Origin of the sequence: Streptomyces sp. NPDC016469 (genome assembly GCF_040632905.1) — a bacterium.
GTDB lineage: Bacteria > Actinomycetota > Actinomycetes > Streptomycetales > Streptomycetaceae > Streptomyces.
In genome coordinates, this window is sequence record NZ_JBEYCQ010000017.1 from 1 (window position 1) to 113,846 (window position 113,846).

101 protein-coding genes and 4 pseudogenes (1 of these 105 running past the window's edge) are annotated in these 113,846 nt (G+C 72.6%); 62 read left to right on the forward strand and 43 right to left on the reverse strand.

Annotated elements, in window-relative coordinates:
* From ABZ565_RS20355 to ABZ565_RS20365, 3 genes are all read left to right on the forward strand, one after another.
* Positions 1-1,131: acyl-CoA carboxylase subunit beta (locus ABZ565_RS20355; RefSeq protein ID WP_361028473.1), on the forward strand; the 1,131-nt coding region annotated here is incomplete at its 5' end.
* An 8-nt stretch (positions 1,132-1,139) separates the two neighbouring features.
* Entirely contained in the window at positions 1,140-1,358 is a 219-nt protein-coding gene (locus ABZ565_RS20360) for an acyl-CoA carboxylase epsilon subunit (protein WP_361028476.1), read from the forward strand.
* Positions 1,359-1,501: 143 nt separating this feature from the next.
* Entirely contained in the window at positions 1,502-4,489 is a 2,988-nt protein-coding gene (locus ABZ565_RS20365) for a BTAD domain-containing putative transcriptional regulator (protein WP_361028479.1), read from the forward strand.
* A 12-nt stretch (positions 4,490-4,501) separates the two neighbouring features.
* Here ABZ565_RS20365 and ABZ565_RS20370 read toward each other — a convergent pair whose 3' ends face one another.
* Positions 4,502-4,786 (reverse strand): hypothetical protein, encoded by a 285-nt coding sequence (locus ABZ565_RS20370; protein WP_361028482.1) that lies wholly within the window; start codon positions 4,784-4,786, stop codon positions 4,502-4,504.
* 207 nt (positions 4,787-4,993) lie between these two features.
* Between ABZ565_RS20370 and ABZ565_RS20375 the strand changes: the two genes are divergently transcribed.
* Positions 4,994-6,871, forward strand: coding sequence for a BTAD domain-containing putative transcriptional regulator (locus ABZ565_RS20375; RefSeq protein WP_361028485.1), 1,878 nt, complete (start codon positions 4,994-4,996; stop codon positions 6,869-6,871).
* Between the two features lie 89 nt (positions 6,872-6,960).
* Here ABZ565_RS20375 and ABZ565_RS20380 read toward each other — a convergent pair whose 3' ends face one another.
* Complete coding sequence (locus ABZ565_RS20380) at positions 6,961-7,203, reverse strand: DUF6269 family protein (protein WP_361028488.1); 243 nt, start codon at positions 7,201-7,203, stop codon at positions 6,961-6,963.
* A gap of 164 nt (positions 7,204-7,367) precedes the next feature.
* Between ABZ565_RS20380 and ABZ565_RS20385 the strand changes: the two genes are divergently transcribed.
* Positions 7,368-8,993, forward strand: a complete 1,626-nt coding sequence (locus ABZ565_RS20385) for a tryptophan 7-halogenase (protein WP_361028491.1) — start codon at positions 7,368-7,370, stop codon at positions 8,991-8,993.
* Here the strand turns inward: ABZ565_RS20385 and ABZ565_RS20390 are convergent.
* From ABZ565_RS20390 to ABZ565_RS20400, 3 genes are all read right to left on the reverse strand, one after another.
* A complete protein-coding gene (locus tag ABZ565_RS20390; RefSeq protein WP_361028494.1) occupies positions 8,983-10,419 on the reverse strand; it encodes an exo-alpha-sialidase in 1,437 nt (478 codons plus the stop codon). The two genes, ABZ565_RS20385 and ABZ565_RS20390, sit on opposite strands and share 11 nt — an antisense overlap.
* Positions 10,420-10,436: 17 nt before the next feature.
* On the reverse strand, positions 10,437-11,438 hold the full coding sequence (locus tag ABZ565_RS20395) for an acetylxylan esterase (protein ID WP_361028497.1): 1,002 nt from the start codon (positions 11,436-11,438) through the stop codon (positions 10,437-10,439).
* A gap of 180 nt (positions 11,439-11,618) precedes the next feature.
* Complete coding sequence (locus tag ABZ565_RS20400; protein WP_361028500.1) at positions 11,619-12,338, reverse strand: FCD domain-containing protein; 720 nt, start codon at positions 12,336-12,338, stop codon at positions 11,619-11,621.
* A gap of 170 nt (positions 12,339-12,508) precedes the next feature.
* Here ABZ565_RS20400 and ABZ565_RS20405 point away from each other — a divergent pair, with 170 nt between their 5' ends.
* The 5 genes from ABZ565_RS20405 (at position 12,509) to ABZ565_RS20425 (ending at position 19,022) form a co-directional block, all read left to right on the forward strand.
* Entirely contained in the window at positions 12,509-14,104 is a 1,596-nt protein-coding gene (locus ABZ565_RS20405; RefSeq protein WP_361028503.1) for an ABC transporter substrate-binding protein, read from the forward strand.
* An 80-nt stretch (positions 14,105-14,184) separates the two neighbouring features.
* Positions 14,185-15,135: an ABC transporter permease gene (locus ABZ565_RS20410; protein ID WP_361028506.1), complete on the forward strand. Its 951-nt coding sequence runs from the start codon at positions 14,185-14,187 to the stop codon at positions 15,133-15,135.
* 1 nt (position 15,136) lies between these two features.
* Positions 15,137-17,104 carry a dipeptide/oligopeptide/nickel ABC transporter permease/ATP-binding protein gene (locus ABZ565_RS20415; protein ID WP_361028509.1) on the forward strand — a complete coding sequence of 656 codons (1,968 nt, stop codon included), beginning with the start codon at positions 15,137-15,139 and terminating at the stop codon, positions 17,102-17,104.
* Positions 17,101-18,090: an ABC transporter ATP-binding protein gene (locus tag ABZ565_RS20420; RefSeq protein ID WP_361028512.1), complete on the forward strand. Its 990-nt coding sequence runs from the start codon at positions 17,101-17,103 to the stop codon at positions 18,088-18,090. Before ABZ565_RS20415 ends, ABZ565_RS20420 begins: the two co-directional genes overlap by 4 nt.
* Positions 18,087-19,022, forward strand: a complete 936-nt coding sequence (locus tag ABZ565_RS20425) for a dihydrodipicolinate synthase family protein (protein WP_361028515.1) — start codon at positions 18,087-18,089, stop codon at positions 19,020-19,022. The genes ABZ565_RS20420 and ABZ565_RS20425 overlap by 4 nt, the downstream gene beginning before the upstream one ends.
* 94 nt (positions 19,023-19,116) lie before the next feature.
* Here ABZ565_RS20425 and ABZ565_RS20430 read toward each other — a convergent pair whose 3' ends face one another.
* Complete coding sequence (locus ABZ565_RS20430; RefSeq protein WP_361028930.1) at positions 19,117-20,010, reverse strand: chaplin; 894 nt, start codon at positions 20,008-20,010, stop codon at positions 19,117-19,119.
* A 382-nt stretch (positions 20,011-20,392) separates the two neighbouring features.
* Here ABZ565_RS20430 and ABZ565_RS20435 point away from each other — a divergent pair, with 382 nt between their 5' ends.
* From ABZ565_RS20435 to ABZ565_RS20460, 6 genes are all read left to right on the forward strand, one after another.
* Entirely contained in the window at positions 20,393-20,794 is a 402-nt protein-coding gene (locus ABZ565_RS20435; RefSeq protein ID WP_361028518.1) for a rodlin, read from the forward strand.
* A gap of 270 nt (positions 20,795-21,064) precedes the next feature.
* Positions 21,065-21,298, forward strand: coding sequence for a chaplin (locus ABZ565_RS20440; protein ID WP_361028521.1), 234 nt, complete (start codon positions 21,065-21,067; stop codon positions 21,296-21,298).
* Positions 21,299-21,554: 256 nt separating this feature from the next.
* A complete protein-coding gene (locus ABZ565_RS20445; RefSeq protein ID WP_361028524.1) occupies positions 21,555-21,845 on the forward strand; it encodes a hypothetical protein in 291 nt (96 codons plus the stop codon).
* Positions 21,846-21,949: 104 nt separating this feature from the next.
* Positions 21,950-22,360 carry a rodlin gene (locus tag ABZ565_RS20450; protein ID WP_018100605.1) on the forward strand — a complete coding sequence of 137 codons (411 nt, stop codon included), beginning with the start codon at positions 21,950-21,952 and terminating at the stop codon, positions 22,358-22,360.
* Between the two features lie 114 nt (positions 22,361-22,474).
* Positions 22,475-22,645, forward strand: coding sequence for a hypothetical protein (locus ABZ565_RS20455; RefSeq protein WP_361028528.1), 171 nt, complete (start codon positions 22,475-22,477; stop codon positions 22,643-22,645).
* 119 nt (positions 22,646-22,764) lie between these two features.
* A complete protein-coding gene (locus tag ABZ565_RS20460) occupies positions 22,765-23,175 on the forward strand; it encodes a rodlin (RefSeq protein ID WP_361028531.1) in 411 nt (136 codons plus the stop codon).
* A gap of 104 nt (positions 23,176-23,279) precedes the next feature.
* Here ABZ565_RS20460 and ABZ565_RS20465 read toward each other — a convergent pair whose 3' ends face one another.
* The gene (locus ABZ565_RS20465) at positions 23,280-23,780 is read right to left on the reverse strand and encodes a DUF5949 family protein (RefSeq protein WP_361028534.1); all 501 of its coding nucleotides are present in this window, start codon (positions 23,778-23,780) and stop codon (positions 23,280-23,282) included.
* Positions 23,781-24,096: 316 nt separating this feature from the next.
* Between ABZ565_RS20465 and rsgA the strand changes: the two genes are divergently transcribed.
* Entirely contained in the window at positions 24,097-25,260 is a 1,164-nt protein-coding gene (gene rsgA / locus ABZ565_RS20470; RefSeq protein WP_361028537.1) for a ribosome small subunit-dependent GTPase A, read from the forward strand.
* 70 nt (positions 25,261-25,330) lie between these two features.
* Positions 25,331-26,758 (forward strand): AlkA N-terminal domain-containing protein, encoded by a 1,428-nt coding sequence (locus ABZ565_RS20475; protein WP_361028933.1) that lies wholly within the window; start codon positions 25,331-25,333, stop codon positions 26,756-26,758.
* On the opposite strand, the gene ABZ565_RS20480 is transcribed toward ABZ565_RS20475, so the two are convergent.
* Both ABZ565_RS20480 and ABZ565_RS20485 read right to left on the reverse strand, forming a co-directional pair.
* Positions 26,683-27,165: a DUF456 domain-containing protein gene (locus ABZ565_RS20480; protein WP_361028540.1), complete on the reverse strand. Its 483-nt coding sequence runs from the start codon at positions 27,163-27,165 to the stop codon at positions 26,683-26,685. The two genes, ABZ565_RS20475 and ABZ565_RS20480, sit on opposite strands and share 76 nt — an antisense overlap.
* Before the next feature lie 51 nt (positions 27,166-27,216).
* Complete coding sequence (locus tag ABZ565_RS20485; protein WP_361028543.1) at positions 27,217-28,194, reverse strand: helix-turn-helix domain-containing protein; 978 nt, start codon at positions 28,192-28,194, stop codon at positions 27,217-27,219.
* Between the two features lie 268 nt (positions 28,195-28,462).
* Between ABZ565_RS20485 and ABZ565_RS20490 the strand changes: the two genes are divergently transcribed.
* From ABZ565_RS20490 to ABZ565_RS20505, 4 genes and pseudogenes are all read left to right on the forward strand, one after another.
* Positions 28,463-30,001, forward strand: a complete 1,539-nt coding sequence (locus ABZ565_RS20490; RefSeq protein WP_361028546.1) for a protein phosphatase 2C domain-containing protein — start codon at positions 28,463-28,465, stop codon at positions 29,999-30,001.
* A 114-nt stretch (positions 30,002-30,115) separates the two neighbouring features.
* Positions 30,116-31,858 carry a pyruvate dehydrogenase gene (locus ABZ565_RS20495; protein WP_361028549.1) on the forward strand — a complete coding sequence of 581 codons (1,743 nt, stop codon included), beginning with the start codon at positions 30,116-30,118 and terminating at the stop codon, positions 31,856-31,858.
* 165 nt (positions 31,859-32,023) lie between these two features.
* Positions 32,024-32,197: pseudogene (locus ABZ565_RS20500) on the forward strand (FAD-dependent oxidoreductase); the annotation flags it as partial.
* A pseudogene (locus ABZ565_RS20505) lies at positions 32,191-32,589 on the forward strand (PPC domain-containing protein); the annotation flags it as partial. The pseudogenes ABZ565_RS20500 and ABZ565_RS20505, both read left to right, overlap by 7 nt.
* 12 nt (positions 32,590-32,601) lie before the next feature.
* Here the strand turns inward: ABZ565_RS20505 and ABZ565_RS20510 are convergent.
* The 3 genes from ABZ565_RS20510 to ABZ565_RS20520 form a co-directional block, all read right to left on the reverse strand.
* Complete coding sequence (locus ABZ565_RS20510; RefSeq protein ID WP_361028552.1) at positions 32,602-32,991, reverse strand: barstar family protein; 390 nt, start codon at positions 32,989-32,991, stop codon at positions 32,602-32,604.
* A 23-nt stretch (positions 32,992-33,014) separates the two neighbouring features.
* Positions 33,015-33,407 carry a ribonuclease domain-containing protein gene (locus ABZ565_RS20515; protein WP_361028555.1) on the reverse strand — a complete coding sequence of 131 codons (393 nt, stop codon included), beginning with the start codon at positions 33,405-33,407 and terminating at the stop codon, positions 33,015-33,017.
* A 149-nt stretch (positions 33,408-33,556) separates the two neighbouring features.
* A complete protein-coding gene (locus ABZ565_RS20520) occupies positions 33,557-34,147 on the reverse strand; it encodes a TetR/AcrR family transcriptional regulator (protein ID WP_361028558.1) in 591 nt (196 codons plus the stop codon).
* Positions 34,148-34,368: 221 nt separating this feature from the next.
* On the opposite strand from ABZ565_RS20520, the gene ABZ565_RS20525 reads away from it, so the two are divergent.
* Entirely contained in the window at positions 34,369-36,255 is a 1,887-nt protein-coding gene (locus ABZ565_RS20525) for a protein kinase (protein WP_361028561.1), read from the forward strand.
* A 156-nt stretch (positions 36,256-36,411) separates the two neighbouring features.
* Positions 36,412-36,777, forward strand: coding sequence for an ATP-binding protein (locus ABZ565_RS20530; protein WP_361028937.1), 366 nt, complete (start codon positions 36,412-36,414; stop codon positions 36,775-36,777).
* Positions 36,778-36,826: 49 nt separating this feature from the next.
* On the opposite strand, the gene ABZ565_RS20535 is transcribed toward ABZ565_RS20530, so the two are convergent.
* Positions 36,827-37,906, reverse strand: a complete 1,080-nt coding sequence (locus ABZ565_RS20535; protein ID WP_361028564.1) for a DUF2637 domain-containing protein — start codon at positions 37,904-37,906, stop codon at positions 36,827-36,829.
* 206 nt (positions 37,907-38,112) lie between these two features.
* Positions 38,113-38,961, reverse strand: coding sequence for a (2Fe-2S)-binding protein (locus ABZ565_RS20540; RefSeq protein WP_361028567.1), 849 nt, complete (start codon positions 38,959-38,961; stop codon positions 38,113-38,115).
* 145 nt (positions 38,962-39,106) lie between these two features.
* Here ABZ565_RS20540 and ABZ565_RS20545 point away from each other — a divergent pair, with 145 nt between their 5' ends.
* A complete protein-coding gene (locus tag ABZ565_RS20545) occupies positions 39,107-39,862 on the forward strand; it encodes a GntR family transcriptional regulator (protein WP_361028570.1) in 756 nt (251 codons plus the stop codon).
* A gap of 44 nt (positions 39,863-39,906) precedes the next feature.
* On the opposite strand, the gene ABZ565_RS20550 is transcribed toward ABZ565_RS20545, so the two are convergent.
* Together ABZ565_RS20550 and ABZ565_RS20555 are read right to left on the reverse strand one after the other, a co-directional pair.
* The gene (locus tag ABZ565_RS20550) at positions 39,907-40,692 is read right to left on the reverse strand and encodes a hypothetical protein (protein ID WP_361028573.1); all 786 of its coding nucleotides are present in this window, start codon (positions 40,690-40,692) and stop codon (positions 39,907-39,909) included.
* Between the two features lie 175 nt (positions 40,693-40,867).
* Positions 40,868-42,610 carry a PucR family transcriptional regulator ligand-binding domain-containing protein gene (locus ABZ565_RS20555; protein WP_361028576.1) on the reverse strand — a complete coding sequence of 581 codons (1,743 nt, stop codon included), beginning with the start codon at positions 42,608-42,610 and terminating at the stop codon, positions 40,868-40,870.
* Positions 42,611-42,865: 255 nt separating this feature from the next.
* Between ABZ565_RS20555 and ABZ565_RS20560 the strand changes: the two genes are divergently transcribed.
* The 7 genes and pseudogenes from ABZ565_RS20560 to ABZ565_RS20590 form a co-directional block, all read left to right on the forward strand.
* On the forward strand, positions 42,866-43,756 hold the full coding sequence (locus ABZ565_RS20560) for a xanthine dehydrogenase family protein subunit M (RefSeq protein WP_093704895.1): 891 nt from the start codon (positions 42,866-42,868) through the stop codon (positions 43,754-43,756).
* Between the two features lie 2 nt (positions 43,757-43,758).
* A complete protein-coding gene (locus ABZ565_RS20565; protein WP_361028580.1) occupies positions 43,759-44,355 on the forward strand; it encodes a (2Fe-2S)-binding protein in 597 nt (198 codons plus the stop codon).
* Positions 44,356-44,357: 2 nt separating this feature from the next.
* Entirely contained in the window at positions 44,358-46,742 is a 2,385-nt protein-coding gene (locus tag ABZ565_RS20570) for a molybdopterin cofactor-binding domain-containing protein (RefSeq protein ID WP_361028583.1), read from the forward strand.
* A 269-nt stretch (positions 46,743-47,011) separates the two neighbouring features.
* The gene (locus ABZ565_RS20575) at positions 47,012-48,469 is read left to right on the forward strand and encodes an NCS2 family permease (RefSeq protein ID WP_361028585.1); all 1,458 of its coding nucleotides are present in this window, start codon (positions 47,012-47,014) and stop codon (positions 48,467-48,469) included.
* Between the two features lie 34 nt (positions 48,470-48,503).
* Complete coding sequence (locus ABZ565_RS20580) at positions 48,504-49,655, forward strand: XdhC/CoxI family protein (RefSeq protein WP_361028588.1); 1,152 nt, start codon at positions 48,504-48,506, stop codon at positions 49,653-49,655.
* Positions 49,656-49,763: 108 nt separating this feature from the next.
* Positions 49,764-53,519 (forward strand): S8 family serine peptidase, encoded by a 3,756-nt coding sequence (locus tag ABZ565_RS20585; RefSeq protein ID WP_361028591.1) that lies wholly within the window; start codon positions 49,764-49,766, stop codon positions 53,517-53,519.
* A 132-nt stretch (positions 53,520-53,651) separates the two neighbouring features.
* Positions 53,652-53,840: pseudogene (locus ABZ565_RS20590) on the forward strand (SDR family oxidoreductase); the annotation flags it as partial.
* A 16-nt stretch (positions 53,841-53,856) separates the two neighbouring features.
* On the opposite strand, the gene ABZ565_RS20595 reads toward ABZ565_RS20590, so the two are convergent.
* Together ABZ565_RS20595 and ABZ565_RS20600 are read right to left on the reverse strand one after the other, a co-directional pair.
* Complete coding sequence (locus ABZ565_RS20595; protein WP_361028594.1) at positions 53,857-55,098, reverse strand: MFS transporter; 1,242 nt, start codon at positions 55,096-55,098, stop codon at positions 53,857-53,859.
* 141 nt (positions 55,099-55,239) lie between these two features.
* Complete coding sequence (locus ABZ565_RS20600; protein WP_361028597.1) at positions 55,240-56,286, reverse strand: hypothetical protein; 1,047 nt, start codon at positions 56,284-56,286, stop codon at positions 55,240-55,242.
* 113 nt (positions 56,287-56,399) lie between these two features.
* Here ABZ565_RS20600 and ABZ565_RS20605 point away from each other — a divergent pair, with 113 nt between their 5' ends.
* Positions 56,400-56,966: a dihydrofolate reductase family protein gene (locus tag ABZ565_RS20605; RefSeq protein WP_361028600.1), complete on the forward strand. Its 567-nt coding sequence runs from the start codon at positions 56,400-56,402 to the stop codon at positions 56,964-56,966.
* Positions 56,967-57,000: 34 nt separating this feature from the next.
* Here ABZ565_RS20605 and ABZ565_RS20610 read toward each other — a convergent pair whose 3' ends face one another.
* Positions 57,001-58,551 carry a peptidoglycan-binding protein gene (locus tag ABZ565_RS20610; RefSeq protein ID WP_361028603.1) on the reverse strand — a complete coding sequence of 517 codons (1,551 nt, stop codon included), beginning with the start codon at positions 58,549-58,551 and terminating at the stop codon, positions 57,001-57,003.
* 333 nt (positions 58,552-58,884) lie between these two features.
* On the opposite strand from ABZ565_RS20610, the gene ABZ565_RS20615 reads away from it, so the two are divergent.
* From ABZ565_RS20615 to ABZ565_RS20625, 3 genes are read left to right on the forward strand one after another with little or no spacing between them, the layout of a single operon-like run.
* A complete protein-coding gene (locus ABZ565_RS20615; RefSeq protein ID WP_026171182.1) occupies positions 58,885-59,118 on the forward strand; it encodes a phosphopantetheine-binding protein in 234 nt (77 codons plus the stop codon).
* A complete protein-coding gene (locus tag ABZ565_RS20620; RefSeq protein WP_361028606.1) occupies positions 59,115-60,359 on the forward strand; it encodes a beta-ketoacyl-[acyl-carrier-protein] synthase family protein in 1,245 nt (414 codons plus the stop codon). Before ABZ565_RS20615 ends, ABZ565_RS20620 begins: the two co-directional genes overlap by 4 nt.
* Before the next feature lie 23 nt (positions 60,360-60,382).
* Positions 60,383-61,303 (forward strand): alpha/beta fold hydrolase, encoded by a 921-nt coding sequence (locus tag ABZ565_RS20625; protein ID WP_361028609.1) that lies wholly within the window; start codon positions 60,383-60,385, stop codon positions 61,301-61,303.
* Positions 61,304-61,324: 21 nt separating this feature from the next.
* Here the strand turns inward: ABZ565_RS20625 and ABZ565_RS20630 are convergent, their stop codons facing one another.
* Complete coding sequence (locus tag ABZ565_RS20630) at positions 61,325-63,757, reverse strand: endonuclease/exonuclease/phosphatase family protein (RefSeq protein WP_361028612.1); 2,433 nt, start codon at positions 63,755-63,757, stop codon at positions 61,325-61,327.
* A 333-nt stretch (positions 63,758-64,090) separates the two neighbouring features.
* Between ABZ565_RS20630 and ABZ565_RS20635 the strand changes: the two genes are divergently transcribed.
* The 6 genes from ABZ565_RS20635 (at position 64,091) to ABZ565_RS20660 (ending at position 70,325) form a co-directional block, all read left to right on the forward strand.
* On the forward strand, positions 64,091-65,359 hold the full coding sequence (locus ABZ565_RS20635) for an ROK family transcriptional regulator (RefSeq protein ID WP_361028615.1): 1,269 nt from the start codon (positions 64,091-64,093) through the stop codon (positions 65,357-65,359).
* Between the two features lie 337 nt (positions 65,360-65,696).
* Positions 65,697-66,221, forward strand: a complete 525-nt coding sequence (locus ABZ565_RS20640) for a flavin reductase family protein (RefSeq protein WP_361028618.1) — start codon at positions 65,697-65,699, stop codon at positions 66,219-66,221.
* 31 nt (positions 66,222-66,252) lie between these two features.
* Complete coding sequence (locus ABZ565_RS20645; RefSeq protein WP_361028621.1) at positions 66,253-67,320, forward strand: ABC transporter substrate-binding protein; 1,068 nt, start codon at positions 66,253-66,255, stop codon at positions 67,318-67,320.
* On the forward strand, positions 67,317-68,189 hold the full coding sequence (locus ABZ565_RS20650; RefSeq protein ID WP_361028624.1) for an ABC transporter permease: 873 nt from the start codon (positions 67,317-67,319) through the stop codon (positions 68,187-68,189). The genes ABZ565_RS20645 and ABZ565_RS20650 overlap by 4 nt, the downstream gene beginning before the upstream one ends.
* Complete coding sequence (locus tag ABZ565_RS20655) at positions 68,165-68,956, forward strand: ABC transporter ATP-binding protein (RefSeq protein WP_361028627.1); 792 nt, start codon at positions 68,165-68,167, stop codon at positions 68,954-68,956. Before ABZ565_RS20650 ends, ABZ565_RS20655 begins: the two co-directional genes overlap by 25 nt.
* A complete protein-coding gene (locus tag ABZ565_RS20660; RefSeq protein ID WP_361028630.1) occupies positions 68,940-70,325 on the forward strand; it encodes an LLM class flavin-dependent oxidoreductase in 1,386 nt (461 codons plus the stop codon). The genes ABZ565_RS20655 and ABZ565_RS20660 overlap by 17 nt, the downstream gene beginning before the upstream one ends.
* A gap of 57 nt (positions 70,326-70,382) precedes the next feature.
* On the opposite strand, the gene ABZ565_RS20665 is transcribed toward ABZ565_RS20660, so the two are convergent.
* A complete protein-coding gene (locus tag ABZ565_RS20665) occupies positions 70,383-70,745 on the reverse strand; it encodes a nuclear transport factor 2 family protein (RefSeq protein WP_361028632.1) in 363 nt (120 codons plus the stop codon).
* 121 nt (positions 70,746-70,866) lie between these two features.
* Positions 70,867-71,319, reverse strand: a complete 453-nt coding sequence (locus ABZ565_RS20670; RefSeq protein WP_361028635.1) for a DUF5709 domain-containing protein — start codon at positions 71,317-71,319, stop codon at positions 70,867-70,869.
* A gap of 172 nt (positions 71,320-71,491) precedes the next feature.
* Between ABZ565_RS20670 and ABZ565_RS20675 the strand changes: the two genes are divergently transcribed.
* The gene (locus ABZ565_RS20675; protein WP_361028638.1) at positions 71,492-71,722 is read left to right on the forward strand and encodes a DUF6296 family protein; all 231 of its coding nucleotides are present in this window, start codon (positions 71,492-71,494) and stop codon (positions 71,720-71,722) included.
* A 212-nt stretch (positions 71,723-71,934) separates the two neighbouring features.
* The gene (locus ABZ565_RS20680) at positions 71,935-72,519 is read left to right on the forward strand and encodes a TerD family protein (RefSeq protein ID WP_361028641.1); all 585 of its coding nucleotides are present in this window, start codon (positions 71,935-71,937) and stop codon (positions 72,517-72,519) included.
* A 37-nt stretch (positions 72,520-72,556) separates the two neighbouring features.
* Here ABZ565_RS20680 and ABZ565_RS20685 read toward each other — a convergent pair whose 3' ends face one another.
* The gene (locus ABZ565_RS20685; RefSeq protein WP_361028644.1) at positions 72,557-73,435 is read right to left on the reverse strand and encodes a DMT family transporter; all 879 of its coding nucleotides are present in this window, start codon (positions 73,433-73,435) and stop codon (positions 72,557-72,559) included.
* A gap of 137 nt (positions 73,436-73,572) precedes the next feature.
* On the opposite strand from ABZ565_RS20685, the gene ABZ565_RS20690 reads away from it, so the two are divergent.
* On the forward strand, positions 73,573-74,718 hold the full coding sequence (locus ABZ565_RS20690) for a winged helix DNA-binding domain-containing protein (RefSeq protein WP_361028647.1): 1,146 nt from the start codon (positions 73,573-73,575) through the stop codon (positions 74,716-74,718).
* Between the two features lie 9 nt (positions 74,719-74,727).
* On the opposite strand, the gene ABZ565_RS20695 is transcribed toward ABZ565_RS20690, so the two are convergent.
* Positions 74,728-75,570 carry a helix-turn-helix transcriptional regulator gene (locus tag ABZ565_RS20695; RefSeq protein WP_361028650.1) on the reverse strand — a complete coding sequence of 281 codons (843 nt, stop codon included), beginning with the start codon at positions 75,568-75,570 and terminating at the stop codon, positions 74,728-74,730.
* Positions 75,571-75,706: 136 nt separating this feature from the next.
* Between ABZ565_RS20695 and ABZ565_RS20700 the strand changes: the two genes are divergently transcribed.
* Entirely contained in the window at positions 75,707-77,383 is a 1,677-nt protein-coding gene (locus ABZ565_RS20700; protein ID WP_361028653.1) for an AMP-binding protein, read from the forward strand.
* Positions 77,380-78,987: an AMP-binding protein gene (locus ABZ565_RS20705; RefSeq protein ID WP_361028656.1), complete on the forward strand. Its 1,608-nt coding sequence runs from the start codon at positions 77,380-77,382 to the stop codon at positions 78,985-78,987. Before ABZ565_RS20700 ends, ABZ565_RS20705 begins: the two co-directional genes overlap by 4 nt.
* A 21-nt stretch (positions 78,988-79,008) precedes the next feature.
* Here the strand turns inward: ABZ565_RS20705 and ABZ565_RS20710 are convergent, their stop codons facing one another.
* Both ABZ565_RS20710 and ABZ565_RS20715 read right to left on the reverse strand, forming a co-directional pair.
* Positions 79,009-79,236 carry a hypothetical protein gene (locus ABZ565_RS20710; protein WP_361028659.1) on the reverse strand — a complete coding sequence of 76 codons (228 nt, stop codon included), beginning with the start codon at positions 79,234-79,236 and terminating at the stop codon, positions 79,009-79,011.
* 153 nt (positions 79,237-79,389) lie between these two features.
* A complete protein-coding gene (locus tag ABZ565_RS20715) occupies positions 79,390-80,088 on the reverse strand; it encodes a hypothetical protein (RefSeq protein WP_361028661.1) in 699 nt (232 codons plus the stop codon).
* A 262-nt stretch (positions 80,089-80,350) separates the two neighbouring features.
* Between ABZ565_RS20715 and gcl the strand changes: the two genes are divergently transcribed.
* Together gcl and pyrF are read left to right on the forward strand one after the other, a co-directional pair.
* Positions 80,351-82,135, forward strand: coding sequence for a glyoxylate carboligase (gene gcl / locus ABZ565_RS20720; RefSeq protein ID WP_361028664.1), 1,785 nt, complete (start codon positions 80,351-80,353; stop codon positions 82,133-82,135).
* A gap of 248 nt (positions 82,136-82,383) precedes the next feature.
* On the forward strand, positions 82,384-83,085 hold the full coding sequence (gene pyrF, locus ABZ565_RS20725) for an orotidine-5'-phosphate decarboxylase (RefSeq protein WP_361028667.1): 702 nt from the start codon (positions 82,384-82,386) through the stop codon (positions 83,083-83,085).
* Positions 83,086-83,111: 26 nt separating this feature from the next.
* Here the strand turns inward: pyrF and ABZ565_RS20730 are convergent.
* Positions 83,112-83,210: pseudogene (locus tag ABZ565_RS20730) on the reverse strand (IS630 family transposase); the annotation flags it as partial.
* A gap of 314 nt (positions 83,211-83,524) precedes the next feature.
* Between ABZ565_RS20730 and ABZ565_RS20735 the strand changes: the two are divergent.
* Complete coding sequence (locus ABZ565_RS20735; protein WP_361028670.1) at positions 83,525-84,157, forward strand: LysE family transporter; 633 nt, start codon at positions 83,525-83,527, stop codon at positions 84,155-84,157.
* A 66-nt stretch (positions 84,158-84,223) separates the two neighbouring features.
* Here the strand turns inward: ABZ565_RS20735 and ABZ565_RS20740 are convergent, their stop codons facing one another.
* The 9 genes from ABZ565_RS20740 to ABZ565_RS20780 all read right to left on the reverse strand — a co-directional run bounded on the left by ABZ565_RS20740 (position 84,224) and on the right by ABZ565_RS20780 (position 95,094).
* Entirely contained in the window at positions 84,224-84,700 is a 477-nt protein-coding gene (locus ABZ565_RS20740; protein WP_361028673.1) for a hypothetical protein, read from the reverse strand.
* Positions 84,701-85,131: 431 nt separating this feature from the next.
* Positions 85,132-86,589 (reverse strand): catalase, encoded by a 1,458-nt coding sequence (locus ABZ565_RS20745; RefSeq protein ID WP_361028676.1) that lies wholly within the window; start codon positions 86,587-86,589, stop codon positions 85,132-85,134.
* 228 nt (positions 86,590-86,817) lie between these two features.
* Positions 86,818-87,717 carry a 2-hydroxy-3-oxopropionate reductase gene (locus ABZ565_RS20750; protein ID WP_361028679.1) on the reverse strand — a complete coding sequence of 300 codons (900 nt, stop codon included), beginning with the start codon at positions 87,715-87,717 and terminating at the stop codon, positions 86,818-86,820.
* A gap of 40 nt (positions 87,718-87,757) precedes the next feature.
* Positions 87,758-88,597, reverse strand: coding sequence for a TIM barrel protein (locus ABZ565_RS20755; protein ID WP_361028682.1), 840 nt, complete (start codon positions 88,595-88,597; stop codon positions 87,758-87,760).
* A 220-nt stretch (positions 88,598-88,817) separates the two neighbouring features.
* The gene (locus tag ABZ565_RS20760; protein ID WP_361028685.1) at positions 88,818-90,260 is read right to left on the reverse strand and encodes a cellulose binding domain-containing protein; all 1,443 of its coding nucleotides are present in this window, start codon (positions 90,258-90,260) and stop codon (positions 88,818-88,820) included.
* 75 nt (positions 90,261-90,335) lie between these two features.
* Positions 90,336-91,928 (reverse strand): beta-N-acetylhexosaminidase, encoded by a 1,593-nt coding sequence (locus ABZ565_RS20765; protein ID WP_361028688.1) that lies wholly within the window; start codon positions 91,926-91,928, stop codon positions 90,336-90,338.
* Between the two features lie 33 nt (positions 91,929-91,961).
* The gene (locus tag ABZ565_RS20770; RefSeq protein WP_361028691.1) at positions 91,962-92,804 is read right to left on the reverse strand and encodes a carbohydrate ABC transporter permease; all 843 of its coding nucleotides are present in this window, start codon (positions 92,802-92,804) and stop codon (positions 91,962-91,964) included.
* Positions 92,801-93,787, reverse strand: a complete 987-nt coding sequence (locus ABZ565_RS20775; RefSeq protein ID WP_361028694.1) for a sugar ABC transporter permease — start codon at positions 93,785-93,787, stop codon at positions 92,801-92,803. The genes ABZ565_RS20770 and ABZ565_RS20775 overlap by 4 nt, the downstream gene beginning before the upstream one ends.
* A gap of 38 nt (positions 93,788-93,825) precedes the next feature.
* Positions 93,826-95,094, reverse strand: a complete 1,269-nt coding sequence (locus ABZ565_RS20780; protein ID WP_361028697.1) for an extracellular solute-binding protein — start codon at positions 95,092-95,094, stop codon at positions 93,826-93,828.
* 227 nt (positions 95,095-95,321) lie between these two features.
* On the opposite strand from ABZ565_RS20780, the gene ABZ565_RS20785 reads away from it, so the two are divergent.
* The 10 genes from ABZ565_RS20785 to ABZ565_RS20830 all read left to right on the forward strand — a co-directional run bounded on the left by ABZ565_RS20785 (position 95,322) and on the right by ABZ565_RS20830 (position 104,809).
* The gene (locus tag ABZ565_RS20785) at positions 95,322-96,161 is read left to right on the forward strand and encodes a GntR family transcriptional regulator (RefSeq protein ID WP_361028700.1); all 840 of its coding nucleotides are present in this window, start codon (positions 95,322-95,324) and stop codon (positions 96,159-96,161) included.
* 116 nt (positions 96,162-96,277) lie between these two features.
* Positions 96,278-97,459, forward strand: coding sequence for a lactonase family protein (locus ABZ565_RS20790; RefSeq protein ID WP_361028703.1), 1,182 nt, complete (start codon positions 96,278-96,280; stop codon positions 97,457-97,459).
* Positions 97,460-97,524: 65 nt separating this feature from the next.
* Positions 97,525-97,776, forward strand: coding sequence for a hypothetical protein (locus tag ABZ565_RS20795; protein ID WP_143618285.1), 252 nt, complete (start codon positions 97,525-97,527; stop codon positions 97,774-97,776).
* The gene (locus tag ABZ565_RS20800) at positions 97,773-98,150 is read left to right on the forward strand and encodes a helix-turn-helix domain-containing protein (RefSeq protein ID WP_265539551.1); all 378 of its coding nucleotides are present in this window, start codon (positions 97,773-97,775) and stop codon (positions 98,148-98,150) included. Before ABZ565_RS20795 ends, ABZ565_RS20800 begins: the two co-directional genes overlap by 4 nt.
* Positions 98,151-98,326: 176 nt before the next feature.
* On the forward strand, positions 98,327-98,836 hold the full coding sequence (gene uraD / locus ABZ565_RS20805) for a 2-oxo-4-hydroxy-4-carboxy-5-ureidoimidazoline decarboxylase (RefSeq protein ID WP_018100515.1): 510 nt from the start codon (positions 98,327-98,329) through the stop codon (positions 98,834-98,836).
* A 19-nt stretch (positions 98,837-98,855) separates the two neighbouring features.
* Complete coding sequence (gene uraH / locus ABZ565_RS20810; protein ID WP_361028708.1) at positions 98,856-99,248, forward strand: hydroxyisourate hydrolase; 393 nt, start codon at positions 98,856-98,858, stop codon at positions 99,246-99,248.
* A gap of 7 nt (positions 99,249-99,255) precedes the next feature.
* Positions 99,256-100,179, forward strand: coding sequence for a factor-independent urate hydroxylase (pucL, locus tag ABZ565_RS20815; RefSeq protein ID WP_018100513.1), 924 nt, complete (start codon positions 99,256-99,258; stop codon positions 100,177-100,179).
* A gap of 70 nt (positions 100,180-100,249) precedes the next feature.
* Positions 100,250-101,647 (forward strand): nucleobase:cation symporter-2 family protein, encoded by a 1,398-nt coding sequence (locus ABZ565_RS20820; RefSeq protein WP_361028713.1) that lies wholly within the window; start codon positions 100,250-100,252, stop codon positions 101,645-101,647.
* Positions 101,648-101,689: 42 nt separating this feature from the next.
* A complete protein-coding gene (locus tag ABZ565_RS20825; RefSeq protein ID WP_361028716.1) occupies positions 101,690-103,087 on the forward strand; it encodes an 8-oxoguanine deaminase in 1,398 nt (465 codons plus the stop codon).
* A 336-nt stretch (positions 103,088-103,423) separates the two neighbouring features.
* A complete protein-coding gene (locus ABZ565_RS20830; protein ID WP_361028940.1) occupies positions 103,424-104,809 on the forward strand; it encodes a nucleobase:cation symporter-2 family protein in 1,386 nt (461 codons plus the stop codon).
* A 71-nt stretch (positions 104,810-104,880) separates the two neighbouring features.
* On the opposite strand, the gene ABZ565_RS20835 is transcribed toward ABZ565_RS20830, so the two are convergent.
* Positions 104,881-105,705 (reverse strand): chitosanase, encoded by an 825-nt coding sequence (locus tag ABZ565_RS20835; RefSeq protein ID WP_361028719.1) that lies wholly within the window; start codon positions 105,703-105,705, stop codon positions 104,881-104,883.
* Positions 105,706-105,765: 60 nt separating this feature from the next.
* Between ABZ565_RS20835 and ABZ565_RS20840 the strand changes: the two genes are divergently transcribed.
* Positions 105,766-106,449 (forward strand): alpha/beta hydrolase, encoded by a 684-nt coding sequence (locus ABZ565_RS20840; protein ID WP_361028722.1) that lies wholly within the window; start codon positions 105,766-105,768, stop codon positions 106,447-106,449.
* A 107-nt stretch (positions 106,450-106,556) separates the two neighbouring features.
* Here ABZ565_RS20840 and ABZ565_RS20845 read toward each other — a convergent pair whose 3' ends face one another.
* Entirely contained in the window at positions 106,557-107,138 is a 582-nt protein-coding gene (locus ABZ565_RS20845; RefSeq protein ID WP_361028725.1) for a TIGR03086 family metal-binding protein, read from the reverse strand.
* A gap of 37 nt (positions 107,139-107,175) precedes the next feature.
* Entirely contained in the window at positions 107,176-108,237 is a 1,062-nt protein-coding gene (locus ABZ565_RS20850) for an amidohydrolase family protein (RefSeq protein WP_361028728.1), read from the reverse strand.
* Between the two features lie 147 nt (positions 108,238-108,384).
* Here ABZ565_RS20850 and ABZ565_RS20855 point away from each other — a divergent pair, with 147 nt between their 5' ends.
* Positions 108,385-109,377, forward strand: a complete 993-nt coding sequence (locus ABZ565_RS20855; protein ID WP_361028732.1) for a fibronectin type III domain-containing protein — start codon at positions 108,385-108,387, stop codon at positions 109,375-109,377.
* A 7-nt stretch (positions 109,378-109,384) separates the two neighbouring features.
* On the opposite strand, the gene ABZ565_RS20860 is transcribed toward ABZ565_RS20855, so the two are convergent.
* The 4 genes in view from ABZ565_RS20860 to ABZ565_RS20875 are tightly spaced (at most 4 nt apart) and all read right to left on the reverse strand, a layout consistent with a single transcriptional unit that may run on beyond the window.
* Positions 109,385-110,572 (reverse strand): VWA-like domain-containing protein, encoded by a 1,188-nt coding sequence (locus ABZ565_RS20860; RefSeq protein ID WP_361028735.1) that lies wholly within the window; start codon positions 110,570-110,572, stop codon positions 109,385-109,387.
* Positions 110,573-110,576: 4 nt separating this feature from the next.
* Positions 110,577-111,788 carry a sigma 54-interacting transcriptional regulator gene (locus tag ABZ565_RS20865; RefSeq protein WP_361028738.1) on the reverse strand — a complete coding sequence of 404 codons (1,212 nt, stop codon included), beginning with the start codon at positions 111,786-111,788 and terminating at the stop codon, positions 110,577-110,579.
* Positions 111,785-113,515: an ankyrin repeat domain-containing protein gene (locus ABZ565_RS20870; RefSeq protein WP_361028740.1), complete on the reverse strand. Its 1,731-nt coding sequence runs from the start codon at positions 113,513-113,515 to the stop codon at positions 111,785-111,787. Before ABZ565_RS20870 ends, ABZ565_RS20865 begins: the two co-directional genes overlap by 4 nt.
* Positions 113,512-113,846, reverse strand: partial view of a gala protein gene (locus ABZ565_RS20875; protein ID WP_361028743.1) — the 3' portion only. Its footprint extends 802 nt past the window's final position; the window shows 335 of its 1,137 coding nt (coding positions 803-1,137); its start codon lies beyond the right edge, outside the window; the stop codon is at positions 113,512-113,514. Before ABZ565_RS20875 ends, ABZ565_RS20870 begins: the two co-directional genes overlap by 4 nt.

Consider the following 113,846-nt stretch of genomic DNA (forward strand, 5'->3'; position numbering starts at 1 on the left):
GCGCTCGCCGGGTACGGAGGCATCTTCCAGCGCAACACGCGCGCCTCCGGTGTGATCCCGCAGATCAGCGTGATGCTCGGCCCGTGCGCGGGCGGCGCGGCCTACAGCCCCGCCCTGACGGACTTCGTGTTCATGGTCCGTGAGACCTCACAGATGTTCATCACCGGCCCGGACGTCGTGAAGGCCGTCACCGGCGAGGAGATCACCCAGAACGGCCTGGGCGGCGCGGACGTCCACGCCGAGACCTCGGGCGTCGCGCACTTCGCGTACGACGACGAGGAGACCTGCATCGCCGAGGTCCGCTACCTGCTGTCGATGCTCCCCCGGAACAACCGCGAGAACCCGCCCTCCTCGGCGAGCGACGACCCCGCCGACCGGCGGTGCGAGGCCCTGCGCGACCTGGTCCCGCTGGACGGCAGCCGCCCGTACGACATGCGGCGGGTCATGGAGGAACTGGTCGACGACGGCGAGTACATGGAGGTCCACGAACGCTGGGCCACCAGCGTCCTCACCGCACTCGCGCGCCTCGACGGCAGGGTCGTGGGCCTGGTCGCCAGCCAGCCGCAGGCGCTCGCGGGTGTGCTCGACATCCACTCCTCCGAGAAGGCCGCCCGCTTCGTGCAGCTCTGCGACGCCTTCAACATCCCGCTCGTCACGCTGGTCGACGTGCCCGGCTTCCTGCCCGGCGTCGACCAGGAGCACGGCGGCATCATCCGGCACGGCGCGAAACTGCTGTACGCGTACTGCAATGCCACCGTGCCCCGCATCCAGGTCATCCTGCGCAAGGCGTACGGCGGCGCCTACATCGTCATGGACTCCCGGTCCATCGGTGCCGACCTCTCGCTGGCCTGGCCGGGCAACGAGATCGCCGTGATGGGGGCCGAGGGTGCCGCCAACGTCGTCTTCCGGCGGCGGATCCAGGCGGCGAGCGATCCGGACGCGATGCGCCGGCAGCTGGTCAAGGAGTACAGGACCGAGCTGATGCACCCCTACTACGCGGCCGAGCGCGGGCTCGTCGACGACGTCATCGACCCCGCCGACACGCGCGCGGCCCTCGCCGCCGCGCTCGCCATGCTCGGCTCGAAGCATGCCTCGATACCCACCCGGAAACACGGCAACCCCCCTGTCTAGGAGGCCCCATGTCAGAACCACCCCTTCAAGGACCCCTCGGTACGGCCCTGTTCAAGGTGATCAGGGGCGCCCCCTCCCCGGAGGAACTGGCGGCCGTCGCGGCCCTGCTCACCGCCCTGGCCGCAGCCGGCCGCGACGAGCCCGGTCCGGTGCGCGAGGCCGCGCCGGCCGCCGTCTGGGACAGGCCCGACACCTTTCCGCCCGCCTCCTGGATGGCCAGGACCTGAGGCGACGACCGGCGCTCCGGGCCCGCGGCCTGGCAGTTTGCTGCCGGTGTCGTTGCCGGGCCCGGCGGCGCCCTGGTAATCAGTCCCAAAGCGGCGAACCCGGTCGTACAGGAACGGCTACGATCGAAATCAGGAGGCGGTTCGTGCTTCAGGTGGTGTTCCGAATCCTGGGGCCGCTGGACATCGGTGCCGACGGGCGGCCCGTCGTACTGCAGGGCGCCCGTCAGCGCACGATCATGTCGATGCTGCTCCTCGCCCCCAACCGTGTGGTCTCGGTCGACACCCTCGCCGACGCCGTCTGGCAGGGCCGCCCGCCCGCCACCGCGCGCAACCAGATCGCCATCTGCGTCTCCGCCCTGCGCAAGACCATCAAGAACGCGGTCGGGGTCGAGGACATCCTGGTCACCAGCCACCCCGGCTACATGCTGTTCGCCGGCGAACACCGCATCGACGCCGTCGAGTTCGAGGAGAGCGCCGCCAAGGGGCGGGAGGCCGCACGCCGGGGCCGGTCCGAGGAGGCCTGTGCCCACTTCGAGGAGGCGCTCGCCATGTGGCGCGGCCCCGCGCTCGAAGGCATCTCCGCCGAACGCGTCGAGTCCGAGGCCGCCCAGCTCACCGAGATGCGCCTCGACGTGTACGAGGAGTACGCCGGACTCCGCCTCGCGCTCGGCCAGCACCGCGACATGACCGGCGAACTGAGCGCGTTCGTCCGCGAACACCCGCTCCGCGAACAGGCCAAGGGCCACCTCATGCTGGCCCAGTACCGCTCGGGCCGCCGCGCCGAGGCCCTGGAGACCTACCGCGGCGCCCAGCGGCTGCTCGCCGACGAACTCGGCATCGACCCGGGCCCCGCGCTCCAGGAGCTGCACGAGGAGATCCTCGCCGACTCCCCGCGACTCGGCCTGCCCGCGGAATCCGTCACCCTCGTCCCCCAGACGACCGTCCCCGCGCATCTGCCGCCCAGCGCCGCTTCGTTCACCGGACGTCACGCCGAACTCGCCTCGCTGGACCGGCTCCTGGAGCACCTCGACGGCGGCGCGCTCCCCGTCGGGTCCATCACGGGCACGGGCGGCGTCGGCAAGACCGCCCTCGCCGTGCACTGGGCCCACCAGGTGGCCGCGCGCTTCCCGGACGGGCAGCTCTTCGCGGACATGCGCGGCTACGACGGGGCCGAGGCGCCCCGCAGACCGGCCGCGGTGCTCGACAGGTTCCTGCGCGCCCTGGGCGTGCCCGGACCGCAGATCCCCGCCGACCAGAACGAGCGCACCGCCCTCTTCCGCAGTGTGCTGGGCGGCCGCCGGGTCCTGGTCGTCCTCGACAACGCCCGTTCCTTCCAGCAGATCCGCCCCCTGCTGCCCGGCACCGGGCGCTGCTGCGTCCTGGTCACCAGCCGGGACACCATGGGCCGCGCGCTCGCCGGCGACTACGCCTTCGTACCGCTGCACCTCGGCGCCCTCGAACAGGACGAGTCCATCACCCTCCTGTCCCGGGTCGCCGGTGACGACCGCTTCGGTGTCGACCCCGTGGGCGCCGCCCGGCTCAGCGCGCTCTGCGACCGCCTCCCGCTGGCCCTGCGGATCGCGGCCGCCCGGCTCGCCGCCAAGCCCCACTGGTCGGTACGGACCCTGGTGGCCCGGCTGGAGGACCAGCACCGCAGGCTCGACGAACTCAGCCTGGACGAGCGCGGGGTCCGGGCCGGGCTCAGGCTCAGCTACCGGGACCTGCCCGCCGACGCGGCCCGGATGTTCCGGCGGCTCGGGGTCCTCAACGTCTCGGACTTCTCCGCCTGGGCCGGCGCCGCGCTCCTCGACATCGACCCCGTCGACGCCGAGGACCTGATCGAGCTGCTGGTCGACGCCCAGCTCCTGGAACCGCTCAGCGCCACCACCGGCCACGTCCGCTACCGCTTCCAGGACCTGCTGAGGCTGTTCGCCCGCGAGTGCGCGCGGGAGGAGGACACCGAGGAGGAGCTGCGCGCGGCCGGCCGGCGCGCCTGGGGCGCCTGGCTCGCGCTGGCGGGTGAGGCGCACCGGCGGGTCTACGGCGGCGACTACACCGTCATCCACGGACCCGCGCCGCTCCACCGGCTCCCCGGCCATCTGGTGGACAGCCTGCTGGAGGACCCGATGGAGTGGTTCGAGACCGAACGCTCATCGATCACCGGCCTCGTCGAACAGGCCGCCCGCGAGGACGAGTCCGCCTATGCCTGGGACCTGGCCATGACGAGCGTGACGCTCTTCCAGAACCGCGACTACCTGGAGGACTGGCGGGACTGCGGCGAACGGGCCCTGGAGGCCGCGACCCGGACCGGGGACCCCCTCGGCCGGGCGGCGATGCTGCACTCCCTCGGAACCCTGGAGATCGTCGGGTGGGACCACGATTCGGCCCACCGGCGACTCAGCCTGGCCCTGCGGCTGTTCGAGCAGCAGGGCCAGGATCAGGGACGCGCCCTGGTCCTGCGGAACCTGGCGCTGTGCGAACGCCATCGCGGTGACATGGACCGGGCCAGGGAGATGGCCCACCGCTCGCTGGAGATCTTCCGCGCGGTCGGTGACCACTACGCCGAGGCCCATGTGCTGGGCCTGCTGGCGCAGGTGGAGCTGGAACGGGGCGACCCCCAGGCGAGTCTGCGCCTGTCCTCCGAGGCGGTCGCCCGGAGCCGGGGGCTGGGCACCGTACGGGGAGAGGCGCAGAACACCGTCCGGCTGGCCGAGGCCCTGCTCCACCGGGGTGAGGGGGAGCGGGCCGAGGAGGCCTGCCGGCGCGCGCTGGAGCTGGTCCGGGGCAGCGGTGACCGCCGTGGTGAGGCGCACACCCTGCGCACCCTGGGTGAGGCACTGTGGTGCCGGGGCAGGACGGAGGAGGCGGAGACGGTCCTGCGGGACGCGCTGCTGAGCTCGGGCAAGGTGCCCGACCGCTTCCTGGAGGCGCGGGCCGCGATCGCCCTCGGCTGTGTGCAGGTCCTGCACACCGACCGGGCCGGGGCGGCCGGGAGTTTCAAGACGGCGCACGACCTCTTCGCGGAGGTGGGGGCACCGGGCTGGCAGGACAGGTCCGCCCGGCTGCTGGCGGCGCTCGGCGACGGCGAGACCTGGGACTCCGACCGCCTGTTCGCGCTCGTACGGCCCTGAGCACCGCCCGGCTCAGGTCCACGGGTCGTCCGCCGTCGTCGCCGGGGCGACCGTCCACGGGTCGTCCGGCTTCGCGGCGCGGACGACGGTCCACGGATCGTCGGCCCGCTTCGACGGGGCGATGGTCCAGGGGTCGTCGGCCACCGCCCGCACGACGGCGTCCGTACCGGAGCGGAGCGCGGCCGGCCCCATGGCGCCGACGGGCCCCACCGTGCCGGCCACCGCGAGGAGGAGCACGGCTCCCGCCGCGACCCGGCCCGCCGGAACGGTCCTGGCCGGGAGAGGGGAGAGCTTCATGATGACCTCCTGTGACAGCTGCGACGGGCGTTTCGGGCTGTTGTCCCGGTGTGTGCCATGAACGTTACGGAGAACCCGTTTTGATGCTCTTTCATCTCGCTTTCGGAACCGCGAAATAGAGCCGATGGCGAAGAAAAACCGCAGGTCAGTAGCTTTTTCCCCACGTGGCCCGGCGACCGGAACGGGCCTGCTGAACGGGGGAACCGCATGGAACTCAAGATCCTGGGGCCCGTCTCGGCCGAGCTCGACGGCCGCGCCGTCGCCCTGGACGGCGGCAAGCAGCGCACCGCGCTCGCGGCCCTGCTCCTCGCCCGTGGCAAGGTCGTTTCCGACGAGCGGCTGACCCTCCTGCTGTGGGGCTGGGACCCGCCCGCCACCAGCCGGAACCAGCTCTACACCTATATGTCGCGGCTGCGTACCCGCCTCGGCGCCGGCCTCGGCCTGGAGCGGCACGGACCCGGGTACCGCATGGACATCCGCGACGCCCGCTTCGACTGGGACGTCTTCCGCGAACTCGCCGACTCGGGCCGGGACGCCCTGGGCGCGGGCCGTCACGCCGAGGCGGAGCGCCTGCTGCACGACGCCCTCGCGCTGTGGCGCGGCCCGGCGCTCACCGACGTCACCCCACACCTCGCCGAGGCCGAGGTCCCGCGCATGGAGGAGGCCCGCCTCTCCGCGCTGGAGAACCACGCCGAGGCGGCTCTCGCGCTCGGCCGGCACACCGACATGGTCCCGGCACTCACCCGGCAGGTCACGCTCCACCCGGTACGCGAACGGCTGCGCGGGCAGCTGATGACCGCCCTGCACCGCTGCGGCCGGCAGGCCGACGCGCTCACGGTGTACGAGAAGGGCCGCCGGGCCCTGGCCGAGGACCTCGGCATCGACCCCGGCCCGGAACTGCGAGCGCTGCATCAGGAGATCCTCACCGGCACACAGCCGCCCGCCCGCGCACCGGAGCGGGACCGCGCGACGCCGGCCCGGGTAGGAGAGGAACACCCCGAGCCCCAGCACACCGAACCGGTCCCCGCACCGCCCGGGGCGGAGGTCCCCGGGGGCGGCTGGCAGGGCCTCGTCCCCGCGATGCTGCCCGCCGCACCCGGCGACTTCACCGGCCGCGCCGCAGAGGCGCGCGACGTGCTCGCCGCCCTGCGCGGGCACCAGGACGCCGTGGTCACCGGCGCACCCGGCACCGGCAAGTCGGCCCTCGCCCTGTGGGCCGCCGAACGCTGCCGGGCCGACTTCCCCGGCGGCCAGCTCTACGCGGACCTGCGCACCGCCGAGGGCGGGGCCCGTGCACCCGGCGAAGTCCTCGGCTGGTTCCTGCGCGCCCTCGGCACCGCACCGGACCGGCTGCCCGCGACCCAGGAGGAACGCGTCCAGCTCTACCGGACCCTGCTCGCCCGCAGCCGCCCGGTGCTGATCGTCCTCGACAACGCCGCCGACGACGCGCAGGTCCGCGCGCTGCTGCCGGGCGGCGGCGGAAGCCGCACCCTCGTCACCGGGGTGCGCTCCCACCTGGCCTCGCTGGAGGGCACCCGGCTGGTCGGGCTCGGACCCATGGAACCCGCCGAGGCCGGCGCCCTGCTGGCCGCCGTCGCCGGGCCCGAGCGACTCGCCGGGGCCCCCGGGGCGGCGGCGCGGATCGCGGAACTCTGCGACCGGCTCCCGCTCGCCCTGCGCATCGCGGCGGCCCGGCTGGCGGCCCACCCGCACTGGCCCGCGGCCCGGCTGGCCGAGCGGCTGGCCCCGGAGGACCGCCGGCTGGGGGAGCTGCGGATCGGCTCCCTCGACGTACGGGCCGGGCTGCGCACCGCCCTGTCGCAGCTGGACCGGGCCACCAGGCCCGCGTTCGCCGTGCTGGCGCGGGCCGGCCTGTCCGCGCTGACGGCCGGCGACGCCGCGGCGCTGCTGGGTACGGGCCCGGAGGAGGCCGAGGAACTGCTCGAACGGCTGGCGGACGCCCGGCTGCTGGAGGCCTGGAGCGTCGACGGCGACGCCCGGCTGAGCTACCGCTTCATGCCGCTGGTGGGGCTGTTCGCCAGGGAGCAGTGCGCCGATCCCGTCCTCGCCCCCGCCCCGGCGTGAGGCGGTAGCTCCCTTCTTCCCGCCCGCCCGTTCCCTCCCCGGTCCGGTGGGCCGGCCGCACTCCGGCCGGCTCACCGGACCGTCCGGCATCAGCCGCAGCCGCCCGCATGGCCCTCGTCCAGGCCGTAGGCGGCTATGTAGCCGGTGCCGGCGGTGCCCGGGGTCGCCAGCCCGGTCAGGGCGTCCACGTACTCCGCCAGCAGGTCGGTCCAGGGTGCGTCGGTGTCCCGCAGCAGAATCTCCTGCGCCGTCGCTTCCCGTCGCTCGATCTCCGCCAGGAATTCCAGCGGATGCTGAACCATCGTGGGGCCGGGCTGCTTGTCGTACATCATTCCTCCTGTATGGGTCCGGGCCCCGATCAGGTCCCGCACCAACAGGTTCGGCCGAGGGGATACAGGAATTCCCCGGGGCATCTGTACGCGTCCGTGCAGACCGGTACAGGTCTCCATGGCTTCGTGAGGGAAGCGGTACAGAAAGGGCGGGAAGAGTGGGCGCCATGGAAAGTCTCATCAGGAGGATCGTGGTCGTGGGAGGCACGGCAGCCGGCTGGACCGCCGCCGCCAGGCTCGCGTCCGTGTTCGGTGGCACAGTCTCCGTCACGGTGCTGGAGCCGCCCTCGCGTCCGGCCGGAGTCTCGGAGACGGGCCAGGTCAGCGCCGTGCCCCCGGAGTTGCAACGCGAACTCTTCGACCGGCTCGGGGTCCCGGAGGAGGAATGGATGCGGGCGTGCCGCGCGTCCTTCGCGGCCGGCGTCCGTTACGCGGACTGGCGCGCCGGAATGGCCGGAGCACCCGCCCCGGAGAGAGCGGGACGTTTTCGCGCGGACCACTTCTACCGCACCTGTACGCCCCTTTCCTCGTGCGAGGAATTCACGCTTCTCGAATGCTGGCAGAACCGGCGCGGCAGCGGCGAGACCATCGAGGCGTTCGATTACGCCTGCTTCCGCGAACCGCCATTGCTGGACGCCGGTAAATCGCCGCGATGGATGGACGGACGCGCGGCGGTTCCGTACGGCTGGCACATCGACACCGCGATGTTCACGCGCTGTCTCCGGGACCTGGCGATGCGGCGATTCGGGGTACGCGCGGTCCGCGACACGCCCCTCCACGCCGAACGCGATGCCGACGGCACGCTGACGCTGCTGCACACGACGGAGTCCGGGCCCGTCCCTGGTGACCTCTTCCTGGACTGCACGGAGGACGAGCGGCTGCTGATGACCGGGCTGCTGGGGGAACCGTTCGTCGAGACGGACGAGGGCCCGGGGTGCGACAGCGCCGTCATGGTCACCGTCCCGATGGACGAGGAGACGCACGCGATCGAGCCCTTCACCACGGTCACCGCCCTGCCCGACGGCTGGGCGTGGAAGATGCCGCTGCTGGGCGGGTTCGGGGCCGGCCGGGTCTACGCCCGTGACCTGACCGGACCCGACGAGGCGCTGAACGCGCTGCGCGCTCTGCACGGCCCCTTCTCCCGGAACGCGACGGTCCGGCACAGCGGGTACCGCACCGGGTACCTGCGCCGGTCATGGGCGGGGAACTGCGTGGCCGTGGGCCGCGCCGCCCATGTCCTGGAGCCCCTGGCGGACGACGGTCTCGGCGAGGTCCTGCGCCAAGTGGGCCGTCTGGTGAGGGACTTCCCGGCGCTCCGGAACCGGGAGGCGCCCGCGGTCCGCTACGACCGCGCGGTCCGCCGGCGCCACGCGGAGGCCCGCGACCTGGCCGCGCTGCGCTACGCCGTGGCGCCCGGACTCGACACCCCGTTCTGGGCGGACCGGCGCGCGCGTCCGCTGCCCGACGCCCTACGGGAGTCGCTGGCCGCCTACCGGGCCGGCCTCTCCCCGGGGCCGGACCCCCAGGAGGTGGCGCACCACACCCTGCTGGCCTCACTGCTCACGGACCCCCCGTCGCCCCGGCCCGCCCTGGCCCACCGCCCGGCCGCCCGGCAGGAGGCGGACGCCCTGTTCCTGCGGGTCGCGCGCCAGCAGCGGATCCTGCTGGAGACGCTGCCCACGGCCCAGGAGTATCTGCGCCGCCTCCACACCCGCCCACCGTCGCTCACGCCGGACCCGGGTGCCGTCCGGGGGTGGCACCCGGACCCGGCGCTTCCTCCGGTTACGGCGTGACCGTCACCGTCCGGCTGCCCGACGCGGCCTTCCCGCCCGTGCGGTAGGTCGCGGTCAGCTTCACCTCACCGGAGGCACCGGCCGGGACCGTGACCGGCACCTTCACGTTGGCGCCCTCACCGGGACGCGTCGCCGGGAACGCCACCCGCTTCGCCGTCCAGCCGGCGGGCACGGCCAGTTCGACCGTGCCCGCGTCGCGCCTGACGTCCATCCGGTTGACGACCCGTACGGTGATCTCCGCGCTCGTCCCCGCCTTCAGCGTGGCCGGCGGGGTGATCGTGACGTCCGCGCAGGTGCCGCCGAGCCACTTCAGGTCGAACGAGGAGTACGTGATGTGCTCGTAGTTCCCCCGCTCGTACAGCAGGCCGAGCCGGCCGCCCGGGAGCCGGGTCAGCGTCGAATAGGCGGCGGCGCCCGGGTCCACGACCTTCTTGATCGGCCAGGTCCTCCCGTTGTCGCAGGACATCTTGACCGTGAGGTTCTTGCGCGAGGTGGCCTCGGTGTTGCTGAACAGCAGCCAGGAGGACTGCGGGTCCGAGGCCGGCGCGTCGGGGGCGTACCGCATGACCGAGCCGTTGTTCGCCGGGTCGGGCAGCTCCGTGTCCTGGACGAACGGCGTGTACGTGACCCCGCCGTCCGAGGAGTACGCGACCGTACGGTACGGCGCCGAGCGGTTGTTGAGCATGACCGTGCCGTCGTTCAGCTCGACGGTCTTGTTCTCGTCGCCGCCGGGGCCGACCGGGGTGCCCATGTGCCAGGTCTCGCCGTGGTCGTCGCTGTACGCGCTGACCGCGTAGTTGGCCCCGCTGTTCCGGATGGCGTATTGCTGGACGAGCCGGCCCCTGTGCGGGCCGTTGCGCAGCTGGATGCCCTCGCCGGACGAGGCGAACATCCCGCCCCAGGCCGGGTTCTTGATCTGCTCGGTGATCCGGCGGTGGGTCCAGGTGAGCCCGTCGTCGTCGGAGTAGCTGTAGTCGGCCTGGAGGACGTCCGGGTCGGTCTCGTCGTTGCCGGTGGCCGAGCCGAAGAAGCCCTGGTTCTCACCGGCCGCGTAGAACAGGAAGATCCGCCCGGTGACCCGGTCGACCAGCAGGCTCGGGTCCCCGTACCCCTTGGGCGCGGCGTCCTTGCGGACCACCTGCTGCGCCTGCCAGGTCGTCCCGCCGTCGGTGCTGCGCCGCAGCACGATCCCGATGTTGGACGGCAGGTCGCCCAGGGTGGGCCGGGCGTCGTACGCGGCGAGCAGGGTTCCCTTGTCCGAGGTGGTGAGGGCGGGGATGCGGTAGTGGGGGGAGCCGATTCCGTCGACGGTCAGGTCCTGGGACGTGAGCGTGCCGGGGGCGGGTGACGCGGCCTGCGCGGTGCCGGTCGTGGTGACGACCAGCAGGGCGGCGCCGAGCAGGGCGACAGGGACGGTTCGCTGCATGGACGATCTCTCTCTCGTCAGGAGCGACCGGCCTGCCCCGATGGCAGGCCGGTGAACAGGGAGGCCACCCAGGCCAGTTGCTCCCGCCGCTGGTACTCCGCACCGCCCTCGTGCCCGTTGAACGGATAGACCCGTACGTCCTTGGGCCCGGCGTAGCCGTTGTAGGCGGTGAAGCAGGTGGAGGGCGGGCAGACGTCGTCCATCATCGCGATGGAGAACAGCGCGGGGGCCGTCGCCCGGGTGGCGAGCAGTGCGGCGTCGAAGTAGGCGAGCGTGGCGAAGACCTGCTCCGTGCGGTCGCGGTGCAGGTTCAGGTACTCGGCGATCTCGGTGTACGGGGGGCGCCCCGCGATCTCGGCACCCCGGCGGACGTTGCACAGGAACGGCACGTCCGGCATGACCCCGGCGAGCCCCGGCACCAGCCCGGCGACGGCCAGGGTGATACCGCCCCCCTGGCTGATCCCGGTCACCACGATCCGGTCCGGGGCGATCTCCGGGTGCTCGCGCACCGCGTCCACGCACCGCACCGCGTCGGTGAACAGCCGCCGGTAGTAGTACGTTTCGGGGCTCTCGATGCCCCGGGTCAGGAAGCCGGGCACCACGCCCGGCGCGCCCCCGTCCGGATCGGCGGTGGCGCCGCCGGCCGCCGACCAGCCCTGCCCCCGGGTGTCCATCAGCAGGTGGGCGTGACCGGCCGAGGCCCACAGCAGGTTCTCGTGGGCCAGGCCCCGGCCGCGCCCGTAGCCCAGGAACTCCACCACGCAGCCCAGGGGTCCGGCCGCCCCGGCGGGCATCCGCAGCCAGCCGCGTACCGGCTGCCCGGCGAAGCCCGGGATCGTCACGTCGTACGTGCGGACCTGGGTGAGCCCGGTCTCCACCTCGGCGAAGACCGGCTTGCCGGACGCGTGGGTGCGGGCCTCGTCCAGGGTCCGGGACCAGAAGTCGTCGAAGTCCGCGGGGACGGGCAGCGGAGGCCGGTAGTCGCGGCAGGCGTCGAGCGAGAGGTCCGTCAGCGGCATGGGGTGCCCTCCTGGGGCGCGGCGGGGGAAGATGCCGAGGGCGTGGGCGACGACATCAGATGCATGACGTCAGATGTCCTGTCGCCACACGGACCCTAGGCACCGCCCGAGGCGGCCGTCAAGGGTCCTTACGGGCCGCCCGGGCCCGTCCGCGCGGCCGCCCGGCGCCCCGCGGACGGCTCAGCGCCGGGCGCGGGCCTCGGCGATCCGTCGGCGCACGGGCGCGTAGTGCTCGCCGAGCGCCTTCATGAAGCCGGTGATGTCACCGGCCCGCGCGGTGTCCACGATGTTCTGGTGGGCGGTGATCGTCTCCGTCTCGTCGGCCTGCGTGAACCCGTCCAGGTGCGGCGCGACGATCGTGTACACGTCCCAGAAGGCCATCGAGAGCTGGCCGATCAGCTCGTTGCCCAGCGGGGCCACGAGCTGGGCGTGGAAGGCGCGGTCGGCGTCCACGAAGCCGTGCCCCTCCTGGGCGCCCCTCTCGCGCATGGTCGCCACGAGGGCGTCCAGCGAGTCCAGCTGGTCCGCGCTGAGCTGCGAGACGATCCGGTCGGCCATCCCGCGCTCGAACAGCTCGCGCACATCGACCAGGTCCGCCATGACCTGGAAGTCGTCGTCCGGGGAGAGCAGGCCCCGGAAGGTCAGGCTCTCCACGAGCGCGGACAGGCTCAGCCGGCCGACGTAGGTGCCGTGCCCGTGGCGGACCTCCACGATGTCCAGCGCGTCGAGGATCTTGACGGCCTCGCGGACGCTGGAGCGGCTGGCGCCGAGCGCCTCGCACAGGGCGGGCTCGGTGGGCAGCGGGTCCCCGGGGCGGAGTCGTTCCTCGAGGATGTACCGCTTGATGCCGTCCACGACTTCCTGCCGGAGCAGCTGCCGGCCGGGTTTCGTTCCGGACATAGGTGAACTCCCCACCTCTTGACCCCTCTCGATTGTCAAGCTACGTTCCCACGCTATCAAGGCATCAGACATCTGACGTCTGATGCTCAGGGTCCCGCGGTTCCCCGCGAACCCGCGCCAGCTCCCCGTATCCCGTCCCAGACGTTCCACCTCAAGTCCCTGGAGGACCCGTGCCCGAGCTGAGATCAGCCGGTGTCGAGCGCCGCACCTTCCTGCGTTACACCGGCGTCGTCGGCGCCGCGGCCGCCATCACGGCCGGCCTGTCCGCGTGCGGCGGGCCGTCCTCGACCGCCAACGGCTCGACCGACAAGGGCAGCGGAAGCGACCTCATCGAGGCCGGCCTGTCCTACCCGCTGTCGACCGGCTTCGACCCCATGATCACCTCGGGCGCGACCCCGTACGCCGCCAATATGCACATCTTCGAGGGCCTGGTGGATCTCGATCCGGCAACGCTCGTGGCACGGCCCGCACTCGCCACCGGGATGCCGAAGAAGATCAACGCCACCACCTACCGCGCCACGCTCCGCAAGGGCGCCACCTTCCACGACGGCTCGCCCGTCACCGCCGACGACGTGGTGTTCAGCTTCGAACGCATCCTGGACCCGAAGAACGCCTCCCTGATGGCGCAGTTCGTGCCCTTCATCGACACGGTGAAAGCGGTCGACGCCGGCACGGTCGAGTTCAAGCTCAAGTACCCCTTCGCGCTCTTCCCGTCCCGCATCGCCGTCGCCCGGATCGTGCCGAAGAAGATCGTGGCGCCCGACCCCAAGGGGTTCGACGCCAAGCCCGTCGGTTCGGGGCCGTACAAGTTCGTCTCCGCCACCCGCGAGGACAAGATCGTCTTCGAGGCCTACGACGCGTACAACGGCGCCCACCCGGCCAAGGCCAAGAAGATGGTCTGGCGCCTGATGTCCGACCAGTCGGCCCGCGTCAGCGCCATGGAGTCCGGCCGCGTCCAGGCCATCGAGGACGTCCCCTACATCGACGTCAAACGCCTCTCCGGCTCCGCCAGGACCGAGTCGGTGCAGTCCTTCGGGCTGCTCTTCCTCATGTTCAACACGGCCGACAAGCGGTTCGCCGACAAGCGGGTGCGCCAGGCGCTGCACTACGCCCTGGACACCGAGAAGATCATCTCCACCGCCATGGTCGGCAACGCCACCGCCGCCACCGGCTACGTCCCCGCCACCCACCCCGACTACCACAAGGCCGCCACCGTCTACACGCACGACGTGGCCAAGGCCAGGAAGCTCCTGGACGAGGCGGGCGCCGGCGGCCTCTCCTTCACCGTCCTGACCACCGACACCGGCTGGGTCAAGGACATCGCCCCGCTGCTCAAGGAGAGCTGGGAGGCCGCGGGCGTCGAGGTCACGCTCAACATCGCCCAGTCCCCGGCCCAGTACGCCAAGATCGACAAGGGCGACTTCGACGTCCTCGTCGCCCCCGGCGACCCCTCGGTCTTCGGCAACGACGCCGACCTGCTGCTGCGCTGGTTCTACTACGGCTTCTGGCCCGAGAGCCGCTACGGCTGGGGTGAGTCCGCCGCGTACAAGAAGGTGAAGCAGACCCTCGACAAGGCGGCCCAGGCCGCCGACGAGGCGAAGCGCAAGGAGCTGTGGGGCCAGGTCACCGACCTCGTCGCCGACGAGGCCGCCCTCTATCCGATCCTGCACCGCAAGCTGCCCACCGCCTGGAAGGAGAAGGCGCTCCCCGGCTTCGAGCCGCTGCCCACCACGGGCCTGTCCTTCCTGGACGTCAGCCGCGGCTAGCCCTCCCAGAACCCCGGCCCGGGGCGCCTCACCCCACCCGGCGTCCCGGACCGGACCGCCCAACCGCAAGGAACCCGACGATGGTTGCTTTTCTCCGGCTCGCGCTGCGCCGCGTCGCGATGATGCCGGTGATGATCCTCGGCATCGCGCTGCTCGTCTTCGTGGTGCTGCAGTTCTCGCCGGTCGACCCGGCCTTCAACGCGCTCGGGGAGAGCGCCACACCCGAGGCCCGTGCGGCCTTCGCCGAGGCCAACGGCCTCAACGACCCGCTGCCCGTGCGCTACTTCCACTTCCTGGGGCAGCTCCTCCACCTGGACCTCGGCATGACGGTCCCGCCCAGCCAGCCCGTCGCGGACCGCATCACCGCCGCCTTCCCGCTCACCCTCCAGCTGACGGTCCTCGGCCTGATCCTCGCGATCGTCCTCGCCGTCGTCGCCGGCGTGCTCGGCGCGATGTACCGCGACCGCTGGCCCGACCAGCTCTTCCGGGTGCTGTCCATGGCCGGGGTCGCCGTCCCCTCGTTCTGGCTCGGCGTCCTGCTCATCCAGCAGTTCGCCCTGAACACCCCGGTCTTCCCGACCGGCGGCTACACCAACCCGGCCGACTCCTTCGGCGGCTGGCTGCGCTCCATGGCCCTGCCCGCCCTCTCGCTCGCCGTCCCCGTCGCCGCCTCGCTCGCCCGCCTCGTACGGACCTCGATGGTCGCCGAACTCGACCGCGACTACGTCCGCACCGCCCGCGGCAACGGCCTGCCCGTCTTCCTCGTGATCCGCTCGGTGCTGCGCAACGCGCTCGTCACCCCGCTCACCGTGCTCGGCGTCAAGGTCGGCTACCTGCTCAGCGGCGCCGTCGTCATCGAAGCGATCTTCGACCTGCCCGGCATGGGCAAGCTCATCCTCGAAGGTGTCACGGGCGGCGACGTCGCCCTCGTCCAGGGCACCGTACTGACCATCGCCATCGCGTTCCTGGTGGTCAACGTCATCGTCGACCTGCTCTACCTGCTGGTCAACCCGCGCATCAGGACGGTCTGACATGTTTGCCACCAGCCGGCTGACCACCAAGCTCTCCCGCCCCGGCATCGCCTTCCGCGCGCTCCCGGTCACCTCCCGCATCGCGCTCGGCGTGCTGCTCGTCGTCATCCTGGGCGCGGTCCTCGCACCGCTGCTCACCCAGAACCCGCTCACCACCGGAACCCCGGTCCAGGCACCGAGCGCCGACCACTGGTTCGGCACCGACCGGGCCGGTCGCGACGTCTTCGCCCGTGTCGTGCACGGCTCCCGCTACTCGCTGATCATCGGCCTCGGCGCGACCGCCGTCGCCCTGGTCGCCGGCTCCGTGCTCGGCGCCCTCGCCGCCACCTCGCGCAAGCTCGGCGACGAGTCCGTGATGCGCACCCTCGACGTGGTGATGTCGTTCCCGCCCATCGCGCTGGCCGCCGTCCTCGTCGCCGTCTTCGGCACCAGCATCCCCGTCATCATCTTCACCATCGCCTTCGTCTACACCCCCTCGCTCGCCCGCGTCGTCCGCGCCAACGTGCTGTCCCAGTACGGTGAGGACTACGTCGCCGCCGAGAAGGTCATCGGCGCCCGGCGCGGCTACATCGTGCTCCGGCACGTCGCCGTCAACTGCATGGCGCCGGTCATGGTGTTCGCCACCGTCATGGTCGCCGAGGCGATCATCTTCGAGGCCAGCCTCTCCTTCATCGGCGCCGGAGTGCAGGACCCCGACCCCAGCTGGGGCAGCGTCCTCGCCTACGGCCGGCAGATCCTCCTGGCCGGCGGCTGGTGGGCCACCTTCTTCCCCGGCCTCGCGCTGCTCGTCACCGTCCTCGCCCTCAACATCCTCTCCGAGGGCCTGACCGACGCCTCCGCCGCGCCGAAGGCCGCCCGCCCCGCCGCCCCCTCCGGCACCACCACCGCCCCCGACCCCGTCGAGGCGCGCTCCACCGTGGACATCGACGCCGCCCTGGCCAAGCTCGCCCGGCGTGTCCACGCCCAGGAACCCGCCATCACCCCGGTCCCCGAGGACGCCGCCGAGCTCCTCGTCGTACGCGACCTCGCCATCCGCTTCCCGGACCGGTACGGCACCACCCCGGTCGTGGACGCCCTCTCCTTCACCGTCCACGAGGGCGAGACCCTGGGCCTCGTCGGCGAATCCGGCTGCGGCAAGTCCATCACCAGCCTGGCCGTGATGGGCCTCCTCGCCCGCAACGCCGAGGTCAGCGGCGAGATCCTGTACCGGGGCCGCGACCTCCTGGCACTGCCGCCGAAGGAACGCCGCGCCCTGATGGGCCCCGAGATCGCGATGGTCTACCAGGACGCGCTCTCCTCCCTCAACCCCTCCGTACTCGTCGGCACCCAGCTCAGGCAGCTCACCTCGCGCGGTGGTACGAAGACACCGGCCGAACTCCTCGAACTCGTCGGCCTCTCACCCGAACGCACCCTGCGCAGCTACCCCCACGAGCTCTCCGGCGGCCAGCGCCAGCGCGTCCTGATCGCCATGGCCCTCTCCCGCAGCCCCCGCCTGCTCATCGCGGACGAACCGACCACCGCACTCGACGTCACCGTCCAGGCCCAGGTCGTCGAACTCCTCGTCCGGCTCCGCGAGGAACTCGGCTTCGCCATGGTGCTCGTCTCGCACGACCTCGCCCTCGTCGGCGACCTCTCGCACCGCGTCGCGGTGATGTACGCCGGCCGGCTCGCCGAGATCGGCTCCACCCGCTCCGTACTCACCGCCCCCACCCACCACTACAGCCGCGGCCTGCTCGGCTCGGTCGTCTCGCTGGAGGCCGGCGCCGACCGGCTGCACCAGATCCGCGGCGTCGTTCCCGCGCCCCAGGGCTTCGGCCCCGGCTGCCGGTTCGCCTCACGCTGCGGCGCCGCCACCGAACTGTGCCGCACCACCACCCCCGCACTCACCGCGCGCGCCGCCGCGCAGGACCACGGCTTCGCCTGCCATCACCCGGCGAAGGCCGCGCAGCTGGAAGGGAGCGCCCTGTGATCAGGCTCGACGGCGTCCACGTACGCCACAAGGCACGCAGCGGAGGCGTCTTCCGCCGCGACGCCGTCCACGCCCTCACCGACGCGAACCTGGAGGTGAAGCGCGGCGAGATCGTCGGCCTCGTCGGCGAGTCCGGCTGCGGCAAGTCCACCCTCGCCCGGGTCCTGACCGGCCTCCAGAAGCCCACCGAGGGTACGGTCGCCTTCCACGGCCGCGACCTGTGGGAGATGACCGGGACCCAGCGCCGCCAGGACTTCGGCTCCGCCGTCGGCGTGGTCTTCCAGGACCCGTCCACCGCGCTCAACCCGCGCCTCACCGTCGAACGGATCCTGCGCGACCCGCTCGACGTGCACCGCCGCGGCACCCGCGAGGCACGGACCGCCCGGGTCGCCGAACTCCTCGACCTGGTCGGCCTCCCCGGCCACACCCTCGCCGCCCTGCCCGGACAGCTCTCCGGCGGCCAGCGCCAGCGCGTCGCCATCGCCCGCGCCCTGGCCCTGGAACCGGAGCTGATCGTCGCCGACGAGCCCACCTCCGCGCTCGACGTGTCGGTGCGCGCCCAGGTCCTCAACCTCCTGGTCGACCTGCGCGAACGCCTCGGCCTCGGCATGGTGTTCATCTCGCACGACATCCAGACCGTCCGCTACCTCGCCGACCGCATCGCCGTCCTCTACCTCGGCCGCATCGTGGAGGAGGGCCGCGCCGCCGACGTCGCCGGCGCCCCCTCCCACCCGTACACCGAGGCACTGCTCTCCGCGACGCCCAGCCTGCTGGAGAGCACCGAGCGCATCGTGCTCACCGGCCCCGTGCCCTCGGCGACCAACCCGCCGACCGGCTGCCCCTTCCGCACCCGGTGCTGGAAGGCGGACGACGCCTGCGCCACGGTCTTCCCCGAGCGCACCGAGGGCCCGCACGGGCACCGCCACCACTGCGTCCACCCCCAGACCTCCGCATCCGCCGTACCGTCCGCAAGGAGCACCGCATGACCGCCCGTACCCCCCGCTGCACGGGAGTGATCCCGCCCGTCGTCACCCCGCTCACCGCGGACGGCGAGCTCGACATCCCCTCGCTGGAGCGGGTCGTGGGGCACCTCGTCGACGGCGGTGTCACGGGCCTCTTCGCCCTCGGCAGCTCCGGCGAGACCGCCTACCTCACCCCGGGGCAGCAGGACCGGGTCATCGAGGCCGTCACCGCGGCGGCGGGCGGCCAGGTGCCGGTCCTCGTCGGCGCGATCGAGACCACCACCAACCGGGCGATCGAGCGCGCCCGGCGCGCCGCCGAGCTGGGCGCCGACGCCGTCGTCGTGACCGCGCCGTTCTACACCCGCACCCACGCCACGGAGATCGACCGCCACTTCCGGGACGTCGCCGCCGCGCTCGACCTGCCCGTCCTGGCGTACGACGTGCCGGTCTGCGTGCACAGCAAGCTCGACCCGGAACTGCTGCTGCCGCTCGCCGCCGACGGGGTGCTGGCCGGGGTGAAGGACTCCAGCGGCGACGACGGCTCGTTCCGCCGGCTGGTCATCGGCGCCCGCGAGCTGCCGGGGTTCTCCGTGCTCACCGGCCACGAGCTGGTGGTAGACGCGATGATGCTCGGTGGCGCCGACGGCTCGGTCCCGGGGCTCGGCAACGTCGATCCGCACGGGTACGTACGCCTGCACGAGGCGGCGGTACGCGGTGACTGGGCGGCCGCGCGCGCCGAACAGGACCGGCTGGTCGCGCTGTTCGACATCGTGCGCGCCGCCCGCCCGGGCACGGCGTCCGCCACGGCGGCGGGGCTCGGCGCGTTCAAGACCGCGCTGATGCTGCGCGGGATCATCGCCACCAACGTCATGAGCCCGCCGATGCGGCGGCTGGACGCCGAGGAGACGGCGGCGGTCGCCGCCTGCCTGGAGCGCGCGGGGCTCGCCACGGTGTGACGCGTACGCGGCACAGGGCGCCGAAGACAAGAGGTCCGGCCGGACAGCTCAGGGCTGTCGGGCCGGACCTCTTCGTGCTCGGGGAAGCGTCAGCTCACTTCTTCGCGGCGCGGGCGCGGCGCATCAGCAGGCCGCCGCCGAGCACCAGCGCGGCGCTGGCGCCACCGGCGATGCCCAGGTTCTCGTTGGCACCGGTGTGCGCCATCTGCGGCGGCTTGTGGTGCTTCGGAGGCGTGTGGTGCCAACCGGTGTGGGTCGGCGGGTTGTGCGTGGGCGGGTTGTGCGTGGGCGGGGTCGGCGGGTTGTGGTGGTGGCTGGGCGGGCAGTCGTCGTCGTGGTGGTGCACCGGCGGCTTCGGGGGCTTCGGCGGGTGGTGCGGCTTCGGCGGGTTGTGGTGGTGGCTGGGCGGGCAGTCGTCGTCGTGGTGGTGCACCGGCGGCTTCGGGGGCTTCGGCGGCTTGTGCTCGTGGCCGCAGTCGCAGTCGTGGTCGTGGTGACCCGTCGGCGGCTTGTGGTGCGGCGGCTTGTGGTGCGGGGGCTTGTGGTGCGTCGGCGGCTCCTCGGTGGGCGGGTTGCCCTCGTCGTCGCCGTTCTCGCACTCGTTGCCGGCGGCCGGGTTGAGCAGGCCGACCACGTTGACCGTGTTGCCGCAGACGTTCACCGGGACGTCGACCGGCGCCTGGATCAGGTTGCCCGAGAGCACGCCGGGGGAGCCGGCGGCCACGCCCTGGGCGCTCGCACCCTGGGTGTCACCGGCCTCGGCGTCGCCGCCCTCGTTCTCGCACTCGTTGCCGAAGGCGGGGTTCAGCGCGCCGATCACGTTGACCGTGTTGCCGCAGAGGTTGACGGGGACGTGCACCGGGACCTGCACGGCGTTGCCCGAGGCGACGCCCGGCGAGCCGACAGCGGCACCGTCGGCCGAGGCATCGGCGAAGGCATAACCGCCGGAGGCGGTCAGGATGCCTGACGCCGCCGCCATGACGAGCATGCTCTTACTCAAGGCTTTTCGCATTGGTGCCCTTCCTTGGGACATTTCTCGCGGACGCGCGGTCCGCAGTTCTTTCATCAGGCGGTGCAGCAGCCGTCGGACCCGCCCATCCAGGAGCGGCCCTCCTGGCGGAGCGGCTTGACGACACCCATAACGACGTCCGCGTGCGTGAGAAACGTAAATGCGGTGAATTTTCTGTGAGCACGCGGCAGGGCTACGAGTGAACGTTTCGCCTCTCGATTTCCGACAGTATTACTCGATCACTTTCGTACGGACGTCCGTGTCTTCCGGGCATTCGAGTGAATGGCGATAACCAAACGTCGGCCCGGCAGTTGTTCAGGGCGCTCCGGCTACGGGGCATCCAGTACGAGAAGGGTTCATCGTGATCAAGAAGGTCCTGGCTACGGGTGCCGTCGCCGCCTCCATCCTCGGTCTCGGCGCCGCGCAGGCGATGGCCATCGGCAACGACGGTGGCACGACCTCGGTCAACGGCAACGGTGCCTCGCAGTCCTTCGGCAACGCCGTGACGCACGGCGACGGCAGCCCTCAGTTCGACCTGGTCCAGGGCTCGCTGAACAAGCCCTGCGTCGGCCTGCCGCTCAAGGCGAACGTCGGTTCGCTCATCGGCCTCGTCCCGATCGCGGTCCAGGACGTCAACGTCCTGTCCAACCCGCAGAACCAGCAGTGCACCGAGAACTCCACCCAGGCCAAGGGTGACGAGCCGCTGTCGCACATCCTGGACGGCATTCCGGTCCTCTCGGGCAACGGCGCCGGCAACAGCTGATCCGGCCCACCCTCCGGGCCCGGGCCGTCGGCGTTCCTCCTCCGAGCGGTCCGGGCCCGTCGGTGCCTCGCGCGCGTCGGGCGGGAACACGGTCGGCTGACCGGAACTGCGTCATTCGGGCGGTATCTGGGCAATCTCCTCGCCGAGCAGTGTCGCATACCGTCCGAAATCGTTACGAATGAAAGCGGCGGAGTTACGAGCGATCAGGTCCGCGCTCGTGCGGCACGAAAGCCGTGGCCGCTCCGGACTCCGCACAAGAAAGGGTTTCACGTGAAGTACACCAAGATCGCCGCCGTCGCCGCCGGTACGCTCATGGCCATGGGTGCTGCCGCCCCGGCCTTCGCCGACTCGGGCGCCGAGGGCGCGGCCGTCGCCTCCCCGGGCGTCGTCTCCGGCAACACCATCCAGATTCCGGTGCACATCCCGGTCAACGTCTGCGGCAACACCATCAACGTCATCGGCCTGCTGAACCCGGCCTTCGGCAACGCCTGCGTCAACGACTGATCCAGGCCCGCCGAATTCTCTCGGCTCGAAAAGCCCCGGCCCGCGCTCGCAGTGGTCCGGGGCTTTTCCCGTGCCCGGAACCCACCCGCGCCGGGACTTTTCCGTGGCCGGGCTCCGAAAAATTGCGCACCGTCCAGTTTCCCCGCCGTATCCGGTTCGTTAGCCAGGGAAAGGGCGGCGGAGGACACGGCCGAAGAAGGGCCGTGGGGCGCGGGGACGCGACCGGAACGGCCGCCGCTGAGAAGGGAACCCGAAAGTGAAGTACGCGAAGTCCGCCGCGCTCGTCGCCGGTTCCGTGGTCGCACTCGGCACGGCTGCTCCCGCCTTCGCCGTCACCACGACCACGGCCCCCAGCTTCAGCCTCGACGGAGGCGTCAACCAGGTGGTGGCGGCCGCCCCGCAGGCGGTCGACCCGGTGGTCGACACCGTCAGCGGCGCCGCCGAGCGCCTGCACGAGGACGGCACGGTCACCAAGGTCGCCGACCAGGCCACCGGCGCGGCCAAGGGCGCGGCCCCACTCCTCGGCGGCCTCCCGCTCTCGAACTGAACCGCACCTTTCGGGTGATGTGCCAGAACCATTCCCGCTAGGCCGAGTTGATCAGTTCGCTCGGTACCGGCGGGCAATCAGAGAAAATCCAGAAGGGCAGTTTCATGATCAAGAAGATGATGGCCTCGGCGGCCGTCGCCGCATCGATCGTCGGCGTCTCCGCCGCGGTCGCCCCGTCGGCCATGGCCATCGGCAACGACCAGGGCACCACCACCGTCAACGGCAACGGTGCCATGCAGGCGTACGGCAACTCCGCCACCCACGGTGACTGGAGCCCGCAGTTCGCGCTCATCCAGGGCTCGCTCAACAAGCCCTGCATCGCCCTGCCGGCCAAGGCCAACGTGGGCTCGCTGCTCGGCGTCGTGCCGATCTCGGTCCAGGACATCAACGTGCTGTCCTCGCCGCAGAACCAGCAGTGCACCGAGAACTCCACCCAGGCCAAGGGCGACGAGGCCCTGTCGCACATCCTGGACGACATCCCGATCCTCTCGGGCAACGGTGCCGGCAACAACTGACCGGCACTGACGGCGCACCCCACGCGGCCCGGCGGTCGCCCGAAAGGGCGGCTCGCTGGGCCGCTTGCCGTAGTGCGGGCGGCCGCTTCCCGCCGCAACGGGTAGGGCCTCCGCATGGACCAGCAGCACAGCCGGCACCCCGACAGCGCAACCCCGATCTACGACCGGCTCCTCGCCGAGTGGCGGGCCGCCCGGGCCGTCCCGGCCCCGGGCCCCGGCCCCGCCCGCGCGGGCGGACTCGTGCCCCCGGCGCGCACCTCGGGCGAGGCGGGCGGCCGGGGCTGACTCCGGGCCGTCGAACTCATGCGGGATCGAACCCATTTGGGTGGATCAGCGGAACCGAAGCGTCCGCACGGGGTTGATCAGTACGTTCCAGAGCGGAACGCTCCGAAAGGTGAAGCGTGATGAAGAAGATGATGGCCGGCGCGGCAGTGGCCGCGTCCCTGGTCGGCCTGTCGGCCGCCGCAGCCCCCTCGGCCATGGCGATCGGCAACGACGGGGGCACCACCTCGGTCAACGGCAACGGCGCCGCCAGCTCGTACGGGAACAGCGTGACCCGGGGTGACGGCAGCCCGCAGGCGCAGCTCATCCAGGGCTCGCTGAACGACCTGTGCCTGGGCGTCCCGGTCAAGGCGAACGTCGGTTCGCTGGTGGGTCTGCTGGTGCCCGTCGCCGTCCAGGACGTCAACGTCCTGTCCAACCCGCAGAACCAGCAGTGCGCCGACAACTCCACCCAGGCCAAGGGCGACGAGCCCCTGTCGCACCTGGTGGACGACATCCCGGTCCTCTCCGGGAACGGCGTCGCCAATAACTGATGGCGCACCGCGCCCGCGCCGTCCGTCCTGTGCGGCGTGTGCGCGGAGGGTATGACGGAGGCCCACCACCCTCGCCGGGTGGTGGGCCTCTTCCGTGGGCCGGGTCAGCCGAGGCTGCGTACCGGGAGCACGCAGAGCGCCGAGGTCGCGATCACGTCCGGGTCGCCCGCGAAGGCCCGCAGCTCCGCCTCGCCGATGGGGAGTCCCGGAGCGCCCTGCGGCCAGGGGCGGGTCGCGAACATCGCGTGCACCTCGCCCTGTTCGTTCGCCGCCGCCAGCCACTCGGGCGGCACCGGGTACTGCGCCTTGAAGTGCGGCAGCGTCAGCACGGCCTGGCCGGCCTGGACGAGGAGCTTCACGGGGAGGCCCGGCGTCTCGTCGGCCCGCACCGGCTCACCGCCGACCGTGAGCCCGCTGCGCTGCAGCGCGATCCGCATGGCGTGCTCGCCGGCCGCCGGGCCGTCCGATCCGTCGCCCAGCGAGTAGGCGAGCAGGAAGGCGGCGTCGCGCCCGCTCTGCCGGTACTCGCCGCTCCAGCCGATCAGGATGAGGGTGCCCAACTGGGCCTGGGTGAACGTGCCGGTGGCTGTCTGGGGGGAGGTCATGTGCGGCACCCTAACCGTCCGCGACCGGTCGAACTCCATGCGTATCACCCGATCGGGGGACGACTGCCCCAACTGGTCCGCGCGAAATAATCGGTTGAGCCGCTGGACCGCCGGGGGTTATGGTCTGCGACGAGACGGACGGCGGACCGGCCGCCGGAACCGGACCCGGACGAATGCGGAGGTGAGGACATTGACGACGGTCGTTGCGGTGGGCGCTGCCCACGAGTCGAAGTTCCTCTGTGTCACCTCCGTGGCCACCGGCTGACCTCTTCGCGCCTCCACGCGCATGGCCGGGCCACCCTGTGAAGGGTTCCCCTTGTCTCTCCCGTCTTTCTCCTCCTCCCTCTCCTCCACCGCCTCGCACCCGCTCGCCGCATACGGCTGGGACGACGACTGGGCCGCCGAGTTCGCCCCGTACGCCGCCCAGGGTCTGGTGCCCGGACGCGTGGTGCGCGTGGACCGCGGGCGCTGCGACATCGTCACGCCCGAGGGCACGATCTGGGCGGACACCGCCTTCGTCGTGCCGCGCGACCCGATGCGGATCATCTGCACCGGCGACTGGGCGGCCGTCGACGCCGACGGCGACCCGCGCTTCGTCCGTACGCTGCTGCCGCGGCGCACCGCCTTCGTGCGCTCCACCTCGTCCAAGCGCTCCGAGGGCCAGGTGCTCGCCACCAACGTCGACCACATCGTCATCTGCGTCTCGCTGGCCGTGGAGCTGGACCTGGGCCGCGTCGAGCGGTTCCTGGCCCTCGCCATGTCCAGCTCCGGCGGTGACGCGCTGCTCGGCGACGCCGCCGGGGCGGGCGAGCGGACCGCCGAACCGCTCGTCGTCCTCACCAAGGCCGACCTGGTCCCGGACGCGGTCACCCTCTCCCATCTCGTCCAGGACATCGAGCGCATCGCGCCCGGTGTGCAGGTCCTCCCGGTCAGCTCGACCACCGGCGAGGGCATCGACGTGTTCTCGGCGATCGTCTCCGGCGGTACGAGCGTGCTGCTCGGAGTCTCCGGCGCCGGCAAGTCCACCCTCGCCAACACACTGCTCGGCCAGGACGTGATGGAGGTCCAGGCCGCCCGTGACGTGGACGGCAAGGGCCGGCACACCACCACCACCCGCAACCTGCTCGTGCTGCCCTCGGGCGGGGTCCTCATCGACACCCCCGGACTGCGCGGGGTCGGCCTCTGGGACGCGGGGGTCGGCGTCGGCCAGGTCTTCTCGGAGATCCAGGAACTGGCCGAGGGCTGCCGGTTCCACGACTGCGCCCACGAGGCGGAGCCCGGCTGCGCCGTGCGGGAGGCGATCGAGGACGGCACACTGCCCGAGCGCCGCTTCGACAGCTACCGCAAGCTCCAGCGCGAGAACCAGCGCATCGTCGCCAAGACCGACGCCCGCGTCCGGGCCGAGATCCGGCGCGACTGGAAGCGGAAGGGGGCCGAGGGCCGGGCCGCGATGGAGGCCAAGCGCGGCGGGCTGCGGTAGCCGGACCCCGTGGTCCACGTCCGAAAACCGCGAGTGAGGCGTCCCGGCGGGGCGCACACTGGACGGTGTGATGGACGAGGAGAGCAGGTACGAGGCGGTCAGCAGCCGCGACGCCCGTTTCGACGGCGAGTTCTTCTTCGCTGTCGAGACGACCGGCATCTACTGCCGGCCGAGCTGCCCCGCCGTCACCCCCAAGCGGAAGAACGTCCGCTTCTACCCCACGGCGGCGGCCGCCCAGACGCACGGCTTCCGGGCGTGCCGCCGCTGCCGCCCGGACGCCGCCCCCGGCTCCGCCGAGTGGAACGTCCGGGCGGATGTCGTCGGGCGCGCCATGCGGATGATCGGCGACGGCGTGGTGGACCGGGAAGGCGTCCCCGGGCTCGCCCACCGGCTCGGCTACAGCTCCCGCCAGGTGCAGCGCCAGCTCAACGCCGAACTGGGCGCCGGACCCGTCGCCCTGGCCCGCGCCCAGCGCGCCCACACCGCCCGGGTCCTGCTGCAGACCACGGTCCTGCCGGTCACCGAGATCGCCTTCGCGGCCGGGTTCGGCAGCCTGCGCCAGTTCAACGACACCGTCCGGGAGATCTACGCCCGCACCCCGAGCGCCCTGCGCGCCGAGGCCGGTACGGGGCTGGGCATCGCGGTCCGCCGGGCCGGCACCACCGGCATCCCGCTCCGGCTCGCCCACCGGGGGCCGTACGCCGCCGGTGACGTCTTCGACCTGCTCGCCACCGGCCCGGTCGCCCGCGTCGAGGAGATCACCGGGGCGCGCGGCCGCCGTACCTACCGGCGCACGCTGCGCCTCCCGTACGGCACCGCCGTCACCTCCGTGGACGAGCGGTCGGCCGGGAACTGGCTGGACGCCCGCATCCACCTCACCGATCTGCGCGACCTGACCACGGCGGTCCAGCGGCTGCGCCGGCTCTTCGACCTCGACGCCGACCCGTACGCGGTGGACGAGCTCCTGTCCGCGGACCCCTCGCTCGCCCCGGACGTCGCGGCCCGGCCGGGCGTGCGCTCGCCGGGCGCGGCCGACGCCGAGGAGTTCGCCGTGCGGGCGCTGGTGGGCGACGCGGCGGCGGAGGGGCTGGTCGAGGAGTACGGCAAGGCGCTGGACGTGCCGTGCGGCGCGCTGACCCACGTCTTCCCCGAGCCGGCCGCGCTCGCCGATGCGGCCGGGGACCCGGCCCTGCGGGCCCTGGCGGCCGCGCTCGCCGACGGCACCGTACGCCTGGACGCGGGCGCCGACCGCGACGAGGCCGAGCAGGCACTCCGCCGGCTGCCCGGCATCGGCCCCGCCACCGCGGCCCTGATCCGGATGCGCGGCCTGGGCGACCCGGACGTGGACCCGTACGGCATGCCGGCCGCGACCGGCTGGCGCCCCTGGCGCTCGTACGGGGTGCGGCGGGCCAGGTCCCGGGCTCAGCCCCAGATCAGCGCGCCCAGCCAGGCGCCCGTCACCAGCAGGCACGCGAAGAGCTCCACGAGTACCGAGTAGCCGGTCGCCCGCATCACCGAGCGGACCGACGCCCAGCCCGCGCCCCGGCTGCCGAGGCGCAGCCGTTCCGCCCCGAAGATCACCCCGACGTATCCGACGACCGCCCCGACGACGGGCAGCACGAAGAAGCCGACGATCGCGCCGAGCCCGCCCAGCAGCAGCGTCCGGCGTGGCGCCCCCGACTCACGGGGCCGGCGCGGCGGCAGCAGCGGTTTGAGCGCCTGGTTGAGCAGCAGCAGCGCCGTGGCCCCGATCAGGACGGCCCACGCGGCCGGGGTCATGTCGGTGAGCGCCCACCACAGGACGGCGGCCCAGACGATCGCCTGCCCCGGCACGCCCGGCACCAGCACGCCGATCAGGCCGAGCAGCATCACCAGTCCGACGGCGACGAGCTGCCACACACTCATCTGACCAGCGTGCCGGAGTCCACCCGGTCCCGCCCGTTCTGACCAGGGGTGCTAGCGGGCCACCCAGCCCCGTTCGTACGCATGCCAGCCGAGCTGGAGCCGCGTGGAGACGCCGGTCAGCTCCATCAGGCCCTTGACCCGGCGCTGCACGGTCCGCAGGCCCAGGTCCAGCTGCTTGGCGACGCTCGCGTCGGTCAGGCCGGCCAGCAGCAGTGACAGGATCTCCAGATCGGTCGGGTCCGGTCCGCCCGGCTGATCGAGTACCGCGCCGCTCTCGCCGAGCCGCAGCGGCATGGCCTCCCGCCACACCGCCTCGAAGAGCCCGGTCAGCGACTCCAGCAGCCCCGAGGCGTGTACGACCAGCGCGGCGGGCTCCGCGCCCCGGCCGGTCAGCGGCACCATGGCGAGCGCCCCGTCGGCGATCACCAGCTTCGTCGGTACCCGGGGGACCACCCGGCACTGCTCGTCGCGGCTGAGCGCCGCCGACAGCTCCACGAGCCCGGACTCCAGGCCCAGCACCTCGCGCTCCACGACCACCCGGAACGAGACGCCGCGGGTGGCCGCCTCCTCCTCCGACTCGTTGTCCAGGCCGCTGACCGCGATCGGCTTCCCGGTGACGAGTGCGCACACCTCGCTCGTCGCGCCCAGCTGGAGCTGGTGGAAGCGGTGGGCCACCGCGCTCGCCCCGGTGACCACCTCGACCAGGTCGTGGACGGCCGGTTCGGCGGCGTCGGCGCGGTACTCCTCGGCCAGCAGCACCGCCGCCAGTTCGGCCTGCTCCAGCTGGTGGCGCTGCTGGGTGAGCAGGGCACCCAGGGCGACCCCGGGCGGCGCCGCCACCCAGCGGCCCGTGCGGGCGGAGGACTGGGCGGCCAGGCCGTGCTGTTCCAGCCGGCGCAGCGCGCGCTCCGTGTCCTGCTCGGGGAGCGCCAGCCGGTGCGAGAGGTCGGAGACCTCGGCGGCCCCCAGCGCCACCAGTGCGCGGTAGGCCGATTCCTGCCGCTCGTCGAGACCTATGGCTGCCAGCATCCCCGACCCCTCCCCGGACCCGTGCGTACGCGTCTTGGCGTATCCCGGGTGGCGAAAAGTCGCCACGGCGTGATCTCGCCACGCACATCATCGCCGTTGCGTGCGCCACTCTGCCAATGTGGCGGCACAGCGGGGCCGGCGGCCTTGTCCGGCACCCGCTTCCCGGACCGGGCCGCCGGGCGTCCCTCCCGTGGGGGGTGGGGGCGCTCGGCGGACCCATTTTGCTGATGCCCGTTTTCGTACGGCCCCCGCGGTCGACAATAAGGACATGAGTCAGCAGGGGGAGAGGCCCGCGGCCCACGAGGACGACTGGTGGCGCAGGCTGTACGACGAATCCGCCCCGGACACCGGGGCGAACGGGACGGCCGACAGTCTCGACGACCGCTTCGACTCGGCGTCGGACACGGTGGCGTCCGAGAGGGGCGCGGCGTACGGGGTGCCGGGGGAGATACCCGGGCCCAGGGCGGAGCCGCGGCCGGTGGGGCCGGCGGCGGTCACCCGGCCGGCGGACACGGGGCCGGACACCTCGCCGGGCGTGCTCGCGCGGCCGCCGGGGGAGACGCCGCCGGAGCCGGCCGCCCGCGCGCCGTGGGACGTGCAGGCGCCGCCCCGCGCGCCGTGGGAGCCGATGACCGGGCCCGCGATCCCGCGCACCTTTCCGGGCCCACCGGCCCCCGAGCCGCCCGCCCCGGAGGACCCCCGCGTCTCCGCCGGGCGCGAAGCGCCTCCACTGCCCAGGCGGCCCGTCGGCGAGCGTGCCGGGGCGGACGAACCCGCCCCGGACGAGGCGCCGGTGGAGCCGGCCGACGCGCCCCGGCCCCTGGTCGCCCACGTCGGGGCCCGGCCGCCCACCTACGACGCCGAGCCCACGGCGTTGCCCGCCTCCGACCCGTACGAGCTCGACCGCGTCGTTCCGGACACGGTGCTGGACGGTGCCACCTACGGGACGTACACGCTGCGTGCCGCGTCCGTACGCGGCGACTCGGCCCGGTTCCGGGGCGAGCCGCGCCGGGACGCGCTGCTGACGGCGCGCTTCGGCAGCGGGGAGAACGCGCTGGTGCTGGTGGCCGTCGCGGGCGCGTCCCGGGGTGCGGAGGGGGCGCACACGGCGGCTGCGGACGCCTGCCGCTGGATCGGCGAGGCGGTCGGGCGCAGCCATGCCCGGCTCTCGGACGACATAAGGGCGGGCCGCCGGGCCGACCTGAAGTCCGGGCTCCACCGGCTCACCGACCGCGCCTTCGGCAAGCTGCGTGCCCGGGCCGCCGAACTGGGCGTGGAACCGGACGCGTACACCGCGAGCCTCCGCTGCCTGCTGCTGTCCGCCGACCCCGGATGCCGCACCCGGGTCTTTTTCGGCATCGGCGCCGGCGGCCTCTTCCGGTTGCGCGACGGCAGCTGGCACGACCTGGAACCGGCGCTGCCGCCGCCCGCCGCGCTGAGCGGGGAGCCCGTGGTCGGCTTCGGCTCCGCGCCGGAGAACCCGCCGGAGAGCGGGCCCGACGGCGACCGGCTGACCATGGACCTGGACATCGTCACCGGCCCCGCCCCGTATGTCGAGGACCCGCTCCCGCCCCCTGCCGAACCGTTCCGCTTCCGCGCCTCCGTCGCCCGGCCGGGGGACACCCTGCTGCTGTGCGGGGCGGGCCTCGCCGATCCGCTGCGCGGTGAACCGGAGCTGGCCGCCGAGCTCGCCACACGCTGGTCGCCCGTGGAGGCGCCGGGGCTGGGGGCGTTCCTCGCGGACGCCCGGATCCGGGTGAAGGGGTACGCGGACGACCGGACGGCGGTCGGTGTCTGGGAGGCGTAACGGCGCGCGCCATGGGTTGATGGATTCCGGACACCCGTCCGGGCCGGGGTTTGGCGCCCCGCGTCCCGGACAGCCGGACGTGCACGGAGCACAGGCAGAGGGAGTGCGTCACCCATGGCCAAGCAGAACGTGTCGGAGCAGTTCGTCGACATCCTCGCCCGGGCGGGCGTGAAACGCCTGTACGGAGTCGTCGGGGACAGCCTCAACCCGGTGGTCGACGCCGTACGGCGGCACGCGGACCTCGAGTGGATCCAGGTCAGGCACGAGGAGACGGCGGCGTTCGCGGCCGGCGCGGAGGCGCAGATCACCGGGGACCTGGCGGCCTGCGCCGGGTCCTGCGGGCCCGGCAACCTGCACCTCATCAACGGCCTGTACGACGCCCATCGCTCCATGGCCCCGGTGCTCGCGCTGGCCTCGCACATCCCGTCGAGCGAGATCGGCCTCAACTACTTCCAGGCGACCCACCCCGAGCTGCTCTTCCAGGAGTGCAGCCACTACAACGAGATGATCTCCAACCCGCAGCAGATGCCCCGGCTGCTCCAGACCGCCATCCAGCACGCGGTGGGCCAGGGCGGGGTCAGCGTCGTGACCATGCCGGGCGACGTCGCCGGGCAGCCCGCCCCGGAACGGTCGGCCGAACACGCCCTGGTCACCTCGCGCCCCACCGTGCGGCCGGGTGACGGCGAGATCGAGAAGCTGTGCCGGATGGTGGACGAGGCCAAACGGGTGACGCTGTTCTGCGGCAGCGGCACGGCGGGCGCGCACGCCGAGGTCATGGAGTTCGCCGAGCGGATCAAGTCCCCGGTCGGGCACGCCCTGCGCGGCAAGGAGTGGATCCAGTACGACAATCCGTACGACGTCGGCATGAGCGGGCTGCTCGGCTACGGCGCCGCCTACGAGGCCACCCACGAGTGCGATCTGCTGATCCTGCTCGGCACCGACTTCCCGTACAACGCCTTCCTGCCCGACGACGTGAAGATCGTGCAGGTCGATGTGCGGCCGGAGCACCTCGGCCGGCGCACCAAGCTGGACCTGGCCGTCTGGGGAGACGTCCGCGAGACCCTGCGCTGTCTGACTCCCCGGGTGAAGGTGAAGAACGACCGCAAGTTCCTCGACCGGATGCTCAAGAAGCACGCCGACGCCCTGGAGGGCGTGGTCAAGGCGTACACCCGCAAGGTCGAGAAGCACGTTCCGATCCATCCCGAGTACGTGGCCTCGGTGCTGGACGAACTCGCCGACGACGACGCCGTGTTCACCGTCGACACCGGCATGTGCAATGTCTGGGCGGCCCGCTATCTGACGCCCAACGGCAAGCGGCGGGTCATCGGTTCGTTCAGCCACGGTTCGATGGCCAACGCGCTGCCGCAGGCCATCGGCGCCCAGTTCACCGACCGCGGCCGGCAGGTCGTGTCGATGTCGGGCGACGGCGGGTTCACCATGCTCATGGGCGACTTCCTGACCCTCGTCCAGTACGACCTGCCGGTCAAGGTGGTCCTCTTCAACAACTCCTCGCTGGGCATGGTCGAGCTGGAGATGCTGGTCGGCGGTCTGCCGTCGTTCGGGACGACCAACAAGAACCCGGACTTCGCGGCCGTGGCGCGCGCGGCGGGGGCGTACGGCGTCCGCGTCGAGAAGCCCAAGGAGCTGACGAGTGCTCTCAAGGACGCCTTCAAGCACAAGGGCCCGGCGCTGGTCGATGTCGTCACCGACCCCAACGCGCTCTCCATCCCGCCGAAGATCAGCGCGGACATGGTGACCGGCTTCGCCCTGTCCGCCAGCAAGATCGTGCTCGACGGCGGGGTGGGCAGGATGCTCCAGATGGCCCGCTCCAACCTCCGGAACGTGCCCCGGCCCTAGTCGGACGTGGCTGACTCAGGATCACGAGGGCGCGCGTGACGCGCCCTTGGCACCTCAGGAACCATGTGACATATCACTGCCGTGTTCACGAGGCAGCCTCTGGATGTTGTCGTCGTCGGAGCCGGTGTCGTCGGCGCCGCCTGCGCGTACTACGCCACCCGGTCCGGTCCCACGGGCGCGGTGCGCGGCGTCCGCACCGGGGCCGGTGACCTGCTCGCCCCGGCCGTGGTCAACGCGACGGGCGTACGGGGCGGGGAGTTCGCCGCGCTGGCCGGGGTGGAGCAGCCCGTCCTGCCCCGGCGCGGGTTCGTCCTGGTGACCGAGCCGCTGGGTCCGCCTGGCTCACGGCGTGCGCGGTGGGCAGCTGCGGCACCGCCACCAATCCGCCGGCCGAGCCCACGGCCCGGTGCACCGGTACCGACCCCCGTGAGCTCGGCCAGGACTGCGCCCGCGACGGCCAGTACGCCGGCCTGGGCAACTACGCCTGCCTGTACCTCTCCATACCCGCGGGCACCGACCGGCTGACCATCACCACCAGCGGCGGCACCGGCGACGCCGACCTCTACTACAGCGCCACGGGCTGGGCGACCACGGGCTCGTACACCGCCAAGGCCACGGGCAGCGGAAACGCGCACACCCTCACCGTCGACCACCCGGCCGCCGGGACGCACTACATCAGCCCGTACGGCGTGCGGGACTTCGGGGAGGTGAGCGTCGCCACGAGCTACTGACCCCGCACGCCCTCAGAGCAACCGAAGCGCGTCCGCGCCCGCCCGGTCCCGGATGATCTCCACCAGCCGGTCGAAGAGGGTCGGACCGCGCCCCGCAGCCGCCTGCGCACACTCCTCGCGCAGGCGGCTCCGGTTGCTCTCATGGGCGCGGGCGGCCAGCCGCTCCAGATGGCGGGCGGTCTCCGCGTGCCCCAACGCCCGCGCGGACAGGGCGTGATCGCGCCACTCGAAGACGAAGTCACCGTCGTCCGGCGCACCCATGCCACCGCTCAGGCAGTCCGCGAAGGCGTCGAGATTCCGCCCGAAGTAGCCACCGGGCCCGTTCACCGCCTCACCGACCACGGTCCAGAAGCTGTCCAGGCCGGTGATCCGGGAACCTTCGAGCACATAGGTGACGGTCATGGGGACGACCCTACGGGGGCCGGTCAGCAGTCGTGGTCCACCAGGTCGAACGTCTCGTAGTGGTCGGCGGTGTAGTAGTCCTCCCGGTTCTCCTCGCCCGTGACGATGCGCCGCGCGCCACGCGTCGGGGAGCCGGGGGTGATGACGGTGTACTCGTGGTAGTAGCCGGTGCCCTGCGCGGGCAGGACACCCTCGCGGTTCTGGAAGACGGTGCCGTCCTGGTCGTACGGGAACGGGCCGCCGGCGTCGATGAGGTCCAGGGTGTCGTGGGCCTGGGACGGCAGGTCCGAGTAGCAGACGTTGCCGACCGATGCGGCCGTCGCCGAAGCGGTCGCCGTGACCGGGCCGCCGACGAGGAGAGCGGACAGGAGGGCGGCCGCGCCGCCGAGCGTGGTGATCCGTGGGGGGATTCGCATGCTCCATGATGACGCGCGTAGACAGCAGCGCGTCAACGCCAACTCGGGTGAATTCTTCGGGAGTTAACCGTGGAGAGGGAACACACGCCGTTTCCCGGGGCTCCGCAGTGCCACCCTCGTGCGACGCTCGAACGGCAGTCCGTGAGTGCTCACGGGCTGACGGAGCGCCAGATGTGGTGAGGGACCGTGCGGACGGCCTCCTCGATGTCGATGTCGCCCACCGCGAGCCAGCGCCGCGCGATGCTCGTCACCGGCCCCAGGATCAGTGACTCCAGGACCGGCAGCGGCAGCGCGACCAGCTCGCCCGACTCCCGGTGCGCGTGGAGCCAGGCGGCGAGCGGGGCGAGCCGGGCCTCCTGGGCGCCCCGGAGCTGCCGCGCGTTGGTGATGGCCTCGCGGTCGACGGTGACCGAATGCATCAGCCGGGCGGCATCCGGATGTTCCTGGATGAAGCGGAGGTACGCCTCCGTGAGCGCGCACACCCCGCCGCGCGCGTCCGTGACCTGTTCCAGCGCCTCGGCCACCTCGCCTAGGAGGCGGCCCAGCCAGGACTGCGCGAGGGCGAGGACCACGCCCTGGAGGCTGCCGAAGTGGTGGTAGATGCTGCCCGCGCTCACGCCGCTGGCCGAGGTGATGGCGTTCAGCGTGAGACCGGCCTCACCCTGGGCCGCGTACAGCTCCAGGGCGGTGTCGAGCACCTGGGCGGCCGTGGCCTCCCCGCGCTGTTGCTTCGGACTCATCGACGCAGCCCCCCGCTTCCGGAATCCCTGGCTCCTCATGGTGGTGCCGGGAACAGCCTAGAAGAAGATTCCGGAATTGTTTCCGGAAGTTGTTCCAATAGGCGTCCGCTTTGCTTCACACTGAACGTTCGTCGCGCCAAGTCGCGGCATCGGACGGGGATTTCAAGTGACGGAGGCGGTCCCGGGGGCCGCTGTCCGGGACATACGGGGAGCGCTCGGACATGACCGGCGTGAACAACGACGACCACGCGGACCATGAGGACTACCTCGACGGAGGCATCAAACCGCTGACACCGACGGACCCGTCGCGCGTCGGGCCCTACCTGCTGCTCGGCCGGCTCGGCGCCGGCGGCATGGGCCGGGTCTACCTCGCCCGCTCCGACGGCGGGCGCACGGTCGCGGTCAAGGTGGTGCACGCGGAGCACGTCGCGGACCCGCAGTTCAGGGGCCGCTTCCGGCGCGAGGTCGAGGCGGCACGGCGCGTCGGCGAGCGCTGGACCGCGCCCGTCCTGGACGCGGCACCGGACGCCGAATTCCCGTGGGTGGCCACGGGTTACGTGCCCGGGCTCTCCCTGGAACAGGTCGTGCGGGGCCACGGCGCGCTGCCCGCCGCCTCGGTGCAGGAGCTCGCCACGGGGCTGCTGCACGCGCTCAAGGACATCCACGCGGCGGGCATCGTCCACCGCGACCTCAAGCCCTCCAACGTGATGCTCACGATGGAGGGGCCCAAGGTCATCGACTTCGGGATCGCCCGGGCCGTGGGAACCGCCGTCGAGTCACTGCTCACCAGTACCAACATGATGATCGGCACCCCCGGCTTCATGGCCCCGGAGCAGGTGCACGGGGAGAGCGCGGTACCGAAGAGCGACGTCTTCACCCTCGGCTGTGTCCTGACGTACGCGGCGACCGGGACGCTCCCCTTCGGGCACGGGGCGAGCAATCAGCACGCGATCATGTACCGGATCGCGGAGGCCGAGCCCGAGCTCGAGCGGGTCCGGGACACGGATCTCAAGGCGCTGATCGCCCGGATGCTGGTCAAGCCGATCGAGGACCGGCCCTCCGTGGACCAGCTGCTGGCCGAGCCGGGGCGCGAGTCCGGTCCGGTCACCTCCTCCTGGCTGCCCGCCGCCGTCGTGAGCCACCTGGCCCGCCAGTCGGCGCAGTTGCTCGACGCGGAGGCGGAGCCGCTGCGGCAGGAGGCCGACCGCGCGACGGTGGACCTCCGGGCGGCACCCGAAGCGGCGGCGGAGGGCGAGAAGACGGCGGAGAAGCCGAAGCGGGAGAAGCGGCGCCGCCCCTGGTTCGTCGCGGTCCCGCTGGTGGTCGTGATCGGCGGTGGCGGCGGCACGCTGGCCGTCCTCCAGCCGTTCAGCCACGACGGCGCCGACGCGCACGCGGCGCCCCCGGCCGCCACGTCGACGGGCCCGACCGCCGCACCGGAACCCTCGGCGGCGGGGAGCGCGTCGCCCACCGGCAGCAAGAGCCCGAAGGCGTCGCCCAGCAAGAAGAAGGCGGACGCCGGCAAGGACGGGAAGGACGGCAGGGACGGGGAGCCGGGCAAGGACGGCCAGAGGGCCGGCGACACGGGCGGCGGCTCGTCCTCCGGCGGTTCGTCGTCCGGCGGCTCGTCCACCGGGAGCTCCTCCGGCGGTGGTTCGTCCTCCACCGGGGGCGGCGGATCCACCACGACCAGCGGCGGCAGTTCGGGCGGCAGCACCTCGGGCGGCTCCACGAGCACGTCCGGCGGCGGGGGTTCCACCAGCACCTCGGGCGGCTCCACCGGCGGATCGGGCGCCGGTACCACGGTGCCGGCGGCGTTCGTCGGCACCTGGAAGTACGGGGAGACGTACAACCCGGGCCAGCCCGGCACCGTCACCATCTCCAAGAGCGGAGTGGTGCGCCTCAGCGACTACGTGTACAACAACTGCCCGTACGAGGGAAAGGTGACGTCCAGCACCAGCAGCCGGCTGAACGTGGGCACCCTCAAGCTCGTCGGCCCCAACCCCGGCTACTGCTACACCGCGACGGGCGCGACCTTCTTCGTCACCAACGGCAGCGGCATCCAGCACGACGTCAGCGGGATGAAGTACTACTACAAGCGGGCCTGAGCCCCACACGATTCCCCCGGGTCCGAAGGGCTCCGCAAGCGTGACAGCCGGTAGGCGGGGCATGCATTGCGTGAGCACCTTCGAGACAGGGGGCGAATGACTGTGTGGGCGGGGGAAACGATGGAGCGTCACGAAGAGGCCCGGATGCATCGCAGGGTGGACCGGGCCGATCTGGCAGCCGTGGGAGAAGTCCGTGGCGCGGTGAGGGAGTTACTGCGCTACCGGTGGAAGGAGGAACCGGCACAGGTCGCCGAGCTGCTGCTCAGCGAGCTGGTGACCAACGCCCTGGTGCACACGGACGAAGGCGCGGTCGTCGCCGTGAGCGTCGCACCCCGCCGCCTTCGCGTGGAGGTGCGGGACTTCGTCCCCGGAATGGCCGCCGAGCCGCACGTACCGCCCGCCGACGACGGTACGCACGGCCGGGGACTGGTCCTGGTGGAGAGCCTTGCCGACTCCTGGGGGATCAGCCCCCGCTCGCTGGGCAAGGTGGTGTGGTTCGAACTGGACGGCGAACGGCCCTGACGGTCCTTCCGGACCACCAGGGCCGTTCGCGTTCATCCGCTGTCCCGTGTCAGCCGAACTGCTGCTCCAGGTCCTTGAGTTTCTGCTCCAGCGAATCGAGCCGGGGCAGGGCCTGGGTGTCGTCCTCTGCGGTGAGATCGACCGGGGCCGACTCGCTCGCGCCCAGTTCAGGGACGCTCGCCGAGTTCGAGTGGTTCACGGCTTGCAGGGATGGCCGGGGTCGCAGGGGCAGCTGACCCGGCTCGGATATGGCGGGCTCCGCGACGGACTGCGCGGAGCCCGTCGCCGGCGCCAGTGCGGCCACCTCGACCGGGGAGCCACCCCGTCCGAGCCGGCCCCAGGCCCGGTTCTGCCGGTTCAGGGCCTTGATGTGCGCCCGGTCCAGCTTCTCCTGGTCCCTTCTGCGGAGACGGTTCTGCTCTTTCTCCCTGCGGTCCTCGCGTACCTCGTCCACCGCCTCGTCCAGCGTGCGCACGCCTTCGAGGAGCATCAGCGACCAGGCGCCGAAGGTCTCCCGGGGCGCGCGCAGCCAGCGCACGATGCGGATCTGCGGCAGCGGCCGGGGCACGAGGCCCTGCTCGCGCAGCGCGGCCCGGCGGGTCTGCTTCAGCGCGCGGTCGAACAGCACGGCGGCCGAGAGCGACATGCCCGCGAAGAAGTGCGGGGCACCCGCGTGGTTGATGCCGCGCGGCGCGTGCACCCAGTTGAACCAGGCGGCGGCGCCGGCGAAGGTCCACACCAGGAGGCGCGAGCCGAGCGCGGCGTCCCCGTGGCTGGCCTCCCGTACGGCCAGGACCGAGCAGAACATCGCCGCCCCGTCCAGGCCGAAGGGCACCAGGTACTCCCAGCCGTCGGAAAGGCCGAGGTTCTGCTCGCCGAAGCCGACGAGCCCGTGGAAGGAGAGTGCGGCGGCGACCGCCGCGCAGCAGAACAGCAGCACGTACGAAGCGGTGGCGTACAGCGCTTCCTTGCGTCTGCGCCGCTCCTCGCTGCGTTCCCAGCTGTCGTCGGCCGAGGCTGTGTCAGAGGCGCGCTTGCCGCGCGCGACCACCGCCACCGCCGCCATGACCCCCACGAGCAGCACGGCGCCCGGAAGCAGCCAGTCAAGCGATATGTCGGTCAGTCTCATGCGCGGTCCCTTGCGTCACGTAGGGCGTTTCGGGCGCCATCGTGGCGGAAATTCCCTCCCGTCCAGGCGGTTTCGGGGCAAGAGAACGCCAACGGGGTGCAGGAGACCGTCGATATGGACGATCTGGTCGAACGCCCTTCAGCGGTGTGCGCATGATGTTCGAATACGTGCCACCCGTCCGGGCGGTGTGGATCCGGCGGAGTGGATCAGGGTGCGGGCGTCAGTTTGCGGACGCGCTCCTCGTCGCACGTACGCGGGCACGTGACACAGGTGTCCTCGGGGCGCAGCGTGTAGAAGAGGCAGCAGCTCGCCCGGTCCCGGGTCGGCAGCGGCTCGCCGTTCGGCCCGGTCAGCTCGCGGAAGCCCGCCGTGCCGACGTACGGTCCGGTGGTGCCCGGCAGCAGCGCCTCCAGCTCCCGCATGGCGCGCTGCTCCTCGCCCAGCAGATGGGCGATGTACCAGAGGCCCTCGACGATCTCGTCGGTCGCCATCCCCCACAGGGCCCGCTTCCCGCGCCGCATCCGCGGCCGGAAGCCCTCAAGGACCGGGGCCAGGTGTTCGGCCACCGCGTCCAGTACCTCGGCCCGCAGCGCCGCCTCGTCGGCCACCACCCGGGCCCCCGGCAGCCCGGCCGCCGGGTCGTCGGGCAGGCAGGCGAACTCCCGCACGCGGAGCGTCAGATGGCCCAGCGCCCGCTGGAACGAGACGTCCTGGACCGGGACGCGGGGCACCCGGCGGTGCAGGAACCACGGCACCGTCACCAGCAGACAGGCGGGCCAGGCGTACCGGTGCAGCCCGAAGCTGGCGATCACGTCGGGCCGGCCCTCCTGGCCGTAGTCCCGCCGCACCTGTTCGGCGTCGAAGGCGAGGAACGCGTCCAGAGCCTCGCCGCCGGCCGCCAGCTCGTGCGAACCCACCCAGCCGGCGCCCCCGGGGGCGCTCTCGCCGTCGGCCAGGATCTCGGCGCGCAGCCCGGGGAAGACCTCGGTCAGGCGCGCGTAGGCGTCGGCCACGGGCGAGGCCGTCACCGCGGGGAGCAGGGCGGGCAGGGTCATGCGGGGACCACCGATTCACGATCGTCAGCAGGTAAGCCTTACCTTACCCTGCTGGATCGATGTGTGAACCGGGGGCCGTTACGCCTATCGTGCACACAGGGCGCCCGACGCGCGAGCGCGCCCGTGACCGGCCGAGGAGGTGCCCGTGGAGCAGGGCGGAGCGCGCGAGGAGGTGCGTCCCCCGTACGGCGGTGTCCCGGCCGTCCGGGTGCCCGAGCAGGCCCGCGGCGAGCACACCCACGGGGAGCCCCCGCACGAGGCGTCCGCCCCCCGCGTCCAGGTGCGCCGGCATTCCGTGCGCGGCCAGATCCTGGAGGCCCTGCGCGCCGCCCTGGTCGACGGCGAGCTGGTGCCCGGCCAGGTCTACTCGGCGCCCGCGCTCGGCGCCCGCTTCGGCGTCTCGGCCACCCCGGTGCGCGAGGCGATGCAGCGGCTGGCCACCGAGGGGGCCGTGGAGGTCGTGCCGAACCGGGGCTTCCGGGTCGCCGAGCGCGGACCGCGCGAGCTGGCGGAGCTGGCCGAGGTCCGCGCCCTGATCGAGGTCCCCGTGATGCTGCGGCTCGCCCGCACCGTCCCGCCCGCCCGCTGGTGCGCGCTGCGCCCGCTGGCCGACGCCACCGTGGCCGCGGCGGCCGTCGGCGACCGGGCGAGCTACGCGGAGGCGGACCGGGCCTTCCACGGCGCGGTGCTCGCCCTCGCCGGGAACCACAGTCTGGTGGCCGTCGCCGACGACCTGCACCGCCGCTCCCAGTGGCCCCTGGTGGATCACCCGGTCACCCGGCGCGCCGACCTGCTGGCCGACGCCTCCGAGCACACCGCGCTGCTGGACGCGCTGATCGCCCAGGACGTGGCGGTCGTCCAGTCGCTGGTACGCGAGCACTTCGCGGGCGCCGACGGCTGACCCCGTAAGCCCTGGTGCGTACGGGGACGGGCCGGCGCCCGCTCTCAGTTCGCCTCGACCGTCTCCGGCGGGGGCTGGTCCAGGTGCGGGCCCAGCCAGGTCGGGACGCCGCCCAGCAGCCGGAAGAGCCGGGCCGCCTCGGCGCGCAGCCGGGCCGCCGCCTCCGGCTCGGACTCGGCGTCGGCCAGCGCGATCAGCGCCGGGGCCGTGCCGACCAGGTAGCCCAGCTCCTCCCTTATCCGCAGGGACTCCGCGAAGCCGTGCCGGGCCTCCGCCAGCTCCCCCTCGCGCAGGGCGATCAGGGCGAGATGGCGCCAGGTCGAGGAGAGCAGCAGCGCGTCGCCCTGCGCGGTGGCGCCGGCGTGGGCCCTGCGGTAGGCGGCCCGGGCGGCCTGCGGGGAGTCGGCGATGTTCTGCGCGATCAGGCCGCGCCGGAAGTCGAGCAGCGGCCGGCCCTGGGCGGCGGGGGAGAGCAGGGCGGCGGCCCGGCCGAGCGCCACCCGGGCCTCGTCGGCCCGGTCCCGCACCCCGAGCAGGGTCGAGGCGTACGCGAGGTATCCGCGCTCGCAGGCCGCCGCGCCGCGCTCCTCGTCGTCGTGGGCCATGGCCTCGGCGGTGCGCAGGGCGTCCTCGGCGTCCGTCCAGCCCTGCCCGGTGTACAGGCACCGCTCGGTCAGCAGGGCCGTCCGCTGGAGGGCCGCGGCCGGGTCGGTGGCGGCGTCGTGCTCCAGCAGGGCCGCGGCGTCCGTCCAGCAGGCGCGCGAGCGCAGCCGCCATACCGCGGTCTGGAGCGGAGGATCGTCATCTGCTGTCGTTCCGGAACCAGACATGGCGGTATGCGCCACATTGCCCTCCCCGAGCGCGCCTTCGAGCTGTTGAGTATGGGCCGCATCACAGCATGGAATGGCACGCCGGGCCAAGAGGTCGAGGCAATGTCAGGTGAAACTTTTCACAATCGGTGGCACGGGGCCGGACACCCCCCGAGCCCTTGTCCGGCCCGGGATTTCAGCTCATCCGCAGGGCGAGGAAGAAGTCGAGCTTGTCCTCCAGGCGCGCCAGATCACGCCCCGTCAACTGCTCGATTCGCCCGACCCGGTAGCGCAGCGTGTTGACGTGCAGGTGAAGCCGGGCCGCGCAGCGGGTCCACGAACCGTCGCACTCCAGGAAGGCTTCCAGGGTCGGGATGAGCTCCGCGCGGTGGCGCCGGTCGTACTCGCGGAGCGGGTCCAGCAGCCGCGCGGTGAACGCCCGGCGCACGTCGTCCGGGACGAACGGGAGCAGCAGCACGTGCGAGGCCAGCTCGTGGTGGCCGGCCGCGCAGACCCGGCCGGGCCGGGCCGCCGCCACCCGGCGCGCGTGCCGGGCCTCCTCCAGGGCGCCGCGCAGCCCCTCCGCCGAGTGGACCGAGGCGCTGACACCCAGTGTCAGGCGGCCGTCGTCGCCGAGGCCCGCGGAGAGCGGGGCGCGCACGGCGGCGAGCAGCGCGTCGGCGTGCAGGGCGGGTCCGCCGCCGTCCGCGCCGCCGCCCTCCGCGCCGCCGTCGGACGAGCCGTCGGGCGCGTCGCCGGCCGCCCCGTCCGCCCGGTCCGGGGCGGCGGGCAGCGGCACCAGGGCGATGGCCTCGTCACCCGTGTGGGCGACGGCGATCCGGTCCGCCGAGTCGGGGCCCGTCACCGCCGGGTCGACCAGGATCTCCTCGAGCAGCGCCTGGGCGACCGGGCCGCCCGGGACCCGGGACGTGCCGTCCTCGTCCCACTCGACCCGGGCCACCACCACCTGCCAGTGCGGCGCGGTGCCGAGGCCGGGGAGCAGGACCGGGGTGGCCACGCGCAGCCGGGCGGCGATCTCGGCGGGCGCGGCGCCCGCCTGGACCAGTTCCAGGACCTCCTGGGCGAGCCTGCGGCGCACCGTGCGGGCCGCGTCGCGCCGGTCGCGCTCGACCGCGATCAGCTGGGTGACGCCCTGGAGGAGGTCGAGCCGCGCGGCCGGCCAGTCGCTCGCGTCGGCCTCCACGGCGAGGAGCCAGTCGGAGAGCACCGACTCCCGCACGTCGCGGGCGGGCGGGACCGCGCCGCCCCGGCCGTTGTTCCGGATCGGGAAGAGCGAATACGTCGTACCGCCGAGGGCGGCCCGGTGCGGGGCGCGGCGGCCGGAGCGGACGGCGGCCAGATGCAGCCCGGCCAGCTCGGCCCCGGCGGCCGCGGACAGCGGGGCGCCCGCGCCCGCGATCTGCCGCCCGGTGGGGGAGAGCACCCAGGCGTGGAGGTCCAGGTCGGAGCCCAGGAGATCGAGGACCACCTCGGGGCCGCCGCCGGTCGGGCCCGAGGTCATCAGCCTGCGGTGCCGGTCGACCACGGCGGCCAGGTCGCCCGCCCGCTCGCCGGACACCTGGCGCACCACGTACTCGGTGATCGTTGCGAAGGCGACCGTCTCGTGGACCGCGAACAGCGGCAGCCGGTGCCGGTGGCACGCCTCCACGAGATCGTCCGGGATGTCCCCGAGCTCCGCCTCGCCCGCCGCGAGCCCGGCGACCCCGGCGCCCGCCAGGATGCGTACGAAGGGCTCCGAGTCCTCGGCGTCCCGGCGCCAGGCCAGGCCGGTGAGGACCAGCTCGCCACCGGTGAGGTAGCGGCTCGGGTCGCGCAGGTCGGTCGTCATCACGCCGCGGACCGACCGGTCCAGCTCCTCGTCGCCGCCGAGCAGCCGCAGGCCCAGCGCGTCGTTCTCCAGCAGTGCGCGCAGCCGCATCCGGTCGCCGCCGATCTCTTTCGTTGGTACGGGTGAAGTCTGGGTATTGCGGTGAGGCTGTTGAGCCCCGCCATTCGTTCGAATCTACAAGACATGAGCGGAGACCAGCCAACTCCTTCATGGGTTCGGTGACTGCACCAGGTGGAGCAGGGCTTGTGTACTGGGCCACACACCGCGTGAACAAGACATGAACAAGTTCGAGGGCCGGCCGTCACCCAGCCCCGCGCAGACCCGATTGAGAAGAAGAGAGCCACCATGGACTTCCTTCGCCCCGCAAGCTGGGAGGAGGCGCTCGCCGCCAAGGCCGAGCACCCGACGGCTGTGCCCATCGCCGGGGGCACCGATGTGATGGTCGAGATCAACTTCGACCACCGGCGCCCCGAATACCTCCTGGACCTGAACCGCATCGGTGAGCTCACCGAGTGGGAGGTGGGCCAGGAGAACGTACGGCTCGGCGCCTCGGTCCCGTACAGCCAGATCATGGAGCACCTGCGGGCGGAACTGCCCGGTCTCGCGCTCGCCTCGCACACCGTCGCGTCCCCGCAGATCCGCAACCGGGGCGGCGTCGGCGGCAACCTGGGCACCGCATCGCCGGCCGGTGACGCCCACCCCGCCCTGCTCGCCGCGGGCGCCGAGGTGGAGGCCGAGTCCGTACGCGGCACCCGGATGATCCCCATCGACGCCTTCTACACCGGCGTCAAGCGCAACGCCCTCGAACCGGACGAGCTGATCCGGGCCGTGCACATCAAGAAGGCCGACGGGCCGCAGCAGTACTCCAAGGTCGGCACCCGCAACGCGATGGTCATCGCCGTCTGCGCCTTCGGCCTCGCCCTGCACCCCGAGACCCGCACGGTCCGCACCGGCATCGGCTCGGCCGCCCCGACACCCGTACGGGCGAAGGAGGCCGAGGAGTTCCTGAACGCCGCGCTGGAGGAGGGCGGGTTCTGGGACAGCCGCACGATCATCACGCCGTCCGTCGCCCAGCAGTTCGCCACGCTCGCCGCGGGCGCCTGCAACCCGATCGACGACGTGCGCGGCACCGCGAGCTACCGCCGGCACGCCGTCGGGATCATGGCCCGCCGCACCCTCGGCTGGGCCTGGGAGTCATACCGCGGCAACGGCCGCAGCACCGAAGGAGCCGCCTGATCATGCGCGTCAATTTCACGGTCAACGGCCGCCGTCACGAGGCCGACGACGTCTGGGAGGGCGAGTCCCTCCTCTACGTCCTGCGCGAGCGCATGGGCCTGCCCGGCTCCAAGAACGCCTGCGAGCAGGGCGAGTGCGGCTCCTGCACGGTCCGCCTCGACGGCGTCCCCGTCTGCTCCTGCCTGGTCGCCGCCGGCCAGGTCGAGGGCCGCGACGTCGTCACCGTAGAAGGGCTGGCCGACTTCGCCGCCCACCGCGCCGAGGCCCACCCCGGCACCGGCTGCGCCTCCGGCGCCTGCGGCACCTCTGTGGACCGGGCCAAGCGCTGGAAGGCCGAGCCGGCCGCGGGCGACGAGACCCGCGACACCGGGGAGCTCTCCCCGATCCAGCAGGCGTTCATCGACGCCGGGGCCGTCCAGTGCGGCTTCTGCACCCCGGGCCTCCTGGTCGCGGCCGACGAGCTCCTGGAGCGCACCCCGCAGCCGTCCGACGCGGACATCCGCGAGGCGCTCTCCGGCAACCTCTGCCGCTGCACCGGCTACGAGAAGATCCTCGACGCGGTCCGCCTCGCGGCCGCCCGCGCGGAAGAAACGGTCTAGACATGGGCGTCACCGGTTCCCCCACCAACATCAACCAGGGCAGCCGCACCAAGGGCGGCATCGGCGAGTCCACGCTGCGCCCCGACGGCATCCTGAAGGTCACCGGCGAGTTCGCGTACTCCTCGGACATGTGGCACGAGGACATGCTCTGGGGCCACACCCTGCGCTCCACCGTCGCGCACGCCGAAATCGTCTCCATCGACGTCTCCGAGGCGCTGGCCACCTCCGGCGTCTACGCGGTCCTCACCTACGACGACCTGCCGGCCGCGATGAAGAACTACGGCCTGGAGATCCAGGACACCCCCGTCCTCGCCCACGGCCGGGTCCGCCACCACGGCGAACCCGTCGCGCTCGTCGCCGCCGACCACCCGGAGACGGCCCGCCGCGCCGCCGCGAAGATCCGGATCGACTACCGCGAGCTGCCCGTCGTCACCGACGAGGCGTCCGCGACCGCACCCGGCGCCCCGCTCATCCACGAGGGCCGCGACGACCACCACATCGGCCACGTGCCGCACCCCAACATCGTCCACCGCCAGCCGATCGTCCGCGGCGACGTGGCGGAGGCCGAGGCCCGGGCCGATGTGATCGTCAAGGGCGACTACTACTTCGGCATGCAGGACCAGGCGTTCCTGGGCCCCGAGTCCGGCCTCGCCGTACCCGCCGAGGACGGCGGTGTCGACCTGTACGTGGCGACCCAGTGGCTCCACTCCGACCTGCGCCAGATCGCGCCCGTCCTCGGCCTCCCCGAGGACAAGATCCGCATGACGCTCTCCGGCGTCGGCGGCGCCTTCGGCGGACGCGAGGACCTGTCGATGCAGATCCACGCCTGCCTCCTCGCGCTCCGCACCGGCAAGCCCGTGAAGATCGTCTACAACCGCTTCGAGTCGTTCTTCGGGCACGTCCACCGCCACCCGGCCCGCCTCCACTACGAGCACGGCGCCACCCGCGACGGCAAGCTCACGCACATGAGGTGCCGCATCGTGCTCGACGGCGGCGCCTACGCCTCCGCCTCCCCGGCCGTCGTCGGCAACGCCTCCTCGCTGTCGGCCGGCCCCTACGTCATCGACAACGTGGACATCGAGGCGATCGCCCTCTACACCAACAACCCCCCGTGCGGCGCCATGCGCGGCTTCGGCGCCGTCCAGGCGTGCTTCGCCTATGAGGCGCAGATGGACAAGCTGGCCGCCGCACTGGACATGGACCCGGTCGAGTTCCGGCAGCTCAACGCCATGGAGCAGGGCACCCTCCTGCCCACCGGCCAGCAGGTCGACTCGCCCGCCCCGGTCGCCGAACTGCTGCGCCGCGTCAAGGCCATGCCGCTGCCGCCCGAGCGCCAGTGGGAGAGCGCCGGCGAGCACGCCGACGTACGCGCCCTGCCCGGCGGCCTGTCCAACACCACCCACGGCGAGGGGGTCGTACGCGGCGTCGGCTACGCGGTCGGCATCAAGAACGTCGGCTTCTCCGAGGGCTTCGACGACTACTCCACCGCCCGGGTCCGCATGGAGGTCATCGGCGGCGAGCCCGTCGCGACCGTCCACACCGCCATGGCCGAGGTCGGGCAGGGCGGCGTCACGGTGCACGCCCAGATCGCCCGTACCGAACTCGGCGTCTCCCAGGTCACCATCCACCCGGCCGACACCAAGGTCGGCTCCGCCGGGTCCACCTCCGCCTCCCGCCAGACGTACGTCACCGGAGGCGCGGTCAAGAACTCCTGCGAGGCCGTCCGCGAACAGGTCCTGGAGCTCGGCCGCCGCAAGTTCGGCACCTACCACCCCGCCTGGGCCACCGCCGAACTCCTCCTGGAGGGCGGCAAGGTCGTCACCGACGGCGGCGAGGTGCTGGCCGACATCGCGGACGTCCTGGAGGACGAGGCGGTCGACGTCGAACTGGAGTGGCGCCACCGGCCCACCGAGCCCTTCGACCTGCGCACCGGACAGGGCAACGGCCACGTCCAGTACTCCTTCGCCGCGCACCGCGCGGTGGTCGAGGTCGACACCGAACTGGGCCTGGTCAAGGTCATCGAACTGGCCTGCGCCCAGGACGTCGGCAAGGCGCTCAACCCGCTGTCGGTCGTCGGCCAGATCCAGGGCGGCACCATCCAGGGGATGGGCATCGCCGTCATGGAGGAGATCATCGTCGACCCGGTGACCGCGAAGGTGCGCAACCCCTCCTTCACGGACTACCTCCTCCCCACCATCCTCGACACGCCGACCATCCCGGTCGACGTGCTCGAACTCGCCGACGACCACGCCCCGTACGGGCTGCGCGGCATCGGCGAGGCCCCGACCCTGTCGTCCACCCCGGCCGTCCTCGCGGCGATCCGGAACGCGACGGGTCTGGAGCTCGACCGGACGCCGGTCCGGCCCGAACACCTCACCGGCGTCTGACCGGGGCTCCGCCCCCACCGCTCTCCGGGCGGTGCGCGCCACCGGCGAACGTCACACTTCCCGGCCCGCACCGCCCGGAGACCCAGGGTCCCGCCCCGCTCGCGGCCCCGCACCCCCCGCACCGGAACGGCCCCACCGTTCCGTTCCTTCCTGCATGAACAGTTCGTCTCGGGCCGTCCCCCGGGTCGTGCCGCCAGCGCAGTCATCCCAAATCCCGCATTTCGATTCTTCATCGCGGGTGCCCCTGTGAACCTTGGGAGTCAGGCATCATGACCCAGCAGTCAGTGCAGCCGAAGACCGGTGCGGAGGACGCGGGCCCCGGCTCGCGCGTCCCCGCCGGCAGATCGTGGCTCGACCGGTACTTCCACATATCCGACCGCGGTTCGACCGTGGCCCGGGAAGTGCGCGGCGGTGTCACGACCTTCATGGCCATGGCGTACATCCTTCTGCTCAACCCGCTGATCCTCGGCGGCAAGGACGTCGACGGCAATCTGCTCAGCCAGCCCGCCCTGATCACCGCCACCGCGCTCGCGGCGGCGGCGACCACCCTGCTCATGGGCTTCGTCGGCAAGGTCCCGCTGGCGCTCGCCGCGGGCCTCAGCGTCTCCGGCGTCCTGTCCTCGCAGGTCGCCCCCGAAATGACCTGGCCCCAGGCCATGGGCATGTGCGTGATGTACGGCGCGGTGATCTGCCTCCTGGTGGTCACCGGTCTGCGCGAGCTGATCATGAACGCGATCCCGCTCCCGCTGAAGCACGGCATCACGATGGGCATCGGTCTGTTCATCGCCCTGATCGGGCTCTACAAGGCCGGTTTCGTCGGCAAGGGCACCGCGACCCCGGTGACCCTCGGCCCGGCCGGTGAACTCGCCGGCTGGCCCGTCCTGGTCTTCGCGGTCACCCTGCTGCTGATCTTCATGCTCCAGGCCCGCAACATCCCCGGCGCGATCCTCATCGGCATCGTCGTCGGCACCGTGGTCGCCGTCGTGATCAACAAGGTGGCGGACGTCGACCCCAAGATCTGGAGCAGCGGCCCGCCGGAGCTCAAGGGCTCCGCGGTCTCCTCGCCGGACTTCTCGCTCTTCGGCGACGTCGACTTCGGGGGATGGGGCGACGTCGGCGCGATGACCGTCGGCTTCATCGTCTTCACCCTCGTGCTCGCGGGCTTCTTCGACGCCATGGCCACCATCATCGGTGTCGGTACGGAGGCCGGGCTCGCCGACGACAAGGGCCGCATGCCGGGCCTGTCGAAGGCGCTGTTCATCGACGGCGCCGGCGGCGCCATCGGCGGTGTCGCCGGCGGTTCCGGGCAGACGGTCTTCGTGGAGTCCGCGACCGGCGTCGGCGAGGGGGCCAGGACCGGCCTGGCCTCCGTCGTCACCGGCCTGTTCTTCGCCGCCTGCCTCTTCTTCACCCCGCTCACCGCGATCGTGCCCGCCGAGGTGGCCTCCGCCGCTCTCGTGGTCATCGGCGCGATGATGATGCAGAACGCCCGGCACGTGGACTGGAGCGACCGCTCCGTGGCCATCCCGGTGTTCCTGACGGTGGTCCTGATGCCGTTCACGTACACCATCACCACCGGTGTGGCGGCGGGCGTCATCTCGTACGTCGCCATCAAGGCCGCCCAGGGCCGGGCCCGCGAGGTCGGCGCGTTCATGTGGGGCCTGACGGTGATCTTCGTCGTCTACTTCGCCCTGCACCCGATCGAGAGCTGGCTCGGCGTCAGCTGACCCGCCGCCCCACTCACCCGCCAAGGAGACCGAGATGCTGGACATCGCCGAAGAGCTCGACCGCTGGGCCGGGCAGGGACGCGATTTCGCCGTGGCCACCGTCGTCGCCGTCGGCGGCAGCGCCCCCCGCCAGCCGGGGGCCGCGCTGGCCGTCGACCGCGACGGCACCGCGATCGGCTCGGTCTCCGGCGGGTGCGTGGAGGGCGCGGTGTACGAGCTGTGCCAACAGGCGCTCGACGACGGTCTGACCCGCCTCGAACGCTTCGGCTACAGCGACGAGGACGCCTTCGCGGTCGGCCTGACCTGCGGCGGTGTCATCGACATCCTGGTGACCCCGGTCCGGGCGGACGACCCCGCCCGGCCGGTGTTCGCCGCCGCGCTGACCGCCGCCGCGCGCGGCGAGGCGGCCGCGGTCGCCCGCGTCACCGAGGGCCCCGCCGAACTCCTCGGCCGCCCCCTGCTCGTGCGCACCGAGGGGGATGACGAGGGCGGGCTCGGCGGACACCCCGAGCTGGACCGCACCGCGGCGGCCGAGGCCCGCGCCCTGCTGGACCAGGGCCGCACCGCCACCCTCACCATCGGCGCCGACGGCTCGCGCTGCGGGCAGCCCCTCACGCTCCTCGTGGAGTCCAGCGTGCCGCCGCCCCGGATGATCGTGTTCGGGGCCATCGACTTCGCCGCCGCCCTGGTCCGGGCCGGCAAGTTCCTCGGCTACCACGTCACGGTGTGCGACGCGCGCCCCGTCTTCGCGACGAAGGCCCGCTTCCCGGACGCCGACGAGCTGGTCGTGGACTGGCCGCACCGCTATCTGGCCGGAACCACGGTGGACGCCCGCACGGTCCTGTGCGTCCTCACGCACGACGCCAAGTTCGACGTGCCCCTGCTGGAGGCGGCGCTCAAGCTGCCCGTCGCGTACGTCGGCGCGATGGGCTCCCGCCGCACCCACCTCCAGCGGAACGAACGGCTGCGCGAGGCCGGGGTGACCGAGCTGGAGCTGGCCCGCCTGCACTCGCCGATCGGGCTCGACCTCGGAGCCCGTACGCCCGAGGAGACGGCCCTGTCGATCGCCGCCGAGATCGTCGCCGTCCGGCGCGGCGGCAGCGGTGCCCCGCTGACCGGGGCGCACACCCCGATCCACCACCCCGGCGGCCTGCCCCCGGCGGGCCGGATCGGCTCAGTGGCCTGAAGTACACCCCGGAGCGGGCCGTCCACGACCGGCGGTTAGCCGCCACGGCACATTCGCGCCAGGCGCGGACCGTCCCGCGGCGGCCGGTTTACCGGTAGATCATCACCCATGACATTCACCCCCTCCACCGCCACGGGCCGGGCGAGACCCGCTCGCGCCGGGCGACGCACCCTGCTGATAGCCACCGCCGCGGCCCTGGTGAGCGGCGTGCTGCTCCCCGTCACGGGCACCGCTTCGGCCGCCCCGGCCCCCGCCGCCGGGACCACCCCCGCGGCCGGGCCGGTTCACCGCTACGACATCACCCTCGTCACCGGTGACGTCGTCCACTACGCCGACGGCGCGGGCAACCAGGACACCGTCACCGTGGACCGCCCCGAGGGCGCCACCGGCGGTGTCCACGTCCAGCAGGCCGGGGACGACATCTACGTCCTCCCCGACGAGGCGCAGGGCCTCCTCGCCGCCGGCAAGCTGGACCGCCGCCTCTTCAACGTCTCGGCGCTCGCGAAGATGGGCTACGACGACAGGACGACCGGCGGCATCCCGCTGATCGCCACCTACCCCGCCGCCAAGGCCCGTTCGCTGCCCGCCGCCCCGCGCGGCAGCAAGACCGTCCGGAAGCTGGAGTCCATCCACGGCGCCGCCCTCAAGGCCGGCAAGGACACCGCCCGCGCCTTCTGGGACGACATCGCGCGCACCGCCACGGCCCGCTCGCTGGACAACGGCATCGCCAAGCTCTGGCTCGACGGCCGCGCCGAGGCCGCCCTCAAGGACTCGGTACCGCAGATCAACGCCCCGCAGGCATGGGCCGAGGGCTACGACGGCAAGGGCATCAAGGTCGCCGTCCTGGACACCGGCATCGACGAGGACCACCCGGACGTCAAGGACCGCATCCTGGAGACGAAGAGCTTCGTCCCGGGCGAGGAGGTGGACGACAAGAACGGCCACGGCACGCACGTCGCCTCCACCATCGCCGGCTCGGGCGCCGCGTCCGACGGCGTCAACAAGGGCGTCGCCCCCGAGGCCGGGCTGCTGGTCGGCAAGGTCCTGAGCGACGGGGGCTCGGGCGCCGACTCCGGCATCATCGAGGCCATGGAGTGGGCGAAGGCGGAGGGCGCCGACGTCGTCTCCATGAGCCTCGGCTCCAGCATCCCGGACGACGGCACCGACCCGATGGCCCAGGCCGTCAACACCCTGTCGGCGGACGGCGGCCCGCTCTTCGTGATCGCCGCGGGCAACGCGTACGGCGCCGGCACCATCGGCTCGCCCGGCTCGGCGGACGAGGCGCTCACCATCGCCGCCGTCGACAAGCAGGACGGCCGCGCCGACTTCTCCTCCATGGGCCCGCTGGTGCGCAGCTACGGCCTGAAGCCGGACCTCTCGGCGCCGGGCGTCGGCATCAACGCGGCCGCCTCCCAGTCGGTCCCCGGCATCGAGGGCATGTACCAGTCCATGGACGGTACGTCGATGGCGACCCCCCACGTCGCCGGCGCCGCCGCCATTCTCAAGCAGCGCCACCCCGACTGGACCGGCCGGCGCATCAAGGACGCGCTGATGTCCTCGTCCAAGGTGCTGCCCGCCTACACCCCGTACGAGCAGGGCACCGGCCGCGTCGATGTGAAGGCCGCCATCGACACGAAGATCGAGGCCACGGGCTCCGTCGCGGTCGCCGCGTACGACTGGCCGCACAGCGCCTCCGACCCGGTCACCGAACGCACCATCACCTACCGCAACACGGGCACCGCCGACGTCACCCTGGACCTGGCGACGGACAGCGCATCGGACGCGTACACACTCTCCGCTAAGCGGCTGACCGTCCCGGCCGGCTCCACCGCCGAGGCCGTCCTCACGCTCGACCCGTCCAAGGCCGACGCGGGCACCACGTTCTCCGGCCAGGTCGTCGCCAAGGACGCCTCGGGCGCCGTCGTCGCGCACACCGGCTTCGCGCTCAACAAGGAGCAGGAGCTCTACGACCTCACGCTCCGCCTCCGCGACCGCGCCGGGAAGCCCATGGACGGCGTCGTCGTCCTCGGCGCCCTCGGCGACCCGAACCTGACACCGGTCCAGGTCGCGGGCGACACCACGCTGAGGCTGCCCCCGGGCACGTACACCGCCTGGACCGCCGCCGACGTCAAGGGTGACACCGCCGACTCCAAGGCCCTCGCCTTCCTGGCGGCCCCCGAGATCATCCTCGACAAGCCGGCCACGGCCACGCTCGACGCCTCCAAGGCCCACAAGATCAGCGTGCGCACGCCGAAGGAGTCCGAGACCCGCCAGCTGCGCTACGACATGGCGCGCACCGCACCCGACGGCACCGTCCAGCGCGACGCGTACCAGATCCCGCTGACCTACGACCAGCTGTGGGCGAGCCCCACCAAGAAGGTCACCCAGGGCGACTTCTCCTTCCTGACCCGCTGGCGCCAGGGCGAGAAGCTGCTCGACCTGACCGCCGACGGACGGGACGTCCCGGCCACCGTGCAGAACGGCTCCCCGGTCGCCGAGGACAGCCGTGCCAAGCTCCGCGGCGTCTACGCGGGGAACGGCTCCGCCGCCGACTACAAGCACCTCGACGCCAAGGGCAAGGCCGTCGTGATCCGCAGCAGCGACACGGTGGCCCCGGCCGACCGGATCGCCGCCGCGGTCGCCGCCGGCGCGAAGGCGCTGTTCGTCGTCAACCAGGACGACGGCCGGCTGATGGAGTCCTACGGCGACTACGGCACCACGCTCGCCCTCCCGGTCGCCACCGTCCAGCGGCTCGCCGGGGAGGGCCTGATCAAGGCCGCCCAGCGCGGGAAGAAGCTGACCGTCGAGCAGCACAAGTACGCGAGCTACGTCTACGACCTGGTCGACCGCCACAACGGCACCGTCCCGGACCGCTCGCTCGCCTTCGCCCCGGCGACCCGTGAGCTGGCGAAGATCGAGAACACCTTCTACGGACACCGCGACGTCGTCGGCGGCGGCTACCGGTACGACATCCCCGAGTACGGCCCCGGCCTCGGCTTCGCCGAGTACGAGAAGTACCCCGCGACCCGCACCGAATGGGTCACCCCGCTGCCGGGCGCCTCGTTCTGGTACGAGGACCACGCGCAGTACAACGCCGAGGGCACCGACACCGCGCTGGAGGAGCGCAGCGGCGAGATGGACTACCGCGCCGGGTCCAGCAACAAGGCCGACTGGTTCGCGCCCGTCACCCGGCCGCGCCTCGGCACCGGCTACTGGGGGCCGTTCCGCTCCCAGTGGGGCGACATCCAGTACAACGTCACCCCGTGGACGGACAGCGGCGCCGGTCACTCGGGCGCCATGCCGGACAAGGAGTACGACACCGGCAAGGCCGCGGTCTACCAGGGCGACAAGCTGCTCGACGAGGCCCCGGGCCGCGCCGGCTACGTCGGGGACCTGCCCGCCGAGGAGCTGCCCTACCGCCTGGTGCTCGACGCCTCGCGCGACGCGGACACCTGGAAGACGTCCGTGCGCACCCACACGGAGTGGTCCTTCGTCTCGGGCGCCAACGACCCCGAGGGTCCGTACCAGGTCGACATCCCGATGCTCCAGCTCGACTACGACGTCGCCACCGACCTCGCGGGTGACGTGCGGGCCGGCAAGTGGACCGAGATCGGTCTGTCGTCCACCACGCAGGAGTGGCTGGACGGCGCAGTGAAGGCCACGAAGGCCTCCCTGTCGGTGAGTTACGACGACGGGAAGACCTGGAGCGCGGTGCAGCTCAAGAAGGACCGGACGGGTTCCTGGACCGCCGGGTTCAAGACCCCGAAGAAGGGCGCCACCGCGGTCTCGCTCAAGGCCCACGCCGAGGCCGGCGGCGGCCTCGCCGTGGACCAGGAGATCATCCGGGCCTTCGGCCTGAAGTGACCCGCTGAACGCTCGTACGAGGCGGCCGTCCACCCGGGAAACGGGTGGGCGGCCGCCTCGTGTGGGGACGCGGTGGCGTTCCTGCGGGGCGACGTCCCGGACCGCGCGGTCGCCGACCGGGCGGTCGTCAACGTGGTCTGCCCGATGGCGAAGACCGTGGGCGTCGCCGCCCGGGCCGAGGCCCGGCCCGAGCAGTACGCCCTCTCCGCGGCCGAGGTCCCCCTCGGCCGATTCGACGGCGACCCGCGCACGGACGTCGCGCCCGTCGTCGCGTTCCTGGCGAGCGACGACGCCCGTCGCACGACCGGCCAGACCCTGATGGCCGACGACGGCGCGATCAAGCTCCGCCGACCACCTCCGCCGCTTCCGCCGTCCCCGCCCGGGCCCGCCGGACCCCGGAGACCGCGACCGCCCCGGCGCACAGCAGCGCCGGGGCCGCCGCCACCGCGCAGCACAGGGCGAGCGGCAGCCGGTCCACCAGCAGCCCCACCGCCGCGGTGCCGCCCGACGAGCCCGCGTTGAACGCGGTGTTGACCCAGGCGCCCGCCCGGGTGCGCCGGGCCGCGTCCGCCGACTCGTCCGCGATCAGGTACGCGGTCGTGAGCACCGGCGCGACGAAGAGCCCGGCCGCGCCGACCACGGCGATCAGCACGTACACGTTGCCGGCCAGACCGGCCACCGCCACCGCCGCGCCCAGACCGGCGGCCGTCGCCGGCAGCCGCATCCCGAGCGATGCCCGCCACCGAAGCGCCCCGTAGGCCAGGCCCCCGACCGCGCTCATCGCCGACAGGGCGGCCAGCACCCAGGAGACCGCGGACGCCCGGCGCATCGCCTCGGTCAGGGCCACCACCAGCAGGTCCAGGGCCCCGAGGCAGAGCCCCACGGCGGCCGTCACCAGCACGGCGCGCCGCAGCGCGGGCACGGCGCCGGGCCGCAGGCCGGGGGCGGCGGAGCCGTCCGCCCCGGTGCCGTGGCCCGGCTTCCCGCGCGGCACGGCGGGCGAGGTCACCAGCGCCCCCGCCCCGGCCGCGATCAGCACCGCACCGGCCAGCACCGCGACGGCGGGTCCGGTGACCGTCACCGCGACGCCCACCAGCAACGGCCCGGAGACGTACAGCAGTTCCTCGGCCACCCCGTCCAGGCTGTACGCGCGGCGCAGCAGGTCCCGGTCGGGGACGAGCTCGCTCCACAGCGTCCGCATGACCGGGCCCAGCGGCGGGGTGCAGGCCCCCGCCGCCGTGGCGAGGACCCCGAGGACCAGCGAGGAGGCGCCCGGCCGCCAGGTGGCCAGGGCGAGGACGGCGAGCAGCACCGCGTACAGACCGGCCATCGGCGGCAGGGCGCGGCGCGGCCCGTACCGGTCGATCAGCCCGGCGCGGGCGGGGGACAAAAACACACTGGCGGCCCCGAACAGGGCCATCACCGTGCCGGCGGCCGAGTAGGAACCGGTGGCGTCCTTGACGGCGAGCAGCAGGGCGAGCGGGGCGATTCCGTAGGAGAGCCGCCCGGTCAGCGCGGCGGCGAAGGTGCGCGCCGCGTGCGGGACGCGCAGGACGGCGGCGTACGAAGAAGTGGGCATGGTGGTCTTCCTCGGAAGAACGGCGCGGACTCGCCGCACCGTGGGCATGCGGGGGCACCGGAGCGCCGCACCCGGTACGCCGGGCACGGTCTCGACGGGGTCCTACGCACGAGGAGGAAACACGCGGGCAAGGTAGCAGAATCAGCCCTGCCCGACGACCTCCGGGCCGGCCGTCATGATCTCCTCCGCGACCGTCCACAGCCGGGGCACGAAGCGCAGCACCTCGTCGCGCCGGGCGAGCAGGTCCCCGGTGTGCGCGATGCCGGCGAGGTCGGCGACCGCCTCCCGGAACGCCGGCAGCCGGGCGGTGTGCAGCGCGGGCGCGTCCACGGCCAGCACGGTGTGGCAGCGGGCGAAGGTCGCGAGGACCCAGAAGACCGCCTCCCGGTGGTCGCCCCGGTCGATGAGCTCCCGGCTGCCGTCGACCGCGACGGGCCGCGCCCGCTCGGTGAGGTCGCTGCCGAAGAAGAACGGCGTGCGCACGACGGGGACCGTGGCGTCGAACGTCCGTTCCAGCTCAGCCAGATGGTGCCGCACCAGCGGTGCGGAGACCTCCGCGCAGCCCAGGAGCGCCAACAGCTCGGGGTAGAGCGTTTCCTGCCCGTACGCGGTGAGTACGTCGCGCGCGGCGGGGTAGCGCAGCCGGATGGTCGGGTTGCGCAGCGCGGCCACCAGCGGGACGTGTGCGGTGACCCCGGTGGGGAAGAGCCAGCCCAGCACCCGGGCGGCCAACGGCTGCGTGGTGTCCAGGGCGGCGAGCCGGCTCTCGACGCGGTGCCGGGCGTCCAGGCACCGCCGCCGGACGTGCTCCCGCCGGGCGAAGCGCGGCGCGACGTACGCGTGGAGCGCGCGCAGCCGCCCCGTCGGGTCGTCGATGACCGTGTCCCGGCGGAAGCCGCCCGCCAGGTGGTACGCGCCCAGCACCGCTTCCGGGTCGGCCAGCAGCGACCACGGCTCGTAGGTGATCTCCAGCAGCGCGCCCCGGTGCACCAGCTTGCCGGGCTTCGCGGGCGCCTCGGCCCCCTCCGTCACCACGACCACGTCCACGTCCGAGGAGACCGGCAGCTCCGTGTCGTCCGGCCGCCCGACCGTGGACCCGCTGAAGTAGGCCCCCAGATAGTCCGGTGCGGGGCGGGCGTGCGCGGCCACCCAGTGCGCGGCTGCGGCGCGCGCCTCTCCGAGTCTCATCCCCGACTCCTACGCGCCGGTCCGGCTCGGCGTCAAGCGGGGGCGGCCCGCCGCCCGGTAACGTCGACGGGGTTTCCCCCACCCCGTCCCGCGAACGCCCGGTGAGGTACCCGATGCGCAAGATCGTCTACTGGATGTCGATGTCACTCGACGGCTTCATCGAGGGGCCGGGCCGGAACATCGACTGGCATACGGTGGACGAGGAGCTCCACAGCTACTTCAACGAGCAACTGGCCGGTATGGGCGGCATGCTGGACGGGCGCGTCACCCATCAGCTGATGGCCGGCTTCTGGCCCACCGCCGACCAGGACCCGGCCAACGCGGGGCCGATGGCCGAGTTCGCCGTCATCTGGCGGAACATGCCGAAGTACGTCTACTCACGGACGCTGGAACGGGCCGACTGGAACACCACCATCGTCCGCGAGGTCGTCCCCGAGGAGGTCAGGGCCCTCAAGGACCAGCCCGGCGGCGACCTCGCCCTCGGCGGCGCCGATCTCGCCGCGTCCTTCGCGGCGCACGACCTGATCGACCAGTACCGCGTCTACATCCACCCGGTCCTCATCGGCCGGGGCAAGCCGATGTTCCCCGCCGAGGAGACCCTGCGCCCCCTCCGCCTCACCGGCACCCGCACCTTCGGCACCGGGGTCGTGGAGCTCCGTTACGACCGCGCCGACCGGTGACGCCCCGGGGCCGGCCCGGGACGCCACCGGACCGTCAGCGGCCCGCCTGGAGCGCCGCCCAGGTGGCGGCGCCCACGATTCCGTCGGCCGTCAGCCCCCGCCCGGTCTGGTAGGAGCGCACCGCCGTCGCGGTCGCCGGGCCGAAGGCGCCGTCCGCGTCCACCGTCGAGCCCAGCGCCGCCGTCAGGGCCCGCTGGAGCCGCTTCACGTCCTCGCCCGTCGCGTCCTCGGCGAGCACCGGCGTCGTCCCGGCCGACAGCAGCGCCGTCCACGTCCTGGCCCCCACCACCCCGTCGGCGTCCAGGCCGTGTGCCGACTGGAACGACGTCACCGCCGCCGCCGTGGCGGGACCGAAGCTGCCGTCGGCCTCGCCCGCCGCGTACCCCTGGTCGTTCAGCAGCCGCTGGAGGGCGGTGACCTGAGGACCCGTCGAGCCGGACCGCTGGGTCGTGTACGTGGCGAAGCTCAGCCCGTCCCGGGTCTCGCCGCCCGCCGCGGTGCCGGTCACCAGCTCCATGTAGCGGTCCCAGTCCCAGTACGGGCCCGGGTCCGTGTGGTCGTTGCCCGGGGCCTCGCTGTGCCCGATGATGTGCGCCCGGTCCTTCGGGATGCCGTACCTGTCGCACAGCGAGGCGGTCAGGGCGGCCGACGAGCGGTACATCGCGTCCGTGAACCAGGTGGGATCGTCGATGAAGCCCTCGTGCTCGATGCCGAGCGACGAGGCGTTGGCGCTGCGCGCGTGGTACGCGGTGTCGGCGTCCCGCACCATCTGGGTGATCTGCCCGTCCGACGACCGCACCACGTAGTGCGCGCTCACCTCGGACACCGGGTCCTGGAACCAGCTGATCGAGCCCGCGTACGAGCCCTGGGTGACGTGGACGACGATCTTGTCGATCTTCGCGGTCCGGCCGGTGGTGTAGTTGTTCGGGTCGGCCGGGACCCAGAGTGCGGCCGGGTAGTCGGCGCTCCGGGCACCGGTGTCCGCGGCCGGGACCCCGTCCCGCTCCGGGGAGACCGGCCGCCCGGTCACCGTGATCCGCTCGCCGTCCGGCGTGAGCGCGGCGAGCCCGTCGGCCAGGAAGGTGTAGACCGCGTCGGCGTAGAGCGCGGCCGCCGTCCCCCGCGTACCGCTGTAGCGGGCGACGGCCGGGTACCAGGCGTCGATGTCGTCGCGGTCCCGGGCGTCGAGGCCCAGCCCGTCCGCGTAGCCGCGCAGCACCGCCGCGCCGCCCAGGATGTTGGCGGCGGTGTCGGTGCGCAGGGCGGCGACCGGTTCGCCGGTGAGGGCGGCGGCCCGTTCCAGGGTGTGCTGCGCCGGGTTGCTGACCAGGTGCATCACGCCGAAGCCGCCCGCCTGGCTGGGCCGTCCGGCGTGGCCGTCGAGGTGGGTCTCGCCGTACCCGACGGCGGCGAGCAGATCGCGCGGTACGTCGAAGGCCTCGGCGGCCCGTGTGAACGCCCGGTCCATCGGGTGCCCGGGGCCCGCCGCCGCGAGGGCCGGGGTGCCGGTCGCGGCGAGGACGGTGGCGGTGAGGACGGCCAGGAGGGAGGCGCGGGTCCGGGTGCGGGCGGCGCGTGTGGGCATACCTGCTCCTGCTGTGTGGGGGAGGGCCGGCCGACGGGGCCGGTCGGCCACGAAGCCTGCTCACGATAGAGAGCCACCACAGGTATGACAATCAGCCCACGGGTGTGTCGAACTCTTCGTACTCCAGCGGAGTTGACGGCCCGTGAGCGCACGCGCGGCGCGCGGGATTCGTACACCTGGACGGCAGCCCACCGCACGGGGGAACGCGGGCCGGGCCCGCCGTCGCCAGGGCGTATAACAGAGAACTCCGGACCGGCCGGCGTCCCCGATGGCACTCACATCTCACGCGGCAAGGCGTCACCGCGTACGACAGCGGAGAAGTGCCCGATGAGCATGAGCACGGCAGACGAGATCAGCACCTTGCTGACGGCGAACTTCGGAACCGACCCCGTGGCGATCCGCCCCGACGTGCCGCTCAGGCAGCTCCGGCTGGACTCGCTGGCGCTGGAGGAGCTGCGGCTCCTCATCGAGGACCGGCTCGACGTCGACCTGGACGACGTCCAGCTCACCTCGCGCGACACCGTCGGCCAGCTGGTCGACGCCGTGCGCCGCAAGGCCGCCGCGTGACGGCCCCCCACCGGCTGGCGCCGTTCGCCGCGGCCGTCACCGGCATCGGCCTCGTCACCTCGGCGGGCGTCGGAGCCGAGGCCACCTGGCGCGCGGTGAACGACCCCGCGACCGCGCCCTGCGTGCCGCACCGGCCCGAACTCGAGGGGCTGCCCTGCGACTTCATGTACAGCGTCACCGGCCTCGACACCCGGGCCGTACTCGGCGTCGCCGCACACCGGCTGATGGACCGCTTCTCGCACCTCGCCGTCATCGCCGCCCGCGAGGCCGTCGCCGACGCGGGCCTGGACCCCGCCGTCTGGGACAGCGGCCGGGTCGCCGTCGTCATCGGCTCCGCCCACGGCGGCCTGCCCTTCTACGACGAACAGCACACCGCCCTCACCGAACGCGGCGCCCGCCGCGTCTCGCCCAAGCTCGCCCCGCTCACCGTCGTCAACGGCGCCGCCAGCAGCGTCGCCACCGACCTCGGCGCACACGGACCCAGCCAGGCCGTCTCCACTGCCTGCTCCTCCGGCACCGTCGCCATCGGCACCGCCCACCAGATGCTGCGCACCGGCGCCTGCGACATCGTCGTCGCCGGCGGCGCCGAGTCCGTCTGCTCCCGGCTCCTGATCGCCAGCGCCTGCCGCCTCAAGGCCGTCTCCACCCGCCGCGACGACCCGCAGGCAGCCTGCCGCCCCTTCGACAGCCACCGCGACGGCTTCGTCGTCGGCGAGGGCGCCGGACTCCTCGTCCTGGAACGCCCCGAACACGCCCGCGCCCGGGGCGCCGCCGTCCGCGCCCACGTCACCGGCTACGGCTCGTCCAGCGACGCCTACTCGGCCGTCGCCCCCGACCCCGACGGGCTCGGCATCGAACGCGCGCTGCGCACCGCCCTCGCGGACGCGGGGATCGACGCGGCCGACGTCGGCCACGTCAACGCGCACGGCACCTCCACCGTCTCCAACGACCTCATCGAGACGGCCATGCTCCGCCGGGTCCTGGGCGAACACCCCCTCGTGACCTCCACCAAGGCGATGACCGGCCACACCCTCGGCGCCGCCGGCGGCATCGAGACCGTGCTCACCGTCCTCGCCCTCCAGCACCAGCTCGTACCGCCCACCGTCAACCTCGACGCCCCCGACCCGGACATCCCGGTCGACGTGGTGAGCAAGGAGGCCAGGCACGCGGCGTTCGACGCCGCCGTCAAGACCTCCCTCGGCTTCGGGGGCCACAACGCCGCCCTCGTCCTCACCAGATGACCGGGATTCAAGGACCGAACCCCATGACCCAAGAGATCATCCGGACCCTCACCGTGGACGGGCTGCGCTACCGCTACCGCGTGCTGCCGCGGCCCGCGTCCCGCACCGAACCGGTCGTCGTCCTCGGCGGCGCGCTCCAGGGGATCCACGGCTGGCCGCAGATGGACGAGCACCTCGGCCCGCACGCCTCCGTGATCACCGTCGACCTGCCCGGCATGGGCGGCGCCGACCCGCTGCCGCCCGGCACCGGGGACGGCCTCCTGTGCGCCGCCGTCACCGGCGTCATGGACGACCTGGGCGCCGACCGGGTCAACCTCTTCGGCTTCTCCTACGGCACGTCCATCGCCTTCGGCTGCGCCCGGCGCGACCCCGGCCGGATCGCCCGCCTGGTCCTCGGCGGCGTACCGTCGCACATCAGCGACGCCCAGCGCGACGGCTGGGGGCGGGCCGTCGGCCGGCTGGAGGCGGGGGACGCGGAAGGGCTCGCCGCCCTGACCGCCGAGGCGCTGATGTGCCTGGACCCCGGGCGGCCGGTCCACCGGCGGGAGCTGGCCCTGCGCTATGTGCGCCGGTCCTTCGTGCACGCCCTCACGCACTCCCCGCACGCGGAGCGCTCGCTGCGCCGTTCGCTGGAGCACCGCCCGGACTTCTCCGGCGGGCTGACCGGGGTCCCGACGCTCGTCTTCGCCGGCGAGCACGACACCGTGACCCCGCCGCACCACCAGCGGGCCTTCGCGGCGACGATCGAGGGCAGCCGCTTCCTTACCATCGGCGAGTCGGACCACTGGGTCGTCCTGGAACGCCCCGACGACGTGGCGGACCTGGTGGCCCGCTTCCTGACCGACCGGCCGCTGGAACCCGCCCCCGCGCTGCGGCCGCTCGCCCCGCTGCCGCGCCCGCGTACGGGCGCGGCGGCCCCGGTGTCACCGCGGGCGGGCGGCTGAACCGCCCGCCCGCGTGCCGGGTCAGTGGTGGCCGTGCCCGTGGCCGTGCTCCGGGGCGTTCACGTCGACGCGCACGATCTGCGGGTCGTGGTCGCTCGCCTGGTCGGCGAACTCCGCGTTGATGTGCACCACGTCGTAGTCGAAGCGGCGCACCCCCGGACTGGTCAGGATGTGGTCGAGGGTCTGCGAGTTGCCCTCGTACACATAGCTGTACTGCTCGTCCTTCGGCAGCGTGGTGATCAGCGGCTTGAGCACCTTGCCGTCGGTCAGCGCGTCCACGGTGGGCGAGAAGGCGAAGTCGTTGAGGTCGCCGAGGACCACGACCCGCGCCGACTTGTCCGCCGCGAGCAGCGACTTGACGAAGGTGTTGACCTCCTTCGCCTGCTGCACGCGCTTGGTCTCCGAGCTGCGCACCGGCTCCTGGTAGCGGCCGTGCAGGGGCTGGTCGCCGCCCTTGGACGCGAAGTGGTTGCCGACGACGAAGACGGACTTCCCGTGGAACCGGAACTCGCCGACGAGCGGCTTGCGGCTGTCCTCCCAGGCCGCACTGGCCGGGGCGATCCGGCCCGGCGACACCGACAGTGAGACGCCCTTCCTGGTCTTCACGGCCGCGACCGGGGTCGTCGCGTCGCCGCCCGGACGGTCCACGAAGTCCACGCGCCCGGGGTTGAAGAGGAACACGTTGCGGATGTTGCCGCCGGGCTCGCCGCCGTCCTTCCCGTCCTGCGGGGCGACATAGCGCCAGGAGTAGCGGGGGCCGCCCGCCGCGACGATCGCGTCCGTGAACCGCTTCAGCGTCGCCTCGGAGCCGGTCGTGCCGTCGCTGACCGCGCCGTTGTCGTCCTGGATCTCCTCCAGCGACACGATGTCCGGCGAGGAGAGGTTGACCGCGACGCCCTCGGCCAGCGTGTCGAACTTCGCCTGGTCGTCGAGCGCGTCCAGGTTCTCCACGTTGTACGTGGCGACCGCGAGCTCCTTGCCCTTCTGCTTGCGCGTGACCTCGCGCTTCAGGTGGTGGTCGGTGACCTCGCCGAGCGCGGTGGCCTGGAGGTTGTAGCCGCCGTACGAGTCGTAGTCCAGGACGCCGGAGGTGGTGCCGGCGAGCACGTCGCCCACGTTCGCGGTGGGCACGGGCGCGGCCGGGTCCAGGGAGATGACCTTGATCCGGCCGGTGTTCTGGTCGGTGTACGAGGCGTAGAGCGTGCCGCCGCGCCGGGTCGGGTTCTGCGTCGGCTCGACGGTCACCCACACCTCGTGGTACGTCGTCGTCGCGCCGGTCACCCGGGTGTCGGCGATCTGGACCCGGGTGCCCTCCAGGGACTCGTACAGGTCCAGCGCGTACGTGGACGGCTCCAGCGGCAGCGCGTCGATCGAGCCGCCCCCGGCCGAGGGCACGTACTTCTCCGGTACGGCCTTCGCGTCCAGCACCACCGGCGCGGGCAGCGCGGTGCCGGACGAGACGACCGTGACCTTGGGGGCGGTGATCTCGGTGACCGACTGGGTGGTGGACGACGGGTAGTACTCGTCCACGGTGCCGCTGACCAGCACCGAGTCGCCCACCTTCACGGCCGGGGCGGTGGAGCCGGTGTACACGAAGACGCCCTCGCCGGTGCGCGGGTCGGCGTCCGGGGCGGTGTCCTGGATCCAGAAGCCGCGCGAACCCGAGGTGCGGACCGCCGTGACGACGCCGGGGACTCCGGTGACCGTCTTGCCGTCCAGCGGGGAGACCCGGGTGGTGCCCTGGATGTCGTGGATCCGCACGGTGCCGGGCTCGGTGGGGTTGCCCGGGTCGCCGGGGTCCTCGCCGCCGCCGGAGGTCTCGCCGGCCGCGTTGACCGGGGAGGGGGCCGCCCCGGAGAGGTCGGCGGCGTTGTCGTCGGTGTCCGCGAGCGAGGCCGCGCGCGCCACGGAGGCGGTGGCCGAGGTGCCCTTCGCCGGTCCGCTGCCCTCCCGGACGACCGCGGTGCCGTAGCCGACGAGGTCCACGATCCGGGTGTCGGCGGCGCAGTCGGCGGCCGTTTTGCAGGTCAGCGGGGTGGTCCCGGAGACCAGGGCGACGGTGCCGCTCGTGGCGGACATGGCCACGTTGCCGGTGGCGTCCGGGGCGGGGAGGGCCACCGTGCCGCCGGCGCCCGCCGCCTCCGCGACGAGGTAGCGGCCGCCGGGCGCGACGGAACCGGTCAGCGGGGACACCTGCCACAGCGAGCCCGCCGACGGGGCACCCGGCAGGTACTGGACGCTGAACCCGTCGAGGCCGTACGCGGTCGAGCCGGCGTTGGCCAGCTCGATGAAATCACGGGTCAGCGTCGCACCGGAGTTCCCGCCGCCCCCGTACACCTCGGAGATCACGGCGGTCGCGGACGGGGCCGCGAAGGCGGCGGGCAGCGCGGTCGCCGAGAGCGTCACGGCTACAGCGCCGGCCAGCAGGGCGGAACGGGTGGTGGATATGCGCACGGAGAATGCCCCTCAGAGTGTGGTGAGGGAGCACAAGCTATGCGCGTAGAACAGGCGATGACAAGGCATCAGGGGTGAATTCCGGAAAACGTTCGGTGACGCACGGAGCTGTCCACGATGCGGCGAGGGTTTGACCGGGTTGAGCCGGTCCGGCTACGTTGCGCGGCATGCAGCGATCCGCACACCTGACGACGCGGGGTCACATCGACCTCAAGCGGGTGTGCTCCGCCGTGTGTCACCGCGCCTGAGGCACCGCGCCCGCGCCTTCCCGCGCCCCGGCCCCGTGCCGCGCCGACACCGCGCCCATCGCCGCCCCGAGGTCTGGAAGACACGGTGAAGACTCTCTCCGCCCCCGTCCGCCGCCCCCACGAGACCCGCACCACCCCGCTGCGCCGCGCCGACATACCGGCGCACCTGCCGGGCCGCCGCCCGACCGGCACCGGCTCCGTCCTCGGCGCGATCCTCGACCACGGCCCCGTCGCCCGGTCCACGGTCGCCCGCCTCACCGGCCTCTCGCCCGCCTCCGTCAGTGGGCACGTCGGCCGGCTGCTCGCCCGTGGACTGGTCCGGGAGAGCGCCGAGACCGCAGGCCCCAAGGGGCTCGGCCGGCCGCACATCCCCGTCGATATCGACACCGGAAGCTATCTGGTGGCCGGGGCCCACATCGCCGTCGCCCACTCCACCCTCTCGCTGATGGACCTGCGCGGCCGGGTCGTCGCCGAGGACCGCCGGCCCCACGGCACCACCGACCCCCACCGCCTCCTCGCCCAACTCGCCGCCCGACTGCCCCCGTTGGTGGCCGCCCACGCCAACGGGCGCACCGTCCTCGCCCTCGGCCTGGCCACCGGGCACCGCGTCGATCCGGTGCGCGGGGTGATCGTGGCGCATCCGCACCTCGACTGGCACGACGTACCGGCCCGCGACCTGCTCGCCGCCGCGACCGGGCTGCCCGTCCACGTGGACAGCCACTCCCGCGCCCTGGCCCGGGCCGAGCAGCTGTTCGGCCAGGAGTCGACCCGGGCCAGCACCGTCCTGCTCTTCGTGGGCGCGGTTGTGGACGCCGCCTTCGCCACCGAGGGCGCCCTGCACCGGGGACCGCGCTCCGGAGCGGGCAGCGTCGCCCATCTGCCCCTGGGCGCCGGGGGGTCGGGCGGCGCGGAGCCGTGCTCCTGCGGGCGGTCCGGCTGCCTCCAGTCGGAGGTCTCGGAGCGGGCCATGGTGCGGCGCGCCGCGGCCCAGGGGCTGGTGACCGGGTCCTTCCCGGAACTGCTCGACCGGGCGCTGGCCGGGGACGCGCGGGCGGTGGGGCTGTTCCGCCGGCGGGCCCGGCTGGTGGGGCGGGCGGCGGCCCTGCTCCTCGACATGTTCGACCCGGAGGTGCTGGTCGTGGTCGAGCCGGGGGCCGGGCGGATGCCGGAGTGCCTGGCCGATCTGCGGGCGGAGGTGGCCGAGCGGTCCGTGGTGTGCGACGACCCCGAGCGGGCCGTGGTGCCGAGCAGCTTCACCGGGTCGGTCCTGGCCGTGGCGGGTGCGGCGGTGGCCCTCGGCTCGCTGTACACGGACCCGCTGGGGCCGTGGCCGGCGCTGCCCTCGGTGTCCTGACACCGGACCCCGCGCCCCTTCCGTAATCCGCTTTAATTCAGTCAGTTGCATTGTTGACCGGCCGCGAACGCCGACGGGATGATGGATTCATGACCAGCCGACAGCGGAATTCAGCGAAAGCGTCCTCGATGACGCCGCTCTTCCGCTCGTCCGCGCCCACCGCGTCGCGTTCCTGTCGCGGCCGCTGTCCGGGCCCCCGGTAAACACCCGCTGATATCCGGCGAACGTTCCGCGCGTCCGCGCGCCTCGCCGTGCGTCATTCATGTATGTGCGCGCATCTCCGCGCGACAGCGCTTTTTCGCGCTGTCCTTTCGGCTTTTCACCTTCGGGAGACACGTTGACCGTCACTGTGCCCTCGTACGCGGCCCAGGCCGCCGCCCCCGCCCCGGTGGGGATCGCCCCCGACCGCTTCCGGCAGGCATTCCGCCGCTACCCCGCCGGGGTCGTCGTCATCACCACCGACTCCGGCCGCGGCCCGGTCGGCTTCACCGCGACCTCGCTCACCTCGCTCTCGCTCGACCCGCCGCTCATCTCGTTCGGCATCGGGACCACCACCTCGTCATGGCCGCACTTCGAGCACGCCCGTACGGCCGTCGTGCACTTCCTCGGCGCCGAACAGCAGCCGCTGGCCGCGACCTTCGCCACCAGCGGCATCGACCGCTTCGCCGCCCCCACGCGCTGGCACCGCCTGCCCGGCGGCGAGCCCCTGCTCGACGGGGTGGCCGGCCATCTGCGGGTGGAGACCGAGCAGATCGTGCCGGCCGGTGACCACCGCATCGTCGTCGCCCGGGTGGTGGAGGCCCAGCTCGACGAGGGCCGCAGCCCGCTGCTCTTCCACGACGGCGCCTACCTCTCCCTCTGACCACCCCGACGCCACGGATCAGGACTCACCCATGCCACGCCACACCACGCCCCCGACGGTCGGCCGCCGCTCGTTCCTCGCCCTCACCGGGGGAGCACTCATCGGAACCCTCGCCGCCTGCTCGCCCCGGGCCGACGCGGCGGCCGGCGCCGAACCGGCCGGAAAACTGCCCTCCGGTGCGCCACCGCCGGGGACGGAACTCTCCATAGCCGTCCGGACGACCAAACTCCAGCTCGCCCCCGCCGGCCTCGAAAAGGAACTCCCCTTCCGGGTGACGCAGTGGCCCAATCTCAACGCGGGCCCCGATATCATCCAGGGTTTCCGGGCGCACTCCATCGACCTCGCCGTGAACGCCGGAATTCCACCGATCCAGGCCCATGCCATCGGCGTCGGCGCGAAGATCGTCGCGGTGCAGATACGGAACAGTCCGTCGTACGCGTTCGCCACGAAACCCGGCTCCGACATCCGCTCCGCCGCCGATTTCCGGGGCCGCAGGATCGGCTTCTCGCAGGGTCAGGCGCAGGGCGTCGTCGTCCTGCGGGCGCTGAAGCAGGCGGGCATCGACACCGACGACGTCGAGCTGGTCGCCCTGCCCAGCACCCAGTTCCTCACCGCCCTCCAGTCCGGGCAGGTCGACACCGCCCCGCTGGGCGAGCCCACCCTCACCAAGTACCTCGCCCAGTACGGCAAGGACGGAGCGCGCGCCCTGAAGACCGATGTGGTGGACCTGCTCACCGTGCTCTGGGCGCCCAACGAGGTGCTGAACGACCGCGCCAAGGCGGCCGCCGTCCGCAGCTTCATCCCGCTGTGGGCGCGGGGCCAGGTCTGGGCGTGGGAGAACACCGACCGGTGGATCGACACCTATTACGTGAAGGACCAGGGCGTCTCCCGGGCGGACGGCAAGCGCATCGTCGCCTCGCTCAACAAGCCGCTCTTCCCGGTCTCCTGGAACAAGGCCATCGCCTGGGAGCAGGAGACCGCCGACCTGCTGACCGCCGGCGGATTCGTACCGGAGCAGGACGCCACCGAGCTGTTCGACCGCCGCTTCGAGGGGCTGGCGGCCGAGGCCGTACCCGCCCGGTACCGGGAGAAGTCATGACCGAGCTGCTGACGCACACCCCCCGCACCGCCCCGCCGGTGCACCCGGCCGCCGTCCCCGCGAGGACACCACCAGCCGCACCGAGGGGCACGCGCAGGCGGCTGGGCCCCGGCCGGGCCGTCCCCTTCGGGCGGCTCACCGGCCCGGTCCTGGTCATCGCCCTGTGGTGGGCCGCCTCCGCCGCCGGCTACCTGGACCCCCGGATACTCTCCGGCCCCGGCACGGTCCTCTCCACCGCGTCCGACCTCGTCTCCACCGGCCGGCTCCAGGACAACGTCCTCATCTCCCTCCAGCGCGCCGGGCTCGGCCTCTTCTTCGGGGTGGCCGCCGGGGTCCTCCTGGCCGTCGCCGCCGGACTCACCCGCACCGGCGAATACCTCATCGACGGACCGCTCCAGATCAAGCGCGCGATCCCCTCCCTCGCGATGCTCCCGCTGCTGATCCTCTGGCTCGGCATCGGCGAGCAGATGAAGGTCACTGTCATCGCGCTCGGCGTCGCGGTGAACATGTACATCAACACGTACGCCTCACTCACCGGCATCGACAGCCGCTACGTCGAACTCGCCGAGGGACTCGACCTGAGCCGCGCGCAGTTCATCCGCAAGGTCGTCGTCCCCGGCTCGCTGCCCGGCTTCTTCGTCGGACTGCGCCTCGGGGTCACCGCGTCCTGGCTCGGCCTGATCGTGGTCGAGCAGGTCAACGCCACCAGCGGCATCGGCTACATGATGTTCCAGGCCCAGCAGTACGCCCAGTCCGACGTGATCATCGTGGGCCTGGTGGCCTACGGGATCTTCGGCTTCGCATCCGACGCGGCCGTACGCGCCGCCGAGAGGAAGGCCCTGTCATGGCGACGCACCCTGGCCGGCTGACCGCCCCCGGCGCGGCCGCCGTCGCCCCGCCCCCCGCCATCCGCACCCGTGACCTGGTCCGCCGCTTCGGCGACCGCGACATCCTCAAGGACCTCGACCTCACCGTCGGAGCGGGCGAGTTCACCGCACTGCTCGGGCGCAGCGGCTCCGGCAAGTCCACCCTGCTGCGGGCCGTCGCCCGCCTCGACCACCGCGTCGAGGGCTCCGGGGAACTCACCGTCCCCGACCGGGTCTCGCTCTCCTTCCAGGACTCCCGGCTGCTGCCCTGGCTCCGGCTCATCGACAATGTCACCCTCGGGCTGCGCGGCCCGAAGGCCCGCGAACGCGGCCTCACCGCCCTGGCCGAAGTCGGCCTCGGGGGCCGCGAGCGCTCCTGGCCGCACGAGCTGTCCGGCGGCGAACAGCAGCGCGCCGCCCTCGCCCGCGCCCTGGTCCGCGAACCCGAACTCCTGCTGGCTGACGAGCCGTTCGGCGCCCTGGACGCGCTCACCCGGATCAAGATGCACGACCTGCTGCGCGAACTCTACGAACGCCACCGCCCCGCGGTGCTCCTGGTCACCCACGACGTGGACGAGGCGGTCGAACTCGCCGACCGGGTCCTGGTCCTGGAGGACGGCCGGATCTCCGTCGACCTCACCGTCGACCTCCCGGCCCCGCGCTCCCGCCGCGACCCCCGCTTCCAGGAATACCGCGACACCCTCCTCACGGCTCTCGGGGTCGCGCAGCCCCTCATCGAAACGAAGGACTCCCATGCCCCGCACGCCTGACCGCAAGCAGCTCCACCTCAACGCCTTCCTCATGTCGACCGGCCACCACGAGGCGTCCTGGCGGCTGCCCGGCAGCCCGGCCGACGCGAACTCCGACATCGAGCACTACAAGAACCTCGCCCGGATCGCCGAGCGCGGCCGGCTCGACTCGGTCTTCCTCGCCGACAGCCCGGTCCTGATGGGCGACCCCGGCCGCCGTCCCGCGGCCAAGCTGGAGCCGACGGTCCTGCTCACCGCCCTCGCGGGCGCGACCCGGCACATCGGGCTCATCGCCACCGCGTCCACCAGCTACAACGAGCCGTACAACCTGGCCCGCAGGTTCGCCTCGCTGGACCATGTATCCGGCGGCCGGGCCGGCTGGAACATCGTCACCACCGCGGGCGCCGACGCGGCCCGCAACTTCGGTCTGGACGACACCCCGCTGCACCGCGACCGCTACCGGCGCGCCGGTGAGTTCGTAGAGGTGTCCACCAAGCTCTGGGACAGCTGGGCCGACGACGCGGTGGTCGCCGACAAGGAGCGCGGGGTGCACGCGCTGGCCGAGCGGGTGCGGCAGATCGGGCACCGGGGCGAGTTCTTCCGCGTCGACGGTCCGCTCAACGTACAACGGCCGCCCCAGGGATACCCGTTGCTCGTGCAGGCCGGCTCCAGTGAGGACGGCAAGAACTTCGCCGCCCGGTACGCGGAGGCGGTGTTCACCGCACAGCAGACGCTGGAGGAGGGCATCGCGTTCTACAAGGACGTCAAGGAGCGCGCCGTCACCGCGGGCCGCAACCCCGACGGCATCAAGATCCTGCCCGGCATCGTGCCCGTCATCGCGGACACCGAGGCCGAGGCGCTGGCGCTCGACGCCGAACTGGACGGCCTCATCGTCCCCGAGTACGCCAAGCGGCAGCTCGCCCGCCAGCTGAGGATCGCCCCGGACGACCTGGACCTGGACGCGGAACTGCCCGAGGACATCCCCTCCGAGGACGAGATCGAGGGCGCCAAGAGCCGCTACACCCTCATCGTGGAGCTGGCGCGGCGCGAACGGCTGACCGTGCGTCAGCTCATCGGACGGCTCGGCGGTGGGCGCGGCCACCGCACCTTCGCCGGGACCGCCGAACAGGTCGCGGACACCATCGAGCACTGGTACGACAGCGGGGCCGCCGACGGCTTCAACATCATGCCCGCCGTGTTCCCGTCCGGCCTGGAGCTCTTCGTGGACCGCGTGGTGCCGATCCTCCAGGCACGCGGCCTCTTCCGCACCGAGTACACCGCGAGCACCCTGCGCGGCCACTACGGGCTGCCGCGCCCCGCCAACCGCCTCTTCGGCGGCCCGGTGCGCGACGCGGACGGCTACGGCATCGGGCCGGCGCAGACCGGCTGACAGGGGAGGGCGGTACGGGGACGGGCGGCGCCGCCCGCCCCCGTACCGCCCGGTCGTTCAGACGGCCGGCACCCGGTCCAGGAAGCCGCTGACCGAGGCGATGCGGCCGTCCTCGGCGAGCGTGGCCACGTCGAAGCCGGCGACGGGCGCCGAGCCGTCGGGCGCGACCAGCTCCCACCCGAAGCGGACCAGCGCGTGGTGGCCGTCCACCGCACCGGCCGGCCGGAACGTGAACCCGGGGAACTGCTGCTGGGCTCCGGCGATGGCGGCCGCCAGCTGCTCGTGGCCCCGTACGTCGGCCAGCGGGTCGGTGTACGCGGCCCCGTCGGTGAACGCGGCGGCGACGGCCTTCTCCAGCTCCTCGGGCCCGGCGTTCCAGGCGGCGAAGTAGCGCTGCACGGCGTCGTCGTAGGCGGTCATCGTGGATCCCTCCCGTAGGGCTCCCGGCCGGTGGGCCGGGAGCGCTGTGCTCGTGAGGAACACGATGTCCGACGGTGTGCGGGGCGTCGATTACCTCCGGGGTAAGGGGGAGGGGGCGCGGTCACGCCTCGTCCGCGACGACGTGCACGGCGGCCTCCTCGGCGGAGGCGGCGGCGCCGTCGATCCCGACGTCCTCGCCCGCCGTGCTGTCCGGCTCGTCGATGTCCAGGTCCCGGGTGAGCCGCCCGGCGCGTACGGTGCCGACCTCGCCGTCCCAGGGCTCGCCGTCCCCGTCCACGACATCGCCCACCCCGTCCCCGGGCGGGCCGTCGTGCTCGGGCCGCTCGCGCGCGAGCCGGCTCTCCAGGGACTCGCCCCGGTGCTGCTCGGCGGCGGTGGTGCCCAGGTCCTCCACGGCGTAGGGGCGCTCCGGAGGCGAGTAGCCCCGGTCCAGGACGTCTTGCACGTCCGGGTCGTCCAAGGTGTCCTCCGTGTCGAGCTGCTCGACCGGATCGGATGCCTCCGACTCCTGCTGGGGCTGATAGACGTCGTCGCCCAGACCGGCCTCGTCCATGGCGCGCTTCCCTTCCCGCGGCGGGGCTCTCCTTCAGCATAGGCAGCCCCCGCCCGGACCCGCAGGGCGCGCCCGCGCCCCTGCATCCGGCACGCGGGTGCGCGACCATGGACAGTGCAGGCCGGGCGCGCCCCGAGGGACCGGCCCGGAACAAGTCGTCTGGAGAGCCGTCATGGAGTATCCGGAGAGCTACGAGCTCGTCTTCCAGTCCGCGGCAGTGGAGGACGACGCCGTCACCGTCCACCGGACGGCACAGAGCGGAGCGGGCGGACACCCCGTCTACGAGGACGACACCGGTATCGTCCGCGCCGAGATCAGCGATCACGCGGAGGTGCGCATGCTCGCCAGCGGCGGCCACCAGCACCTGGGGACGCCGATGGTGGTGCGCGAGGAAGCGGCCTGAACGGCTGACATCCGACGCCCGGTCCGCGCCCCGGCCCGGGCGTCTTTCCCATGCCCGTATCACGGGGAAACGTGCCCGTACATCATGCCGAGGCAGGACAATCCGGCCGGGGCCCTCCCACACTTGGTCGAAATTTTGCCCCTGGTGCCGGGTTGTGGGAGGACACCAGGCAGACTCACCCTGTAGGAATCTCGCCACGAAGAGGATCACGAATGATCACGTTGAAGAAGGAAGACGGCCCGGCGGACCTGGACGGGGTGACCCACCTTTCCATCGGCGTCTCCTGGGACCCCACCGTCGGCAGCAGTGGCGGGCTGATGGGGAAGCTGAAGCAGAAGAAGGGCACGGACCTCGACCTGATCGCCATCGCGATGCAGGGCGCGGACCCGGTGCGGCTGGCCGGCCTGGACTCCCTCGACCCGCTGGGCAACGGCTCGCTGGTCCACAGCGGTGACAACCAGACCGGCAAGGGCGACGGCGACGACGAGACGGTCACCGTCGACTTCGCCCGGATCCCCCAGAATGTCACGGCGATCGTCTTCGTCGCCGCCGCGTACAAGAAGGGCAGCGCCTTCCAGAACGCGCGCAACGTCAGCATCAAGGTCTACGACGCCACGGGCGGCAGCAGCCAGCAGGTCGCCGACATCTGGCCGTCCCTGCTCACCAGCGACAACGGCTGCGCCGTGGCGAAGGCCATGCGCGTCGGCTCCGGCTGGAAGCTCCAGGTGATCAACGAGACCGGCAAGATCAAGCAGGGCGACGAGCACGCCCTGATGCGTTTCGCGATCAGCAAGTAGTACGCGTTCGGCCCGGCCCCGGTCCGTGCGCGCCCGGTCAGTCGACCCGGCGCGCGCGGGCCGGGGCCGCCGGGTTCCCGGCGGCCAGCGGCGACCGCGCCAGCTCCACGCACCCCGCCGCGATCAGCCCCAGGGCCAGCAGCTCGGGCAGCACCCACCACCCGGTGCGCACCTCCTCGCCGAACAGGGTCACCCCGTACAGGACGCTGATCAGGGCGTCGCCCAGCGTCAGACACGGCTGTACGGCGACGAGCGTGCCCGCCTGCAGGGCGTTCTGGAGGAGGAACAGCGCGCCGACCCCCGCCGCCGCCGTGGCGTACAGCTGCCAGGAACTGAACAGCGACCCCGCCCCGCCCTCTTCGAGCCGTGCCATCGCGTCCTTCATCAGCGCGGCGGTCAGCGCGTAACCGCAGGCGGCGGCCGTGGCCAGCAGGGCGGCCCGGACATTGCCCCGGGTGGCCAGCGCGCCCGCAATCAGCAGCGCCTCGAACACGCCCGTCAGGATCAGCGCCGGCACCCACGCCGCCCCGTGCACGGTGTCGCTGCCACCGCCCGGCGCGGCCGTCGCCATCCCGAGGGCCAGCCCGGCCGTCACGGCGGCGACCCCGAGCCAGACCGTCCGGGGCAGCCGCGCCCGCATCATGAAACCGGCCAGGAGCAGCGTCGCGGGGAGCTCGATCACGAAGATCGGCTGCACCACGGCGATCGGTCCCGTGGCCAGCGCGACGGCCTGGCAGAGGGCGGCGACGATCACCAGGGCGATCCCCGCGAGCCACACCTTCTGGCGCAGCAGATGGCCGATCAACGACACCCGCATGGCCTCGGTCTGCGGAACGTCGAGGGCGGCCCGGCGCTGGAGCACGGAGGCGGAGCCGTTGCTGAGGGCGGTCAGGACGGCGAACAGGACGGCGATCACGGGACCATGATGCGGGTGGCCCCGCCGCGATCCCGGCTTCGCCGGATGACGGCATGGCGGCCCCGGAAGGCTTTCGTGACCTGAGGGTGTTCGCGAAGAGGACCGAATCCGACCTATTGGCCGCGTAGCGTGCCGTCATGGCCGTGAAGAAGAAGACCTCCGCCGGTGCCGTCCCCGTCCCCGTGCTCACGCCCAGGGCCCTCGCCCGCGCGACCCTGGACCGCCAGCTCCTGCTGCGCCGGACCGCGATGAGCGCGAAGGACGCCGTCACCCACCTCGTCGGCCTCCAGGCGCAGAACACCAAGCCGCCGTACTACCAGCTCCTGGCCCGGCTCCAGGGGTTCCGCCCCGCCGAACTGTCCGCGCTGATGGAGGCCCGCGAGGTGGTCCGCATCGTCACCCTGCGCTCCACCATCCACACCCACACCGCCGACGACGCCCTGACGCTGCGGCCCCTGGTGCAGCCCGCCCGCGACCGGGAGCTCAACATCTTCCGCAAGCGGCTCACGGGCGTGGACCTGGACCGCCTGCGCGAGGTGAGCAGGACATACGTCGAGGAGGAGCCCCGGACCCCGAAGGAGATCCGCGCACGGCTGCTCACCGAGTGGCCCGAAGCGGACCCGCAGGCCCTGAGCACCGCCGCCCGCTGTCTGCTGCCCCTGGTCCAGGTGACTCCGCGCGGCCTCTGGGGCGTGAGCGGCGGCGTCGCGCTCACCACCGTCGAGCGCTGGCTCGGCCGCGCGGGGGAGACGGCGCCCGACATCGACGGGACCGTGCTGCGCTACCTCGGCGCGTTCGGCCCCGCATCGGTGAGGGACATGCAGACCTGGGCCGGGCTGACCCGGCTGAAGGAGGTCTTCGAGCGGCTGCGGCCCCGGCTCGTCACCTTCCGCGACGAGCACGGCGTCGAACTCTTCGACCTGCCCGACGCCCCGCGCCCCGCCGAGGACACCCCCGCCCCGCCCCGCTTCCTTCCCGAGTTCGACAACGTCCTGCTCGGCCACGCCGACCGCACCCGGGTCATCCCGGCGCTCCTCAAGGGGCTCAACGGGGTGGGCAACCAGGTGTACGGCAGCGTGCTGGTGGACGGGTTCTTCGCGGCGGTCTGGCGGCTGGACACCCCGCGCGACGCCCCGGCCGTCGTCACCGTCCAGGAGGTGCGCCCGCTGACCGCCGCCGAGCGCGACTCCCTGACGGAGGAGGCGGCGGACCTGGTCACGGCGATGACCCCGGCCATCGGGTACGACGTCCGGTTCGCGACGTTCGTGGATCTGGGCCGCTGAAGGCACCCCCTACGGCAGCAGCCCCGCCCGCCGGGCCGCCACCACCGCCTCCAGCCGGGTGTGCGCCCCCAGCCGCCGCATCGCGGACCGCAGATAGCCCTTCACCGTCTCCGGGCGCAGCCCCAGCCGGTCCGCCGCCACCCCGTTCGTGGCGCCCGCCGCCACACACGCCAGCACATCGATCTCGCGCGGCGCGAGCCGGACCTCCCGTGCCCCGGGCTCCCGGGTGCCCGTCGCCGCCGCCAGCCGCCCGCACACCGCGAGCAGCTCGTCCCGCAGCGCAGGGTCGAGCACCTTCGGCATCAGGGCGCGCAGCTCGCGGTGCGCCTCCCGGACGTCCTCCCAGGCCCCCGCCGCCCCCGGAGCGGCGTCCGGCTCCGTGCGGCTCGCCGCCAGCAGCTGCCCCACCTCGTCCCGGACCACCAGCGCCTGCTCCACGTCACGGGCGGCGGCCACCGCCGCGTCGAACGTGCGGTCCCCCAGCGTGAGCGGCTCACGCAGCGCCCCGTACAGCACACCCCGCACCTCGCGCCGCACCACGACCGGGACGGCGACCACCGAGCGCAGGCCCTCCGCCGCGACGGCCGTGTCGTACTCGTGGCTGATGTGGCGGGAGGAGCGGTAGTCGGTCACGGCGCACGGCCTGGACAGGGCCATGGACTTGCCGCCCAGGCCACTGCCCGACGAGATCACGAGACCCCGCAGGGCCGCCGTACGCGCCCCGTTCACCTCGGCGATCCTGGCGTGGCGGCTGTCGGAGAGCAGCCCACCGAAAGCCACCGGCAGCCCGCTCGTCCGGCGCAGCCGCAGCAGCGCCGCTTGCATCTCGACCGCGTCGACGGATTCCGGCACCCTGCCGCCTCTCTGCCCGGCCCCCGATGGAATGGCGGCCCCGCGACACCCCCGTCCGGGGGTGGTGAGACCTGGGTCACTGTTTACATCATGGGAGGAGCCAAAGGACCGGCCGGGTCGGTAAAGAGGAGGGCACATGCCGGAAACGAGTGCGACGGAGACGTTCCGGGCGGCCCGGGACTTCCTGCTCCGGCACCGCGAGGACTACACCGCCGCCTACGAGGGCTTCCGCTGGCCCCGTGCGGACCACTTCAACTGGGCCCTCGACTGGTTCGACGTCATCGCCCGGGACAACGACCGCACCGCCCTGCACATCGTGGAGGAGGACGGCACCCGTACCGAGGTGTCGTTCGCCGAGATGTCCGCCCGCTCCGACCGGGCCGCGAACTGGCTGCGCGCCCAAGGGGTGCGCGAGGGCGACCGCGTCCTCGTCATGCTCGGCAACCAGGCCGAGCTGTGGGAGACCGCGCTCGCCGCGATGAAACTGCGCGCGGTCGTCATCCCGGCGACCCCGCTGCTCGGCCCCGCCGACCTGCGCGACCGGGTCGAGCGCGGCCGGGTCCGGCACGTCCTGGTCCGCGACACCGACACCGAGAAGTTCGCCGAGGTGCCCGGCCGCTACACCCGTATCTGCGTCGGCGCCCCGACCGAGGGCTGGCTCGACTACGCGGAGGCCGCCGAGGCCCCGCGCACGTTCACGCCGGACCGGGAGACCGACGCGGACGAACCGCTGATGCTCTACTTCACCTCCGGCACGACCGCCAGTCCCAAGCTGGTCGAGCACACCCATGTCTCTTACCCCGTGGGCCACTTGGCGACGATGTACTGGATCGGGCTCAAGCCCGGCGACGTCCACCTCAACATCTCCTCGCCCGGCTGGGCCAAGCACGCCTGGTCCAACCTCTTCGCCCCGTGGAGCGCGGAGGCGACCGTCTTCATCTTCAACTACACGCGCTTCGACGCCGTCCGCCTGATGGCCGAGATGGACCGCTCCGGCATCACGAGCTTCTGCGCCCCGCCCACCGTGTGGCGCATGCTCATCCAGGCCGACCTGACCCAGCTGAAGACCCCGCCGCGCGAGGTCGTCGCCGCCGGCGAACCGCTGAACCCCGAGGTCATCGAGGCGGTCCGGCGCGCCTGGGGCGTCACCATCCGCGACGGCTTCGGCCAGACGGAGACCGCCGTCCAGGTCGCCAACACCCCGGGCCAGGCCCTCAAGCCCGGCTCGATGGGGCGGCCCAGCCCCGGCTTCCGGGTGGTCCTGCTCGACCCGGTGAGCGGGGAGCCCGGCGCGCTCGAGGGCGAGATCTCGCTCGACCTGTCGGCGCACCCGGTGGGCCTGATGACCGGCTACCACGGCGACCCGGACCGCACGGCCGAGGCGATGGCCGGCGGCTACTACCGCACCGGTGACATCGGCTCCCGCGACGAGGACGGCTACATCACCTACGTCGGGCGCGCCGACGACGTATTCAAATCCTCCGACTACAAGATCTCCCCGTTCGAGCTGGAGAGCGCCCTGCTGGAGCATGAGGCGGTGGTCGAGGCCGCCGTCGTCCCGGCCCCCGACGAGGTCCGCCTCTCCGTCCCGAAGGCGTACGTGGTGCTTGCCGAGGGCTGGGAACCCGGGCCCGACACCGCCAAGGTGCTCTTCGCCCACTCCCGGTCCGTGCTCGCCCCGTACAAGCGGGTGCGGCGGCTGGAGTTCGCGGAGCTGCCCAAGACCGTCTCCGGCAAGATCCGCCGGATCGAACTGCGCGAGCGCACCGCCCAGGGCGGCGGCACCGAGTACGCCGAGGGGGACTTGGCATGACCGAGCTCTCGTACGCGCACGGCACCGGCACCACCGCCCTGCTCGGCGACACCATCGGCCGCAACCTGGGCCGGGCCGTCACCGCCTGGCCCGACCGCGAGGCGCTGGTCGACGTACCGTCCGGGCGGCGCTGGACCTACACGGAGTTCGGCGCGGCCGTGGAGGAACTGGCGCGGGCGCTGATGGCGTCGGGCGTGGCCAAGGGCGACCGGGTCGGCATCTGGGCGGTCAACTGCCCCGAGTGGGTGCTCGTCCAGTACGCCACCGCCCGCATCGGCGCGATCATGGTGAACATCAACCCCGCCTACCGGGCGCACGAGTTGGAGTACGTGCTGAAGCAGGCCGGGATCTCCCTGCTGGCCGCCTCCCTCGCACACCGCACGAGCGACTACCGGGCCCTGGTCGACGAGGTCCGGGCCAACTGCCCGGACCTGCGGGCGGTGCACTACATCGGCGACCGGTCCTGGGACGAACTCCTCTCCGTCGCACCGCAGGTGACCGCTGAGCAGCTAGGCGCACGCGAGGCGGAGCTGTCCTGCGACGACCCGATCAACATCCAGTACACCTCCGGCACCACCGGCTTCCCCAAGGGTGCGACGCTCTCCCATCACAACATCCTCAACAACGGCTACTTCGTGGGGGAGTTGGTCGCCTACACCGAGCAGGACCGGGTCTGCCTGCCGGTGCCCTTCTACCACTGCTTCGGCATGGTGATGGGCAACCTCGGCATCACCTCGCACGGTGCCTGCATCGTGATCCCCGGCCCCTCGTTCGAACCGGCGGCCGTGCTGAGCGCCGTGCAGCAGGAGCGCTGCACCTCGCTGTACGGGGTGCCCACGATGTTCATCGCCGAACTGAACCTGCCGGACTTCGCCTCGTACGATCTGTCCTCGCTGCGCACCGGGATCATGGCCGGGTCGCCGTGCCCGGTCGAGGTGATGAAGCGGGTGGTGGCCGAGATGCACATGGCGGAGGTGTCCATCTGCTACGGCATGACGGAGACCTCCCCGGTCTCCACGCAGACCCGCCGCGACGACGACCTGGAACGCCGCACCGGCACCGTGGGCCGCGTCATGCCGCACATCGAGGTCAAGGTCATCGACCCGGCGACGGGCGTGACCCTGGAGCGCGGGCGGTCGGGGGAGCTGTGCACCCGGGGCTACAGCGTCATGCTCGGGTACTGGGACCAGCCCGAGCGGACCGCCGAGGCGATCGACGCGGGGCGCTGGATGCACACCGGGGACCTCGCGGTCATGCGTGAGGACGGCTACGTACAGATCGTCGGCCGCATCAAGGACGTGATCATCCGGGGCGGCGAGAACATCTACCCGCGCGAGATCGAGGAGTTCCTGTACCGCCACCCGAAGATCGCCGATGTGCAGGTGGTCGGCGTGCCCGACGAGCGGTACGGCGAGGAGGTGCTGGCCTGCGTCATCCCCGCCGACCCGGCCGACCCGCCGGCCCTGGACGACGTACGGGCCTTCTGCGAGGGGCAGTTGGCGCACTACAAGATCCCGCGCCTGCTCCAGATCCTGGAAACCTTCCCGATGACGGTCAGCGGCAAGGTCCGCAAGATCGAACTGCGCGAGAACCACCGGAGGTAGCCCGCGCAGGGGCAGTCCGCGTCAGGCGGCCTCGATGACGTCCCCCGCCGACGTCCCGCGCGTCGCGGCCGCCCACTCGATGAGCAGCACCTCGTACGCTGCGGACTCCACGGGAGACCACTCCCGCCCCGCGCGGGCGTCCACGAAGGCCCGGATCGCCTCATTGGCCTCCAGGGCGGCGCGGCCCGAGAGCGCGGGGGCGTGCGCGGGCGTGTCCGAGGGTGGTGAAGTCCGTGGAGTTAAGACCATGCGTTCCACTGTAGGGCCCGCCACTGACAACGAACCGCACATCGGCGGCCGTTGGCCAGAACGTGACGGATCACACGCAGGGTGGCCGGGCGGTTTCTGTGAGGTACGGCACGTCGTCCGTCCCGGGTGTCCGGTTCTGGTGGGTGCGCGCGGTCAGGCGCCGGTGCTGACGAGTTCGTCCGCCGCGCCGTTCACCGGCTGCGGCGTGCCGGTGAGATCCAGGACGAACAGCGGTACGCGCAGGGTGTCCGCGCGCTTCCGGGCCTCCGGCGTGTAGCCCGCGAGCGAGAACAGCACCCCGCGGACGGAGCTGTTGAGCGCGTTGAGCCACAGGCACTCGACGTTCCGGAGCGCCGTCGGCCGGGTCGCGGAGTCGACCTCGGCGATCAGCCCGGACGCCCGCAGGTCGATCCGGGACGCGGGCCGGTTCACCGGGTGCGTGACGTCCCGGAAGCCCAGCCAGGTGAGGTAGAGCGCCGCCGCCGCGACCGCGTCGCGTGCGGTACGGATGGTCAGCGGGCGGAACGCGGGGCGGGGCGCCGCCGCCGTGCGCGGCAGCGGTATGTGCGCGGGCCGGGCCGGCCCGGCGGACGCCACCGGCCGCACCGGCACCCGCAGCACCGCGCCGCACGGGCAGCACAGCTCGGGCTGCGGCCACTGGTCGTGCCGCCCGCAGCCCCGGCACCGTACGGTCACCCAGTCGTCGTTCCAGGTGCGGTGGGTGATCGGGACGACGGGGGCGCCGCGCAGCAGCGGCGGGGCCGTCGGCTCCCCGCACGGGCAGGGGTAGACGGGGGTCGCGTACGCGTGGTCGCGGCGGCAGGCCGGGCACCGTACCGGCACTGACTCCACCGCGTGCTCCCTCCGTACCGCTTCCGTAATCCCTCCATGCTCCCCCAGGAGTCCGCCGCCGGGTGGGGAATCGGCTCACTTCGTGTCCGTCGTCGCGTGGGCTCCGTCCTCCCTTGACGGCGGTCCGGGCGCGGCCTAGATTTGCTTCCACATAACAGAAGAAACTTTCCGCAATGCGGAATTGGTGAATTGGTGCTCTCAGGTGGCGCGACAGAGCCCGACTCCACCCCCGACTCCACCCAGGGACGAGCAGGAGCACTCAATGCCTCGTATGACCGCTGCCCGCGCGGCAGTCGAGATCCTCAAGCGCGAAGGCGTCAGCAACGCGTTCGGTGTGCCGGGCGCCGCGATCAACCCCTTCTACGCCGCCCTCAAGGCGGCCGGCGGCGTCCACCACACGCTCGCCCGGCACGTCGAGGGCGCCTCTCACATGGCGGAGGGCTACACCCGGGCCCGCCCGGGCAACATCGGCGTCTGCATCGGTACGTCGGGGCCCGCCGGCACCGACATGATCACCGGCCTGTACTCCGCGATCGCGGACTCGATCCCGATCCTGTGCATCACCGGCCAGGCGCCGACCGCCGTCCTGCACAAGGAGGACTTCCAGGCCGTCGACATCGCCTCGATCGCCGCCCCGGTCACCAAGGCCGCGACGACCGTCCTGGAGGCCGCGCAGGTCCCGGGCGTCTTCCAGCAGGCGTTCCACCTGATGCGCACGGGCCGCCCCGGTCCGGTCCTCATCGACCTCCCGATCGACGTCCAGCTCACCGAGATCGAGTTCGACCCCGACCTGTACGAGCCGCTGCCGGTGCACAAGCCCGCCGCGAGCCGCCGCCAGATCGAGCGCGCTCTCGACATGCTCAACGCCTCCGAGCGCCCGCTGCTCGTCGCGGGCGGCGGCATCATCAACGCCGACGCGTCCGGACTCCTGGTGGAGTTCGCCGAGTTGACCGGCGTGCCGGTCGTCCCGACCCTGATGGGCTGGGGCATCGTCCCCGACGACCACGAGCTGAACGCCGGCATGGTCGGCCTCCAGACCTCGCACCGCTACGGCAACGCGAACTTCCTGGAGTCCGACTTCGTCCTCGGCATCGGCAACCGCTGGGCCAACCGCCACACGGGCAAGCTGGACGTCTACACGGAGGGCCGCACGTTCGTCCACGTGGACATCGCGCCCACCCAGATCGGCAAGATCTTCGCCCCGGACCTCGGCATCGTCTCCGACGCGAAGGCGGCCCTGGAACTCTTCGTGGAGATCGCCCGCGAACGGAAGGCGGCCGGCAAGCTCGCGGACCGCTCGGCCTGGGCCGCGTCCACGCAGGAGCGCCGCGCGAACCTGCAGCGCCGTACGCACTTCGACAACGTCCCGCTGAAGCCGCAGCGCGTCTACGAGGAGATGAACCGCGCGTTCGGCCCGGAGACCCGGTACGTCACGACGATCGGCCTCTCCCAGATCGCGGGCGCCCAGATGCTCCACGTCTACCGCCCGCGCCACTGGATCAACTGCGGCCAGGCCGGCCCCCTCGGCTGGACCATCCCGGCCGCGCTCGGCGTCGCCACGGCCGACCCCGACGGCTCGGTGGTCGCACTCTCCGGCGACTACGACTTCCAGTTCATGCTGGAGGAGCTCGCGGTGGGCGCCCAGCACCGCATCCCGTACGTGCACGTCCTGGTCAACAACTCGTACCTCGGCCTGATCCGCCAGGCCCAGCGCAACTTCGACATCGACTTCCAGGTCAACCTGGAGTTCGAGAACCTCAACTCCCCGGAGCTGGGCGTCTACGGCGTGGACCACGTCAAGGTGGTCGAGGGCCTGGGCTGCAAGGCCATCCGCGTCACGGAGCCGGACGCCCTCCTCCCGGCCTTCGAGGAGGCCAAGAAGCTGGCCGCGGAACACCGCGTCCCGGTGGTGGTCGAAGCGATCCTGGAGCGCGTCACGAACATCTCCATGAGCGGCTCGGACATCGCCTCGGTCAACGAGTTCGAGGACGTGGCGACGGACCCGACCCACGCGCCTACGGCGATCCGGCCGTACGCGAAGGCGTGACGCCGTAGGGCCTGCGCAGGGGTAGCCAGTCCTCGTAGGCCGACCTCCCCTCTTCCAGCGGTGCCCCGGGTGGTGGACCTGCCCGGGGCACTGACGTAGCACGGGGAGGAACCCGCGCTGGGTGAGGGATGCCCCGTAAACGATCTCGGTCCTACGGGCGCGTTCACCGGGGCGGACGGCCAGCGTTGCTGTGAGGGCGGTCGGGGGCGACGCAGCCCCTCCGCGGCCGCGTGGGTAACAATGGCGCCGTGGAGCCAACCAGTCGGATCATCGTTGCTTTGGATTTCGACAACCGCCGAGCGGCTGAGGAACTCGTCGACCGGTTGGGTGCGGAGTGTCGTTTCTACAAGGTCGGGCTGGAGCTGCTCACGGCGGCCGGGCCGGACCTCGTCGAGGTCCTCGTGGCCAAGGGCAAGGAGGTCTTTCTGGACCTGAAGCTCTTCGAGATCCCGAACTCCGTCGCCGGCGCGGTCCGCGCCGCCGGTTCTCTGGGTGTCTCCATGGTGACCGTCCACAGTATGGGCGGCACCGGCATCATGTCCGCCGCCGTCGCCGCGGCTCGCGACTATCCGCACCTTCGCGTGCTGGCTCTGACCGTCGTCACCAGCATGACGGGGTCCGATCTTGCCGACATCGGTGTCACCGCCACGACCTCGACCGAGGAGCAGGTGCTACGTCTGGCCGGGCTGGCGGAAGGCGCGGGTTGCCACGGCGTGATCGCATCGCCACAGGAAGCCGGGCCGCTGCGTGGCGTGCTGGGAGCCGGCGCCTTGATCGTCACGCCGGGAGTCGCGCTCCCCGGTACGTCCGCGGGCGAACACGCCCGGTCCGGCACGCCGCGTGGTGCCGTATCCGCCGGTGCGTCACATGTGGTCGTGGGCCGGGCGGTCACCCGCGCCGCCGACCCCGTGGCCGCACTCCGGCTCGTCCGGGCCGACCTGGGGCAGTGAGCGCGAAGGAACGCCGGGCTGAATGGTCAGGCCGCTGCCGGCGAGAGCGGCCGGCCGCTCCATCGGATGCCGTTCTCACTGCGGATGCGTGCGGGTTCCTTGCGCGGGGCGGCCAGGACATACCGCCGCACCGGCATGCCCGGCCCGGCCCGGCGACTGAGGGAGACGCGCCAACGAGGTGCTTCGTACCGGGGTCCGGCCCCTGGCCCTCACGCTCACGAGGGCGTGCCTGTCCGAGCTTCGGCAGGGCTCTGACCCGCGAAACCGGGCCCACGGACTACGGCAGCCGCGTAATTGGGTTGTGCGGCCTGCCGGGCGCCCCCGAGGATCTGCCCATGACTACGACGACCGTCTCCGTGCTGCCGATGTCCTCCTCCGCTGCCGCGGGGCGGGGCCAGCAGCAGCCCGGCTGTCCGCGAAGGTCGACGCCGCACCGCGCATGAGCGCGGCCCTGGTCGCGGGGCTCCTGGCCGGGTATGGCATCGCCATGCCGGTGGGCGCGGTCGCGACGTATCTCGTGGGCCTCACCGCGCGGACGTCGTTGAGGGTCGGTGCGTGCGCCGCCTTGGGCGTTGCGACCGCTGATGGTCTGTATGCGCTGATCTCCGTGATCGGAGGCTCGGCTCTCGCCCCCGCCATCCAGTCGATCGCGCTCCCTCTTCAGTGGGCCTCGGCCGTGGTGCTCGTCGCGCTGGCCTTCCGGAGTGCCGTGACGGCCCTCGTCCAATACCGCAGGCGGCAGGTTACGGACAGGGCCGACCGGGAGCTGACGAGTCCGGTACGGGCGTATCTCGGGCTCCTGGGCGTCACGATGATGAACCCGATCACCGTGATCTACTTCGCGGCGCTGGTGCTCGCGGATCAGGGCACCACGGCGCCGGACCGATGGGACAAGGCGGTGTTCGTTCTAGCGGCCTTCGTGGCCTCCGCCAGCTGGCAGCTCCTGCTCGCCGGCGGCGGAGCCCTGCTCGGCCGCGTGCTGACGGGCGCGCACGGCCGTCTGCTCACGTCCCTGCTTTCCAGCGCCGTGATCCTTGGATTCGCCGCCCACCTGGTGGTTTCCCGGTCCTGACCGGCGCGGAAGGCGTCGTGGCGGCAATTAGACGGCGTTGCCGTGACGAAGCGGGCGGAGGTTCGTTCAGCCGATGGTGAAGCGCTGGTTCTGGGCGTTTCGGTCGCAGGCGGCGGTGCGGTAGTAGCCGTCGTCCTGCTGGTAGAGGCAGCGGCCCGTGCCGACGCTTTGGAGCATGACGGCGCTGCGGGCGGCGGGCTGGACGGTGCGCCACTTCTGGTACGAGCCGCCGTTGCAGCGCTGGGGGTAGACGTCGCCCCGGTCATTGCTGTCGAGACAGCGGCCCCAGAAGTTGTTCTTGAGAGTGGTGCTGGTGTTGAGACGGCCGTTCCACTGCCAGAGGAGGCTGCCGCGTCCGGTGGTGCAGCGGTCGGCCTTGAGGCCGGTTTCGGAGTTCTCGCGCAGGCAGTCCCCGTAGCGGTAGTTCGCGAAGCGGCTGGTGGTGGCGGCTGCGGCCGAGGCGGGTGCGGGGGTGAGGAGGGGGAGGGCGAGGCCGGCTGCGGCGATGAGGGAGGCGATGGCCTTCCGGGTGGGGCGGCGCACGGGAGGTCTCCTTGCGGTGGTTCTCGGAGGTACCTCGACAGGATCCACGAACACCACCCGTTATGCCTGAAAAGTCGGGGAGACTCGCCGACGACCGACGAAACCTGCCACCTGTCTCATCGCCCGGACCGGGTGGCAGTGGTGGGTGGGAGCCCTCTCTCCTCGGCCTTGCGTTCCGCGCACCCGCATCGCATGAAAAGGGCGCGGAGTACGGGACCGTATCCGTACTCCGCGCCCTGGTTCAGGGGGAACAGGGGCCGCGGCGTTGGCGCGAAGGGGGGCTGCACGGGCCTTCAGGTCTGGTGACCGGGCCGCCCTCCCGCGTACCACCGCACTGGCATCGCGCCACCGCCGCGGCCTCGTCCTGCCCGCGTCGCGCACAACCCCTCATCCGGGTGGACGCGTCGGCGCGGGCAGGGCTCGGGGGAAGGTCAGTCCTCGCGGAGGGCGCGGACCGCCTCCTCCACGCGCTTGCCGTACTCGGGGTCGGCGGCGTGGAAGTGGGCGAGGTTCTTCTCGACGACGTCGTCCCGGGAGACCTGGGACAGGCCGCCCGCGATGTTCGCGATCAGGCGGTCCTTCTCGTCGGCCGTCATCAGGCGGTACAGCTCGCCGGCCTGGAAGAAGTCGTCGTCCTTGGTGTGGGCGGGCGCCTCGTGGGTGCCGGTCCAGCCCTGGACGGGCAGCGGGGCGGAGAGCGCCGCGTCCGTCTGGGCGGGGCCCGCGTACGAGTTGGGCTCGTAGTTCTTGTCGTGGCGCGAGCCGTACCGCGTGGCGTGGAAGCCGTCGCGGCCGTAGTTGTCCGCGGTCGCGGCGCGCGGGGCGTTCACCGGGAGCTGGGTGTGGTTGATGCCCAGGCGGTAGCGCTGCGCGTCCGCGTAGGCGAACAGGCGGCCCTGGAGCATCTTGTCCGGGGAGGGGCCGATGCCGGGCACGAAGTTGTTCGGCGAGAACGCCGCTTGCTCGACCTCGGCGAAGACGTTGTCCGGGTTGCGGTCGAGCACCAGCCGGCCCACCCGCTGGAGCGGGTAGTCCGCGTGCGGCCACACCTTGGTGACGTCGAACGGGTTGAAGCGGTAGTCCGCCGCCTCGGCGGCCGGCATGAGCTGCACGTACAGCGTCCAGGACGGGTTCATGCCGCGCTCGATGGCCTGGAGCAGGTCCGTCTGGTGCGAGTTGGCGTCCTTGCCGACGAGCTCGGCGGCCTGGTCGGCGGAGAGGGAGCGCACGCCCTGGTTCGTCTTGAAGTGGTACTTCACGAAGTACGCGTCACCCGCGGCGTTCGTCCACTGGTAGGTGTGCGAGCCGAAGCCGTTCATGTGGCGGTACGAGGCGGGGATGCCGCGGTCGCCCATCAGCCAGGTGATCTGGTGAGTGGCCTCCGGGGAGTTCGCCCAGAAGTCCCAGACGTTGTCCGGCTCCTGACGGCCCGTGAACGGGTCGCGCTTCTGCGAGTGGATGAAGTCCGGGAACTTGATCGGGTCCTTGATGAAGAACACCGGGGTGTTGTTCCCGACGAGGTCGTAATTGCCCTCGTTCGTGTAGAACTTGACGGCGAAGCCGCGCGGGTCCCGCACCGCGTCCGCGCCGCCCAGGGAGTCGGCGACGGTGGAGAAGCGGAGGAACGTCTCGGTGCGGCGGCCCACCTCGGAGAGGAAGTCGGCGCGGGTGTACGCGGTGACGTCGTCGGTCACCTCGAAGTAGCCGTACGCGCCGGAGCCCCGGGCGTGCACCACGCGCTCCGGGATGCGCTCCCGGTTGAAGCGGGCGAGCTTCTCCAGGAGGTGGCCGTCCTGGAGGAGGATCGGGCCTCCGGCACCCGCGGTGGCGGAGTTCTGGTTGTCGGCGACCGGGGCGCCGGACTCGGTCGTAAGCACACGCTGCGTCATGGTGTCGGGGCGACCTTCCGTACGGGGAGCTGCTGAACTGCGACGGCCAGGGGGCAGAGTCCTGGGGGCGTGTCCGGAGCGTAAAGAGGCCCGGGATGCGGCGTCAACAGTTTGTTGAAATTCGTGGTGGGAGGGTGTTCCGGACGGTGCCGGCGCCTGGGCGCGACAGGACAGGTGTCAGCGACGGCACCGTCCGGAAGTCTGGGGGAGGGAGGGAAGCGGCTGGAATCAGCCCTGGACGGGCTGACCCGACAGGCGCTCGACCGAGCGCAGCAGCGCCGAGTGGTCCAGGCCGCCGTCGCCCTGCGCGCGCAGCGAGGCGACGAGCTGGGCGACCACGCCGCCGACCGGCAGCGCGGCACCGACGTTGCGGGCGGCGTCCGTGACGATGCCCATGTCCTTGTGGTGCAGGTCGATCCGGAAGCCCGGGGCGAAGTCCCGGTTGAGGAAGTTGTCCTTCTTGCGGGTCAGGACCGTGGAGCCGGCCAGGCCGCCGTTCAGGACGTCCAGCGCGGCGGCCAGGTCCACGCCGGACTTCTCCAGGAAGACCACGGCCTCGGCGCACGCCTGGATGTTCACCGCGACGATCAGCTGGTTCGCGGCCTTCACCGTCTGGCCGGAACCGTGCGGGCCGCACAGCACGATGGTCTTGCCGAGCGCTTCGAGCACCGGCTTCGCCGCGTCGAAGTCGGCCTGCTCGCCGCCCACCATGATGGACAGCACGGCCTCGATCGCGCCGGCCTCGCCGCCGGAGACGGGGGCGTCCAGGACCCGGATGCCCTTCTCCGCGGCGTTCTTCGCGAGGTCCACGGAGGTCTGCGGGGTGATCGAGGACATGTCGATCAGCAGCGCCCCGCGCTTCGCGTTCTCCAGGATGCCGTCGGGGCCGTACGCGATGGCCTCGACCTGCGGGGACGCGGGCACCATCGTGATGACCACGTCCGCGTCCCCGACCGCCTCGGCGATCGAGGAGGCGCCGGTGCCGCCGGCCGCGGCCAGACGGTCGACCTTGTCCTTCTCCAGGGTGTAGCCGGTGACGTCGTAACCGGCCTTGATCAGGTTCTCCGACATGGGCGAACCCATGATGCCGAGACCGATCCACGCAACCTTGGGGAGGTTGTTGCTCATGAGGGTGCCTTCCGATCAGCGTGTACAGGGGCTCCAGGCCCTAGCGGGCGGGCCGCGCGGCGGCCGGGAGCCAGTCGAAGGAGTCGGCGCTCGGGCGGTCGCCGGGCTTGTACTCCAGCCCGACCCAGCCCTCGTAACCGGCCTTCGTCAGCTCGTCCAGGAGCTGCTCCAGGGGGAGCGAGCCGGTGCCGGGCGCGCCGCGCCCCGGGTTGTCGGCGATCTGGACGTGACCCGTCTTGCCGGCGTACGCCGCGATGACCTGGCTCAGGTCCTCGCCGTTCATCGACAGGTGGTACAGGTCCAGCAGGAACTTCGCGTTGCCGAGGCCGGTCGCCGCGTTGACCCGGTCCACGACCTCGATCCCGGCCGGTGCGCTCACCAGCGGGTAGCGCGGCGACTCCGGCGCGTTCAGGGTCTCGATCAGCAGCACCGCGCCGATCCGGTCGGCGGCGCGGGCCGCCAGGACCAGGTTCTCCAGGGCGAGTTCGTCCTGAGCGGCGGGGTCGACGCCGTCGACCCGGTTGCCGTAGAGCGCGTTGAGCGCCTTGCAGCCGACCGAGGCGGCGAAGTCGGCCGCCACCTCGATGTTGGCCCGGAAGCGCTCCGACTCCGCGCCGGGCACGGAGAGCGCGCCGCGGTCGGGGCCGGGGAGCTGTCCGGCGTAGAAGTTCAGGCCCACCAGCTGGGTGCCGGCGTCGTCGAGCGCCTTCTTGAGGGCGTCGAGCTCGGCCCGCTCGGGGGTGGGGGACTCGATCCAGGGCCACCACAGCTCGACCGCCGTGAAGCCGGCCGCGGCGGCTGCCGCGGGCCGCTCCAGGAGCGGGAGTTCCGTGAAGAGGATCGAAAGGTTCACATCGAAGCGCTGGTCCGGGTAGCCCATGAGGGTGTCGGCGCTCCTTCCGTATTGCGGAAGTTTGTTTCTGCTTAATGGAAGATTGCCCGGCGGGTGGCGGGGCTGTCAAGGGGGTGCCCGGAAATTCGGGCCGGTCAGGAGGTCCGTACGACTCATGGCGGTGGCCTCGGGCAGAAGCTCCGGACACGTGAAAGGCGGGGCGGAGGCCCGTCGGCCGTCCGCCCCGCCCGTTCCCTCCGCTACCGGATCACCCGGCCGGAACGGTGTCCTGGAACGTCGTCCCCGCCGCACGGAGCGCGGCGACCTTCGCGTTCACCTGCGAAGGCGTGAGGACCTGGTCCTTCACATGCAGGACGTAGTCCACCTGCTGGTCGTACGCGCGCGGGGTCGTGCTCGTCTGCCCGGCGAGGTCGATCAGCCACTGGTTGAAGTTGATCGACATGCCGCGCTCCGGCAGATAGGCCGCCCCGTGCGTGCCGAAGAGCTGACCGTCGATGTAGTACGTGATCGCGTTGTTGTCGATGGTGACCACCAGGTCGTGCCAGCCGGCGTAGCTCTGCCGGGACTCGGTGTGCTGGTTGACGGCCTCCCACGGGTCGGGCCGGTAGGTCTCCCACGAGGTCGTGTAGAGGATGTTGCCGCTCTCGCCCCAGCCGCCGTTGGGCAGGTACTCGAAGTCGTACTCGGCGTAGTCGTCCGCCATCGGGGCCTTGAGGTCGTTGATGGTGAAGAACGTCTGGACGAGGTGGTCGCCGTCCGGGCCCGACTTCGGCGCGTCGTTGAACCTGACCCGCGCCGCGTAGGTGCCGTTGCGGAACTTCATGGACTGGGTCAGGATCTCGGTCTGCTTCGTCGACTCGCCGGTGCCCGCCGTCGAGGTCTCCAGGTTCATGATGGAGTTGCCGCTCTGCGTGGCGAACGTGACCTTGTCCGGCGCCCAGGTGGCGCCGGGCACGCCGGGCCCGCCCGCGTTGGAGCGGACGCTCCAGCCGTGCGCGGCGATCCGCGGGTCGGTGTGGCCGCTGTAGTTGAAGTCGTCGAACAGCGTCGCCCCGTCTCCGGGCGGGTCCGTGGGGTCCGTCGGGTCCGTGGGATCGGTCGGGTCGGTGGGGCCGTTGCCCTCGGGGGCCGTGCCCCAGACCGTGGCGCCGCCGAGCTGCGCGGTCACCTTCGTCCAGTCGGTGTACGCGGCCGAGCCGGCGCCGAACGAGTAGTCGTCGCTCTGCACCAGCGGCTGCCAGTTCGACCGGTAGAACCTCAGCTGCATGTCACCGGTGTCGGCACCCGGCGCCAGGGAGCCCGCGCCGGAGGTGAAGCCGATCTCCAGGTAGCGGTCGGCGGTGGCGGTCGGATGCGCGAGCGTGCCGAACGTCCCCGTGATGTTCCCGCAGCCCTTCACCGCCCAGGAGCAGGCGAACCGGTAGACCTCGCCCACCGCGTCGCCCTTGAAGTAGTAGCGGATCTTCACGTTGCTGAGCTGCACGGACCCGCTGCCGGTGTTGCGCACCTTCAGCCAGGGTTCGCTCTGGTCGGCGCTCGCGCCCGTCGCGCCGGTGCGGTACTGCACGGCGATCGGTTCGCCGGCGGCGCTCGCCGTCGTGGGGACGGCGGCCAGGGCGGTACAGCCCAGCGTCACGGTGACGGCGGCCGCGGCGGCGGCGCGCAGCCGGCTCTTCGCGTGTGACTTCATGCGTCTGTTCCTCTCCGGAACGGTCGTGGGGGAGTGCGTCTTCGGGGGCGGCGCTGTTCCTGGGGGAGTGCGTGGTCACGGGGTCGGCGCTGTTCCTGGGGATGCCGCGGTGAGCGGCCGGGGGGTCAGGGGGCGGTAGCGGACGCCGAGGGCGTCGAGCCGGGTCGTGTGGTGGCCGAGGCGGGCGAGGAAGCCGGGCCAGCCGTCGCCGCCGCCGGACCAGGCGCGGTCCGCGAGGGCGCACAGCCTCGGATACGTCTGGTACTCGATCCGGTCCGGGGTGCGCGCGTACTCGGTCCACAGCTGGGCCTGCGTGCCGAGCAGCCGGACCGCGTCGCCCGGCTCCCAGTCGTCGGTCAGCGAGCGGTCGCCGTGCACCGTGCGCAGCTCGACGGGTGGGCCCGGCTGTGTGAGCGGTTCGCCGGGGGCGTCCGACTCGGCGTAGTCGAGGTAGGTGGCCCGGTAATGGGCGGCGACCACCTGGTGGCCGCGGCGGGCGGCGGCGCGGGCGTGGGCCGGGTCGCGCCAGGTCATCACCGTGAATTCCGGGGGGAGTTCGGTGCCGGTCTCCGCCCAGCCGACCGGGATGCGGCCGCGCTCGGCCACGTACGCCCCGATCCGGCCCATGAACCAGCCGTGCAGGGCCCGCGCGTCGGGCAGCCCCTCGGCGGCCGCCCGCTCCCGGGCCGCCGGGCTGTGCTCCCACTCGACGGTCGGGCACTCGTCGCCGCCGACGTGGATGTACGGCGACGGGAAGACGTCCATGACCTCGTCCAGCACCGTCCGGCAGAAGTCGAAGACCTCCTCGTGCACCCCGAACACCGTGTCGCACACGCCCCACCGGGTCCACACGCCCAGCCGCCGCGACGGGTCGTTGCCCAGCTCCGGATGGGCGGCCAGGGCGGCACGGACATGGCCCGGCATCTCGATCTCCGGCACCACCCGCACTCCGCGCGCCTCCGCGTACCGGACGAGGTCGCGCAGCTCCTGGGGGGTGTACGCCCCCGAGTGCGGGATGCCGTCGAAGCTCTCGACGGGGCCGCCCGGCGGACCGGCCATCGACTGGGTCCGGTGGCCGCCGATCCCCGTCAGCTTCGGGTATGCCGCGATGGGCATCCGCCAGCCCTGGTCGTCGGTGAGGTGGAGGTGCAGCGTGTTCAGCTTGTGCAGGGCCATCAGGTCCACGTAGCGACGCAGGTAGGAGACCGGCTGGAAGTGCCGGGCCACGTCGAGCATCGTGCCGCGCCACGGGTGCGCCGGGACGTCGCTGATCTCCACGCACGGCAGCGTCCAGGCCCTGCCGCGCCGGGCCCCCGCCGAGAGCGCCTCGGCGGGCAGCAGCTGGCGCAGCGTCTGGACCCCGCACAGCAGGCCGGGCAGCCGGGCGGCCCGCAGCAGCACCGTGTCCGGGCCGATGGTGAGCCCGTACCCCTCCTCGCCGAGGCCGCTCAGCTGCGGGTCCAGGGCGAGCACCACGCGGCCGGTGGCGGAGGGGGCGAGGGGGAGCCCGGTGCCGGGCCGGAGCAGGGTGCGCAGCAGGTCGGCGGCGCCCTCCGCGCCGGGGTACGCGCGGATGCCGGTGTCCGGGGTCAGGGTGAAGCGGCCGGGGCGCGCGGAGACCTTCCGGGGGCGGGGGACCAGGGAGTGTTCGGGGCGGGGTGCGGGCATGGGGGGCCTCCGGGAGGGGTGCGGGGTCGTCGGTCAGCCCTTGACGGCGCCGGCGGCGAAGCCGGAGGTGACATGGCGCTGGAGCAGCAGGAAGACCACCAGCGCGGGCAGGGCGAAGAGGGTGGAGGCGGCCATCGTGGCGCCCCAGTCGGTGCCGAAGGTGTTCTGGAAGGAGGACAGCCAGACCGGCAGGGTGCGGCTGTCCTGGTGCTTGATGATCAGGAAGTTGGCGTACGCGAACTCGTTCCAGGCGGTGATGAAGCCGAACAGCGAGGTGGCCATAAGGCCCGGCGCGAGCAGCGGCAGGGCCACCTTCCGGAAGGCGGCGGTCCGGGTGCAGCCGTCGACCTGTGCGGCCTCCTCCAGCTCCGGTGGGATCGTCCCGATGAAGCCGCGCAGCACGATCACCGAGAACGGCAGCGTGACCATGAAGTAGACGAGGGTCAGCGTCGGCAGCCGGTCCAGCATGTCCGTGTCGCGGGAGATGATGTAGACCGGGATGATCAGCGACTCCCAGGGCGCCATCTGCGCGATGAACACCATGAGCATGAACTGCCGCCGCCCCTTCCAGCGCAGCCTGGCCACCGCGTACGCCGAGGCCAGGGCGACGATCAGGGCGAGCAGGATCGAACTCACCGTCACCAGCACGCTGTTGCGCCAGAACATCCCGAAGCCGTCGGCCTGCACGGCGGTGCGGAAGTGGTCGAGTGTCCAGGTGCGCGGGAAGAGCTGGGGGTCGGAGGACTGGATGTCCTTGGACGGTTTGAACGCGGTGGAGATCATCCAGTAGACGGGGAACAGGCAGACCAGGACGGTCAGCGCGGCCGCGGCGTTCAGCGGAAGCCGCCGCAGTCGGGCGCTACGGGCACGGCTCATCGGATCTCGTCCTCCTGGCGGAGCATCTGGCGGAAGTAGAGGACGAGCACCCCGGACATGAGGACCACGGTGACCATCGAGGCGGCCGAGCCCAGGTCGTAACGCTGGCCGGCGAGGGCGGTCTGGACCGCGTACACGGGCAGGATCGTCGTCGCGTCGCCCGGGCCGCCCCTGGTCATCACCCAGATCTGGACGAACGCCTTGAACGTCCAGATCACCTCCAGCGAGAACACCAGCAGGAAGATCGGCCGGAGCACCGGCAGGGTGACCGAGCGGAAGATCCGGGCGCCGCTCGCGCCGTCCAGCCGCGCCGACTCGTACAGCTCGGTCGGGACCGTGGTCAGCGCGGAGTAGATGGTGATCGCCGCGAACGGCACCGACTGCCACACGACCAGCAGGACCAGGATGGCGAAGGCTGCGGTGCCGTGTGCGAACCACGGATACCGGTCGAACGACGAGAAGCCCGCACCGGTCAGCAGATGGTTGACGATGCCGAACTCGGAGTGGAACAGCCACTGGAAGACCGTGGTGGCCGCGATCACCGGCATGGCCCAGGCCAGCACCAGCGAACTGAGCACCACCGTCCGGGCGGCCTTGCCCAGGCGCTCGGTCATCAGGGCGACCAGGGTCGCGATCACCATGATCAGGACCACGTTGACGGCCATGAACAGGAAGGTGCGCCGGACCACCTCCCAGAACCGCGGATCGCTCAGCAGCGTGCGGTAGTTGCGCAGTCCGACGAACTCCGCGTCACCCGTGATCAGCTGCCGCAGCCGGAAGTCCTGGAGCGAGATCAGGACCGCCCGCAGCAGCGGATAGACCAGCAGGTAGAGCATGCCGCCGACCGCCGGTGCGATCAGGGCGTACGGCCACAGGCCGCGCGGTTCCCCGGACCGCAGCCGGCGGGGCGGCGGTCCGGACGTGCCGGGAACGGCCCGGCGCTCGGGGCTGGGGGGTGCGGTCCGTTCCCGGATGACCGACACGGCACGCCTCCTCTCGACGGTCTGGACGTGGGCGGGGATCAGGAGCCGGAGTTCATGGCCCGGGTGATGTCGGCGGACGCCTTGGCGGCCTCCGTCGCCGGGTCGCCGCCGGTGAGGACCGCGGTCATGTAGTCCTTGATGGGGTTCTCCGCCTCGACCGCGGCCCAGCTCGGTGTGTTGGGCGTGGCGTGGCCGTTGGCGGCGCCGACGGCCATCGCGGCGGCGCCCGGGTCGGCGGCGACCGCGGAGGCGAGCGTGGTCCGGTTCGGTACGTAGCTCATGGCCACGGCGAGCTTCTTCTGCCAGGCGTCGCCGGTGAGTTCCTTGATGAAGGTGAGCGCGGCGTCCTGCTTGCCGGACGCGGTGGGGATCACCAGGTCGGAGCCTCCGGTGAAGACGGCTCCCGGGGTGTCGGCGGTCTTGCCGGGGATCGGGAAGAAGCCCAGCTTCCCCTTCAGGTCCGGGTTCTTCTCGATGACGACGTTGGCGCCGCCCGGGGTCGAGATGACCTGGGCGACTTTGCCCTGCGCCATCACATCGGCCTGCGGCGGGTCGGCCTCGTCGGCGTCCTTCGGCCCCTTGCCGAGCGCCTGGAGCTGCTTGTAGAACTCCATGCCGCGCAGCGCCTCCGGGGTCTCCAGGGCGCCCTTCCACTTCCCCCCGGACTCGGTGGCGAGGTCGCCGCCCTCGTCCCAGACGAAGCCGGCCAGGGCGTACCAGGTCTGTCCCGGCAGGTAGATGCCCTGGTTGCCGCCCTTGTTGAGCTTCTCGGTCGCGGCGACCCACTGGTCGCGGGTCTTGATGGTCTTCGCGTCGATGCCCGCCTTCTCGAAGAGGTCGGTGCGGTAGATGACCACGCGGTTGGCCGCGTAGTACGGGATGCCGTACTGCTTGCCCTCGTACGCCCCCGGCTCGGCGAGGCCCTTGAGCCAGTCCTTGCCGTTCAGCTCGTCCACTTTGTCGGTGAGGTCGAGCAGCCCGCCGCTCTGCGCGAACTGGGCGACCTGGGTGTTGCCGCTCTCGATGACGTCCGGGGCGTCGTTGCTGGCGAGCGCGGCGGTGATCTTCTCGCCGATACCGTCCCACTCCTGGATCTGGACCCGGGCCCGGATGTCGGGGTGCGCCTTCTCGAAGCCCTTGACGAACTCCTTCTGGAACTGCGCCGAGACGCTGTCGCGCATCAGCCAGACGTCGATGCTCGTCCGGCCGTCACCGGAGGAGTCGGACGAGTCGTCGGACGAGCCACAGGCGCTGAGGACGGCGGCCAGTACGAGCGCGGACCCACCGGCAAGCAAGCGGTACTTCACGGTTCACCTCTGGGAGAACAGGACCTGACCACCTGACCAGTGAAGGCCGCTGGACAGCTCACCTCTTGTTGGTGGATGAAGGTGGCATGGACCAATGAAGCCGTCAAGCCCCTTGTATTCAAAGGATTTTGGCGATCTCTCGGAGGAGTGGCCCGCGAGAGCGGCTACAATTCACCTGACCAGTGTTCCAGTGGTCAGGTACCCAACCCGCCAGAAGGGGGCAGCGCATGGACGCCGACGCATCGGGGACGGTGCTCAAACGGGAGCGGGCCCGTGACGCCATCCTGGAAATGATCGAGTCCCGGCGCCCGGGCGACGCGATCCCCTCGGAACGCTCCCTGTGCGCCACGCTGGGCGTCTCCCGGCCCACCCTGCGCGCGGCGGTGGACGAGCTGGTCGCGACGGGTCTCCTCGTGCGGGAGCACGGCCGGGGCATGTTCGTCGCGCCCGAGAAGATCACCCAGGAACTGATCTCGGCGGACCTCGCCCTGTCGGTGCCGCAGGCGGCCGGGGCATGGTCGAGCCGGCTCCTGGAGTTCACCACCCTCCAGGCCGGGGCCCGGGTCGGCCGGAAGCTCCGCATGTCACCGGCCGCCGACATCGTGTACGTCGCCCGGCTGCGGCTGGTCGACGGCGCGCCCATGGCCATCGAGCACCTGCACATCCGGGCCGAGCTGGTGCCCGGTCTGTCCGCCGAGGAGCTGGAGAGCGGCGACCTGTACGAGCACCTGCGCGAGCGCCACGACGTGCACGTCCACGAGGCGGTCCAGGCGATCGAGCCGACCGTGGTGACCCGGGCCGAGGCCCGCCTCCTGGACGTGCCCGAGCTGTCCCCGGCGCTCCTCTTCGAGCGGCTGACCTCGGACACCACGGGCCGCCCCGTCGAGTACGTGCACTCCCTCTACCGGGGCGACCGCTACCGCATCGTGTCCCGGCTGGCCCTCGGCCCGGCCGCCGCCGTCGAGCCGGTCGAGGGCGGGCACCATCCGGGCATCCCGCCGGGCGACTTCGCGCAACGCGAGCCGATCACCTCCTCGACGCGGGGCGACATCCAGTCCGGCGACTGAGAGGCGGAGTGCGCGTTGCACCCTGCGCAATGGCCGGTGCACCTCTTGCGTTGGGGCCCGGGCAGGGCCACTGTGGCTGCGACATCCGAAGCGACCGACCCCACGAGGTGCCTCGCATGACGTCCCCCACCAGCCGCCGCACCCTCCTCGGAGCCCTCCTGGCGGGCGGTGCCCTCGCCGCCGCCCCCGGCCTCCCGCGCTCCGCGCACCGTCCCGCGCCCCACCGTCCCCACCACCCGCCGCGCCCCGCCCATCCCGCGACCCGCGGCACCGGCACCCTCTACCTCGGCACCTACACCTCCACCAGCCCCGGCGGCACCGGCGTCGGCGTCGCCGCGTACGACCGGGTGGCCGGGAGCATCACCGCCCGCACCGTCGTCACGGGCGTCGAGAACCCGTCGTACCTCGCCCTGCACCCCACGGGCAGCACGCTCTACGCGGTGGACGAGCAGCAGAACGGCGGCGTCACCGCGGTCGCCCTCGCGGATGACCTCCGGGTGCTCGGCACCCGGTCCACGGGTGGCGCCGGACCCTGTCACCTCTCGGTCCACCCGGGCGGGCGGTGGCTGCTCAGCGCCAACTACACCTCCGGGAGCGTCGCCGTGCACCCCCTGGCCGACGACGGATCGGTGGGGGAGCGCACCGACCTGGTCGCCCACGGCTCGCCCGCCCCCGGACCGGGGCAGGACGGCCCGCACGCGCACCAGATCATCACCTCGCCCGACGGCGGCCACGTCCTCGCCGTCGACCTCGGGAACGACACGGTGTACACGTACCGGCTGGACGAGACACGCGGCACCCTGGAGCAGGTCTCGTACGCCGCTCTGCGGCCGGGTGCCGGCCCCCGCCACCTCACCTTCCACCCCGGCGGGCGCCACGCGTACCTGGCCTGCGAGCTCGACAACACGGCGGTGGTCTGCGGTTACGACCCCGCCACGGGCACGCTCACGCCGGGGGACCCGCAGTCCACCGGCACGGGGTCCGGCACCAGCTACCCCGCGCAGTTCCTCGTCACGGGGGACGGCCGGTTCGCCTACCTCGCCAATCGGGGGCACAACAGCATCACCCGGTACGCGGTCGGGGACGGCGGGGCCGCGCTGCGCCTGATCGACACCGTGCCGGTCGGCGGCGACTTCCCCCGGCACACCGCGTTCTCGCCGGACGGCACCCTCCTCTTCGCGGCCAACCAGAGGTCCGGCACGGTCACCGCCTTCCGGGTGGACGCCGAATCCGGCGCCCTGACCTCGGCCGGGACCCCGTACGCGGCCCCGGCGGCGGTCTGCGTGCTACCGGTGTAGGGCGTTAGGGTCGAGCCCGAGCCGCAGGTCGCACCGGACGCGGTGCGACGTATCAGGGAGGCACCATGCGCTTGAGAGTGGAGTTCACCACCGAGCCCTTCGATCTGGACGAGGCACCCGCGCACGCGGTCGTGGCGCGCGAGGTCATCCAGGGGGCCGAGCTGGACGCCGTCGATGTCGGCCCGTTCGGCAACACGGCGGAGGGCGGTGCCGACCAGGTGCTCACCGCCGTCGACAGCCTGCTGCGGCAAGCGCTGGCATCGGGTGCCACCCGGGTATCGCTCCAGGTCAACGTCATCGGAGAGGACCCGAAGTGACCGGACCGGTGGACCACCCCCTCGTCACCGCCGTGAAGCCGCTCGTGGACGCCATGGGGGCCGAGCTCGTCGGCCCCGGTGAGGCGCACCCCGACGACGTGGTGCTGGCCTGGGAGGGCGAGGACGTCGTGGCGGTCCGGCTGCCCCAGCTCTCGGAGTCGCTGGACCACATCCTGGCCGCGATGGAGCGCCGGCACGGCATGCCGCTGGCCGAGCTGGACCGTAAGGCCAAGCAGGAGGCCGTCCGGCTCCTGGAGGCACGCGGTGCCTTCTCCGTACGCCATGGGGTCGAGACCGTGGCGGGGGCGCTGGGCGTCTCCAGGTTCACCGTGTACAACTACCTGAACCGCGAGAACGGCGCCAAGAGCGGGTAGTTGGGCGCGTCGGCGGAGGCAGCCGACACATGATCGATCAGGCCACTGCCCGGACCGTCGGGCGGTGGCCTTTTCCGTGAACGGAATTTCAACAAACTGTTGACGTCGTGTTGCGGAGGGCGTTAGCTATCCGCAGCCCGACCAACGCACAGCGAAGAACAGCCACGGAGGCTCCCGTGACTTCGAGCTCCACGCCGGGCCTCGCCCGGTTCAACACCCAGGCGGACGCCGAGGCGGCCGCCGCACTGCACGAGGTGTGTGCCAGTGCGGCATGGGGACGAGCGATCCTCGCCCACCGCCCGTACGCCACCACCGAAGCCCTGCTCTCCGCGAGCGACACCGCCACGGCGGCACTCGGCGCGGAGGACCTGGCCGAGGCCATGGCCGGTCACCCGCCGATCGGCCGCCCGAAGCCCGGGGACCCGACCTCCTCCCGCGAACAGCGGGGGATGGCCGGAGCATCCGAGGAGCTCAAGGCCGAGATGCTCGAACTCAACCTGGCCTACCAGGAGCGGTTCGGACATGTCTTCCTGATCTGCGCCACCGGCGCCACCGGTGAGCAGATGCGCGACGCGGTGAAGTCCCGCATCGGGAACTCGCCCGAGCAGGAGCGGGGGATCGTGCGCACCGAACTGGGCAAGATCAACCGCATCCGCCTCACCCGCCTCGTCACGGAAGACGCGTAACAGAAGGAGAGTGAAGGTCTTGAGCACCTTCGCCACCGCATCGGTGTCCACCCACATCCTGGACACCAGCATCGGCCGCCCCGCCGCGGACGTCGCCGTCTCGCTCGCCGCCCGCTCGGGCGCCGACGCCGAGTGGGTGACGCTCGGGGGCTCCGCGACCGATGCGGACGGGCGCTGCAAGGACCTGCCGGCCCTGCCGGAAGACACCACCCACGTACGGCTCGACTTCGAGACCGAGCCGTACTTCACCGCCAAGAAGCAAGCCGAGGCGCAGCAGGACGCCCCCCGCGTAAGGGACAGCGGCGCGTTCTTCCCCGAGGTGGCGATCACTTTCGCCGTCACCCCGGGCGAGCACTACCACGTACCGCTGCTGCTCAACCCGTTCGGCTACTCCGTATACCGAGGGAGCTAGCAGACACATGCCCACGATTCTCGGCCAGAACCAGTACGGCAAAGCAGAGAACCGCGTCGTCAAGATCACGCGGGACGGCGACACCCACCACATCAAGGACCTGAACGTCTCGGTCGCGCTCTCCGGCGAGATGGACGACGTCCACTACTCCGGCTCCAACGCGCACGTCCTGCCCACGGACACCACCAAGAACACGGTGTTCGCGTTCGCCAAGGAGCACGGGATCGAGTCCGCCGAGCAGTTCGGCATCCACCTCGCCCGTCACTTCGTGACCTCGCAGGAGCCGATCAAGACCGCGCGCATCCGCATCGAGGAGTACGCCTGGGAGCGCATCGCCACCTCCGACGCGAACTCCCGCTTCATCGGATCCGACGAGGTCAAGCACTCCTTCGTCCGGAAGAACCAGGAGATCCGCACCGCCCAGATCACCTTCGACGGTGAGAAGTGGCAGGTCATCTCCGGGCTGAAGGACCTGACCGTGATGAACTCGACCAACTCCGAGTTCTGGGGCTACGTCAAGGACAAGTACACGACGCTCAAGGAGGCGTACGACCGCATCCTCGCGACCGACGTCTCCGCCCGCTGGCGCTACAACTGGACCAGCGACGAGCAGCGCATGCCGAACTGGGAGAAGTCCTACGAGCAGGCGCGCAAGCACATGCTGCACGCCTTCGCCGAGACGTACTCGCTCTCGCTCCAGCAGACCCTGTACCAGATGGGTTCGCGCATCATCAACAACCGCAGCGAGATCGACGAGATCCGCTTCTCGCTGCCGAACAACCACCACTTCCTCGTCGACCTGGAGCCGTTCGGGCTCAAGAACGACAACGAGGTGTACTTCGCGGCCGACCGTCCGTACGGGCTCATCGAGGGCACCGTGCTCCGGGACGGTGTCGAGCCGCAGATCCCGGTCGACATGACCAACCTCTGACGCGGCGCCGCGCCGGTGCCCGCCCGCCGATCACGGCGGCCGGGCACCGGCCGGGCCGGAGGGAACCCTCATGGCACAGCCAGCATCCGGGCCCGCGGAAGCAGAAGGCCCCTGTTCCACCCCGCCGGAGCGTGCGGTGCACCCGGTGGACGAGAAGCTCACCCCCTCGCGGCTCCTGCCGGCGGCGCTCCAGCACATCGCCGCCATGTACGCGGGTGTCGTCACCCCTCCGCTGATCATCGGACAGGCCGTCGGCCTCGACGCGGCGGGCATGACCCGGCTCATCGCGGCGAGCCTGCTCATCGCCGGCTGCGCCACCCTGCTCCAGACCCTCGGCGTCGGCGGCCTCGCCGGCAACCGGCTGCCGTTCGTCAACGCCGCGTCCTCCGCCGGCATCGCCCCGATGCTCGCCATCGCCGAGACCAACGCACCCGGGCACCAACTTCCCGCGATCTACGGCGCGGTGCTCGTGGCCGGGGTGTTCTGCCTGGCCGTCGGACCGTTCTTCGGCAGACTCCTGCGCTTCTTCCCGCCCCTGGTCACCGGCGTCGTCATCACCCTCATCGGGGTCACGCTGATGCCCGTCCCGGTCTCCTGGGCCCAGGGCGGCGACAAGAACGCGACCGACTTCGGCGACATGAAGTACCTCGCGCTCGCCGCGTTCACCCTTGTCGTCATCCTGCTGATCCAGCGCTTCGGCCGGGGCTTCCTGCGCCAAGTCGCCCTGCTCATGGGCCTGCTGGTCGGCACGCTGGCCGCCGTACCTTTCGGCCTCGCCGACTTTTCCGCCCTGCGCGACGCGCCGCTGGCTGCCGTGCCGACGCCGTTCGCCTTCGGTGCGCCCGAGTTCCAGCCGGCCGCGATCCTCTCGCTGTGCATCGTGATGCTCGTCCTGATGACCGAGTCGTCCGCCGGGATGCTGGCCGTCGGTGAGATCTGCGACCGCCGCACCGACGGACGCACCCTCACCCGGGGCCTGCGCACCGACGGCATCGCCACCCTCGTCGGCCCCGTCTTCGGCGGCTTCCCCACGAGCGCCTTCGCGCAGAACGTGGGCGTCGTCTCGCTCACCAAGGTCCGCAGCCGGTACGTGGTCGCAGCGGCCGGGGCCGCCCTGCTCGTCCTGGGCCTCTTCCCGGTGCTCGGCGCGGTCGTCTCGCTCGTCCCGATGCCCGTGCTCGGCGGCGCCGGCATCGTCCTCTTCGGCTCGATCGCCGTCAGCGGCATCCGTACGCTCTCCGAAGCCGGGCTCGACGACAGCTCCAACATCATCCTGGTCGCCGTCGCCCTCGGCGCGGGCATCGTGCCGCTCGCCGCGCCCGGGTTCTACGCCGACTTCCCCTCCTGGGCCCAGACCGTCCTGGGCTCCGGGATCAGTGCGGGAGCGCTCGTCGCGGTCCTGCTCAACCTGTTCTTCCACCATCTCGGCACCCACGGCCGCACCGCCGTGGCACTCAAATCCTCCTAGGGTCCTGCCGTGCCCACATCCCAGATGAGAGAAGGAAGCACCATGGCAGCACCGGCAGCCCCCGACCGGGTGGAGCGCATCGTCATCGAGAACTGCTCGATCGCGACCGTCGACGCCGCCGACACCGAGTACGCCTCGGGCCATGTCGTCGTCGCCGGCAACCGCATCGAGTCCGTCGGCGCCGGCCGGGCACCCGAGGGCCTGGAGAACGTCGTACGCCGGATCGACGGAACCGGCCACCTGGCCACCCCCGGCCTGATCAACACGCACCACCACTTCTACCAGTGGATCACCCGGGGCCTGGCCACGGACCACAACCTCTTCAACTGGCTGGTGGCGCTGTACCCGACGTGGGCGCGCATCGACGAGCCGATGGCCCGCGCCGCCGCGCAGGGCTCGCTCGCCATGATGGCGCTCGGCGGCGTCACCACCGCCATGGACCACCACTACGTCTACCCGAAGGGCTCCGGCGGCCTGTCCGGCGCCATCATCGGGGCCGCCCGCGACATGGGCGTACGCTTCACCCTCGCCCGGGGCTCCATGGACCGCAGCGAGAAGGACGGCGGGCTGCCCCCGGACTTCGCCGTGGAGACCCTGGAGGGCGCGCTCGCCGCCACCGAGGCGACCGTCGACGCCCACCACGACGCCTCCTTCGACGCGATGACCCAGGTCGCCGTCGCGCCCTGCTCGCCGTTCTCCGTATCCACCGAACTGATGCGCCAGGGCGCCGAACTGGCCCGGCGCAAGGGTGTGCGGCTGCACACGCACGGCTCGGAGACCGTGGAGGAGGAGAAGTTCTGCCACGAACTGTTCGGCATGGGCCCCACGGACTACTTCGAGTCGACGGGCTGGCTCGGTGACGACGTGTGGATGGCGCACTGCGTCCACATGAACGACTCCGACATCGCCGCCTTCGCCCGCACCGGCACCGGCGTCGCCCACTGCCCGTCCTCCAACGCCCGCCTCGCCGCAGGCATCGCGCGCGTCCCGGACATGCTCACCGCAGGCGTCCCGGTCGGCCTCGGCGTCGACGGCACCGCGTCCAACGAGTCCGGCGAGCTCCACACCGAACTGCGCAACGCCCTCCTCATCAACCGCCTCGGCCCGCACCGCGAACGCGCCCTGAATGCCCGTCAGGCGCTGCGCCTCGGCACCTACGGCGGCGCCCGGGTCCTGGGCCGCGCCGCGCAGACCGGCTCGCTGGAAGCCGGCAAGCTGGCCGACCTGGTCCTCTGGAAGCTGGACACCCTCGCCCACGCCTCCATCGCCGACCCGGTCACCGCGCTCGTCTTCGGCGCCGCCGCCCCTGTCACCCTGTCGCTGGTCGACGGCAAGCCGGTCGTCGAGTCCGGCCGCCTGGTCACCGCGGACGAGGAGGCCATCGCCCGCGCCACCCGCGACGAGGCCCGCCGCCTCGCCCAGATCGCCGCCGGGGCCTGACGGCCCGGCGGCCCGAAAGCGGCCGGCCGAGGGGGACGGCCCTCGGCCCGGCCGCCGCGGACCCGAGCGGGGTCTGCGGCAACCGGTGCGGGAGGCGCGCCGCCCACGCGCACGCGCCACCCGCACCGGCGATCCCGGCTGCCCGCACCAGCCGTTCGACCTGCCTCACCGCACCACCGCAGCACACGGGGCCCGGTCCGGCGGACCGGGCCCCGGCACCACCTCCCTGAACCCCACGTCACCGCCGACGTGTAACCGACCGGAGGAACCGCCGTGGCAGCTACGCCCAGGTTTCGCGACGACGCAAGTGCGACCCCCCACCCCGACGGCAAGCCGGTGACGGCCCCGTCCGACCGGAGGCATCCGGTCGATGAGACCCTCCCCCCGCTGAAGATGTTCACCAGCGGCCTCCAGCACGTGGCCGCGATGTACGCGGGCGTGGTGGCGCCGCCCATGATCGTGGGGCCCGCCGTGGGCCTCAGCCCCAAGGAAACCGCCTTCCTGATGGGGGCGAGCCTGTTCACCGCGGGCATAGCCACCCTGCTCCAGACGCTCGGCTTCTGGCGGATAGGCGCCCGGCTGCCGTTCGTCAACGGCGTCTCGTTCGCCGGTGTGACCCCGATGGTGGCGATCGGCAAGGACCGGGGACACGACGGGATCGCCGTCATCTTCGGCGCGATCATCGTCGCGAGCCTCCTCGGCTTCGTCCTCGCGCCGTACTTCTGCAAACTGGTCCGCTTCTTCCCGCCCGTGGTCACCGGCACGGTCATCACCCTGATCGGTGTCTCCCTGCTGCCGGTCGCCTTCAACTGGTCCCAGGGCGGCAACGCCACCGCCCACGACTACGGCTCCACCACCAACATCACCATGGCGGCGGTCACCCTCGTCATCGTGCTGGCCCTGCGCAAACTGCTGCGCGGCTTCCTCCAGCAGATCGCCATCCTGCTCGGCCTGATCATCGGCACGCTCATCGCGATCCCCGTCGGCATCACCGACTTCGGCGCCATCAAGGACGCCGACGCGATCGGCTTCCCCACCCCGTTCCACTTCGGCGCCCCGCAGTTCGAGATCGCCGCGATCGTCTCCATGAGCATCGTGATGCTGGTCTGCATGACCGAGTCCACGGCGGACATGCTGGCCCTCGGCAAGATCGTGGACCGCCCCGCCGACGAACGGACCATCGAGGGCGGGCTGCGCGCCGACACCCTGGGCAGCGCCATCAGCCCGCTGTTCAACGGCTTCATGTGCAGCGCGTTCGCCCAGAACATCGGCCTGGTCGCGATGACCAAGGTGCGCAGCCGCTTCGTGGTCGCGGCCGGCGGCGGCATCCTGATCCTGCTCGGCCTGGTCCCGGTGGCCGCGTCCGTCATCGCGCTGGTGCCGCTGCCGGTCCTCGGCGGCGCGGGGATCGTCCTGTTCGGCTCGGTGGCCGCCAGCGGCATCCAGACCCTGGCCGGGGCCGCCCTGGAGAAGGGCGAGAACGCGCTGATCGTCGCCGCCGCCGTCGGGGTGGGGCTGATACCGATCGCGGCACCGGACTTCTACCACGCCTTCCCGAAGGACCTGCTCGTCGTCCTGGACTCGGGCATCTCCACCGGCTGCGTGGTCGCCATCGTCCTCAACCTGGCCTTCAACCACCTCGGCCGGAAGCCCGACCCGGAGGCGGGGACCGCCCCCGGCGGCCACGACCCGGCGAAGGCGATGGAGGTGGCCGCTCATTGACGTACAGTCAGTAAGCCGTGGCGCGTACGGGGTTGGCCGTACGCGCCACGCGGCGTTCCGGCCCGGTGCGGTCAGCCGATGTGGTAGCTGTCGCCGTAGACCTTCCAGTCGAGCGGCGGGTCGAGGTCCAGGTTGCCCTTCTCCAGGAACACGCGTTGCGCGGTCTCGACCCGGCTGGTGTCGCCGTGCGAGGGCTCCTCGCGGATCGCGGCGACGCGGGCGTCGAGGAAGGCGTCGAGATACGCGGTCTCGTCGCCCCCGTCCGCGGGGGTCCTGGCCGCGTCGAGCGCCCGGCCCCGGATCGTACGGAAACCGGTGGTGCCGTCCGCGTCGGCCTCCCCGTGCATCACGTACGCGTCGTAGTAGGCGAACTGGCCCAGCGTGCCCAGCCCGTCCTCCTTCGCCCGGCGCACCGCCGGGTCGAAGTACGACGCGTCCCGCTCGGCGTCCTGCGCCTCCCGGAACCTCGCGTCGCCGGCCGCCTCGGCCCAGGCCCGGGTGAACGGGCCGCCCAGTCCTGTGTGCGCGTCGCTGCCCTTCACCTTCCGCAGCGCGGGCAGGAACCGTTCCAGCGCGTTGCCCGGCCGGGACTCCGCGTACCGCTCCACGACCCGGAGCATGTCGCCCGTGCCGGAGCAGAAGCCGATGATGCCGCCCGTGTAACCGCGCCCGTCCCCGATGTCCTCGATGTACTTGTACTGCGCCTTCCACTCCAGCGTGGAGTTCTCCGCGCTGGAGACGAGCCGCATGGCGATGTCCTTCTTCGCCGGAGCGGCGAGCCCGCCCCCCGACCCCTTGCCGGAGGAGCCGCCGGCCTGGGCGCAGCCGGTGAGCGTGGTGACGGACATCAGGAGGGCGGCGAACGGGGTGACCAGGGCGCGCGGGGTGAGCTTCACCGTTCCAGCCTGCCAGGCCGGAGGCGTGATCCCGGCGCATTCGGCGGTAGCGTCGGGGGCATGGATGATCAGTCTGTGGTGGATGTCGGCGACGTGCGGCTGGCGTACCGGAGCTGGGGTGACCCGTTCGGGTCGCCCGTCGTACTGCTGCACGACCTCGGCGCGAGCGCGGCGAGCTGGGAAGCGGCCGGGAGCCTGCTGGGACGGGAGTGGCGGGTGTACGGAATCGACCTGCGCGGCCACGGCGAGAGCGACTGGCCCGACGAGTACGACCTGGAGCTGATGCGCGACGACGTGCTCGGATTCCTGGACGCGTGCGAAGTGGACCGGGCGGGCGTGGTCGGCCACGGCATGGGCGGGGTCGTCGCGCACCTCCTCGCGCAGGAGCACCCGGACCGGGTGGAGCGGCTGGTGCTGGTGGAGACCCCGCCGCCGTTCCCCGGAGCGGCGGGCCCTGCCGTCGAGCCGGACGGGCCCGCCGACTACGACGAGGCGGTGCTCGCGTCGGTGAACGGCGAGCTGGCCGACCCCGATCCGGCGTGGGCGCGGGGCCTCGGGGAGATCGTGGCGCCGACGCTGATGCTCACCGGGGGGCCGGGCAGCACGATGCCGCAGGAGCGGCTCCAGGACATGGCGTCGATGATCCCGGACTGCCACCTGGTCACGTTGGGCGGCGGCCACCGTCCGCACGAGGCCGATCCGGAGCAGACGGCTCAGCGGATCACGGAGTTCTTCACGAGCTGAGGGGCCGGGCGGTTCGGGGCGCCTCGGGGCGTGCGCTCCGGCGCGTACGCCATGGGCTTGCCGTTGCGCCCTTCGGCCCGGCGCACACGCCCCGTCCCCGCACCTCTTCAGCTCTCGGGCCGCCAGTCCGGCCGCCGTCCGCCCCTGGCCACCGCCCGGTCCAGCAGCGGCGCGTCATCGGCGACCGGCACCGGCGGCCCGAACGGGGACGGGTCGTCGCCCTGGTCCGCCAGCAGCGCGAGCGTGTTGCGCAGGTGGGCCTCCTCGGCGTCGAAGGGCCGCCCGGTCGCCTTCGCCAGGTCCCAGCCGTGCAGCACCAGCTCGTTGAGCGCGACCATCCCCGCCACCTGACCGGGCAGGTCGACGCCCCCCGCCCTGGTCATGCCCTCCCAGGCGTCGGGGGCGCGCCAGGCGGCCACCATCCCGTCGAGCGCGGCGGGGAGCGTGGTGCGCCAGCCGGATTCGAGGACGCCGGACTCCACGGACGGCGCCGAGTCGGTGGCCGGTCCGAGCTCCTTGCGGGCGGCGTCGCGGAAGGCGACGGCCAGGCCCTCGATATGGGCGAGCAGGGCGCCCAGGGTCACGCCGGGGCACGGGGTCGCGGCCCCCAGCGCACCGTCGTCCACGGCGTCGAGCTGCGCGGTGATCCGGCGCGCGGCCGGTTCCAGGTCGAGCGGTTGTGTGTCCATACCGGTGCAGACTGCCGGACCGCCGCCACCTCATCGGTCAGCGCACCACGTGTCCCCGCAGAATGATCCGGCGGGGGTGGTCCAGCGCCGCCGGATCGGCGGTCGGGTCGGTGTCGTACGCGACGAGGTCGGCCGGCGCCCCGTCCACCAGACCCGGCAGGCCGAGCCACGACCGCGCCGTCCAGGACGCCGCGCCGAGCGCCGCATCGGCCGGCAGCCCGGCCCCGAGCAGCCAGGACGCCTCGCTCGCGACGGTCCCGCAGGGGAACGAGTCGGTGCCGGCCAGCACCGTGACGCCCGCCTCGTGGGCGGCCCGGACAGTGCCGGACATGGTCTCCCAGCCGGCCAGCCACAGATCGCGGCGCGCACTCGGCTCCCGCGCCCGCATCGCGTCCACGCCCTTGCCGAACGCCGCCAGCGTCGGCACGAACGCGGTGCCCTGCGCGGCCATCCGGTCCAGCAGCCCAGGGTCCAGATGCATGCCGTGCTCCAGGCTGTCCGCCCCCGCCAGGACCGCGTTGCGGGTGCCCTCGGCGGTCTGGCAGTGCACCGCCACCTTGCCGCCCGCCGCGTGGACGGCGGCCACCACCTCGGTGAGCAGCGCGAGCGGCACCGGGGGCTCGTCCAGCCGCCAGTCCCCGACGACCTTGCACCAGCCGGATGAGGCCGCCGACTCCTCCACGGCGGCCCGGACGAGCTCCGCCTCGCTCACGTCCCGGCCGAACCCGGGGAAGAACCTCCCGGGGGTGGCCAGCCACCGGCCCGCCGATGTGACCCGGGGCAGCTCCCGGTCCTCGTCCACCCAGGCGGGCATCCGCGCGGCCGTGCCCGGGGTGCGGACGGCGAGGACGCCGGCGTCCCGGTGCGCGCGCAGCTGTTCGCGCAGCAGCTCCTCGTCGAACGGCTCACTTGTGCCGGTGGCCCCGGGATGGGTGTGTACGTCGACGAGCCCGGGCAGCAGCCAGCCGCCGTCCACCACGGTCTCGGCGTGCCGCCCCGCGAAGCCGCCCGGCGGGTCGCCCTCGCGCAGCACCTCGCCCTCGATCCAGAAGGCCCGCTCCTCGCGCTCCGGCAGCACCACACCTCGTATGCACAGCATCCGCAGACGGTACGTCAGGTTCCGTGCGTGCCAAGGGGCGGGGGCACACCGGCACATTGCGGAAGGTTCCGCTCCGGGCTCTTGTCGGCGGGGCCCGGCGCATGCGATACAGGTCTGGACCATTGCTTCCGGACGGAAGGCAACACCGTGCGATCCCCTCACCCGCGTCGCGCGCCGGCCTGCGCCGCCGCCCTGCTCCTCGCCGCACTCGCCACCGCCTGCGGCTCCGGTTCCGGCTCCGAGGACCACGGGGACACCACCAGACCCACCGCACCGCGCGGGGTCACCGTGCAGGCGAGCAGCGCCACCTCCGCGCACGTGATGTGGAAGGCCGCCACCGACGACACGGCCGTCACCGGCTACGAGGTCTACCGGGAGGGCAAGAAGGTCAAGGCCGTCCCCGCGTCCAAGGTGATGATCGACGTGGAGGGGCTCACCGCGTCGACCGCCTACACCTTCACCGTCCGCGCCCGCGACGCCGCCGGCAACCTCTCCGCGGCCGGCGCGGCCGTCCGCGTCACCACCCCGGCCCCCACGCCCGCCGACCACGGCCCCCCCACCCGGCCGGTGAAACTGCGCGGCAAGGCCGACGGCAGCCGGGCCGCCACCCTCTCCTGGGGCGGCTCCACGGACGACATCGGCGTCACCGCGTACGACATCTATCAGGAGGGCACCCGCATCCACACCGTGCCGGGCACGGAGACCACGGCCCGGCTGACCGGGCTGCGCCCCGGCACGGCCTACGCCTTCACCGTGCGGGCGCGCGACGCCGCGGACACCTCCTCGCCCGACAGCAACGCCTTCCGCCTCACCACCGCTTCGGCCCCCGGTGCCCCGGCGAGCACCGCCCCCACCGGCCTGCGGGCCAGGAACAGGGTCCAGGGCAAGGAGTACGCCGTCGACCTGGAGTGGGCACCGCCCGAGGCGGACGGCGAGATCCGCACCTACCAGCTGTACCTGGACGGCAAGATGACCACCACCATCGCCTGGGGTGACGAACCGCCCACCGAACGGGCGACCTACCAGTACACCACCGCCGAACCGCGCGGCACCAGCCACGCGATCACGCTGCGCGCCCAGCTGCCCGACGGCAAGTGGGGCGACTTCTCGGAGCCGCTCACGGTGGTCCTCGGGCGGTGACTCCGGGTCAGAGGGGGACCCGCACCGTCTCGATCCAGCTGGGCGGCTGCGGGGCGTCCGCCCCGATGAGCGCGGCGACGAGCCGGCACGAGGGCGACTCGTCGGGCCAGGGCGTGCAGCCGTCGGTGAGGACGACCACGATGCCGGGCCGCTCCGGAGCCGCCAGAGCCCTCGCGATGCCCACCCGCATGTCGGTGCCGCCGCCCCCGCCCAGCGCGACCTGGTCGGCGGAGGTCACCCGCGAGACGGCGTGCACATCGGAGTCGCAGGCCAGGACGGAGACCCGGTTGCCCCGGATGCCCACCTCCCGCAGCACCCCGGTGACCTCGCCCAGCGCGGCCGCCAGCTCGTCGTCGCCCATCGAGCCCGAGGTGTCGACCACAACGGCCACCCGGGGCAGCGGGCGGCGCAGCGTCGGCAGGACGACACCGCGCAGGGCCGCACTGCGCCGGGACGGGCGGCGGTAGGTGTAGTCCACCGCCCCGGACGCCCAGGCGGCCGCCTCCCGTACCGCACCGGCCAGCGCCTGCCGCCAGTCCACCGTCGGCTCCAGGACCTCCTCGGCCCAGCGCCGCCAGCCCGCCGGAAGGTCGCCCCGGGTGCGCCGGTGGGCGCGCATCGACTCGGCCGTACGCCGCCGCAGCGCCTCCGCCTCCGTGGCGCCCAGCGGGGACGGCCCCTCCGAACCGGGCAGCTCCCACGGCTCGGGGCGGCCGTGCGCGCCCGAACCGCAGTTGTGCGGCGGCGGGCCCGGTGGCAGCGCGGGCAGGTACGTTTCGAAGAGCTGACCGGCCGGCAGCCCGAAGAGCCCCGGCTCCATCCGCCCCTCCGGCAGCGGCAGCCCGTCGCTGATCAGGTCGTCGTTGATCTCGCAGTCCTGCGCGACGTTGACCCGGAGCGCGTCGCGCTGGTCGGCCGCCGGGAGCCGGGCGGCCCGGCCGTGGTGGTCGCGCAGCAGATGCGCGACCTCGTGCACCCACACCCCGGCCAGCTCGGCGACGGGTGTCCGCTCCACGAAGGCGGGCGACACGTAGCAGCGCCAGTGCCGGTCCACGCCCATCGTCGGGACCCGGTCGCTCGCCACCACCGACAGCGCGTACAGCGCGGTCGCGAGGTACGGCCGGTCGCTCGCCGCCCGGTAGCGCGCGGCGAGCAGCTTGGTGTGGTCCAGCGGGAGCGGTGCCGGTACGGACACGGGCTCAGGCGCTCCCCGGCAGCGCGCCGGAGAGCTGGAGGAGTTCCAGGAAGGCGTCGATGCCCTCCGGGACCGGCCAGTCGGTGTCCCGCATCGCCGCCAGGTCCATCGCCGCCCGCGCCGCCACATCCGGCACCCCCGCCGCGACGGCCTTCGCCAGCACCGCCCAACCCGCCTCCCAGCGAGGACGGGTCGGCTCGGCCTGGACGGCGGCCACCACCGCGATCAGGAACGCCAGCTGCCGGTCGCCGCGCTCGGGCAGGGCGAAGGCGTCCGGATCGGCCAGCACCCGGTCGGGGTCGGGCAGGTCCAGGTTCTCCAGGTACGCCAGGAGCTCGATGCCCGCCCCCTCCCCGACGGCCCCCGTCAGGGCGGCGGCGACGGCCTCCCGGCCGGTGCCGGTCGCGTAGCCGGTGGCGAGCAGCCGCAGCGCCATGTCCCAGGTCCGGGGCGACGGCCAGGCCCTTCCCCGGCCCTCCGCGTCGGCCGGGAGATGGTGCACCAGCCCCGGGCGCGCGGTGAGGAATCCGGAGACCGCGCCCCGGGCCCGGGCCACCGCACCGGCGGTCCGGGCGGGATCGACCACCGGGACGGGCGCCTCGGGCCAGGTGCCGGCCATACCGCGTGCCACGGTGCGCGGGTCGTGCGTCCAGTGCAGGTGCACGAAGCGATTGGCGAGCGGGGGGCTCAGGTGCCAGCCGTCCGCCGCGCTCGACGGCGGATTGGCCGCCGCCACGATGCGCACGGCGTCGGGGAGCTTCAGGCTGCCCACCCGGCGCTCCAGGACGACCCGCAGCAGGGCGGCCTGCACGGCCGGGGGAGCGGAGGACAACTCGTCGAAGAACAGCAGCCCCTGCCCCTTCCGGGCGAGCCGGACCGCCCAGTCCGGCGGCGCCATCGGGACGCCGGTCGTGGCCGGGTCGTCACCGACGACGGGCAGGCCCGCGAAGTCGGACGGCTCGTGCACGCTGGCGATGACGGTCTCCAGACCGAGGCCGAGGCCCGCCGCGAGCTGTTCGAGCCCCGCCGACTTCCCGATGCCCGGCTCGCCCCAGAGCAGCACCGGCTGATTGGCGGTCACCGCCAGGGCCAGCGCCTCCAGCTGCGGGTTGGCGACGGTCTCGGTCCGGGTGGCGCGCAGCCGCCGGTCGAGCGCGTCGGCGGCGTCCAGGGGGTGCGGCGCCTGTGCGCGGGCGCCGGGGGCCACGGTGCTCACGCGTCGTCACCTTCCTCGTCGTCGTAGTCCTCGTTCCACTCGTCCCACCACTCCGCCCCGGCGTCCGGATGCTCCTTCAGCACCCGTTCGGCGAGGAACCTCAGATCGGTCCGCCGGTACTTGCGGATCATCTGTTCCAGCGAGAGTTCCGTCTGGTCGCTCACGTCGATCCGGGCACCGGCGTCGAGCAGGTCCCGGACGAGCCCGGCCGACCCGCCCCCCGAGACGGCGACGCTCAGCGGGGTGCGCTCGCGGTGGTCCCTGGCCTCCAGGTCGAGGCCGGCCGCCAGCAGCCGGGGGAGCAGCACGGTGTGGTCGAGCAGGGGCAGGACGTGGAGCAGCGTGTGCTTGCCGCCGTCCCGGATGCGCGGATCGACGCCCGCGTCCAGCAGGGCCACGACGCCCGCCGTGTCCCCGTGCTGGGCGCGCAGGAAGAGGTCGCGCCGCTGGGCGGCCAGCGCCCTGGGCAGCCGGCCCGTCCCGGTGAGGCAGGTGTGCTCGACGGCGAAGCAGCCGGTGACCGCCCCGCCGAACGCGCGCAGGGCGCTCTCGCGCTGCCGCTCCTGCGCGGTGTGCGGGGAGTCGAGCGTCCCGTTCCGGAAGCGGACCTCGTGCCAGTCGCCCCGGCAGCGCACCCGCACCGGGGCGGGCGGCGTGACTCCGGGCGGCCCGAACGGTCCCGCGTGGTCCGGGAAGAGCGACCGGGCCACCAGCGGATGCAGGTCCGCAGGGGTCAGGACGCCGTCGGCCAGCAGTTCCAGGTCGGGCGTCCTGCGCCAGGCCGTTTCGGGGAGGAGGAACGCGCCCTCTGCCGCCTCGCGGCTGACGACCCTGATCCGCAGCCGGCCGCCGAGCCCGGGGGCGGTGAAGTCGAGCAGGACGCGCACCCGCCAGCCCTGCCCGATCTGGAACCGCTCCGCCCCGTCGAGCTCCGCGTACCGGCGCACCTCCGCGTCGAGCCGGGCCACGTCCAGCGCCAGGCCCGCCATGACGTTCTCCGGGGCGGTCCGGTGGTACGCGTGCACCTCCGGGGGCGTCGGGTCCCACTCGATCCCGGCCGCCGCGAGCGCGTCGGCGATGCGGCCGCCCGCGTACAGCAGGTTCACCCACTCGGCGCGGGCCACCGGGTCGCCGCTGCCGGGGTCCTCCTGCGGCAGCCGGTCCGCCGGGAGCGGAGTGCCGTCGGCCGCGAGGAACGGCAGCCGGTCCGCGCCGCCCGCCCGTGCGCGCAGGTCACCGGCCCGGCCGGCGCGCCACAGGTGCCCGAGCGGCTGCCAGTTCTCGACGGTGGCGTACGCGGTCCGGCGCCGGGGCGGACCGAACCGGAGCGGGAGGTGCTGGGGGCCGTCGGCCATGGCCGTGGTGGACAGCTGGAGGTACGCGCCGGGCGCGGAGCCGTAGCCCGCGAGGAGGACGGTCCGGTCGGTCGCCAGGGTCGAGCGGCCCGCGAGGATCCGGGGCAGGTGCCAGCGCAGCAGGTCCGGTGCCAGGTCCCGGAGGTCGGCGAGGAGGGCTTCGGCGACCCCGGCGCCGTACCGGGCGGCGACCTGGTCCGGGTCGATGCGCACCTGGAAACCGGCCGCCGCGCAGGCCCCCCGCCAGTCGCCGGCCTCCCGCAGCGCGGCCGACTCCTCGATCATCGAGCGCGGCACGGCGTAGCGGCGGACCTCGCGCCGGCTCGCCGCCTCCTGCGGGGACAGGAACCGGACGGCGTCGCGCGGGCTCATCGGTACAGGCTCCTGACCGCGCGCAGATCGGCGTGGGCCCCGCCGTCCGGACGCAGCAGCGCCGCGAAGGAGCGCTTCACCCGGCGCGGCAGCCCGGGGCCCAGGCCCACGTACTCGAGCCGGGACCCGGGCGCGACGGCGGCGAGCAAAGTCTTCGCACCACGTCCGGTCAGCCCGGTGTGGCTGAGTTCGAGGCGGCGCAGCGGACTGCCCGGCAGCGCCTCGGCCAGCGCGTGCGCCCCGAGGTCGCCGGTGACGTTGGGCGGGGCGCCCAGGCTGCGTTCCGAGGGCGGCCGGCCCAGGTCGAGCGCCTCGATCCCGTCGAGCGCCC

Coding starts and splice junctions, on each gene's coding strand:
- ABZ565_RS20550 (WP_361028573.1), bottom strand. CDS start 40,692: ATGTCTGGTTCCGGAACGACAGCAGATGACGATCCTCCGCTCCAGACC.
- ABZ565_RS20660 (WP_361028630.1), top strand. CDS start 68,940: ATGCCCCGCACGCCTGACCGCAAGCAGCTCCACCTCAACGCCTTCCTC.
- ABZ565_RS20375 (WP_361028485.1), top strand. CDS start 4,994: ATGGAACTCAAGATCCTGGGGCCCGTCTCGGCCGAGCTCGACGGCCGC.
- ABZ565_RS20410 (WP_361028506.1), top strand. CDS start 14,185: ATGGTTGCTTTTCTCCGGCTCGCGCTGCGCCGCGTCGCGATGATGCCG.
- ABZ565_RS20690 (WP_361028647.1), top strand. CDS start 73,573: ATGGCCGTGAAGAAGAAGACCTCCGCCGGTGCCGTCCCCGTCCCCGTG.
- ABZ565_RS20430 (WP_361028930.1), bottom strand. CDS start 20,010: ATGCTCGTCATGGCGGCGGCGTCAGGCATCCTGACCGCCTCCGGCGGT.
- ABZ565_RS20595 (WP_361028594.1), bottom strand. CDS start 55,098: ATGCCCACTTCTTCGTACGCCGCCGTCCTGCGCGTCCCGCACGCGGCG.
- ABZ565_RS20735 (WP_361028670.1), top strand. CDS start 83,525: ATGAGCGCGGCCCTGGTCGCGGGGCTCCTGGCCGGGTATGGCATCGCC.
- ABZ565_RS20680 (WP_361028641.1), top strand. CDS start 71,935: ATGATCACGTTGAAGAAGGAAGACGGCCCGGCGGACCTGGACGGGGTG.
- ABZ565_RS20850 (WP_361028728.1), bottom strand. CDS start 108,237: ATGCTGTGCATACGAGGTGTGGTGCTGCCGGAGCGCGAGGAGCGGGCC.
- ABZ565_RS20655 (WP_361028627.1), top strand. CDS start 68,165: ATGGCGACGCACCCTGGCCGGCTGACCGCCCCCGGCGCGGCCGCCGTC.
- ABZ565_RS20585 (WP_361028591.1), top strand. CDS start 49,764: ATGACATTCACCCCCTCCACCGCCACGGGCCGGGCGAGACCCGCTCGC.
- ABZ565_RS20790 (WP_361028703.1), top strand. CDS start 96,278: ATGACGTCCCCCACCAGCCGCCGCACCCTCCTCGGAGCCCTCCTGGCG.
- ABZ565_RS20785 (WP_361028700.1), top strand. CDS start 95,322: ATGGACGCCGACGCATCGGGGACGGTGCTCAAACGGGAGCGGGCCCGT.
- ABZ565_RS20610 (WP_361028603.1), bottom strand. CDS start 58,551: ATGCCCACACGCGCCGCCCGCACCCGGACCCGCGCCTCCCTCCTGGCC.
- ABZ565_RS20765 (WP_361028688.1), bottom strand. CDS start 91,928: ATGCCCGCACCCCGCCCCGAACACTCCCTGGTCCCCCGCCCCCGGAAG.
- ABZ565_RS20745 (WP_361028676.1), bottom strand. CDS start 86,589: ATGACGCAGCGTGTGCTTACGACCGAGTCCGGCGCCCCGGTCGCCGAC.
- ABZ565_RS20605 (WP_361028600.1), top strand. CDS start 56,400: ATGCGCAAGATCGTCTACTGGATGTCGATGTCACTCGACGGCTTCATC.
- ABZ565_RS20390 (WP_361028494.1), bottom strand. CDS start 10,419: ATGCAGCGAACCGTCCCTGTCGCCCTGCTCGGCGCCGCCCTGCTGGTC.
- ABZ565_RS20450 (WP_018100605.1), top strand. CDS start 21,950: ATGATCAAGAAGATGATGGCCTCGGCGGCCGTCGCCGCATCGATCGTC.
- ABZ565_RS20385 (WP_361028491.1), top strand. CDS start 7,368: ATGGAAAGTCTCATCAGGAGGATCGTGGTCGTGGGAGGCACGGCAGCC.
- ABZ565_RS20710 (WP_361028659.1), bottom strand. CDS start 79,236: ATGGTCTTAACTCCACGGACTTCACCACCCTCGGACACGCCCGCGCAC.
- ABZ565_RS20465 (WP_361028534.1), bottom strand. CDS start 23,780: ATGACCTCCCCCCAGACAGCCACCGGCACGTTCACCCAGGCCCAGTTG.
- ABZ565_RS20665 (WP_361028632.1), bottom strand. CDS start 70,745: ATGACCGCCTACGACGACGCCGTGCAGCGCTACTTCGCCGCCTGGAAC.
- ABZ565_RS20425 (WP_361028515.1), top strand. CDS start 18,087: ATGACCGCCCGTACCCCCCGCTGCACGGGAGTGATCCCGCCCGTCGTC.
- gcl (WP_361028664.1), top strand. CDS start 80,351: ATGCCTCGTATGACCGCTGCCCGCGCGGCAGTCGAGATCCTCAAGCGC.
- ABZ565_RS20535 (WP_361028564.1), bottom strand. CDS start 37,906: ATGAGACTGACCGACATATCGCTTGACTGGCTGCTTCCGGGCGCCGTG.
- ABZ565_RS20750 (WP_361028679.1), bottom strand. CDS start 87,717: ATGAGCAACAACCTCCCCAAGGTTGCGTGGATCGGTCTCGGCATCATG.
- ABZ565_RS20490 (WP_361028546.1), top strand. CDS start 28,463: ATGAGTCAGCAGGGGGAGAGGCCCGCGGCCCACGAGGACGACTGGTGG.
- ABZ565_RS20770 (WP_361028691.1), bottom strand. CDS start 92,804: ATGAGCCGTGCCCGTAGCGCCCGACTGCGGCGGCTTCCGCTGAACGCC.
- ABZ565_RS20485 (WP_361028543.1), bottom strand. CDS start 28,194: ATGCTGGCAGCCATAGGTCTCGACGAGCGGCAGGAATCGGCCTACCGC.
- ABZ565_RS20705 (WP_361028656.1), top strand. CDS start 77,380: ATGACCGAGCTCTCGTACGCGCACGGCACCGGCACCACCGCCCTGCTC.
- ABZ565_RS20700 (WP_361028653.1), top strand. CDS start 75,707: ATGCCGGAAACGAGTGCGACGGAGACGTTCCGGGCGGCCCGGGACTTC.
- ABZ565_RS20580 (WP_361028588.1), top strand. CDS start 48,504: ATGCTGGACATCGCCGAAGAGCTCGACCGCTGGGCCGGGCAGGGACGC.
- ABZ565_RS20360 (WP_361028476.1), top strand. CDS start 1,140: ATGTCAGAACCACCCCTTCAAGGACCCCTCGGTACGGCCCTGTTCAAG.
- ABZ565_RS20480 (WP_361028540.1), bottom strand. CDS start 27,165: ATGAGTGTGTGGCAGCTCGTCGCCGTCGGACTGGTGATGCTGCTCGGC.
- ABZ565_RS20455 (WP_361028528.1), top strand. CDS start 22,475: ATGGACCAGCAGCACAGCCGGCACCCCGACAGCGCAACCCCGATCTAC.
- ABZ565_RS20825 (WP_361028716.1), top strand. CDS start 101,690: ATGGCAGCACCGGCAGCCCCCGACCGGGTGGAGCGCATCGTCATCGAG.
- ABZ565_RS20475 (WP_361028933.1), top strand. CDS start 25,331: ATGGACGAGGAGAGCAGGTACGAGGCGGTCAGCAGCCGCGACGCCCGT.
- ABZ565_RS20560 (WP_093704895.1), top strand. CDS start 42,866: ATGGACTTCCTTCGCCCCGCAAGCTGGGAGGAGGCGCTCGCCGCCAAG.
- pucL (WP_018100513.1), top strand. CDS start 99,256: ATGCCCACGATTCTCGGCCAGAACCAGTACGGCAAAGCAGAGAACCGC.
- ABZ565_RS20370 (WP_361028482.1), bottom strand. CDS start 4,786: ATGAAGCTCTCCCCTCTCCCGGCCAGGACCGTTCCGGCGGGCCGGGTC.
- ABZ565_RS20795 (WP_143618285.1), top strand. CDS start 97,525: ATGCGCTTGAGAGTGGAGTTCACCACCGAGCCCTTCGATCTGGACGAG.
- ABZ565_RS20555 (WP_361028576.1), bottom strand. CDS start 42,610: ATGCGGCTGCGCGCACTGCTGGAGAACGACGCGCTGGGCCTGCGGCTG.
- ABZ565_RS20565 (WP_361028580.1), top strand. CDS start 43,759: ATGCGCGTCAATTTCACGGTCAACGGCCGCCGTCACGAGGCCGACGAC.
- ABZ565_RS20520 (WP_361028558.1), bottom strand. CDS start 34,147: ATGAGTCCGAAGCAACAGCGCGGGGAGGCCACGGCCGCCCAGGTGCTC.
- ABZ565_RS20600 (WP_361028597.1), bottom strand. CDS start 56,286: ATGAGACTCGGAGAGGCGCGCGCCGCAGCCGCGCACTGGGTGGCCGCG.
- ABZ565_RS20495 (WP_361028549.1), top strand. CDS start 30,116: ATGGCCAAGCAGAACGTGTCGGAGCAGTTCGTCGACATCCTCGCCCGG.
- ABZ565_RS20525 (WP_361028561.1), top strand. CDS start 34,369: ATGACCGGCGTGAACAACGACGACCACGCGGACCATGAGGACTACCTC.
- ABZ565_RS20670 (WP_361028635.1), bottom strand. CDS start 71,319: ATGGACGAGGCCGGTCTGGGCGACGACGTCTATCAGCCCCAGCAGGAG.
- ABZ565_RS20625 (WP_361028609.1), top strand. CDS start 60,383: ATGACCCAAGAGATCATCCGGACCCTCACCGTGGACGGGCTGCGCTAC.
- ABZ565_RS20845 (WP_361028725.1), bottom strand. CDS start 107,138: ATGGACACACAACCGCTCGACCTGGAACCGGCCGCGCGCCGGATCACC.
- ABZ565_RS20760 (WP_361028685.1), bottom strand. CDS start 90,260: ATGAAGTCACACGCGAAGAGCCGGCTGCGCGCCGCCGCCGCGGCCGCC.
- ABZ565_RS20395 (WP_361028497.1), bottom strand. CDS start 11,438: ATGCCGCTGACGGACCTCTCGCTCGACGCCTGCCGCGACTACCGGCCT.
- ABZ565_RS20570 (WP_361028583.1), top strand. CDS start 44,358: ATGGGCGTCACCGGTTCCCCCACCAACATCAACCAGGGCAGCCGCACC.
- ABZ565_RS20645 (WP_361028621.1), top strand. CDS start 66,253: ATGCCACGCCACACCACGCCCCCGACGGTCGGCCGCCGCTCGTTCCTC.
- ABZ565_RS20820 (WP_361028713.1), top strand. CDS start 100,250: ATGGCACAGCCAGCATCCGGGCCCGCGGAAGCAGAAGGCCCCTGTTCC.
- ABZ565_RS20575 (WP_361028585.1), top strand. CDS start 47,012: ATGACCCAGCAGTCAGTGCAGCCGAAGACCGGTGCGGAGGACGCGGGC.
- ABZ565_RS20675 (WP_361028638.1), top strand. CDS start 71,492: ATGGAGTATCCGGAGAGCTACGAGCTCGTCTTCCAGTCCGCGGCAGTG.
- ABZ565_RS20540 (WP_361028567.1), bottom strand. CDS start 38,961: ATGACCCTGCCCGCCCTGCTCCCCGCGGTGACGGCCTCGCCCGTGGCC.
- ABZ565_RS20650 (WP_361028624.1), top strand. CDS start 67,317: ATGACCGAGCTGCTGACGCACACCCCCCGCACCGCCCCGCCGGTGCAC.
- ABZ565_RS20415 (WP_361028509.1), top strand. CDS start 15,137: ATGTTTGCCACCAGCCGGCTGACCACCAAGCTCTCCCGCCCCGGCATC.
- ABZ565_RS20400 (WP_361028500.1), bottom strand. CDS start 12,338: ATGTCCGGAACGAAACCCGGCCGGCAGCTGCTCCGGCAGGAAGTCGTG.
- ABZ565_RS20515 (WP_361028555.1), bottom strand. CDS start 33,407: ATGCGAATCCCCCCACGGATCACCACGCTCGGCGGCGCGGCCGCCCTC.
- ABZ565_RS20460 (WP_361028531.1), top strand. CDS start 22,765: ATGAAGAAGATGATGGCCGGCGCGGCAGTGGCCGCGTCCCTGGTCGGC.
- ABZ565_RS20510 (WP_361028552.1), bottom strand. CDS start 32,991: ATGACCGTCACCTATGTGCTCGAAGGTTCCCGGATCACCGGCCTGGAC.
- ABZ565_RS20840 (WP_361028722.1), top strand. CDS start 105,766: ATGGATGATCAGTCTGTGGTGGATGTCGGCGACGTGCGGCTGGCGTAC.
- ABZ565_RS20380 (WP_361028488.1), bottom strand. CDS start 7,203: ATGATGTACGACAAGCAGCCCGGCCCCACGATGGTTCAGCATCCGCTG.
- ABZ565_RS20615 (WP_026171182.1), top strand. CDS start 58,885: ATGAGCACGGCAGACGAGATCAGCACCTTGCTGACGGCGAACTTCGGA.
- ABZ565_RS20870 (WP_361028740.1), bottom strand. CDS start 113,515: ATGAGCCCGCGCGACGCCGTCCGGTTCCTGTCCCCGCAGGAGGCGGCG.
- ABZ565_RS20755 (WP_361028682.1), bottom strand. CDS start 88,597: ATGGGCTACCCGGACCAGCGCTTCGATGTGAACCTTTCGATCCTCTTC.